The organism is Pseudomonas germanica (assembly GCF_019614655.1).
In the GTDB taxonomy this organism is placed as follows: domain Bacteria; phylum Pseudomonadota; class Gammaproteobacteria; order Pseudomonadales; family Pseudomonadaceae; genus Aquipseudomonas; species Aquipseudomonas neuropathica.
In genome coordinates this window covers 6,375,179-6,490,521 of record NZ_CP071586.1, presented here as the reverse complement: position 1 = coordinate 6,490,521, position 115,343 = coordinate 6,375,179, and the positions used below count along the sequence as shown (strand labels likewise).

Here is a 115,343-nt window from a genome sequence, read left to right as displayed (position 1 = left end):
TGTCCGGGGCGTTTCTGGCGCATGGTTATCAGGCCAACCGTTTGATTGCGTTGCGCGATCCCGGCGTGATGGTGCATGCGATGGGCAAGGCGTCGGCGGCGCGAGTGACGTTGCGCAGTGTTGAAGAGCTGGAAGCGCTGGCCGCCAGTGTGCCGCCGATGGCTTATGACATCGACAGCTACGCGAGCCTCGGATTGCTCTGGGAAACCCTGTCGGTGCAACAGATTGAGCAGCCGACGGCGGAGGATCTTTCGAGAGTTAACGAATGCCTGAAGCAAGCCATCAGCGATATCTCCAGCACTGACTTGAGCAATCGTCTCGGCGCGAAGAATCGTGCTGCTTCCAGCAAAGTCCGCGAACTGCTGAGGGCGCAGTGGTGAGCACGCCTCTGGCCCACGATCTGCTCTGGGGCATGACCCCGGCGCAGTTGCTGGCGGATGCGCCGTCGTGGGCGGTCGAGTCGCTGGCCGCCGGGCAACCGGTGGTGGTGCGGCGGGCGTTGAGCGAGGAAGGTTTCGTCGCGGTGGGTGTGCGCGGTGTGTTGCGCGAGCAGCGGCTGGCGGCGTTTATGGCGGTCGATTCGATTGCCTGTCGCGTCAGTCCCGAAGCGCTTTGTCTTGTCGACAGCGAGCGCGATCTGCCGGTCATGCACGCGCTCAAACAACTGCGGCCGATGCTCGATGACTGCGGTTGGGTCTGGGGTGTCAGCGGCAGTGTCGGGTTTGAATTGGCCAGTGGTTTTACCGCGATGCACACGGCCAGTGACCTCGATTTGATTCTGCGTACACCGCAACTGATCACGCGTAATCAGGCACGCAAACTGGTCGCGGTTTTTGATCAGGCTGTGTGCCGGGTCGATATGCAGTTGCAGACGCCGTTCGGTGCTGTGGCACTGCGCGAGTGGGCCAGCGGATCGGCACGCGTGCTGCTGAAAAACGAGTATCAGGCCTGTTTGGTGACTGACCCGTGGAACCCGCAGGAGCGGCAGCGTGAGTAGCTTGCTGGTATTCCCCGGCCAGGGCGCGCAGCAAGCGGGCATGCTGCAGCGATTGCCCCGCGAGACTTTGGTCGAGGCCAGTGATGTGCTCGGTGAGGATGTTTTGCTGCTCGATTCCAGCGCAGCATTGCGCACGACAAGGGCGGTTCAGCTGTGCCTGCTGATCGCCGGCGTCGCTGCTTCACGGCAGTTGTTCCAGGACGGACTGACGGCGGACTACGTCGCCGGTCTGTCCATCGGTGCTTATCCGGCAGCGGTGGTTGCGGGGGCGTTGAGCTTCAGCGATGCGTTGCATCTGGTCAGCCTGCGCGGTGAGTTGATGCAACAGGCTTATCCACAGGGCTACGGCATGACCGCGATCATCGGCCTGCAATTATCCACAGTCGAAACGCTGCTGGCGCAGGTGCATAGCGAAGATTCGCCGGTGTATCTGGCCAACATCAACGCCGATAACCAAGTGGTGATTGCCGGCAGCGACAAGGCCATGCAAACCGTGGCCGAACTGGCGCGCAGTCGCGGCGCCGGTCTGGCAAAACGTCTGGCGGTGAGTGTGCCGTCGCACTGCCCGCTGCTGGAAAAACCGGCGCAAACCCTCGCCGAAGCCTTCGCCAAGGTCGAACTGAAAACCGCGAAAATCGCCTATCTGAGCGGCAGCCGCGCACGCCCTGTGGGCAAAGTAGAAGCCCTGCGCGACGACCTCGCCTTCAACATGTGCCGCGTGGTGGACTGGCGCGGCACCGTGCAAAGCGCCTACGAACGCGGTGTACGTTTACAGATCGAACTGCCGCCCGGTGCGGTGCTGACCGGGCTGGCGCGCCGGGTGTTCGAGCAAGGCACGGTCACTGCTTTCGACAGTGCGCGTCTCGACACCCTGCAAGCGCTGTTGCGTGAGGAGGGTAGCCGCCAACTCTAAAACCGCCGACTCAAGCTTCGAACAACAAAAACAACATTCGACGATGCACTTTGAGGACTACAACAATGATTATTTACGGTGTGGCGCTGCTCGCGATCTGTACGCTGGCAGGGGTGATCATGGGTGACATGCTCGGCGTGTTGTTGGGCGTCAAATCCAATGTTGGCGGGGTCGGCATTGCCATGATCCTGCTGATCTGCGCGCGGTTGTGGATGCAGAAGCGCGGCGGCATGACCAAGGAATGCGAGATGGGCGTCGGCTTCTGGGGTGCGATGTACATTCCGGTGGTGGTCGCGATGGCGGCGCAACAGAACGTCGTCACCGCGCTGCACGGTGGCCCGGTGGCGGTTCTGGCGGCGATCGGTTCGGTGGTGGTTTGTGGCTGCACGATTGCCTTGATCAGCCGCACGCATAAAGGCGAGCCATTGCCTGATGAGCCGGCGGAAATATCCCCGGTCGGCACGCCAGTAGGAGGTCGCTGATATGTGGGATCTCATCGAGAAAGGTCTGGAACACAACGGGCTGGTCACTGCATTCGCTTTTGTCGGCGTGATCATGTGGGTGTCGGTGGTTCTGTCCAAACGCCTGACGTTCGGACGCATTCACGGCTCGGCGATTGCCATCGTTATAGGTCTGGTTTTGGCGTGGGTCGGCGGCACCATGACCGGTGGCCAGAAAGGTCTGGCGGATCTGACGTTGTTCTCGGGTATCGGCCTGATGGGCGGGGCGATGCTGCGTGACTTTGCGATTGTGGCCACGGCGTTTGAAGTGCAGGCGACCGAGGCGAAGAAGGCCGGGTTGATTGGTGTGATTGCGCTGCTGTTGGGCACGATCCTGCCGTTTATTGTTGGCGCGTGCATGGCCTGGGCGTTTGGTTATCGCGATGCGGTGAGCATGACCACTATTGGCGCGGGCGCGGTGACTTACATTGTCGGGCCAGTGACGGGCGCGGCGATTGGCGCGACGTCGGATGTGATGGCCTTGTCGATTGCCACCGGGTTGATCAAGGCGATTCTGGTGATGGTCGGCACGCCGGTCGCGGCGCGCTGGATGGGCTTGGATAACCCGCGTTCGGCGATGGTGTTTGGTGGTTTGGCCGGGACTGTCAGCGGCGTTACAGCTGGGTTGGCGGCGACGGATCGGCGGTTGGTGCCTTATGGGGCGTTGACGGCTACGTTCCACACCGGGCTTGGTTGCTTGCTGGGGCCATCGCTGTTGTTCTTCATTGTTCGCGGGATTGTGGGTTGAAGATCAAAAGCCCCTCACCCTAGCCCTCTCCCGGGGGGAGAGGGGACTGACCGAGGTGTTTTGGCGTTATACATCGACCTGAAAGTCCTGAGTCGAACTCAGGCTTTGAGACCCATGGAGATCTGCTCCCTTTCCCCTCTACCCCTTGGGGGAGAGGGCTGGGGTGAGGGGGTAGCTCTTGATCTTGATTTTGCTCTAAATCCCAGCCTGCCGATTGGCATACATCCGACACTCCGCCAGCAACGCCAGCAAATTCGGATCCCTCTCCTTAGCCTTCAAGAACACCACGCCAATGTGCTGCTGCAACCGGTACTTCTCCTGCAGCGGAATCAGCTTCACCCGGTTCTCATACACCGCCGCAATCCTTCCCGGCAGCAACGCATAACCCACCCCGGAACTGACCATGCTCAGCAGGGTGAAGATGTCATTCACCTGCATCGCCACCTTCGGTTCAAACCCCGCCTGCCTGAATACCCGGTTACCGTCCTGATGCGTGGCAAAGCCCTGAGTCAGGGTGATGAAAGTCTCATCGCGCACTTCAGCCAGATCCACTTCACTGCGTTGCGCGAACTTTGAATCCGCCGGTGTGGCGAGGAAGATGTCGTCGGAAAACAGCGCAATCTGCTCGCAATCCGGGTCGTTGATGCTGTCGTCCAGCGATACCAGAATCGCGTCGACTTCCATGTTTTTCAGCTTGTAGAGCAGGTCGATGTTCGAGCCGAGGATCAGGTCGATGTTGAGTTCGCTGCGGCGGATCTTCAGGCCCATGATCAGTTGCGGTACGGTTTTCACTGTCAGTGAATACAGCGAACCGAGTTTGAAGCGTTCGGCGGAGAACCCGGCGGCTTCGCGGGTCAGGCGTACGCTTTCGACGACGTCATTGATCAGCTTCTGCGCCCGTTCTTCGAGTACATAAGCGCTTTCCAGCGGCGTCAGGTTGCGCCCTTCGTGTTTGAACAGCGGGCAGCGCAGGGCGCTTTCCAGCGAGTGGATTGCGCGGTGCACGCTGACGTTGCTGGTCTGCAACTCGGCAGCGGCGCGGGCGAGGTTGCCGGTACGCATGAAGGCGAGGAACACCTCGAGTTTTTTCAGGGTCAATTCTTCGTCGATCAGCATGGCGCGGACTCTTTTTGGAATGCGTCGATTGTGCCTTGAACATCAAAAGATCGCAGCCTTCGGCAGCTCCTGCATTGGAATGCGATCACCTGTAGTAGCTGCCGAAGGCTGCGATCTTTTGATCTTGGCGTTGAACAGAAACATTGCGCTTTTACGCTCAAGGCCCGAGCCTTGCGCGCTGCGGTAACGAATATTGAGGTGAGCGATACATGTATCACGGAGAAAAACTCAACGCCTGGACGCATTTGGTCGGGGCAGTGGCAGCGTTTATCGGCGGCGTCTGGATGCTGGTGATCGCCAGCCTCGACGGCAGCCCGTGGAAGATTGTCAGTGTGGCGATCTACGCCTTTACCTTACTGGTGCTCTACAGCGCCTCGACCGTGTACCACAGCGTGCGCGGGCGCAAGAAAGCGATCATGAAGAAGGTTGATCACTTTTCGATCTACCTGTTGATCGCCGGCAGTTACACGCCGTTCTGCCTGGTGACCCTGCGCGGACCGTGGGGCTGGACGTTGTTCGGGATTGTCTGGGGGTTAGCGCTGATTGGCATCCTGCAGGAGATCAAACCGCGTTCGGAAGCGCGGATTCTGTCGATCGTGATTTATGCGGTGATGGGCTGGATTGTGTTGGTGGCGGTCAAACCGCTGATTGCGGCGCTGGGTACGACAGGTTTTGCCTGGCTGGCGTCGGGCGGGGTTTTGTACACGGTGGGGATTATCTTTTTTGCCCTGGATCACCGGCTGCGGCATGCGCATGGGATCTGGCATTTGTTTGTGATTGCGGGGAGCTTGCTGCACTTTGTCGCGATCTTGTTTTACGTCCTATAGACCGAGGCGCGGCTAATCGCTGGCAAGCCAGCTCCCACAGGGTTTAGCGTTGTTCACGGATGTTGTGGCCAACAAAGATCCTGTGGGAGCTGGCTTGCCAGCGATGGGGCCTTAGAAGTCACCCCAAAGCTGTTGGGCCACCGCCAGTGCAACCACCGGCGCAGTTTCAGTGCGCAGCACGCGCGGGCCGAGGCGGGCGGCGTGGAAACCGTTGCCTTTGGCTTGCTCGACTTCGGCATCCGTCAAACCGCCCTCAGGCCCGATCAAGAACGCCAGCGTCGCCGGTTTGGCATGACTCACCAACGGCTCTGCCACCGGATGCAGCACCAGTTTCAACTCGGCTTCGGTCTGCTTGATCCAGTCTGCCAACAACACCGGCGGATGAATCACCGGCACCCGCGAGCGCCCACATTGTTCACAGGCGCTGATCGCCACCTGACGCCAGTGCAGCAGGCGTTTGTCGGCGCGTTCGTCCTTGAGGCGGACTTCGCAGCGGTCACTGAAGATTGGGGTGATTTCATTCACGCCCAGTTCGGTGGCTTTCTGAATCGCCCAGTCCATTCGCTCGCCACGGGACAGGCCCTGACCGAGGTGGATGTGCAGCGGCGATTCGACCTGACCGGCGAATTGCTCGTCGATCTGCACGGTCACGCGTTTCTTGCCGACTTCCAGCAGGGCGCCGCGAAACTCATGGCCGGAACCGTCGAACAGCTGCACCGCATCGCCCTCGGCCATGCGCAGTACGCGGCTGATGTAATGCGCCTGGGCCTCCGGCAATTCGTGTTCGCCAGTGCTCAGGGGGGCGTCGATAAAGAAGCGGGACAGTCTCATTTCGGGTCTCTCAGATTAGATCGTTCCCACACTCTGCGTGGGAATGCCTCAATGGACGCTCTGCGTCCGCTTTGGGACGCGGAGCGTCCCGGGCTGCATGCCCACGCGGAGCGTGGGAACGAGCGGTCACGGTTAGCCTGGGTCACGGAAGCCGGGATGGAAGTCTTTCGGCACGGCGACGCTGACGCTGTCACGCGTAGCGATGTCGATGCCTTCGCTAGCCACTTCGGCGAGGAAGTCGATCTGCTCCGGGGTGATCACGTACGGCGGCAGGAAATACACCACGCTACCGAGCGGGCGCAGCAACGCGCCACGTTCCAGCGCATGCTGGAACACTTTCAAACCGCGACGTTCCTGCCAAGGGTAGGCCTCTTTCGTGGCTTTATCCTTGACCATCTCGATGGCCAGGACCATGCCGGTCTGACGCACTTCGGAGACGTTCGGGTGATCGACCAGATGCGCCGTCGCCGAGGCCATGTGCTGGGCCAGGGCCTTGTTGTTCTCGATGACGTTGTCCTGCTCGAAGATATCCAGCGTCGCCAGTGCCGCCGCGCACGCCAGCGGGTTGCCGGTGTAGCTGTGCGAATGGAGGAAGGCGCGCAGGGTTGGATAGTCGTCGTAGAACGCGCTGTAGACCTCATCGGTGGTCAGGCACGCCGCCAACGGCAGATAGCCGCCGGTCAGCGCCTTCGACAAGCAGAGGAAGTCCGGACGAATACCGGCCTGCTCGCAGGCAAACATCGTCCCGGTGCGACCGAAGCCGACGGCGATTTCATCGAGGATCAGGTGCACGCCATAACGGTCGCAGGCCTCGCGCAGCAACGTCAGATACACCGGGTGATACATGCGCATGCCGCCGGCACCCTGAATCAACGGCTCGACGATCACTGCCGCGACGCTGTCATGGTTCTCGGCCAAGGTCTGTTCCATGGCCGCGAACATGTTGCGCGAATGTTCCTCCCAACTCATGCCTTCGGGGCGCCCGTAGCAATCCGGGCTCGGCACCTTGATGGTGTCCATCAACAGCGCTTTGTAGGTTTCGGTGAACAGCGGCACGTCACCGACCGCCATCGCTGCCATGGTTTCACCGTGGTAGCTGTTGGTCAGGGTGACGAAGCGCTTCTTGTTTGGTTGGCCGCGATTGAGCCAGTAGTGAAAGCTCATTTTCAGCGCGACTTCGATGCAGGACGAACCGTTATCGGCGTAGAACACCCGGTTCAAGCCTTCCGGGGTCATCTTCACCAGACGCTCGGACAGTTCGATCACCGGTTGATGGCTGAAGCCAGCCAGAATCACGTGCTCCAGCTGATCGACCTGATCCTTGATGCGCTGATTGATGCGCGGGTTGGCGTGGCCAAACACGTTGACCCACCACGAGCTGACGGCGTCGAGGTAGCGCTTGCCTTCGAAGTCTTCGAGCCAGACGCCTTCGCCGCGCTTGATCGGGATCAGCGGCAGCTGTTCGTGGTCTTTCATCTGGGTGCAGGGATGCCACAACACCGCGAGGTCGCGTTGCATCCACTGGTTATTCAGGCCCATTTACAGTCTCCTCGAGGCGGCTCGCGTCAGGCGCGGGCAAACAATCGCGCAAGCCTATGCAATGCGTCGCGCGGGGACAACCCATTGTGTCGATTGAGCTACTTTGTATGAGCCGATAGACGTCGCTGGCGGCGTTTTGATGGCTAACGTATTCTTCGCGGTTCTTTGGGTCGTCTGACCCGCAAAACTGCTTTTTCCTACGTGTATTTCCGGAGTTCGCTGAATGTCTGTCGGTTGGCTGCGCGCCTGTGCGCTGGTGATGTTGGGGCTGTTCAGCGTTACAGCGCTGGCCAAGGATAAAACTGCAATCGTGATCGGCGGCGGCCTGTCGGGCCTGACCGCCGCTTATGAGCTGCAAAACAAAGGCTGGCAGGTCACCCTGCTGGAAGCCAAACCGAGCCTGGGGGGGCGCTCGGGCATGGCCACCAGCGAGTGGATCGGCAACGACAAGACCCAGCCAGTGCTGAACAAGTACGTCTCGACGTTCAAGCTGGGCACCACGCCGGCGCCGGAATTCGTGCGTACCCCGGGCTACCTGATCGACGGCGAGTATTTCTCTGCCGCCGATCTGGCGACCAAGCAGCCGGCCACCGCCGATGCCTTGAAGCGCTACCAGAAAACCCTCGATGATCTGGCGCGTTCGATTGACGACCCGCAAAACCCGGCGGCAACCAGCACCCTGCACGCGCTGGACCAGATCACCGTATCGAGCTGGCTCGACAAGCAGAACCTGCCAGCCACTGCGCGCCAGTTGATCAACCAGGACATCCGCACTCACTACGACGAGCCTTCGCGTCTGTCGCTGCTGTACTTCGCGCAGCAGAACCGCGTGTATCGCGGCATCTCCGACCGTGACCTGCGCGCTTCGCGTCTGGTCGGCGGCAGCCAAGTGCTGGCGCAGGCGTTCGTCAAACAGATCAAAACCATCAAGACCAACTCGCCGGTGTCGGCGATCACTCAGGACAAGGACGGCGTGACCGTCAAGGTCGGCAGTGTTGGCTATCAGGCCGACTACGTTGTGCTGGCTGTGCCGCTGCGTGCACTGAACAAGATTGCCCTGACCCCGGCGCTGGACGCTCAGCATCTGGCGGCGATCAAGGGCACCAACTACGGCTGGCGTGACCAGATCATGCTGAAGTTCAAGACGCCGGTGTGGGAAAGCAAGGCGCGCATGTCCGGCGAGATCTACAGCAACACCGGTCTCGGCATGTTGTGGATCGAGCCAGCCCTGAAGGGCGGCGCCAACGTGGTGATCAACCTGTCCGGCGACAACGCTCGTGTGATGCAGGCGTTTGGCGACAAGCAAATGGTCGATCAGGTGCTGATTCGTCTGCACGCGTTTTATCCACAGGCTCGTGGTTCGTTCACCGGTTATGAAATCCGCCGCTACAGCACCGACCCGTCGATGGGCGGCGCGTACCTGGCTTACGGCCCGGGCCAGATCAGCAAGTTCTGGCGTCTGTGGGAGCGTCCGCTGCAACGCGTGACGTTCGCCGGCGAACACACCGACACCTTATACCCGGGCACCCTGGAAGGCGCGCTGCGCACCGGTCAGCGGGCGGCGAGTCAGGTTGAAGATCTGGCGGCAGGCAAATCGTTTGAGCCAGCCAAAGTAGTGCCGGCTGCAGCAGCGGCGGGCGCGGCGGGTGCCGTGGCGGCGAAGAAGGGCAACTTCTTCAGCAACCTGTTCGGTGGTTCGGATGACGAGAAGAAGCCTGAGCCAGTGAAGGCGCCAGAGCCGGCTCCTGCTCCGGTCGCACCAGCGCCGACTCCGGCACCTGCGCCAGCTCCGGTGGAACCGCCGAAGCCTGCGGCACCAGTGAAAGCTGAACCGGCGAAGAAAGCAGCGGCCAAGCCAGCGGTGAAGAAACCAGCGGCTAAAACCGAGGCGAAAAAGCCTGCGGCGAAACCGGCAGCGAAGAAGGCTGAGCCGGCGAAGAAGCCAGCGGCCAAGCCGGCAGCCACCACTGAGACCAAGGCGCAGTAGGCCTTTGCTTCAATAAAAAAAACGCGGCCACACGGGCCGCGTTTTTTTTTGCCAGAAGCGCGCACTTCGATCCTTCCCGGTGCAGTCTCAAGGCTTACCTTTGCGCAGGACACTTCCCACAAAACAATCGGAACGAAATGATAGCGGGTGCCTGAGCTCCAACTTTATGCTTGAAGAAATTGGAGTCGCTCGATGAAAAGACTTACGGTAATACTTCTGTTGATGACACTTTCCGGTTGTGCCAATGGGCGTTTCTTTCCAGGTGGATATAACGCAGAACTTGCGCATCAATGCAAGATTGATCCCTACAGTGCCGATTGCTTGCAGCCGCCGCCAGTTTTCACCAACTAATCAATCAAAAGAGCGGTGGCTTGTTAAAAGTCCCATTTATAGAACTCGGTGCCGTTCGGTAACTTTCTGAGCCAGCGCTGCTTGGGTTTTCGAATCCGCCCGGGGATAAAACCGAAGCGAGCCCAACGCAGGTTGCCGTTGCGCTGATCGTAAATGACCAGATTGCCATCGTCCTGCATCGTCAGGTAAGTGTTGTACCACAGCGACTTTTCGAGGGTGTGGGTACTTTCGGCAATCCATAGTCGCCGTCTGGAAGGGTCGAAGAGAAATCCGTTATTACTTACGACAAATTGTAGTGGTTCACGCATCTTCTTTGGATGCAGAGTTGCACTGTAAGGTTGATTGTTGTCGGCAATCCAGACTAATGCTTCACCTTCTTTTATCACCAGATTGCCATCGCTCTGCAATAACAACCGATATCGACCGTTCTCGGATTGCAGGTATTGGCCCGGAGACATTGTCTGGTTTGGTGGTAACTCGGAAGTGCCACTTGCTTGAAAGGGGCTATAACGAAGCGCCATGTTTTTCACCTTTTCAATGAATGATTGAGTCATCATTTGATCAGGGGCAAGCGGCCAACTAGCGATACATAGTTATTAAATGAATTTTCTTTTTCTGCGAATTTTTTGTGATCACTGCCTGCTCCGCGGCGCGCCGGAGCAGAAGGAGAATCGCGCCCCGTGGTCCGAGCGCTGCGCGGTAGAATCGCCTTTAATCTTTCCTTAACACGCCACTTCCAGACTCTTGATCGTATTTCTCGATATTTCAAAGCAAAATTTTCCGCTTTAATTCGATAGATAACTCGCTAGTCTTGGTTCGCAGTTCTCACAGGATTTGGGCAATGCAGCTACGTAACTCTTCTTCGCGCTATGGTTGGGTCAGCATCTTCATGCACTGGGGTGTGGCGCTGGTGGTCTTCGGGCTGTTCGCGTTGGGCCTGTGGATGGTCGGGCTGGATTACTACAGCAGCTGGCGCAAAGAGGCGCCGGATCTGCACAAGAGTATCGGTCTGGTGCTGTTGGGTGTGATGGTGTTGCGGGTGCTGTGGCGCTTTATCAGCCCACCGCCGCCGACGCTGCAAAGCTACAGCCGCATGACCCGCATCGGCGCCAAGTTCGGCCATGGGTTTCTGTATCTGGGGCTGTTCGCTGTGATGCTTGCCGGTTACCTGATTTCCACCGCAGACGGTGTCGGGATCCCGGTGTTTGGCCTGTTTGAAGTTCCTGCACTGGTTTCCGGGCTACCGGATCAGGCAGATACCGCTGGGGTGATTCATCTCTGGCTCGCGTGGGCACTGGTAATTTTTTCCGGCCTCCATGCGTTGGCAGCATTGAAGCACCACTTTATCGATCGTGATGCGACCCTGACGCGAATGCTCGGTCGCAAAGCCTGAAATTCAACCTCGACTCAAAGGAAAAGAAAGCATGTTGAAAAAGACTCTGGCCGCTCTGGCAATCGGTTCTGCACTGCTCTCGGCTGGTCAGGCCATGGCTGCGGACTACAAAATCGACAAGGAAGGTCAGCACGCCTTCGTTGACTGGAAAATCAGCCATCTGGGCTACAGCTTCATTCACGGTACTTTCAAAGATTTCGACGGTACGTTCTCGTGGGATTCGGCCAAGCCTGAAGCCAGCAAGATCTCGGTTGATGTGAAAACCGCCAGCCTGTGGTCGAACCACGCTGAACGTGACAAGCACATCGCCAGCAAAGACTTCCTCGACGTTGGCAAATTTGCTGATGCCAAGTTCGTCTCCACCGCCGTTAAATCGACCGGTGAAAAGACTGCTGACGTGACTGGCGACCTGACCCTGCACGGTGTGACCAAGCCTGTGACCTTCAAGGCTACGTTCAACGGCGAAGGCAAGGATCCATGGGGCGGCGAACGCGCTGGCTTCAACGCCAAGACCACCCTCAACCTGAACGATTTCGGGATCAAGGGCCCAGGTCCTACCTCGCAAACCGCAGATCTGGACATCTCGCTGGAAGGCGTGAAAGTTAAATAACTTTTGCTCTGCCACACAAAAACGCCCCCGGTCGAAAGATCGGGGGCGTTTTTTATTGCCTACGACACACACGCATCCCCTGTGGGAGCGAGCCTGCTCGCGAAGGCGGCGGGTCAGTCAGCAATGATGTTGGCGAATGACCGCTTTCGCGAGCAGGCTCGCTCCCACAGGGGATATGCGGTGATTCAGGGGTATTTGTGGCGGCATAAAAAAATGCCCCGGCTCTTTCGAGACGGGGCATTTTTATGGCGGCGTTAACTCAGCGATTGCGGGTCAGCAATGCTGGTTTTTCGCCACGCGGGCGGCTTGGCAGTTGATCGAGCTGCTCAGGCGTCGGGAAGCGGTCGGCTTTCGATTCCTTGTGCATGATCTTCGGGCCGTTGCTGCGCGGGTTCTGCACGGCTGGTTCGCTACGTGGCTGATCGTCACGGGCCGGACGGCGGTTGCGCGACGACGAGGCGGAATCGTCACGACGACCCGACTGCCCATCACGCGGTGCACCGTTACGCGGGCCGCTGCGCTTGGCTGGCGGGGTGCCGGTGCTCGAACCGTTGCTGTTGCGCGGACCGTTCTGACGACCCTGCGACTGACCGCCACGTGGTGCGCCCGAACCTGCGCCTGCACCTTGAGCCGGTGCGCCTGGACGACGGCCACGGCCGCCGGCAGGGGCTGGTTTTGGTACGTAATCAACGCGGTTACCGAAGTTATCGATATCGTCGTCGAGGAACTCGTCCGGTGCACGATCAGCCGCCGCACGTGGCGGTTGGCTCGGACGCTGTTCGCGGCTCGGAGTGCCTTCGCGCGGTTTCTGCTGACGGGCAGGGCGCTCGCCACGTTCACCGGCCGGTTTTTCCTTGCCCTTGTCTTTGCCTTTGTCTTTACGACCGCCGCCACCGCCGCCGCCATTCGGCCCGTCGCCGCGTGGGCCACGTGGATTGCGCGGGTTACGCACGTCCGGACGCTCACGCACTTCCGGCTTCTCGGCTTCAATGGTGCTCGAATCGAAGCCCATCAGGTCGCCGTCGGCGATTTTCTGCTTGGTCATGCGTTCGATGCTTTTCAGCAGTTTCTCTTCGTCCGGGGCAACCAGCGAGATCGCCTCGCCCGAACGACCGGCACGGCCGGTACGGCCGATACGGTGCACGTAGTCTTCATCGACGTTCGGCAGTTCGAAGTTGACCACGTGTGGCAACTGATCGATGTCCAGACCGCGTGCGGCGATGTCGGTCGCAACCAGAATGCGTACCTGGTTGGCCTTGAAGTCGGCCAGCGCTTTGGTGCGCGCGTTCTGGCTCTTGTTACCGTGGATCGCTACAGCCGGCAGGCCGTGCTTGTCCAGGTACTCGGCCAGACGGTTGGCGCCGTGCTTGGTGCGGGTGAAGACCAGCACCTGTTCCCACGCGCCGGCGGTGATCAGGTGTGCCAGCAGCGCACGCTTGTGGCTGGCCGGCAGACGGAATACGCGTTGTTCGATGCGCTCGACCGTGGTGTTCGGCGGCGTCACTTCGATGCGTTCCGGGTTGTGCAGCAGCTTGCCGGCGAGGTCGGTGATGTCTTTGGAGAAGGTTGCCGAGAACAGCAGGTTCTGACGCTTGGACGGCAGGCGCGCGAGGACTTTCTTCACGTCGTGCACGAAACCCATGTCGAGCATGCGGTCGGCTTCGTCGAGGACGAGGATTTCCACGTGGGACAGGTCAACGCTGCCCTGGCCGCAGAGGTCGAGCAAGCGACCCGGGCAGGCAACGAGTACGTCGACGCCGCGGGACATGGCCTGAACCTGTGGGTTCATGCCGACGCCGCCGAAGATGCAGGCGCTGACGAATTTCAGGTCACGGGCGTAGATCTTGAAGCTCTCGTGAACCTGGGCCGCGAGTTCGCGGGTCGGGGTCAGGACCAGTACGCGCGGTTGGCGCGGGCCATGACGCTGGGATTTGTCCGGGTGACCGTTGGGGAACAACCGCTCCAGGATCGGAAGGGCGAAACCGCCGGTTTTACCGGTACCTGTCTGTGCCGCAACCATCAGGTCGCGACCTTGCAACACGGCGGGAATGGCCCGCTGTTGCACCGGAGTAGGCTCGGTATAGCCCGCATCTTCGATGGCGCGGACTAAAGCCTCGGAGAGACCGAGGGAAGCAAAGGACATGAGTAATCCTGTTTTAGTTAGGGCTTGGCCCAATGGGAGTCTTGCCTGGCGCGAATGGCGTTTAAGAGGACGCAATCCCGTCCGGTCCTGCTGCGGTTCCGAAGGCACGTCTGGAGTGCTCGCGCGGGCTGCAAAGCTGCGCTGTAGCGGGTCGAGAGGCCTGTTACGGTTCCGGGCGTCCGGGCGTGAGCCTGGCGGGAACGCCGGAGTATAACAGAGCAATCACTGCGCGCTGCTTTCCTGCTGCTCAACGGTTTTACCGCTGGCCGTGGCATTGCCCAGCGGCGCAGCCATGGCGGGAGCCGCGCCGTAGCGTGCGCTCAGCTCGGCGTAAGCCGGTTCGCGCTTGAATCGCTTGAGCTCGGCGCCAAATCGCTGCACCAGCAAATCCATGCCGGCATTGCGTCTAACCGCGAGAAACTGGCTCTGGCGGCTAATGACAGTGGGGTTTTCGGTGATCTGATCGCGAATATTCAGCTCATCGAGCAAGTGCTGACCGACACGGCGATCGGTGATCAGCAAGTCGATGCGACCGCGCACCAGTTTGCCGAAGTTGGCTTCGTGGGTCGGTGCCGGTTCACGGGTAAACAGTGTTGATTCGCTGAAATCGGGGCTGTACAGATAACCCGGCGAGGTGCCTATGGTCAGGCCTTTGAGTTCCTCGAGTTTGCTGAACGGGTGTGGCCGGTCGTTGGCGTAGAACATCACGAACTCGACGTCCGACAGCGGCTCGCTTGGGTAAAGCAGGGTCGCGTCGCGTTCATCACTGTGAAAAATATCCAGTGCACCGTCGGCCTGACCGGTCTCAAGCATCGACAGGCAGCGCTTCCACGGCAAGAACTGCCATTCGACTTCGATGCCCAGACGTTTGAAGACAATGGCCGTGGTTTCGTAATCCAGCCCGAGGTTTTTACCGTTCTCTTCGTAGACATAGGGCGCCCACGGCTCGGTGACAATACGCAACTTCTCGCCTCGAGCGGCGAAGCTCAGGCAAGCAAAAACCAGCACGGCGAATAACTGCGTGATCAAAGGCATGGCTTGAGATTACGACGAGAAACGCGAAAGAGCCAGAAAGTGCCTGCACAAGCTCTGTTTCGGGCCTTTAAAAGCAAAAGATCGCAACTGCGACACCCCCTGTAGGAGCTGCCGAAGGCTGCGATCTTTTGATCTTTCTATGATGCTTAACGCGGCAATTTCAGGTTATTCCAGATCGCCAGACTAGGCTCAGCCTGGTTCATGGAATAGAAGTGCAGACCCGGCGCGCCACCTTGCAGCAGGCGTTCGCACATCTCGCTGACAACTTGCTCACCAAAGCGCTGAATGCTTTGTGTGTCATCGCCGTAGGCTTCCAGTTGCTTGCGGATCCAGCGCGGGATTTCCGCACCGCAGGCATCGGAGAAGCGCGCGAGTTTGCTGTAGTTGGTGATCGGCATGATCCCCGGAACGATTGGCAGATCGACACCCTGCGCCTGCAAACGGTCGACGAAATAGAAGTAGCTGTCGGCGTTGAAGAAGTACTGGGTGATTGCGCTGTCGGCGCCGGCACGGGCCTTGCGCACGAAGTTGGCCAGATCGTCTTCGTAGTTGCGTGCTTGTGGATGCATCTCCGGGTAAGCGGCAACTTCGATGTGGAAATGATCGCCGGTTTCTTCACGAATGAATTCAACCAGTTCATTGGCGTGACGCAGCTCGCCGCTGGTCATGCCCATGCCGGACGGCAGGTCACCACGCAGGGCGACGATGCGCTTGATGCCGGCAGCCTTGTACTCGTTCAGCAGGCCGCGCAGGTCGTCCTTGCTGTCGCCGACGCACGACAGGTGCGGTGCGGCCGGGATTTTGACTTCGCTTTCCAGTTGCAGAACGGTGTTGAGGGTGCGATCACGGGTCGAACCACCAGCGCCATAGGTGCAGGAAAAGAAGTCAGGATTGTATGTGGCCAGCTGACGGGCAGTGGCGAGCAGTTTTTCATGCCCAGCATCGGTCTTGGTCGGGAAGAACTCGAAGCTGTAGCGACGGTCTTGGGACATGGTCATACCCTTGGAAACACGTAAGCCGGACGCTGCACCCTGTAGGAGCTGCCGCAGGCTGCGATCTTTGCAGATCAAAAGATCGCAGCCTGCGGCAGCTCCTACACAGAGCGGTCAGCAGCGCCAGTCAGGCAACGCGGTGCGCCAGGCACACCGCGTCGACGCTCAGCCAATCAGTAGCGGTAAGCGTGCGGCTTGAACGGGCCTTCGACGGTCACGCCGATGTAGTCAGCCTGTTGCTTGGTCAGTTGAGTGACCACGCCACCGAAGCCGCGAACCATTTCCAGGGCCACTTCTTCGTCGAGTTTCTTCGGCAGTACTTCAACGGTCAGACGCTCGGCTTTCTGGGCTGGCGACAGGTCGGCGTACTTCTGGCCGAACAGGAAGATCTGCGCCAGAACCTGGTTGGCGAACGAACCGTCCATGATGCGGCTTGGGTGGCCAGTGGCGTTACCCAGGTTTACCAGACGGCCTTCGGCCAGCAGGATCAGGTAGTCGTCGTTCTGAGCGTCGAAAGCGCCCGGGCCGGTACGGTGGATCTTGTGTACCTGCGGCTTCACTTCTTCCCATGCCCAGTTCTTGCGCATGAAAGCGGTGTCGATTTCGTTGTCGAAGTGACCGATGTTGCAGACAACAGCGCGCTTCTTCAGCGCTTTGAGCATGTTCGCGTCGCAAACATTGACGTTACCGGTGGTGGTCACGATCAGGTCGATCTTGCCCAGCAGCGCTTTGTCGATGCTTGCTTCGGTGCCGTTGTTGATACCGTCGATGAACGGCGAAACCAGTTCGAAACCGTCCATGCACGCTTGCATGGCGCAGATCGGGTCAACTTCGGAGACTTTAACGATCATGCCTTCCTGACGCAGGGACTGAGCGGAGCCCTTGCCCACGTCACCGTAACCGATGACCAGCGCTTGCTTGCCGGACAGCAGGTGGTCGGTACCGCGCTTGATCGCGTCGTTCAGGCTGTGACGGCAGCCGTACTTGTTGTCGTTCTTGGACTTGGTCACCGAGTCGTTGACGTTGATGGCCGGGATTTTCAGCTCGCCCTTGGCCAGCATGTCCAGCAGACGGTGTACGCCGGTGGTGGTTTCTTCGGTCACGCCGTGAACGCGATCCAGTACTTGTGGGTACTTGTCGTGCAGCAGCTGAGTCAGGTCGCCGCCGTCGTCAAGGATCATGTTGGCGTCCCATGGCTGGCCATCCTTCAGGATGGTCTGCTCCAGGCACCACTCGTACTCTTCTTCAGTTTCGCCTTTCCAGGCGAAAACCGGGATGCCGGCAGCAGCGATAGCGGCAGCAGCCTGATCCTGAGTGGAGAAAATGTTGCAGGACGACCAACGTACTTCGGCACCCAGGGCAACCAGGGTTTCGATCAGCACGGCAGTCTGAATGGTCATGTGGATGCAGCCGAGGATCTTGGCGCCTTTCAACGGCTGTTCGCCGGAGTACTTGCGACGCAGACCCATCAGAGCCGGCATTTCCGATTCGGCGATGATGGTTTCGCGACGGCCCCAGGCAGCCAGGGACATGTCGGCAACTTTGTAATCGTTAAAATCTGCAGGCGTGATAACAGCGCTCATGAAGAGCCTCCATTCGTAATGTATGCGAATGGGCGCCGTTGTGCGTTTAGTGTCTGGCCTGAGCCAGTCAACGCCCCATCCGAGCCTGACAGGTTGAACCTGCTGCAGCGCCCCTCGGACAGGTGGCGGGAAAACGGTAGCAAGTGAACGTTACCGTTTTGAAACGGGGGCGATTATAGCCGTCTAGACTGATCTTCCAAAGGGTTTCTGTCGGCCAGATGAAGATCGTTAATGACGACCATAGTCGAAGCCGCATGGAGCCTGACCGCTCAGTCTGCCAAGATACCGTCCATCGTTCGGCAAGACACTCAGGAGTGAAGATGAATTTCCACACCCGCAAATGGGTAAAACCCGAAGACCTTAACCCCAACGGCACCCTGTTCGGCGGCAGCCTGCTGCGCTGGATCGACGAGGAAGCGGCAATTTACGCCATCGTGCAGTTGGGCAATCAGCGCGTGGTGACCAAGTACATTTCCGAAATCAACTTTGTCAGCGCCTCGCGCCAGGGCGACATCATCGAACTGGGCATCACCGCCACCGAGTTCGGCCGCACCTCGATCACCCTGACCTGCGAAGTGCGCAACAAGATCACTCGCAAGAGCATTCTCACCGTTGAGAAGATGGTTTTTGTGAACCTCGGTGAAGACGGCTTGCCGGCACCGCACGGGCGCACTGAAATCAAATATGTGAAAGATCAGTTCCAGGAAGATGAGTTAGTTACCAAGTGACATCGGCGGCGCTTTCTTCGCGAGCAGGCTCGCTCCCACAAGGATCACGCTGTACCTGTGGGAGCGAGCCTGCTCGCGAAAGCGGTTGTTCAGTCAGCGAAGAATCATCTGCCCACTGAACAGCCATGAACCGCCGGGGTCGTAGGTAAACACCACCCCCACGGTTCCCACGCCATGACCACTCCCACCGACGGCAAGACCCCCGACCTCTCGGCCAAAGAACAGCACGAAGTCGAGAAAAACCAGCCGCCCCGCGCGGCTGTCCTGCACGAAATCATCCGCAGCCAAGGCGATCAGGAACTGGAGCGCAGTATCGCCGCACTCTGGTGGTCGGCGCTGGCGGCCGGGTTGACCATGGGCCTGTCACTGATGGGCATGGGCCTGCTCAACTCGCGCCTGCCCGACGGTGACGAATTCAAGGTGATCGCCAGTTTCGGCTACTGCGCGGGTTTTCTCGCAGTGATTCTCGCCCGCCAGCAACTGTTCACCGAAAACACCTTGACCGCCGTATTGCCGGTCATGACCAAGCCGACCCTGCAAAATTTCGGCCGGTTGATCCGCCTGTGGACAGTGGTTTTGGTCGGTAATCTGTGCGGGACGATTCTGGTCGCGTACGTGATGCTCGAATTGCCGATCTTCGACACCAAAACCGATCAAGCTTTCCTCGAAATCGGTCGCAAGGTCATGGAAAACCACGCCAGCCAGATGTTCGCCAAGGGCATCGTTTCCGGCTGGATGATCGCCACCATGGTCTGGATGATCCCGTCCATGGAGAGCGCGAAGATGTGGATCATCATCCTTATCACCTACCTGATGGCGCTCGGCGACTTCACTCACATCGTGGTGGGTTCGGCGGAGGTCTCGTATCTGGTGTTCGCCGGCGAATTGCCGTGGAGTGATTTCTGGGCGGTATTCGCAGGCCCCACGCTGGCGGGGAATATCATTGGCGGCAGCTTTATCTTTGCGCTGATCAGCCATGCGCAGATCCGCAGCGAGAGCGGCGCGCCGAAGGAAACGGCGGATCAGGCCGGGAAACCTGATCCGCAGGAGATCAAAAAATGATCAGCGGTGAGCGGCTTCGCTGATGGTCACGGGCTCGTTGCGAGTTGCGTACTTGACCAGTTTGCCGATGGTCAGGCCCTGCAACAGGATCGACGACAGCACCACGATATAGGTGATGCTCAGCAGCAGATCGCGCTCCGGACCCAGCGGCAGGGCCAGGGCCAGTGCCACCGAAACACCGCCGCGCAAACCGCCCCAGGTCAGAATCCGGATGGTGCCGGCCGGCACTGTCCGCCAGCGGCGCAGCAGCAGAATCGCCGGGGCCACAGTGAGCAGGCGCGACAGCAGAATCGCCACCGCCAACAAACCTGCCGCGGCCATGTGCAACCAGTTGAATGGCAGCAGCAACAGCTCCATGCCGATCAGCGCGAACAGCAGCGCGTTGAGCATGTCATCGAGCAATTCCCAGAAACCGTCCAGATAACGACGGGTCATGTCATTCATCGCCAGATTGCGCCCGACATTGCCGATGATCAGACCGGCGACCACCATCGCAATCGGCGCTGAAACGTGAATCTCGGTAGACATCGCCGAACCACCAATGACCAGCGCCAGCGTCAGCATCACGGTGATTTGATGCTGCTCGACGCTTTTGATCATTCGATAAACCAGATAACCGATCAGGCCGCCAAACAGCACGCCGCCAATCGCTTCGTGAAAGAACAACATCGCGGTGGCGCTGATGGTCGGGGTTTCGCCGAGTTGGGCGATGCCCAGCAACACGGTGAACACCACCACGGCCGTGCCGTCGTTGAACAGCGACTCGCCGACGATGGTGGTTTTCAGCGGTTTCGAGGCATTGGCGGTACGCAGCACGCCGAGCACCGCGATCGGGTCGGTTGGCGAAATCAACGCGCCGAACAACAGGCAGTACAGGAAACTCACGTGCCAGCCGAACAGGGCAAAAATGTAATAGGCGAGACTGCCGATCACCGTGGTGGCAATCAACACGCCGAAGGTCGCCAGCAGGCCGATGGGCCAGCGGTAGCTGCGCAAATCATTGAGGTTGACGTGCAGGGCGCCGGCGAACAGCAGGAACGAGAGCATCCAGTTCATCAGCAGATCGCCGAAGTCGATCTGGCCAATCAGTTGCTGCACGCGTTCTTCGAGACCGGGGTAACCGAGCACGCTCAGGCCTTGCAGGATCAGCGAGAACAGTAGCGCGGTGACCATCACGCCGATGGTCGGCGGCAGGCCGATGAAGCGGAAATTGACGAAGGTGAGGAGGGTGGTGAGGCAGATGAAAGCGGCGACAAGTTCAAGCATCCGGGGTCCTTTGGATGAGGGGTGAGTGGAGCGCGCCCGATGCTTGGGCGCAGGGGTTTGATGGGCTGAGAGCGACAGAGGGCACAAGCTTCCCTCACCCCAGCCCTCTCCCGGAGGGAGAGGGAGCCGACCTTATTGTCTTGCGGCATGCATCGACCTGAATAACCGAGTCGATTATGGATTCGGCAATGCGCGTTCAGGTCGGCGTACTTCTGAAGCATCCCCCGGTCAGTCCCCTCTCCCTCTGGGAGAGGGTTAGGGTGAGGGCTAGCCGGACACATTGACCGCAGCCGCTTCGCGACGTTGCAGATAGATGAAAAACAGCGCCGTCAGCACCGTCAATACACCGACCAGCGCCCCCGTCCACGGCAAGTCCGCCAGATCCGCGCCACTGGCCACCACCAGCCCGCCGATCCACGCACCCGCTGCGTTGCCAAGGTTGAATGCACTCTGGTTCAACGTCGAGCCCAGGTTCGGTGCTTCATGGGCCTGATCGATGATCAGCAGTTGCAGAATCGGGCACAGCGCAAAAGCGAAAATCCCCCACAGCACCAGCGTGATTGCCGCTGGCACCACAGAGCGACTGGTCTGACTGAACGCCGCCAGAATCACCACCACCGCCAAGGCCACACCAACCAGCGACGGCAACAAACGGCTATCCGCCAGGCGCCCGCCGAGCATGCTGCCACCGGTCAAGCCGACGCCGAACAACAGCAACATCACCGTCACGCCATGCGGGCTGACGCCGGTGATGTCCTGCAGGATCGGCGCGATGTAAGTGAACACACTGAACAGACTGGTCGACGCGAGCACACTCATGCCTAGAGCCAGCAACACGTTGACCTTACCCAGTACCTTGAATTCGCTGGCGAGGTTGGCCTTGTCCATGGGGATGTGTTTTGGCAGCCACAACCATTGCGCGAGCGCCGCAATCACACCAATCACCGACACCGCCCAGAACGTCGAGCGCCAGCCGGCATACTGTCCGAGCGCCGTGCCCAGCGGCACGCCGAGAACGTTGGCCAAGGTCAGGCCGGTGAACATCATTGCAATCGCCTGCGCGCGTTTGTTCGGTGCGACCAGCCCGGCGGCAACCACCGAGCCAATGCCGAAGAACGCGCCGTGGCACAGCGCGGTGACCACGCGAGCGGCCATCAGCGTCGCGTAGTTCGGCGCGAGTGCGCAGAGCACGTTGCCAAGGATGAACATCAGCGTCATTCCCAACAGCGTCGCTTTGCGCGGCATGTTCGCGGTGCCGATCGCCAGGATCGGGGCGCCGAACACCACGCCCAGGGCGTAGCCGGTAATCAGCAGGCCCGCATGGGGAATGCTCACGGAGAGGTCCCGGGCGACGTCGGGCAGCAGGCCCATGATGACGAATTCGGTGGTGCCGATGCCGAACGCGGCAACAGCGAGTGCAAGCAAGGCGAGTGGCATGCGCAAGGTCTCTGTCGGTAGTCTTGACGCTTTGATCAGGCATACGCAGGCCGACGACCGCTTTCGAATGAGAGCAGGGCAGGCAGGAATTATTGGTATTTTTCTGTGCGCAACTGAGTGCGGCGTGGTCGCTTGCAGTATAAACAGCTGCTGACACATCGCGAATCAATAATCTGACTATTCGACGATTCACTGTAGGAGCTGCCGCGGCAGCTCCTACATGGGGACTCATAAAAATAAGGGGTAAGACGTGCTGGCGACGGGGTTGGTATTGATGGCGGCGCTGCTGCATGCGACGTGGAATACGTTAATCAAGTTCAGCGCCGAGCGACTGTTGGTGGTGGCGTGCATGGACACCGTGGCGCTGCTGGTCGTTGCCATCGCGTTTCCATTCGTAAGCTTGCCGCCCATGGAAATCTGGCCGTGGATTCTCGCTTCGGCAGCTTTTGAACTGCTTTATCGCTATCTTCTGATTCAAGCCTACCGGGTCGGCGATCTCGGGCTGGTGTATCCGCTGATGCGCGGATTATCGCCTTTGGTGGTGCTCGCGCTGACCCTGATCTTCGCGGGAGAGGTGCTCACCACGCAGCAAATCTTCGGCATCATGCTGATCCCGTTCGGCATGGTTTGTCTGCTATGGCAGGGTGGCGGTGGCAAGCATTTGCCATGGTCGATGTTGCCGGTGGTGGCGCTGATCGGCCTGTGTATCGGTTGCTACACCTACATCGATGGCCAGGCGTTGCGGCGCTGGTCCCATCCTTTGGATTATCTGGTCTGGGTCACGCTGCTCAGCGCCTGGCCGTTTCCGCTGTTGGCATGGGTCGCCAAGCGTCCGGCGTTCATGTTGTTCTGGCGTGAGCAATGGAAGCTGGGGTTGGCGGTGGGCTTCTGCGTATTGGCCAGCTACGCTCTGGTGCTGTGGGCGATGCAGTTGGGTTCGATTGCGGAAGCGGCGGCATTGCGCGAGATCAGCGTAATTCTGGTGGTGCTGTTCGGTATGCGCTACCTCAAAGAACCTTTTGGCCGGCCGCGGCTCTTAGCCTGTGGGCTGGTACTGATCGGCATGCTGGTAATGAAGTTCTGACTGCTCGCGAACTCTATAACTCGAAAAAGGACGGCGTTATGACGGTGGCTCTGTGGTGTGTGTTGATTGCGATTTTTCTGCCGTATATCTGCACCGGCGTGGCGAAAGCCGTGGGCGGCTACCGGCTGAGTGATAACCACGATCCGCGCGACTTTCTCGAAAGTCTCAACGGCGTGGCGAGGCGTGCGCATGCCGCGCAGATGAACAGCTTTGAAGTGACGCCGGCATTTGCGGCGGCAGTGATTGTTGCGCACCTGGTTGGGACGGCGGAGCTGGTAACGGTCAATGTGCTGGCGGTGCTGTTTATCACCAGTCGCCTGCTTTACATCATTTGCTACCTGGCGGACTGGGCGATCTTGCGCTCGCTGGTGTGGTTTGTGGGGATGGGGTTGATTGCTTCGTTCTTCTTTGTGTCTGTTTGATTATCGGTGTTGCTGATGGCCTCATCGCGAGCAGACTCACTCCTAAATTAGGAATGCGTTCCCCTGTAGGAGTGAGCCTGCTCGCGATAGCTATCTGATTACCTCAGCAGATTCCAAGGGTTACTTCTTCTCTGTATCAGCCACCTGCGGCACTTGCGGCAGCGCTGCGCCTTTGGGCCAAAGCATCCAGATCTGCCCCTGCTGTTTCATGTCCCCGGCCAGTTGTCCAGCCGCATCACCGGTGCCCCAGAACAGATCCGCCCGCACTTCGCCAGCAATCGCACCTCCGGTATCTTGTGCCGCCACCGGGCGAACCAGTGCCGTGCCATCCGGTTTTGTCGTCGACAGCCACAGCAGGCTGCCCAACGGAATCACCTTGCGATCCACTGCCGCGCTATAACCGGCAGTCAACGGCACGTTCAGCGAACCGCGCGGGCCTTCATTGCTGTCCGGGTTGCGCGTGAAGAACACGTAGCTCGGGTTGCTGCCCAGCAGTTCCGGAATGCGCGAAGGATTGGCCTTGGCCCAGTTGCTGATCGCGCTCATGGTCACGTCTTCTTTCTTCAGCTCGCCTTGCTCGACCAGCCAGCGCCCGATTGGGCGATACGGATGGCCGTTCTGATCGGCGTACGCGATGCGCAACTGTTTGCCGTCATCGGTCTGAATTCGCCCGGAACCCTGGATCTGCAGGAATTGCAGATTCATCGGGTCGGTCAGGTAGGCAACCACCGGGGCTTTTACACCTTTGGATTCAATAGTGGCGGCATCGTCGTAAGGCTTGAGCACGCGACCTTCGAGGCGGCCGCGCAAGCGTTTGCCTTTCAGCTCCGGGTAAATGCTGTCCAGCGAGACAATGATCATGTCTTCGGGCACGCCGTACACCGGTACATTGGCCGTGTCGGTGGGCGTCAGGCTGCCGGGGTAGACCGGTTCGTAGTAACCGGTGATCAAACCGTTGGGGTTGTCGTTTTCAGCGCGCAGGCCGTAAACGTCGAGGTTTTGCTTAAGGAAAGCGCGAATCTCGCCAGCACTTTGCGGTACGTTGGCCGCAGCGGCGCAGGTGGAGCCCCATACGGCATCAGCTTTGAGTCGGGTGCAGGCGCTACGCCACGAACCGAAACCGGCGACCAGATCGCTATCGGATACTGCCGGCAGTGCTTCCCAGGTGGCGCTGGAATAAGTGGCCAGTGCGTGGGTTTTTGGTTTGGCGCTATCACCGCCGGTGCAGCCAGCGAGAATCGCCATTAGAGGCAGGGATGCGATCAGCGGGTGACGCCAGGCCTTGAAAGGGCTGTTCATGGAGTAATTCCTGTGCCGGTTGACCGAGTGCTCCATGCGCTCGAACAACCCGTATTTTTAATAGGGCTATTGGTGTTTGGCGGTGACGCGAGGATACTGGCCGCCGAATTCCGTGACCTGAAGCCACCATGACTCTTAAAAGCATTTCTGTTGTATTGCTGGCCTGTCTGACCTTGTCCGCCTGTGGCGGTGTCGATCCGAATTCTCCACTGGGCCAGCGCAAGGCCATTTTCAAACAGATGCTCAAGACTGGTGAAGACCTCGGCGGTATGTTGCGTGGACGCATCCCGTTCGACGGGCCGAAGTTCGCCGAAGGCGCGGTCAAACTCAATGCGTTGTCCCATGAGCCGTGGAAGCATTTCCCGCAGGTTCGCGAAGAAGATCACACCAGCGCCAAGGACGATGTCTGGCAGAAGCAGGCGAAGTTTCAGGAAATGGCCCGCACTCTCGAAGCTGCCACCGGTGAATTGGTGATTGCCAGTCAGATTCAACCGTACAAGGCCAGCAACCTCGGGCCTGCGGTGCAGAAAGTCGAAGATGCCTGCAGCGCTTGTCATAAACAGTTTCGCGATCATTGATATTTAAAAGATCGCAGCCTGCGGCAGCTCCTACCCTGATCAATATAGGAGCTGCCGCAGGCTGCGATCTATTGATTTTTACTTATCGATTTCGTCCAGCGCGTCCTGAAGTTCTTTGCGCGATTCGGCGAGTTTGTCTTTGCGCTTGTTGATCTTCTCTGGATCGCCTTTCTTCATCGCCTTGTCGAGATCAGCCTGGCGCTTGCTCACTTCGTGCTTGGCGTCGAGCACCTTGTTTTCGCGTTCTTTCTTCAGGCCCGCGTCGGTGCAGTGTTCGGTCACCTCACGCAGGGCAGTTTCCAGGCCTGCCTGCTGATCAGCGTTGCCGCGCGACTTGGCCTGTTCGATCTGGTTCATGATGCCTTGCTTCTTGGCCGCGCAACCGGTCAGGCCCGGGGCGTCTTCGTCGGCCATGACAGGGGTGGCCATCACGCCACAAAGGGTCAGCATGGCGAGCGGTGCGAGAAATTTCATAAAAGCTCCATGTGCAAAGGCAATCGGGTCGGGGCGGCACTGCGCTGTTGGAGCGCCTCGGTGGTGGTTGGGTTCCCGGGGTACCGGGATTGCGTGCTCAGAAACCGTCGATGCCGGCGGTCCGCAAGGTATCGCTCAAGGCTAACACCTGCGGGTCGCGGAAGAAGGCGCTCAATTGCGCTGCGCGACCGGGGCCGATACCGGGTTCTGCCTGCCATTGTTCGGTGTCTCGTTGTGCCAGCGCCTGCCATGAATCAGGCAGTTGTGCCTGACCGGTTGGCGGCAAGCCCAAGGCTTTGAGCCATTGAGTGAACGGTCGCTGGCGGGCGCTGTGAAAGCTGTTCATCAGGCGTTCGCTGCTGCGCTCGCCAAAGCCGGCAATGTTAGCAAGCTCCGGTGCGTCGAGGGTCAACCAATCCAGCAGGTTGTTCACGCGGCGTGTTTCGAGAAGTTTCTCCCAAGTGCCACGACCGACATGTTGCATCGCCAGCCCTTGTTTGCCACTGAGCCAGGTCAGGCGAGCGAGAAACTGGCTTTCGCAGCCGGGCGAGGGTTGCCAGCAACTCAATGCGTGGAAGTCGTCGGCGTTGGGGATGTTGAGGTCTGGGCGTTCGGCGGCGCGCAGCACCACGCTGTCGAGCCGTGGAATGGTCAGGCCGGCGAGGCTGATTGCCACTTGGTCGCCGGGGCGGATATCCAGGTCTTGCCAGCGTTTGAAGGAACTGGCGCTGACCCGTTTGATTTCCCGGTCATCGAGCATGACGGGTTTGAGTTCGAGTACTGGCGTGATGCGCCCGGTGCGCCCGATCTTGAAGTTGACCTTGCGCACTTCGGCCAGCGCTTGAGCAAAAGGATACTTCCACGCAACTGCCCAATACGGAGCGCGAGCCTGCCAGCGTTCGGCGCGTGGTCGTTGGCTCTGGCGCAGTACCACGCCGTCAGTGGCAAAGGGCAGGGGTGAGCGATACCAGTGATCGCGCCATTTCTGTGCTGCAGCAAAGTCGGCGACAGGATGACTGTACGGTTCAATCGTGGCGAAACCCAGCGTCGCCAACGTGGCGATTCGCTCGGGCAATTGCGCTGGGCCTTGTGGCCAGTCCCAGACGAACAGTCCGATACCGGCGGCTTGCGCGGCATCCAGGGTTTTGCGTCCCATCAGTCCCGCGACGGTGGAGCGAGCGTTAACGCTGCCGGATCGAGCTTGCACGTGCTCGTTCAAGCGCCAATAGAGTTCGCCCTGCACCAGCATATCCAGCGGTTGTGTCAGGTGTTGAGGAATGGCGCCGATCTTCTGTGCTGATGGCGTCCAGTCTTGCCCGCGAACCCCGTCACCGCGACTGATGACCTGTTGCAAAACGCCCGCGCGATAAATCAGCGTTACTGCGACGCCGTCGATCTTGGGTTGTATCCAGACATCCTTGCGATCATGTAGCCAGGCCTCCACGGCCTCATCTTTGTGGATTTTATCCAGGCCGGTATGGGCGATGGGGTGCGCGTTTGAGCCTGAAACTGTGTGCAAAGGATCGGGTGGCGAGGGCACTTTGAAACACGCTCGCCAATCGTTCAGTTGCGCAAGGGATTGGTCGTAGAGTTCGTCGGCAATCAGTGAGCGGCCTTCGCGGTGGTAGGCGTCGTCCCATTGATTGATCTGGTTTTGCAGGGCGGTGATTTCGCGTTGGGCGTGTGCAGCGGGCCAGTTTGGGCAGGTGGCTTGCGCGCTGAATGTTGCGGGCATCAGCAGGAAAATAAATAACAGGCGCAGCGTGGCAAGCATCGTGAGCGTCCTTGCTCAAGGGGAATGCTTGAAGGTTAGGCGAAGATATTTACTCCGCCGGAAGGGTGTTTTACGGCTTGTTTCTGGGCCGTGAAAACAGCCCCTCACCCTAACCCTCTCTCTGTATGTACCGGAGACATGGTGGACAGGTGTTCGGAGACATGGTGGACACATTTTAATAGACACATTGCTCATCGCGAAGGAGATGGCCTGTGTCTTGGGAAGAGGTGTCCACCGTGCAGCTTCGTTCAGAATTCGTGCTGTTGGCTCGGCAAGAAGGGGCCAATGTTCGGCAGCTTTGCCGTCGATTCAATATCAGCCCAAGCACTGCCTACAAATGGCTCAACAGGTTTGAGACCTCAGGTGCAGAGGGATTGATCGATCAGTCTCGACAACCAAAGACATCACCCAAACGTTGCGCTGACGATGTTGAGCAGCAGATTCTGACCGTGAGTCAGGAGTACGCCGCTTGGGGCGCTCGCAAGCTCAAGCGTGTGCTGGAAGACGACGGCAAAGTGATGCCTTCGGTCAGTACCGTGCATGCGGTTTTACAGCGTCATTCGCGCGTTGATCCAAAGGCCGCTGAGATCAAACCGTTTATCCGGTTCGAGCATGAAGCGCCCAACGATCTTTGGCAGATGGACTTCAAGGGACATATCAGCCTGGCTCAGGGGCGTTGCCATCCGTTGACGATATTGGACGATCATTCACGGTTTTCGCTGTGCATCGCGGCATGCATTAATGAGCAGCGCCAAACCGTTCAGGAGCATCTAATCAGGACCTTTCGGCGTTTCGGCCTGCCTTTACGCATGACGATGGACAACGGTTCGCCATGGGGTGATCAGACAGGTGTTTATACCGCACTGGAGGTCTGGCTGATGAGCCAGGGCATCAAGGTCGGCCACTCCCGACCTTATCACCCGCAAACCCAGGGAAAGCTGGAGCGCTTCCACCGCAGCCTGAAAAGGGAAGTCCTGCAAGGCCAGCTCTTCATCGATCTGGACGATGCGCAACGGGCGTTTGATATCTGGCGTGAGATTTACAACCAGAAGCGCCCGCATCAAGCACTGGGCATGCAGGTTCCTGCTACTCGCTACAGCAGTAGCCCGCGGGAATATCAGGAGCAACCGGCGGCGCCTGAGTACGATGATGGGGATGTGGTCAGGAAGGTTCAGGTGAAGGGCGAGATCTACTGGGGCAATCGTGAATACACAGTTGGAAAGGCATTTTACGGGAGGTCAGTGGCTATCAGGGAAACGACGGAGGACGGCATCCACGATGTCTACTGGAGTAGACATCGTATCGCCCGAATCGACTTGAACTTGCAGATCGTGACGGCAGGTAAGAAGATCTAAAACCGTCCACCATGTCTCCGAACATGTGTCCACCATGTCTCCGGTACATACACTCCCGGGGGGAGAGGGGACTGACCGAGTGATTTGTTGGATATGCATCGACCTGAGCGTTCTGAGTTGAACTCCCGGTTTCAGGCATGAAAAAGCCCCGCACGGCGCGAACCGTGCGGGGCTTTTTGTACCGCCAGGGAGTCTTACAGACCAGCAGCAGAACGCAGGGCGTCGGCGCGGTCGGTTTTTTCCCAGGTGAACGTGGTGAAGGTGTCTTCGCCAACGGTCTTGGTTTCTGGCGCGCGACCGAAGTGGCCGTACGCTGCAGTTTCCTGGTACATCGGGTGCAGCAGATCGAGCATGGTGGTGATTGCGTATGGACGCAGGTCGAACACTTCACGCACCAGTTTGATGATCTTGTCATCGCTGATCTTGCCGGTGCCGAAGGTGTTCAGCGAGATCGAGGTAGGCTGAGCCACACCGATCGCGTAGGAAACCTGAATCTCGCAACGCTCGGCCAGGCCGGCCGCGACGATGTTCTTGGCAACGTAACGGCCAGCGTAGGCCGCCGAACGGTCAACCTTCGATGGATCCTTACCGGAGAATGCGCCGCCGCCGTGACGGGCCATGCCGCCGTAGCTGTCGACGATGATCTTGCGACCGGTCAGACCGCAGTCACCTACCGGGCCGCCAATGATGAACTGGCCGGTCGGGTTGATGTGGAACTGGGTGTCTTTGCTCAGCAGTTCGGCAGGCAGCACGTGCTTGACGATCAGCTCCATCACGCCTTCGCGCAGGTCTTTGTACGACACTTCAGGGTTGTGCTGGGTCGACAGAACAACGGCGTCGATGCCGACAACCTTGCCGCCTTCGTAACGGCAAGTCACTTGCGACTTGGCGTCCGGGCGCAGCCAAGGCAGCAGACCCGATTTACGGGCTTCGGCCTGGCGCTGCACCAACTGGTGCGAGAAGGTGATCGGCGCTGGCATCAGCACTTCGGTTTCGTTGCTGGCGTAGCCGAACATCAGGCCCTGGTCGCCGGCGCCCTGATCTTCAGGCTTGGCACGGTCAACACCCTGGTTGATGTCTGGGGACTGCTTGCCAATGATGTTCATCACGCCGCATGTCGCGCCGTCGAAGCCGACTTCGGAACTGGTGTAACCGATGTCGCAGATGACGTCACGGACGATCTGCTCCAGGTCGACCCAGGCGCTGGTGGTCACTTCACCGGCAACGATGGCCACGCCGGTCTTGACCAGGGTTTCCACGGCAACGCGTGCATGTTTGTCCTGGGCAATAATGGCGTCCAGCACCGCATCGGAAATCTGGTCGGCGATTTTGTCCGGATGTCCTTCGGACACGGACTCGGAGGTGAAGAGGGAGTATTCGCTCATCTCGATGTTTTCCTGAATTTACCGATGGTGAGTGTCGCCAGCCGGTCGCTGAAAATGGCGGACCTGGATCTGGAAACCATTACGTAAGCCTACATAGAGGCTTTCCCCGGGAACGAGTCCCGCAGCGGTGGCCCAACGGGCCAAATCGTCCTGTTCAAACCCCAACCACAGATCACCGCAGGCCTCCCTGGCCCAACTCTGGTTGTGGCTACATAACTCTGTCACGAGCAGGCTACCGCCCGGTTGCAGCAGGTTGGCCATATGCTTGAGTGCGTCGGCCGGCGCGGCGAAATGGTGCAACACCATGTTCAACACCACGCAATCGGCCGTAAGGCTTGTGCCATTCAATGCATCGGCCAATTGCAGGCTGACGTTAGCCAGCTGTTCACGTTCACATACCTGGCGAGCCAGTTCGAGCATCGCCGGGCTGTTGTCCAGCGCAGTTACGGTGCCGAAGCGACGCGCCAGTTCCGGCAAAAAAGCACCATCGCCGGGGCCGACTTCAATGGCCGTGGCTGCACCATCGAAGTTCAGTTTGTCGAGCAGGGCCAGCACGCTGTCACGGTACTGCGGCAGGCCTGCGATCAAGTCTTGCTGGGCACGGAATTTTTCCGCCACCCGGGTGAAAAAGTCCTGACTGGCCGCGGCACGTTGGCCGTGAACCTGCTCGATGCGCGCTTGCACGTCGTCAGGCAGATCCAGATTGTCGACTTCTTCTAACAATGCAGCGTGCAACTTACCGCCGAGCAATTCGGTGTGGGGCAGGGCGCGGCGATAAAAGATCGCGTTGCCTTCGCGGCGCGTCGCCACCAGATCAGCCTGGGCCAGTACCTTGAGGTGGTGGCTCATGCCGGACTGGCCAATGCCGAAAATCTGCGCCAGTTCCAGAACACCGAACGAATCGTTGGCCAGCGCGCGCAATACATTCAGGCGCAGCGGATCGCCGCCGGCCTTGCACAGGGCCGCCAGCTCGTCGCAATCGTCATGGCGAATGGAAGGCACGCGTAAGTTCATAGGGCTGGCAGTCTAGAGAGGGGGGCAAATCATCGCAAGGCCAATATCAAAAAGTTTTGATATTGCTCGATAAATGGCACTTCTCCCGAAACGGTTAACTCTACAAACGAACAGCGGAAAGGTTTCACCTACCGAAACCACTGCTATCCATTGGAAAAACGCCTCCGGATGACTATCTGTCATTGCCCCGAGGCGCTCCGGTGAGGGAAAATGCCCTCCTTTTTTCCGTTTCAATCTATTCACACCCAGGAGATCAGCGATGCCTAGCCGTCGTGAGCGTGCCAACGCCATTCGTGCCCTCAGCATGGATGCCGTGCAAAAAGCCAACAGCGGCCATCCCGGTGCCCCTATGGGTATGGCAGATATCGCCGAAGTGCTTTGGCGCGACTACCTCAAGCACAACCCGAGCAATCCATCGTTCGCCGACCGTGACCGCTTCGTGCTGTCCAACGGCCACGGCTCGATGTTGATCTACTCGCTGCTGCACCTGACCGGTTACGACCTGTCGATTGAAGACCTCAAACAGTTCCGTCAGCTGCACAGCCGCACCCCGGGCCACCCGGAATTCGGCTACACCCCGGGCGTTGAAACCACCACCGGCCCATTGGGTCAGGGTCTGGCCAACGCCGTCGGTTTCGCTCTGGCAGAAAAAGTCCTGGCAGCGCAGTTCAACCGTCCAAACCACAACATCGTTGACCACCACACCTACGTGTTCCTGGGTGATGGCTGCATGATGGAAGGCATTTCCCACGAAGTCGCTTCCCTGGCCGGTACGCTGGGTCTGGGCAAGCTGATCGCTTTCTACGATGACAACGGCATTTCAATCGACGGCGAAGTCGAAGGCTGGTTCACCGATGACACGCCGAAGCGTTTCGAAGCCTACAACTGGCAAGTGATCCGCAACGTTGACGGTCACGACCCGGAAGAAATCAAGACTGCCATCGAAACCGCGCGCAAGAGCCCGCTGCCGACGCTGATCTGCTGCAAGACCACCATCGGTTTCGGCTCGCCGAACAAGCAGGGCAAAGAAGACTGCCACGGCGCTCCACTGGGTGATGCGGAAATCGCCCTGACCCGTCAGGCGCTGAACTGGAACCACGGCCCGTTCGAAATCCCGGCCGACATCTATGCCGAGTGGGATGCCAAGGAAAAAGGTCGCGCGGCCGAAGCCGAGTGGGATCAGCGTTTCGCTGCCTACTCTGCAGCGTTCCCGACCGAAGCCAACGAGTTGGTACGTCGTCTGAGCGGTGAGCTGCCAGCTGACTTCTCGGAAAAAGCCTCGGCCTACATCGCTGAAGTTGCGGCCAAAGGCGAAACCATCGCCAGCCGTAAAGCCAGCCAGAACACCCTGAACGCGTTCGGCCCATTGCTGCCGGAACTGCTCGGCGGTTCGGCTGACCTGGCCGGTTCCAACCTGACCCTGTGGAAAGGTTGCAAGGGCGTCAGCGCTGAAGATGCTAGCGGCAACTACATGTACTACGGCGTGCGCGAGTTCGGCATGACCGCGATCATGAACGGCGTGACCCTGCACGGCGGCCTGGTGCCTTACGGCGCGACCTTCCTGATGTTCATGGAATACGCCCGCAACGCCGTGCGCATGTCCGCGCTGATGAAGAAGCAAGTGATCCACGTCTACACCCACGATTCCATCGGTCTGGGCGAAGACGGCCCGACGCACCAGCCGATCGAGCAATTGACCAGCCTGCGTACCACGCCGAACCTCGACACCTGGCGTCCAGCCGATGCCGTTGAATCGGCCGTGGCCTGGAAAAATGCGCTGGAGCGCAAGGACGGCCCATCGGCGCTGATCTTCTCGCGTCAGAACCTGCAACACCAGGAACGCGATGCCGGCCAGATTGCCGACATCAGCCGTGGCGGTTACGTGCTGAAGGACTGCGCAGGCGAGCCTGAGCTGATCCTGATCGCCACCGGTTCGGAAGTCGGTCTGGCGGTTCAGGCTTTCGACAAGCTGACCGAGCAGGGCCGCAAAGTGCGCGTGGTTTCGATGCCTTGCACCAGCGTGTTCGATGCTCAGGACGCGGGCTATAAGCAAGCCGTGCTGCCGTTGCAGGTGAGCGCGCGTATCGCGATCGAAGCGGCACACGCCGACTTCTGGTTCAAGTACGTGGGTCTGGAAGGTCGCGTGATTGGCATGACCACTTACGGCGAATCGGCTCCAGCTTCGGCCCTGTTCGAAGAGTTCGGTTTTACCCTGGAAAACATCCTCGGTCAGGCTGAAGAGCTGCTGGAAGACTAAGGCACAGCGCGGTGGCCTCAGGGTCACCGCAATCCCTGTGGGAGCTGGCTTGCCAGCGATAGCGTCCGTTCAGTCAGCATATATGTTGAAGCGAATGGCCCTATCGCTGGCAAGCCAGCTCCCACAGGGGTTGTGTTGCAACAAACATTACGTCTGCCTGCGTACTATCGAGAACCCCATGCCTCAACCGCGTCCCTTCAAAGTTGCACTCAACGGCTACGGCCGCATTGGTCGTTGCGTCTTGCGTGCGTTGTTTGAGCGAGGCGAGAAAGCCGGGTTTGAAATTGTCGCGATCAACGATCTGGCGGACATGGCCAGCATCGAATACCTGACACGCTTCGACTCCACTCACGGCCGTTTTCCGGGCGAGGTGCGAGTAGAAGGCGATTGTCTGCATATTAATGGCGACTGCGTGAAGGTCCTGCGCAGTGCCACCCCCGAAGGCATCGATTGGGCGTCACTGGGCGTCGATCTGGTGCTTGAGTGTTCCGGTGCCTATAACACCCGTGAAGACGGCCAGCGTTTTCTCGACGCTGGCGCGCCACGTGTGTTGTTCTCGCAGCCAATGGCCAGCGAGGCGGATGTCGACGCCACCATCGTTTACGGCGTCAATCAGGATTGCCTGACCGGCGACGAACTGCTGGTGTCCAACGCCTCCTGTACGACCAATTGCGGCGTGCCGCTGTTGCGCTTGCTCGACAAGGCCATTGGCCTCGATTACGTGTCGATCACCACGATTCACTCGGCAATGAACGACCAGCCGGTGATCGACGCCTATCACCACGAAGACCTGCGCCGCACCCGTTCGGCATTCCAGTCAGTGATCCCGGTGTCCACCGGTCTGGCGCGTGGTATCGAGCGCCTGCTGCCGGAACTTGCCGGGCGAATTCAGGCCAAAGCCGTACGCGTGCCGACGGTCAACGTGTCCTGCCTCGACATCACGATGCAGACCGCCACCGCGACCGATGCCAATGAGGTCAACCGGATCCTGCGCGAAGCCGCCACCAGCGGCCCGCTCAAAGGTCTGCTCGCCTATACCGAGTTGCCGCACGCTAGCTGTGATTTCAACCATGACCCACATTCGGCCATCGTCGATGCCAGTCAGACCCGTGTTTCCGGCCCTAAGCTGGTGAACATCCTGGCCTGGTTCGACAACGAATGGGGTTTTGCCAACCGAATGCTGGACGTTGCAGAACACTATCTGCAAACAGCAACTTCAAAAAAACCGTAGGAAGTGCGACCCATGACCGTGTTGAAGATGTCCGACCTCGATCTGCAAGGTAAGCGCGTATTGATCCGCGAAGACCTCAACGTCCCAGTCAAGGACGGTGTTGTCACCAGCGATGCGCGAATCCTGGCTTCGCTGCCGACCATCAAGCTGGCCCTGGAAAAAGGCGCGGCCGTGATGGTCTGCTCGCACCTTGGCCGTCCGACCGAAGGCGAGTTCTCCGCCGAGAACAGCCTCAAGCCTGTCGCTGACTACCTGAGCAAGGCCCTGGGCCGTGAAGTGCCGCTGGTGGCTGATTACCTGGGCGGCGTTGACGTCAAGGCCGGCGACATCGTGCTGTTCGAAAACGTGCGCTTCAACAAAGGCGAGAAAAAGAACGCTGACGAACTGGCCCAGCAATACGCTGCTCTGTGCGACGTGTTCGTGATGGACGCTTTCGGCACCGCTCACCGCGCCGAAGGTTCGACCCACGGCGTGGCCAAGTTCGCCAAGGTTGCGGCTGCTGGTCCACTGCTGGCCGCTGAACTGGACGCACTGGGCAAAGCCCTCGGCGCGCCGGCTCAGCCAATGGCGGCCATCGTTGCCGGCTCCAAGGTCTCGACCAAACTCGACGTGCTGAACAGCCTGAGCCAGATCTGCGATCAACTGATCGTCGGCGGCGGCATCGCCAACACCTTCCTCGCGGCGGCCGGTCACCCGGTCGGCAAGTCGCTGTACGAACCGGATCTGCTCGACACCGCACGCGCTATCGCTGCCAAAGTCAGCGTGCCACTGCCGGTTGACGTAGTGGTTGCCAAAGAATTCGCTGAAACCGCAGAAGCCACCGTCAAGCTGATCGCTGACGTCGCGGCTGACGACATGATTCTGGACATCGGCCCGCAAACCGCAGCCAACTTCGCCGAACTGCTGAAATCTTCGAAAACCATTCTGTGGAACGGCCCGGTCGGCGTGTTTGAATTCGACCAGTTCGGCAACGGCACCAAAGTGCTGGCGCAGGCCATCGCTGAAAGCTCGGCGTTCTCCATCGCCGGCGGCGGCGACACCCTGGCCGCGATCGATAAATATGGCGTGGCTGAGCAAATCTCCTACATTTCCACCGGTGGTGGCGCGTTCCTCGAATTCGTCGAGGGCAAAGTGCTGCCAGCCGTAGAAGTCCTGGAAAGCCGGGCCAAGGCCTAAGGCCGCCCGTTTGGCCAGGCAAAGGAGTGTTTACATGGTCAAGTCGTTAGCACTGTTGTTGCTGACCGGTACGCTGGCGGCCTGCGGGAGTAACCCGAAGGCCGAAGCCACGCCGGCGCCGAGCGAGTCGCAGAAGGGCTGTTATCAGGCCGACTGGCAGGCCGAAACCAACCCGGTGCTGAATAAGCGCTCGGGGCCGGATGGCCTGGACAAATACGAGACGCAAACCCCGGCCAAGGAACATGGTTGTCCTTGACGGGTCTGACTCTTTAACTCAGGGCTGGCGGCGTGTGCTGTCAGTCGAGGAACACGGATGAAAGGCTTGATCGCCATTGCGGCGTTGGCATTGTTGGGCGGTTGCGCGCAGTTGAACCTGTTTCAGTCTTCTGCCCCGGCGGACAACTGGACCACCTGGACCTGCGACAGCCAGGCCAAAGTGCTGTGGCGCTACGCCGATGCCGGCCAGAAGGAAGTCGATGTTCGACTGGGTGGCGGTGATCAGGTCTATCGCCTGAAAGAAGAACCGGGCGCCTCGGGCACGCTGTACAGCGACGGCATGCTGGCGTTTCACGTCAAGGGAGAGGAAGGCCTGGTGTACTGGGTCGCCACCAATGACCTGATCGGCCGCGGCTGCAAAGCCGAGTAATTGCAACACCGCAGGCCCATTGTAGGAGTGAGACTGCTCGCGATAGCGGCCTGACAGTCGCTGCAATATTGACTGAAAGATTGCTATCGCGAGCAGGCTCACTCCTACAGGGGTTCTGCGCAGTTCTGAAGAATTGGCTTTATCGAATCACCAGACCGGGCCTCAACCCCCGATCTGCAATCACTTGAATAGCCGCCGCCGCTCCGGCAGGCTGGCACGATTAACGACCCTCAACCGGGAGAGACACACACAATGGCACTTATCAGCATGCGCCAGATGTTGGACCACGCAGCCGAATTCGGCTACGGCGTTCCAGCCTTCAACGTCAACAACCTTGAGCAGATGCGCGCCATCATGGAAGCCGCTGACAAGACTGACTCCCCGGTGATCGTTCAGGCTTCGGCCGGCGCCCGTAAATACGCCGGCGCGCCTTTTCTGCGTCACCTGATCCTCGCCGCGATCGAGGAATTCCCGCACATCCCGGTGTGCATGCACCAGGACCACGGCACCAGCCCTGACGTCTGCCAGCGTTCGATTCAACTGGGCTTCAGCTCGGTGATGATGGACGGCTCGCTGGGCGAAGACGGCAAGACCCCGACCGACTACGACTACAACGTCCGCGTTACCCAACAAACCGTAGCCATGGCTCACGCCTGCGGCGTCTCGGTAGAAGGCGAGCTGGGCTGCCTGGGTTCGCTGGAAACCGGCATGGCCGGTGAAGAAGACGGCATCGGCGCCGAAGGCGTTCTGGATCACAGCCAAATGCTGACCGACCCGGAAGAAGCCGCTGACTTCGTCAAGCGCACCCAAGTCGATGCCCTCGCCATCGCCATCGGCACCAGCCACGGCGCCTACAAGTTCACCAAGCCACCTACCGGTGACGTGCTGGCGATCGACCGCATCAAGGAAATCCACAAACGCATCCCGAACACCCACCTGGTGATGCACGGTTCCTCGTCGGTTCCACAAGAGTGGCTGGCGATCATCAACCAGTACGGGGGCGACATCAAAGAAACCTACGGCGTACCGGTTGAAGAAATCGTCGAAGGCATCAAGTACGGCGTGCGCAAGGTCAACATCGACACCGACCTGCGCCTGGCATCCACCGGCGCGATGCGTCGCCTGATGGCCACCAACCCGAGCGAATTCGACCCGCGTAAATTCTTCGGCGCGACTGTGACGGCGATGCGTGATGTGTGTATCGCTCGTTATGAGGCGTTCGGTACTGCCGGTAATGCTTCGAAGATCAAACCGATCTCGTTGGAAGCGATGTACCAGCGTTATCTGAAGGGTGAGTTGAACGCCAAGGTTAATTAAGCCTGAGCGTTGAACTGCTTTAAAAGAAACCCGCCGTGAGGCGGGTTTTTTGTGGGTGACTATTTCGCCTGACGAAGTTATCTAAAAGTAAGAGCAATGCATATTGCTTCAGAGATTAAGCCGATCTCGCTGTAGGTGAAATATCAGCGTTATATGAAGGGGGAGCTGAATGTAAGGTTAACTGATTCACCCTGTTTCATAGGTAATAAAGGATGTCAGCCTTTTGTGAATCTGATTCCAAAGGATTGGCCTACATACGGCCCGCCTGCTTTAACGGTAACCGTACCTTCCAAGTTCCTGTCGGTTCCATCAGTTGATTTCATATCAATATTGAGAGTGCTTGGGCCATGGTTTAGCTCATCTCTATTTTTGGCATCTGATTTCGCTTGAAGCTTAAAAGCCCAAGTGGATTTCGTGCAGGTGCCAGTGACGACGAAGTCAAGTCCGCAATAGTCCATGTAGCCGTTACTTATGTTGCCAGTTTGCTGGGCTGGATCGTCAAATCTGAGTGTGGCGGCATGTTCCTCGCCGGCGGCGTTAAATACGAAGCCATTGTAATTTTTCATGATATTTACCTTCCGTGTATTCAGTATTAAAGTCAAATAGGTTGTCTCGTATTACGTCGATGAGACTAGGCGAGAAGTTGTTGCAGGTAACCTGTAATAAATGACAGGTTTTAATATTTTTTCGCTATAAGGGTTCTGGTTTTTAATAAAACAAGGAAGTGGCAAAAAGAGACAATGTCAAAGTTTGACTGATTTGTTTGATTAAGATCTCGCTGAAAGTGCAAAAAAGGGGCAGATTTATTTATCAAGATTCCGTCCCCTTTTTGTGTCTTTGTCCCCTTTATTTGCTTGTATCGTGTCCGTCCCGCTAGATCGGTAAGCTGCGCCTGCGTCAGGCCACGATTTATACGTTTTTCGCGTAGTTGAATACCGAGACGGGTGATTAAAGGAGAGTCATTCCATGTTGCGCTACCGTCACATTTTGATGTCGATGTTGCGTATGCGGAACATTTAATCCATTTGGCTTAAGAAACCCGCCATGAAGCGGGTTTTTTTATGGGCGGTTATTCCTTCAGTTCAACGTGATCCAGCGCCTGATTCACCGCCAGTTCTCCAAGCATGACCACTTGCGCGATGCCTAGCGCGGTCTTGCGGTGTGAGGTGTCGAGCATGGCGGCGAAGTTGTTGAGCATTTCGCTGGCTGAACCCAGGGTCTCGCTGGCGTTGGCCAGCAGGGATTCGGTGTTGTACTTCGGGTTGGCGAGGTACATGGGCTCGGGTTTATGCGTGCTGGCCATGATGAAGGCGGACGGTTTGAGGTAATGGTCAAGGGCGCGTTCGGCGGCGTCGTTGAGTTTTTTTGAATCGAGGGATTCGTAGGGGGATGCGAGATCTGTTTCTGGCGGGTGTGGCGTTGATTTGATCATTAGCTGAAAACTCCTGATGGAGCCGCTTCGTCTTCTCTACTAAAAGAAGGGTGGCAGCTGTGCGCAGGTTAGTAGACCGGGGAGTATTCAGCATTGACCGGCGCGCCGAAGCGCCCTGCACACAGCCACCATCAAGTCGGACAGCAATCACCGACGGATGCGCTTTGCACAAAACTGAAAAACACCACGGGCTACTAAACCCGATCACTGGAAATCAGTGACGCGAATCAAGTTACCGATGGCCCGCCAGGCGCACAAGCCGGCGGATTCTGGCGTAGTGGTAGGCAACGGCGCAAGCTGTTGTAGGCATCCGGAAGTAACCGCCGACAGATCTAAACAGCACTGTTTAAAGGTAGGAGCTGCCGAGGGCTGCGATCTTTTGATTTTGTCTTTTTAGAATCAAAAACAAGATCAAAAGATCGCAGCCTTTGGCAGGTCCTGCAGTGCGGATTGGGTTATTTGTCGTGATCGATGTCGAGTTTGGAGAAGGTCACTTGGCCACCTTCGCTGGTGTACCCGGTGTTGTCCTGCACATAAACCCCAGCCTTGAAGTACAACGGTTTGTTGCGCCACGTCGCGCTGATCTGTGAGTCCCACTGATACCCCGCCGCACTTACACCCAGCGCACCGCCGGGGCTAAGGTGGATGAGGTAATTGAATTCGCGATCCAGTTTGACCCCGGTGGCGAGGGTGATGACACGGCTTTCGTCATCATCGGGGTGCATGCGCACCTTGATTACCAGGTTGCCGGTTTCAGTTTTTGTCTTGTACTGATACTCAAGTTTGACCATCGGCTTCTGGCTTTCATAAGCATGAATCTGGCCGATGACGATCTTGCCCGAGCTCGGTACTTTGTTCACCGTGACGGTCGCGCGCAATGAATTGTCGGCATCCGGGTAATACCAGTTGCGCAGGGTGCCGTTGCTGTAGGTTTCGCGCAGTTCGGTGCGCGGGTAGATGGCGTTTTCGGTTTTTGACCCGGTAACCGGTGACCAGAAGAACAAGGTGCCGGTATCGGAATGGAAGTACTGATCTTTGAAGCCGTTCACCAGTTTGGAGGTTTCGACGGTGTATGGCGGGCTGCCAACGGGAACGCTGAGGTTCCAGGTTGCGAGATCGATCATGTCGGTTCTTCCACTCAAGTTTCACTGCACGTACGTGCCAGAAGCTCTAGCCCGCACGTTTTGGGGCGGACTTTATAAGCGTAGAGGGATTTTTTGTTAATGCCCGTTTGGCAGATGATTGACGTCAACATCCTGTCGAAATGCCATCTCTGCCGGTTTCCGGGGGCTTCAGCGGTGACCGTTAGTCGGCAAACTCACGCTTTGGTTAAATGATGGCCTGATGACAGCTTCTGCTTTCTTGGATCCAGTACTAGAGTGAAGGCTCAGTATGTGTGCGGTTTTTACCGGAAACCGACCGAAAGTCCCGACAAGAGAAGCAGCATGGAATGCGCGCAACCCCCGCCAGGTGAAGGCAGCTCTGTCCTTTTGATCGTTGATGATTACCCTGAAAATCTGATCAGCATGCGCGCGTTGCTGCAGCGTCAGGATTGGCACGTCCTCACGGCAGCCTCCGGTTTCGAAGCGCTCAATATTCTGCTCTCCCACGACGTCGATCTGGTGCTGCTGGACGTGCAGATGCCGGGCATGGACGGCTTTGAAGTCGCGCGCCTGATGCGTGGCAGCCAGCGCACGCGCCTGACGCCGATCATCTTTCTGACCGCCAACGAGCAATCCCAGGACGCCGTGATCAAGGGCTATGCCAGTGGTGCGGTGGATTACCTGTTCAAACCGTTCGACCCGCAGATCCTCAAGCCCAAGGTGCAGGCGTTGCTGGAACACCAGCGCAATCGTCGCGCCTTGCAGCGCCTGAGTCATGACCTGGAAGTGGCGCGCGCCTTCAATGCCTCGGTGTTGGATAACGCCGCCGAGGGCATTCTGGTGGTGGGCGAAGACGGTTTGATCCGTTTTGCCAATCCGGCGATTTCGCGGTTATTGAATGCGCCGGTGAAGGAGCTGGAAGGTAAAGAGTTTCTCGATTTTCTTCAGAAGCCGCACATTCCGCTGTGGGCCGATTCCGAGTTTTATGCCAGCTACAAGCGTGGCGAGACGTTAAGGCTGCACGACGCCTTGCTGCGCACCGCGCCCGGCCAGCAAGTGCCGGTGGCGCTGTCCTGTGCGGCGTTGCCCGCCGAACAGCATGCGATGGTGGTGACCGTGCTCGATATGTCGGTGGTGCGTCACTTGCACCAACAACTGGAATTCCAGGCGGTGACCGATCCACTGACCGGGTTGCTCAACCGGCGCGGGTTTTACCAGACTGTTGAAAATCTGCTGTTGCGTGGTGAGCGCAGTGATAGCAGTTGGGTCTTGCTGTATCTGGATCTTGATGGCTTCAAACGGGTCAACGATTCACTCGGTCACGATGCCGGCGATCGGGTGTTGCGCTGGGTTTCCGAGCAATTGAAGGCATGTCTGCGGCCGTTCGACATTCTTGCGCGCATGGGCGGCGATGAATTTACCGCGCTGCTGGATCTGGAGTTTCCCGAGCAAGCGGCGAAGATTGCGGAAAAACTCATCGAACGGGTGTCGATCTGTCAGCAGATTGAAGGGTTGGACATCGCTCTCGGTGCCAGCATCGGCATCGCCACTTACCCGGACTGCGGCTCCAACCTTGACGGATTGCTGCGTGCCTCCGACATCGCCATGTACGAGGCCAAACGCGCCGGACGTCAGCAATATCGCTTTTATGATCATGAAATGAACGGCCGGGCGCGCTCGCGACTGATGCTTGAAGAAAGTGTGCGTGCGGCCATCGAGAACCGCGATTTCAACTTGGTGTATCAGCCGCAAGTGGCCATCGACACGGGCCAGATTCGTGGCTTCGAAGCCTTGTTGCGTTGGCAGCATCCGAGCGTTGGCGATGTGCCGCCGGGGTTGTTCTTGCCATTGCTGGAAGAGGCGCGGCTGATCAGCCGCCTCGGCAGCTGGATTTATCATCGTGGTGCCGGTCAGCGCAAAGCCTGGGAAACCCTGTTTGCCGAGGATCTGGTGCTCGGTGTGAGTTTGAGCAACACCCAGTTCAGCCTGCCGAATCTGGTCACCGAGTTGCGTCAGGTGATGGAACGACATGCCTTGCAGCCTCGGCAACTGGAGGTCGAGGTCACCGAAGAAGCGCTGATGCAGAATCCCGACGAAACCCGCAAACAACTGCGGTTGCTGCGCAATCTGGGCGTGCGGGTGGCGCTGGATGACTTCGGTTCCGGGCCGTGTTCGCTGGCGCATCTGCGTGATCTGGAGCTGGATACCCTCAAGCTTGATCGCCATCTTATTGCGCGGTTGCCGGACTCCAAACGCGACGCCTCGCTGGTCAGTACGGTGATCAGTCTGTGCAAACAATACGGTTTGCTGGTGATTGCCGAGGGGGTGGAAACCATCGAGCAATACCAATGGCTGCAAGCCCATGGCTGCGAATACGTGCAGGGTTTCCTCGTCGCGCGGCCGCTGATGGCCGAGGACGCGGTCAGCTTCGCCGAGCCGTTTGACTGGAGCGCACTGCCCGGTTGAATTCGCTACACTGGCGCACCTTTTCGAACCGTGTCGCTCGTCCATGACTGTGTTGAAGTACCTCCAGGCCTATCCCGCGCAATTACAGGATCAGGTGCGTCAACTGATTGCCGAAGGGCGTCTGGGTGATTACCTGAATCAACGCTATTCGGGGCGCCACGACGTGCAGAGCGACAAGGCTTTGTACAGCTACGCGCTGGACCTGAAGCAGGAATACCTGCGCAACGCCCCGGCCATCGACAAGGTGCTGTTCGACAACCGCCTCGACCTGACCCACCGCGCACTGGGTCTGCATACCACGGTTTCACGGGTGCAGGGCGGCAAGCTCAAGGCCAAGAAAGAGATTCGTATCGCCTCGTTGTTCAAAGACGCCGCGCCGGACTTTCTGAAAATGATCGTGGTGCATGAACTGGCGCACTTCAAAGAGTCGGATCACAACAAGGCGTTCTATAAATTGTGCGAGCACATGCTGCCGGGGTATCACCAGGTCGAGTTTGATCTGCGTGTGTACCTGACGTGGCGCGATATGCAGGCTTAACAGTACGCAACCAGGAAGGTGTGGATGGACGTCAGCAAGACCAAAAGCAGTTTCTACCGTCGCTTATATGTGGCGTACCTGATCGACAGCGGTCTGGCGCCGAGTGTGCCGACGCTGACCGACGTGACCGGCATGCCCCGGCGCACGGCGCAGGACACGATTGCCGCGTTGGCCGATCTGGATATCGTTTGTGAGTTCGAGCAGGAAGAGGGCGCGCGCAATCACGCCGGGCGCTATCGGATTCGCGAGTGGGGAGCGATTGATCGTGGGTGGATCGAGCGTAATTTGCGGCAGATCAAGGCAGTTCTGGAGTATCCCTGAAAAAGAGCCCCTCACCCAGCCCTCTCCCGAAGGGAGAGGGCGCCGATTGGGGGATATTGGAGAGATAAGCCGACCTGAACGAATTGCTGTGAATCCATAATCGACGCGGTTTTTCAGGTCGATGTCTGACGCAAGACAACTCGGTCAGTCCCCTCTCCCACTGGGAGAGGGCTAGGGTGAGGGCTGTTCAGGCCCGACGCATCCCAATGTGTGGAATGTCATCCTCCAGATACTCTTCACCCGCCACAACAAACCCGTACCGACCGTAATACCCCTGCAAATGCGCCTGCGCTGACAGATAGATCGGCACCTGCGGCCAATGCTTCTCCGCCTGTTTCAACGCCTGCTCCATCATTTCGTGCCCCAGCCCTTTGCCGCGCCCTTGCGGTGCGGTAATCACGCGGCCGATCACCACGTCACCCCCCTGGGATTCCGGATCCAGCAGGCGCAGGTACGCCATCAACTGGTCATCCTCCCACCCCATCAGATGGTAGGTGTCGCCTTCCAGATCCTGGCCATCGAGGTCCGGATAGGCGCATTTCTGCTCGACGACGAACACGTCCGAGCGCAGCTTCAACAGCGCGTATAGCTGTTCCTTGCCCAGATCACTGTGATGTTTGCAGACCCATTCGATTGTCATTTGCCGATTCCTTGAACGTGTCGCCCGATACTAAGCGCCCACGGCAAAGATGTCTGTATGGCGTAAGAGTCTGTGACAAAGGTCAAAATGCCATCATTCCTTTCTCGCAGCCTCGGTGACTTTGTGTAATCTGCTGGAGAGCCCTGTGCACTGGCTGCAATGAGCTAATGTTAGGGCCTGGGTTTTGCCGGTAAGGGGCCTTGGGGTTTTGGCTGAAAACATGCTGGGCAACTCGCCCGCTAAGGATTTTCAAGCATGCCGCGTTTGCATCGAGCCGTTGCTTTGACCGGATTGCTCTTGCTGGCTCAGACCGCTGCAGCGGAGAAGCTGCGGCTGGTGTTTGATATCTGGCCACCCTTTACCGACGACACGCTAGTCAACGGCGGTCTGGCTACCGACATTGTCACCACCGCACTCGCCCGGGCCGGCTATGCCAGCGGTTATGAGCAGGTGCCGTGGGCGCGGGCGCTGCTTGGCGTCGGCGAGGGCCGCTACGATGTGTTGGTCAACGCCTGGTACAACGACGAACGCACCAGGTTCGGCCAGTTCTCCGGGGAATACCTGCTCAACCGCATTCGCTTTCTCAAGCGCAAAGACACGCCACTCGACTATTCCAATCTGCAGCAACTGCACACCTATCCGATTGCGGTGGTGCGCGGCTACGCCTATTCGGCGCCGTTCGATGCCGACACGGCGTTGCAGAAAGTCCCTGTGCATAACTTCGCCATGGCCGTGCGCATGCTCGCGGCAGATCGGGTCAAGTTGACGCTGGAGGATGAATATGTGGCGAAGTATTACCTGGCGCGGGAATCCGCCAAGGTGCGCGATTCGGTGGAGTTTTTACCCAAGCCGTTGAGTGAGAACAGCCTGCATATATTGGTGAGCCTGAAGAATCCGCAGCATGAGCAGATTGTCGCGGGGTTTGATAAGGCGATTGCGGCGATGAAGGCGGATGGGAGTTATGACAAGTTGTTGAGGCAGCATGGGATGTGAGTTTCTGATTTCAGAGTTGCGTTGTTGCTGATGGCCTCATCGCTGGCAAGTCGAATCGTCGCACCGCAGCTCCCACAGGTTTTGCGGTGTACACAAATCCTGTGGGAGCTGGCTTGCCAGCGATGAGGCCCGCCAAGGCAACTCAAACTTCGGCGGTGTCCTTGATCAGATGCGCCGCCAACGTCCGCAACGGCCCCAACTGCCTGCAAATCAACGCCAGTTGCGTCTGCACCAACCGCTGCCCCTCATCGATCTCATCGGCCATCTGCTCCAGCTCATTGGCCAGCGCTTCTTCTTCATCACTCTGAATCGCCACCGGCTGCTTGTTGGCCAGCCCTTGGGCGATTTCATCAATACTCGTCGCCAGTTTCACCCCGGCGCCTTCGATCAAATGCTCGCGCACATCCGCCGGCAACTGCGTCTCGCGATGCGCGCCCAGCCCTGACAGATAACTCAGCAAGGTGTGCGACAGCACCAGAAAGCGGAAGCCGACATCGGCTTCCTTACGGAAATGCCCCGGCTCCATGAGCATGTTCGCCAGCGTTGTCGACAGCGCCGCATCGGCGTTGTGCGCGTTGCGGCGGGCCAGCCGATAGGCGAGGTCATCACTCTTGCCGGCGGCGTATTGCTGCATGATCTGGCGCAGGTAGATGCTGTTGCAGGTCAGGGTGTTGGCCAGCACTTTGTTAAGGCGTCGGCCCTGCCAGTCCGGTAGGAACAGGAACACCGTCAGACCGGCAATCAGGCTGCCAAGCAAGGTATCGAACAACCGTGGCAGGAACAGTCCGTAACCGTCACCGACCTGATTGAAGCAGAACAGCACCATGATGGTGATCGCCGCTGTCGCCAGGGTGTAGCGGGTGGTGCGGTTGGTAAAGAACACCACGCCGGCAGCGATGGCGAAACACGACTGCACCAACGGGCTCGGGAACAGATCGAACAGCGCCCACGCCACGGTCAGGCCGATGGCGGTACCGAAAATCCGCTGACCGAGTTTGCGCCGCGTCGCGCCGTAGTTCGGCTGGCAGACGAACAGCGTGGTGAGGATGATCCAGTAACCCTGCGACGGGTGAATCAAATGCACCATGCCGTAACCGATACTCAGCGCCAATGGCAGGCGCAGGGCATGCCGGAACAGCAGAGACGTCGGCGTCAGTTGCGTGCGCAGGCGCACCCAGACGTCTTTGAGGTTGCGCGGCGAACGGTCGAGCAGGCTGCTGTCGGTCGCATCGGCCAAGGCATCCGGGTTGCTCGCGTCGCTGAGCAAACGATCGAGGGTGCCGAGGTTGGCCGCCAGTGCGCGCAGCGAACGCAGCAATCCGCGCCAGGCCGGATTGCTCTGGATGCGCAGGTGTTCGAGGGAGGCGTCGAGGTCGCTGAGGGCTTCGGCGAAACTCGCGTCATAAATAAATGGCTGGCGCATCTGGATCGATTCGGCCAGAGCGCGGCAGGCCTTGCCTTGCTGGCGCAACAGGCGTTGGCAGCGGAACAGCACGTCGCTGTGGAAAAACGCTTCGGCCAGCGCGTTGTACGGGTAGTGCGAGGAGCTGGCGCGTTCGTGGATGTCCTGAGCGAGGAAGTACAGCTTCAGATAACGGCTGACTTTCGAGCCGGGGCGGCCATTGCCGACGCGGTGCAGAATGATTTCCTTGGCACTGTTCAGCGCCGCCACCACGCGACCGTTTTGCTGGGCCAGTTCCAGCCGCCGGGCTTCGACGTCCATCTGCCGGATCGGCTCGAACAGCGAAGATTTCAGCTTCAGGTAAAAGCCCAGTTCGCGGAACAGTCGCGCCAGACTCTGCTGCACCGGCTGGTTGGAAAACATTGCCTGCCACAACACCGAGAGCAAGCCGTACCACGCCGCACCGGCGACCAGCAGCATCGGCTCGTGCCAGAAGTCGGTGACCGCGCCACCGCGCTGGTCAACACCGATCATCGTGTACACCGACAGAATCAGCGTCGCCGAGGCAATCGCACCATAACGCTCGCCGAGCGCACCGAGCATGGTCAGGCCGAAACTGGCCAGCGCCAATGCAATGGCAAACACGATGGGGTAGGGGAAGAGCAATTCCACCGACAGCGCGGCGATGCTGAAACACACCAGTGTCACGGCGAGGGCGTTGAGGCGGCCCTGCCAACTGTCGTCGGTTTCGGCCAGGGCGCTGGCGATAATCCCCAGGAACAACGGGATCAGCAGGCCCATTTCATCCTGATACCAACACAGCGCCATGCTGCCGGTCAGGGCGATGAACACCCGCACGCTGTAGCTGAATTTATCCAGCGCCCACAGGCGCCGCAAAGACTGACGAAACGAGGTCGAGGACATGAAGTGCGAAGGCCTTCCGAGGCGATGCCGCTAAATTGAGCCAGTAATGACGCCGACGCAATGGCGCCGATCACATCTGACAGCAAAAAGTGTTCCTTTGAGATCTTGTGTAGAACTAAATCTTGAATTGGGCACGGAACCCTGTGGGAGCTGGCTTGCCAGCGATGGCTGCATGACAGTCAACAATGATGTTGGATCTGCCGGCCTCATCGCTGGCAAGCCAGCTCCCACAGGTTTTTGTATTTAGCTTTGAATTAAGCGTACTGCGCGGCAGCGTAGCCGGAGGCCCAGGCCCACTGAAAGTTGAAACCGCCCAGATGCCCGGTCACGTCGAGCACTTCGCCGATGAAATACAGGCCAGGGCTTTTCAGTGATTCCATGGTCTTGGACGACACCTCGCGGGTATCGACGCCACCGAGCGTTACCTCGGCCGTGCGATAACCTTCGGTCCCCGCCGGCACCACTTTCCAGCTGCCCAGCTTGTCGGCGATTTCCGCCAGTTCCGCGTGGGTGTACTGCTTCATCGGCTTGGACACGAACCAGTTGTCCGCCAGTAGATTGGCCATCTTCTTGGTGAAAATCTCACCGAGCAGGGTTTTCAATTCACTGTTCGGACGCTCGGCCACTTGCTGCTGCAGCCAGCTCGCCGCGTCGTGATCCGGCAGCAGGTTGATCTCAACCGTGTCGCCGGATTCCCAGAACGATGAAATCTGCAAAATCGCCGGGCCACTGAGGCCACGGTGAGTGAACAGAATATTCTCGCGAAAGCTCTGATCGTTGCAGCTCACCAGACAATCCACCGAAGTGCCGGACAGCTCGGTGCACAGTTCCTTGAGCTGATCGGTGATGGTGAACGGCACCAGCCCGGCGCGGGTCGGCAGCAGTTCATGGCCGAACTGTTTGGCCACTTGATAACCGAAACCGGTGGCGCCCAGCGTCGGGATCGACAGACCGCCGGTGGCGATCACCAGCGACTGGCACTGGATCTGGCCCAGTGTGGTGTCGAGCAGGTAACCGCTTTCGATCTTCTCGATGGTCTGGATTGAGGTGTCCAGATGCAGCTCCACACCGACCTGATCGCACTCGGTCAGGAGCATTTCGAGGATGTCGCTGGATTTGTTATCGCAGAACAACTGGCCGAGTTTCTTCTCGTGGTACGGCACGGCGTGTTTGCCGACCATGCCGATGAAATCCCACTGGGTGTAGCGCGCCAGTGCGGATTTGCAGAAGTGCGGGTTCTGCGAGAGGAAATTGCTCGGCTCGGTGTACATGTTGGTGAAATTGCAGCGGCCACCGCCCGACATCAGGATTTTCTTGCCGGCCTTGTTCGCGTGGTCGAGCAGCAACACCTGACGCCCGCGTCCGGCAGCGGTCAGTGCACACATCAACCCAGCGGCGCCAGCGCCAATGATCACGACTTCGGTAGAGCGCAAAACGGTGTCCTCACACAATGATCGTTCCCACGCTCTGCGTGGGAATGCCGCCATGGACGCTCTGCGTCCGTTGTTATGTGACGCGGAGCGTCACGGGATGCATTCCCACGCAGAGCGTGGGAACGATCAGGTCAGAGGATGCGGACGCGCAGCGAACGGCCCTTGATCTTGCCGTCGTTCAAACGCTGCAAGGCTTGCATGGCCACGGTGCGGTCCACGGCTACATAAGCCTGGAAGTCGAAAATCGCGATCTTGCCAACCTGCGCACCCGGAATGCCGGCATCGCCAGTCAGTGCGCCCAGAATGTCGCCCGGGCGAACCTTGTCTTTACGGCCCGCGCCGATGCACAGCGTGGTCATCGGCGGTTGCAGCGGGGCGAGGCCCTGGGACTTGAGGTTATCGACCTGATCCCAGTTCAGCGGCGACTTCTGCAGTTGTTCGATGGCTTGCGCGCGGTGCGCTTCGCCCGGTGCAACCAGACTGATCGCGATGCCTTTCTCGCCAGCACGACCGGTACGGCCAACGCGGTGAATGTGGATTTCCGAATCGCGCGCCAGTTCGACGTTGATCACCATGTCCAGCGCATCGATGTCCAGACCACGGGCGGCGACGTCGGTGGCAACCAGTACCGAGGTACTGCGGTTGGCGAACATCGCCAGCACCTGATCGCGGTCACGCTGTTCCAGATCGCCATGCAGGCCGACGGCGGAAATGCCTTTGGCGGTCAGGTGATCGACGGTTTCCTGCACTTGCTGCTTGGTGAAGCAGAACGCCACGCAGGACGCCGGACGGAAGTGGTGCAGGACTTTGGTCACCACGCTCATACGATCTTCCGGGGAAATCTCGTAGAAACGCTGCTCGATCTGCGTGTCATCGTGGAACGCTTCGGCTTTCACCGTTTGCGGATCACGCATGAACTTCGACGCCAGTTGCTTGATGCCCACCGGGTAAGTCGCAGAGAACAGCAGGGTCTGACGGCGCTCCGGGGTTTTGACGATGATGTCTTCGATGGCGTCGTAGAAGCCCATGTCGAGCATGCGGTCGGCTTCGTCGAGAATCAGCGTATTCAGGCCATCGAGCACCAGCGAACCTTTGCGCAAGTGCTGCTGGATACGCCCCGGGGTGCCGACGATGATGTGCGCGCCGTGTTCCAGCGAAGCGATCTGCGGGCCGAAGGACACGCCGCCGCACAGGGTCAGGACTTTGATGTTGTCTTCGGCACGGGCCAGACGACGGATTTCCTTGGCGACCTGGTCGGCCAGCTCACGCGTCGGGCAGATCACCAGCGCTTGGCAACCGAAATAGCGCGGGTTGATCGGGTTGAGCAGGCCGATGCCGAACGCGGCGGTCTTGCCGCTGCCGGTCTTGGCCTGGGCGATCAGGTCCATCCCCTTGAGGATCACCGGCAAGCTCTGCGCCTGGATCGGCGTCATCTGGGCATAACCGAGGGATTCGAGGTTAGCCAGCATGGCGGCGGACAGCGGCAGAGTATTAAAAGCGGTGGCGATGGTGGTCACGGGACTGGCCTGCAAAACAAAATGTCGCGCAGTGTAGCAGCCCCGTGCCACTTTCTTCGAAAGTTCTGGACGAACAGTGGTTAATGTTCGATGTGTTCTTCCGGACGTTTGGCGCGGCGCCCGTCTTCTTGCGACAGTTGCGAGAAGATCGTCGCGGCCAGCATCGCCATGATGCCGACGGTGACGAAGGTCAGCTGGAACGCACCCAGCACGGTTTCCACGCCATCGTTACCGATCTCTGCGGTAAACCCACCGAGCAAAGCACCGGCGCACGCCACCCCCAGGCTCAACGATAATTGCGCCACCACCGACAGCAAGCTGTTGCCGCTACTGGCGCTCGCATCGTCGAGATCGATCAGCGTCACCGTGTTCATCGCGGTGAATTGCAGCGAGTTGATCGCGCCGAGAATCGCCAGCAGACACAGTAGCAACCAGTACGGCGTCTGCTCGCTGACCAGGCCCATGCTCGCCAGCATGATCCCCAGTGCCAGGGTGTTGCCGGTGAGCACGATGCGATAACCAAGCCGCTCAATCAGCGGCCGTGCCATCCACTTGGCAAACATTGCCGCCGCCGCCAGTGGCAGCATGCTCATCCCCGCTTGCGACGGTGAATAGCCCAGCGCCACTTGCAGCAGCAACGGCACCAGAAATGGCAATGCGCCGCTGCCCAGGCGGGCAAAGAGGTTGCCGAGAATGCCGACGGCAAACGTGCGGGTCTTGAACAGCGATGGCGCGAACAGCGGGTTTTCGATGTGCCCGGCGCGCAACCAGTACGCCGCCAGACTCGCCAGACCGGCGAACAGCAGTAACATCACCCGCAGATGCGGCAAGTGCAGTTCGCCAAGGCCTTCCATGGCGATGGTGATCAGGATCATCGCCGCGCCGAACAGCAGGAAACCCAGGCTATCGAAACGCGTGCGCTCGGTGCCGCGCAGGTCGGGAATGAATTTCCACACCGCGTAGCAACCAATCACGCCGACCGGCAGGTTGATCAGGAAAATCCAGTGCCACGTCAGGTACTCGACCATCCAGCCGCCCATGGTCGGGCCGATCAGCGGACCGAGCAGGCCGGGGATGGTGATGAAGCCCATGATCCGCACCAGTTCGGATCGCGGATAGGCGCGCAGTACGACGAGTCGCCCGACCGGTAGCATCAGCGCACCGCCCAGGCCCTGAATCACTCGGGCGCCGACCAGCATGCTCAGACTGCTCGACAAGGCGCAGAGCAGCGAGCCGAAGCTGAACAACAAGATCGCGCCGAAGAAGATTTTCTTGGTGCCGAAACGGTCGGCGATCCAGCCCGAAGCCGGAATCAGCAAGGCCACGGTGAGCATGTAGGCGATGATCACGCCCTGCATACGCAAGGGATCTTCGGCCAGATCGCGAGCCATGGCGGGCAGGGCGGTATTGAGAATGGTCCCGTCGAGGGACTGCATGAAGAACGCAATGGCGACGACCCACGGCAACCAGCGGGCGGTGATGGCGTCGAGAGGCGGGCGGTTGGGCATGGAACCTCTTGTCGTTGGAGTTAATGCATATCCATGATCGTTCCCACGCTCTGCGTGGGAATGCCTCCACGGACGCTCCGCGTCCGCTTTTGGCTGGGACGCAGAGCGTCCCCTGCTGCATTCCCACGCAGAGCGTGGGAACGATCGCCGTCAGAGGGTCAGAGTCAAACGGCTGACCAGCGCCCCCGGCAGCAACGCCGACGAAGTATTGCGCTGGCTGTACGTACTCGCCGACAGCAGCAACTCGCGCTCGGCGGTCAACGCTTCCAGCTGCGAACCGAGCAGGCTGTAAGCGCTATCGTCGAAGCGCATGGTGCTGACCGGCGCCTGGATCTCGCCGTTCTCGACCCAGAAGGTCGCGAAACGGGTCATGCCGGTCATGCGCGCCGCCGGTTGATCCGAGAAGTTCAGGTACCACAGGTTGCTGATGTACAGCCCGGTACCCAATTGCTTGAGGATCTCTGCTTGCGCCAGATCACCCGCCGCCATGTTCAACGCGCTTGGCATTTCACCGCCACCGGCGCCGTTGGCGGTCAGGCCATATTCCGCTGCACTGCGCGAGCCGACAAGTTGATCGCCAGCCTTGCCTTCGACGATCAGGCGCAAATCACTGCGCGGATACCCCTCGCCGGAAAACGCCGGGCTCAGCGATTCGCTGACTTTCTCATCCAGCGACAGCAGTGGACTGAACGCCTGATCGCCGACATACAGCTTCTGCAACGGGCTGCTCTTACTGGCGATCGACTGCGCCGAGAAACCGCCCCAGCTCAGCATGCCCATGATTTCTTCCAGCGCCGCCGGTGCCAGATACGCGCGGTACTGCCCCGGCGCCAAGGTGCGCAGTGGGCGGCCGAGAAACTCCAGTTGCTCGCGAGCCTGGCCGAAGCGCTTGGCGAAACCTTCGCTGCTCCAGTCATGCCCGGCGTAGCTGGCTTTCACCGCTTCACCGTTCTCGTGGAACAGGCTGAAATCGAAGTTGAAGCTGTTCGCCTGATGCCAGCCGAACGCGCCTGAAGAACTGGCGAAACCACGGCTGATCGGGCCGGCCGCATAAAAGCCCACCAGATCCAGACCTTCAGCGGCAGCGCAGATTTCATCGACAACCTGCTCGGTGTCCGGCAGCGGATGTTCCTGCACGTTCTGACTCTGCCAGCCGTTGTGATTGAGCAGCAGGTACGGATCCTGCGGCAGCAACGGCAGGGTTTCGCGCAGTTGTTGCAGGCCTTCGGCGAGGCGTCGCAGATCGCCTTCCTGATCACCGGACAGGGTGACTTGCAGGTCGGCGTGGCGACCGTCGTTGATCAGTTTCAGAACGATATTGGCCTGCTGCACTTGCCCGGCCTGACGCACCTTGGCGTGATTGAAACGCACGAACGCCGAGGATTCGGCGGCAAAGCTGAGGGTGAACTGTTCCGGCTCGCGCACGCTGTCGCGCAGCCACTCGACCATGACCTTGAAGGCGTCGGACTGACTCTTCGAAATGCTCATCAGGCGTCTCCCCCAAACACATCAACGTTGCTGAATACGCAGGCCGGCGAAGCGTGGCCGACGCGGATCACCTGGTTCGGTTCGCCCTTGCCGCAGTTCGGCGTGCCCAGCACCTTGACGGTGTTGGCGTCGCCGACGGCGCGCAGGCTTTTCCAGAAGTGCGCGGAAATCGCCCGATAGTTCGGGTTTTTCACCACACCTTTGAGTTCACCGTTTTCGATCAACTGGCCCCATTCGCAGCCGAACTGGAATTTGTTGCGCGCATCGTCGATCGACCATGAGCGGTTGGTGCTCATCAGGATGCCGTTCTCGATGCCTTCGATCAGTTTGTTCAGAGGCTGATCGCCCGGTTCGATATTGAGGTTGGCCATGCGGTCGATCGGCGGCCGGTTCCAGCCGCAGGCGCGGCTGTTGGCAACGCCATCGAGACCGGCGCGGAACTGCGACAGCGCACCGCCCAGCGGGCGCAACAACAGGCCATCGCGGATCAGGAATTGTTTGCTGGCCTTGCTGCCGTCGTCGTCATGACCGTAGCTGGCGAGTTCTTCGGGAATGCCCGGATCGAACGTCACATTGAGCAGTTTCGAGCCGTATTGCAGGCTGCCGAAGTCGCTGGCTTTGACGAAACTGGTGCCGGCGTAATTGCGCTCGTCGCCGAGGATGCGGTCGAGTTCCAGAGGATGGCCGATGGATTCGTGGATTTGCAGCATCATCTGATCGGGCATCAACAGCAGGTCGCGCGGGCCTTGCGGGGTGTTCGGCGCGAGCAGCAGTTGCAAGGCCTGATCGGCGACTTGCGGGCCGGCGCCGATCAGGCCGCAGCGGCTGATCACGTCAGCGCCGCCCTGTTGGCCGAAGTTCTCGCGGCCGAGGCTACGGGTCTGGCTGTCGTTGCCATCGTAAGCGGTGACGTCGAGGCCCGGGTAGACGAAGCGCTGCGCCTGGCGCAATTCAGCCCCGGCGCTGCTCAGGTAGATCTGTTCGACGTGGGTAATGCCAATGCTCACTTCCCAGTTCACCAGGCGCTCATCCTTTGGCACCGAGGCGGATTCCGCACCGAGCAGCTCGAAGCATTCGCTCAGGGACGGAAAGGCTTGTTCGAGATTGGGCGAAAAGTAATCAGCGCGATCGCTGGACACCGGCTGATCGCGCAGGTCGAGCAAGGCGTGCGGCTTGAGGCGACGGGCTTGCTGCTCGGCGCGTTCGAGGGCGGCTTGCAGACCTTGTTGCGACAGGTCGTTGGTCGCCGCGTAGGCCTCAACGCCATTGACGCGCACGGTGAGCATCGCGCCTTCGTCGCGTCTCAGGCTCGGCGGCTCGGCGACATTCTTGCGCACCGACAGATATTGCCCGGACTCGCGTACATACCGCAGGGAAAAAAACTCAGCGCCCGTGCGCAAGGCAGCAAAGCGCTGCTTGAGCTGGGGGTGGAAATCGAACATTCGGGAACCTCCTTGTCAGGGGGAAGCGGTAGAGCAGCGGCGGGGAGGGGGTGAAACGGTTGCGCGAGGTCTAGAGTAGGCCTGCGTGGGGGTAGGATCAAGTGAAGAGGGGGTGTAGGGGGATTTACTGTGCGAGGCAGGAGATCGTTCCCACGCTCTGCGTGGGAACGCCGCCATGGACGCTCTGCGTCCGCTGTGTGACGCAGAGCGTCACGGGATGCATTCCCACGCAGAGCGTGGGAACGATCACTTCAGGCTACTGCGCAACCGGGGTGATATCACGCATCGGTTTGCCCTTCACCGGCGCATCACCCGCGACGTAGTACGGCGCGGTGCTGCGCGGCAGCGGCTGGCGGCCACGAATCTTGTCGGCGATTTTCTCGGCGATCATGATCGTCGGCGCGTTGAGGTTGCCGGTGGTGATGATCGGCATGATCGAGGCATCGACCACACGCAGGCTCTGCATGCCGTGCACGCGACCTTCGCCATCTACTACAGCCATCTCGTCGGTGCCCATCTTGCACGAGCAGGATGGGTGGAACGCGGTTTCGGCGTGCTCGCGGATGAACTTGTCCAGCTGCTCATCGGTTTGCACTTCAATGCCCGGGCTGATTTCACGGCCACGGAAAGCGTCGAGTGCCGGCTGCTGCATGATTTCGCGGGTCAGGCGGATGCCGTCACGGAATTCCTGCCAGTCCTGTTCGGTAGCCATGTAGTTGAACAGGATGCTCGGGTGCTGGCGCGGGTCTTTCGACTTGGCCTGGATGCGACCACGGCTTGGCGAGCGCATGGAACCCATGTGCGCCTGGAAACCGTGCTCTTTCACACCGTTGCTGCCGTTGTAGTTAATCGCGACTGGCAGGAAGTGGTACTGGATGTTCGGCCATTCGAATTCCGGACGCGAACGGATGAAACCGCCGGCTTCGAACTGGTTGCTGGCGCCGATGCCGGTGCCGTTGAACAACCACTCGGCACCGATGGCTGGCTGGTTGTACCAGAGCAGCGACGGGTACAGCGAAACCGGCTGAGTGCACGCGTATTGCAGGTACAGCTCAAGGTGATCCTGCAGGTTTTCACCGACGCCCGGCAGGTCGTGAACGACCGGGATGTCGAGGGATTTCAGCAGTTCGGCAGGGCCGACACCGGAGCGCTGCAGAATCTGCGGCGAAGCGATGGCGCCGGAGCACAGCAGCACTTCTTTGCGCGCTTTGACTTCAACGCGCTCTTCGGCGTCGCCGACCAGGTAACGCACGCCGACCGCACGCTTGCCTTCAAACAGAATCTTGTCGGTCAGGGCGTGAGTGACGATGGTCAGGGTCGAGCGCTTTTTAGCGGTGTCGAGGTAGCCACGGGCGGTAGATGCACGACGGCCGTTCGGCGTCACGGTGCGATCCATCGGGCCGAAGCCTTCCTGCTGGTAACCGTTGAGGTCTTCGGTGCGCGGGTAACCGGCCTGCACGCCTGCTTCAACCATGGCGTGGAACAGCGGGTTATTGCCCGCCTTCGGCGTGGTCACGCTGACCGGACCTTCGCCACCGTGGTAGTCGTTCGGGCCGATGTCGCGGGTTTCCGCTTTGCGGAAGTACGGCAGGCAGTCGAGGTACGACCAGTTTTCCAGGCCTGGCAGTTTCGCCCAGCCGTCGTAGTCCATAGCGTTACCACGGATGTAGCACATGCCGTTGATCAGCGAGGAACCGCCGAGGCCTTTGCCGCGACCGCATTCCATGCGGCGACCGTCCATGTGTGGCTCTGGATCGGTTTCGTAGGCCCAGTTGTAGCGACGACCTTGCAGCGGGAATGCCAGGGCAGCGGGCATTTGCGTGCGGAAGTCGAGACGGTAGTCAGGGCCGCCGGCTTCGAGCAGCAGAACGGTGACGCCTTCGTCTTCAGTCAGACGGGTCGCCAGGGTGTTACCGGCCGAGCCGGCACCGATGATGATGTAATCGAATTCTTGGGACATTGAATGCACCCTCTTTAGATGTGGTCAGGTCTGACCTCGGCGAGTGCTGCGCACTCGAATCGCTGGCAAGTCAGCTCCCACAAAGATTGGGGGCTGCCACAGATTTGATGGACGACCCCAAAACTGTGGGAGCTGGCTTGCCAGCGAAGAGGCCTTCGCGGGCAATGCAAATCTCGGGTTAGAACACCGAAACGTAATCGCCCAGCTCGACCTGTACCGATTTGATGCGGGTGAAGTTGTTCAGCGAGCTGATGCCGTTTTCACGACCAACACCCGACTGCTTGTAACCGCCGACCGGCATTTTTGCGTCGGACTCGCCCCAGGCGTTGATCCAGCAGATACCGGCTTCCAGTTGATGAATCACGCGGTGTGCGCGGTTCAGGTCTTTGGTGACGATACCGGCGGCCAAACCGAAGTCGGTGTCGTTGGCGCGGCGGATCACTTCTTCTTCGGTCTCGTAGGAGAGGATCGCCATCACTGGGCCAAAGATTTCTTCACGAACGATGGTCATGTCGTCGGTGCAATCGGTGAACACGGTAGGTGCCACGAACGCGCCTTTGGCGAATTCGCCGTCGGTCAGACGGTCGCCGCCGCACAGCACGCGGGCGCCTTGTTCTTTACCTTTGGCGATGTAGCCCAGCACGCTTTCCATGTGCGCGAAGCTGACCAGTGGGCCGAAGTTGGTGTTTTCGTCTTCCGGGTTGCCGACGCGGATGCGTGCAACGCGCTCAACGATCTTGGCTTCGAAAGCGGCTTTCAGGTGCGCCGGAACGAACACGCGAGTGCCGTTGGTGCAGACCTGACCGGAGCTGTAGAAGTTGGCCATCATCGCGGTGTCGGCAGCGCGATCGAGATCGGCGTCGTCGCAGATGATCAGCGGGGATTTGCCGCCCAGTTCCATGGTTACGTCTTTCAGCGACGAAGCCGAAGCGCTGGCCATAACCTTCTTGCCGGTGTCGGTGCCGCCGGTGAAGGAGATTTTTTCGATGCGCGGGTGCTCGGTCAGCCAGGTGCCGACTTCACGGCCGCTGCCGGTCAGGACGTTGAACACACCGTTTGGAACGCCGGCTTCGGTGTAGATCTCGGCCAGTTTCAGGGTGGTCAGCGAGGTCACTTCGCTTGGCTTGAAGATCATCGCGTTACCAGCGGCCAGCGCTGGAGCGGATTTCCACAGGGCGATCTGGATCGGGTAGTTCCACGCGCCGATACCGGCGACAACGCCCAGCGGCTCGCGACGGGTGTAGACGAAAGAAGTGTCGCGCAGCGGGATCTGCTCGCCTTCGATCGCTGGCACCAGGCCTGCATAGTATTCCAGCACATCAGCGCCGGTAACGATGTCGACGTACTTGGTTTCGGAGAAGGATTTGCCGGTGTCCAGGGTTTCCAGCGCGGCCAGTTCATCGTTGCGCTCGCGCAGGATGTCGACGGCACGACGCAGAATGCGCGAACGCTCCATGGCGGTCATCGCAGCCCAGATTTTCTGGCCCTTTTCAGCGCTGACCACGGCGCGCTCGACGTCTTCCTTGGTCGCACGTTGCACCAGTGCGAGGACTTCACCGTTAGCCGGGTTGATGGCTTCGAAGGTGGCATCGCTGCCGGCGTCGGAGTACGCGCCATCGATGTAGAGTTTTTGCAGTTCGAAACGGGCCATAGTGTCCTCGCAAGTGCATTGGTGGTTGGCGTTGACCACCGCGGTGAGGCTGCGGTGGCGTTCAGGGGCCGAGCGTTTTCTGTGTGCTCTAGCTCACCTTCTTGGCCAATTGGAAATCCATGTATTCGTAAGCGATCTGTTGCGCCTGCGCGGTATCGAAAGCGTCTCCCGACAGCGCGCCGCGCAACCACAAGCCGTCAATCAACGCTGCCAGCCCCCGCGCTGCGCTGCGCGCATCTTCGAGCGGCAGCACACGGCGGAACTGGCAGCACAGGTTGGAATACAGACGGTGATCGTTGATCCGCTGCAACCTGTGCAAAGACGGCTGGTGCATGCTGGTGGCCCAAAAGGCCAGCCAGGTTTTCATTGCCGGGCCATTGACCTGGCTGGCGTCGAAGTTGCCTTCGATGATCACCTGCAGATGCGCCCGTGGGCTGTCATCTGCCAGCGCCTGCCGGCGCGCGGTGACGCTCTCGCTGAGGGCGGTCATCAGATACCGCATCGTGGCGGCAATCAGGCCGTTCTTGTCCTGAAAGTAATGACTGATGATGCCATTCGAGACACCGGCCAAACGGGCGATCAGCGCAATGCTGGCGTCCCCCATTCCGACCTGATCGACCGCCTGCAAAGTGGCTTCGATCAGTTGTTGGCGGCGGATGGGTTGCATACCGACCTTGGGCATCTTGCACATCTCCTTAGGCCTTCCGAGCGGCGAATCACGCCTATCGGATTAGCGGCCAGTCTATTTTGTTTTGATTGAACGTTCAATCAACAAAGAATAAGATCTGCGACAAATCGTCGCTGCCTACAGATTTTTCCTACGTGTAAGTGGCGATAAAACCGACATCCGAAAAAGCTCGAAACCTGCGTGGGGCATGGCGCGGTTCGCGATTCGATGGACGTGTTGAAAGGGCAAGACGCTCACGGCCAGGTTTCGGATGAACGTCCGTCCACCTTCGGCCACGAAAGCGATTCGCAGCGCCATTTCGGCAGGTTCGGGCATTTTTCGGGGTGTCTTTATATCACCCGCCGGTCGGCTGCCAACTAACCGATTGGTCGGGTTCCGTGTTGCCTTGTGTTCTTCTCTCGCACTGCCTGGAGCATTTGTGCCATGAGTTCTGCCTCGCTTATAAAGACCCCGCCCGAGAAGGTGACGGTCAACGGTTGGGTGTTCTACACCTCTACCGCGCTGATTCTGTTGTTGACCGCCATTCTGATTATCGCCCCGCAAGAGGCCGGCAGACTGTTGGGTATCGCTCAGGCCTGGTTGTCGCGCAGCTTCGGCTGGTACTACATGGTGGTCATCGCCGCCTACCTGGTGTTTGTGGTGGGCCTGGCATTTTCCTCGTACGGCAAACTCAAACTGGGCAGCAAGGACGACACCCCGGATTTCAGTTACGGAGCCTGGGCGGGGATGCTGTTCTCGTCGGGTATCGGTATTTCGCTGCTGTACTTCGGCGCATCCGAGCCATTGGATCACTACTTCAATCCGCCGGAAGGCGCAGCGGCTACCAACATGGCCGCGCGTCAGGCGGTGCAACTGACCTTCCTGCACTGGGGCCTGCACGGCTGGGCGATCTACGCACTGGTCGGTCTGGCCGTGGCGTACTTTGCTTACCGGCATAACCAGCCGCTGGCCCTGCGTTCGGCGCTGTATCCGCTGGTCGGCGAGCGTTGGGTCAAGGGCGCGGCCGGTCACGCGGTGGACGGCTTCGGCATGTTCGTGACCCTGCTGGGTCTGGTGACCAACCTGGGGATTGGTTCGCTGCAAGTGTCCTCGGGCCTGGAAAACCTGTTCGGCATGGAACACAGCAACACTAACCTGTTGATCGTGATCATCGTGATGAGCACCGTGGCGACCATCGCTGCCGTGTCCGGCGTGGAAAACGGCATCCGTCGTCTGTCCAACCTGAACATCGTGCTGTTCAGCGGACTGCTGATTTTCGTGCTGTTGTTTGGCCCGACTTTGCACCTGCTCAACGGCTTCGTGCAGAACATCGGCGACTACCTCAATGGCATCGTGCTGAAAACCTTCGACCTTTATGTGTACGAAGGCGACAACGCCAAGTCCGAGCGCTGGATGGGCCTGTGGACCCTGTTCTACTGGGCGTGGTGGATTTCCTGGGCGCCATTCGTAGGCATGTTCATCGCGCGTATTTCCCGTGGTCGTACCGTGCGTGAACTGGTCGCCGGCGTGCTGCTGATTCCGCTGGGCTTCACCTTGGCCTGGCTGTCGATCTTCGGTAACTCGGCGCTGGATCTGGTGATGAACCAGGGGGCTGTGGAGCTTGGCAAGACGGCACTGGAACAGCCGTCGATGGCGATTTATCAGTTGCTTGAACACTACCCGGCGTCGAAAGTCGTTATCGGTGTGTCGATTTTTGTTGGCTTCGTACTGTTCCTGACCCCAGCTGACTCCGGCGCGGTGATGATGGCGAATCTGTCCTGCAAGGGCGGCAACGTCGATGAAGATGCGCCGCACTGGCTGCGGATCTTCTGGTCGGTGGTGATCACCCTGGTGACCATTGGTCTGCTGTTTGCCGGTAACTTCGAAGCCATGCAAACCATGGTGGTGCTGGCGGGTCTGCCGTTCTCGGTGGTGCTGGTGTTCTTCATGTTCGGCCTGCACAAGGCCATGCGTCAGGACGTGCAGATCGAACAGGAGCAGGCGCAGCTGGCGGAGCGCGGTCGTCGTGGTTTCAGCGAGCGTCTGACGCAACTGGACCTGCAACCGAGCCAATCGGTGGTGCAGCGTTTCATGGATAAGCAGGTCAGCCCGGCGCTGGAAGATGCCACCGCGCAGATGCGTGCGCAGGGTCTGGAAGTGCAGACGCTGCTGGGTAAATCCAAGCGCTGCATGGGCGTGCGCGTCGAGATGGAAGAGGGCAACCCTTTCGTTTACGAAGTGAGCCTGGATGGCTATCTGGCGACCCCGACCGAATCGGCGCAGTCCGATGAAGCGCGTCAGCGTTACTACCGCGCTGAAGTGTATCTGCACAACGGCAGCCAGGATTACGACCTGATGGGCTTCACGCAGGATCAGATCACACGCGATGTGCTCGATCAGTTTGAAAGCCATCGGCAGCTCCTTGGCCGGGTGTACAGCTAAACCGCTAAAACAAAAGGGGCTCGATTGAGCCCCTTTTGCATGATCGTTCCCCCGCTCAGCAAAGGAATGTCTCAATGGACGCTCCGCGTCCGCTGTTGTGGGACGCGGAGCGTCCCGGGCTGCATTACCACGCGGAGCGTGGGAACGATCAGGGATCGCTCACCGCGATCCCTTTTTTTATCCCCCTTAACCGAGGTTCTTGCCCAGCAACGCGTGATACAACTCGCTGTCGCCCAGGATCCCCACCACATGATTGTTATCGTGCAACACCAGCTTGTTGCCGGTCTGATAACGAATCTGCAACGCATCGCGCATGCCGATGTTCGAATCCACCAGCGTCGGCTTGCGCTCCAGTCCTTCCACCGCTTGCCCCGGTGCCCAGTTCTGCAGGTTCAGCACCGAACCATTCTGCCGCGCACCTTTGATGGTGTTGCCTTCGGCCAGGTCCAGCCACGAATCGCCGCCCGGATCGAGACACACCGAACCGTTGATGCGTTTGCACTTGTCCAGCGTGCGCATCAGGCTGCGGCCGCAGAGCACGTTGAGCGGATTGGTGTGTGCGACGAAGGTGCGCACATAGTCGTCCGCCGGGTTCAGCACGATCTCTTCCGGCACGCTGTACTGGATGATCCGGCCGTCTTTCATGATCGCGATGCGGCTACCCAATTTGAGCGCCTCGTCGAGGTCGTGGCTCACGAACACGATGGTCTTGCTCAGCTTGCGTTGCAGTTCCAGCAGTTCATCCTGCAGACCCTGACGGATCAGCGGGTCGAGGGCCGAGAACGGTTCGTCCATCAATAGAATGTCGGCGTCCATCGCCAGCGCTCGTGCCAGACCGACACGCTGCTGCATGCCGCCGGAGAGTTCATCAGGCTTCTTGTTGCGCCATTGGGTCAGGCCGACCAGTTCGAGTTTTTCATCGACGAGTTTCTTGCGTTCCTTCTCCGGTCGACCCTGCATTTCCAGACCGAAACTGATGTTCTCGCGCACCGTCAGCCACGGCATCAGGGCGAACTTCTGGAACACCATGGCGATGCGTTTGGTGCGCATCATTTTCAGCTCGGCGGGGGTGCAGGAGGCGATGTCGATCTGACGGTTTTCATGCTCGACGAACAGCTTGCCGCGGCTCACGGTGTTGAGGCCGTTGATGCAGCGCAGTAGGCTCGACTTGCCCGAGCCGGACAAGCCCATCAGCACGCAGATCTCGCCTTTGTTGATGTCCAGCGTGGCTTTTTCCACGCCGACAATCTGTCCGGTCTTTTTCAGGATTTCGTTGCGGGTCATGCCCTGATCCAGCAGCTTGAGTGCCTCGCGTGGATCTTTGGAAAAGATTACGTCGACGTCTTCGAAGCGAATTATGCTCATGCGTCACCCCCTACTTTGGCGTCGGGTTGTTTGCAGATACGGTCGAGCATGATCGCCAGCAGTACGATCGCCAGGCCCGCTTCGAAGCCCAGGGCGATATCAGCAGTGTTCAGTGCGTTGACCACCGGTTTGCCGAGTCCGTCGGCGCCTACCAGTGCCGCGATCACCACCATCGACAACGACAGCATGATGCACTGGGTGATGCCGGCCGCGATGCTCGGCATGGCGTGAGGCAGTTCAATCCGTGAGAGCAGTTGGCGACGCGAGCAGCCGAAGGCCTTGCCGGCGTCCATCAGTTCTTGCGGGACATCGCGGATGCCCAGATAGGTCAGGCGGATCGGCGCAGCGATGGCGAACACCACCGTGGAGATCAGGCCCGGGACCACACCCAGCCCGAAGAGGGTCAGGGTAGGAATGAGGTAAACGAAGGTCGGTACGGTCTGCATCAGATCGAGTACCGGACGCATGACAGTGTAGAACATCGGTTTGTGTGCGGCGACGATGCCCAGCGGCACGCCGATGACCACGCAGACCAGGGTCGCGAACATGACCTGGGCGAGGGTTTCCATGGTTTCCTGCCAGTACCCCAGATTGAGGATCAGCAGGAAGGAGGCGATCACGAAAGCGGTCAATCCCCATTTGCGCTGGATCAGGTGCGCGAGCAGGGCGATCAGGCCAATCAAGACCAGTGGGTTGAACCAGGTCAGCGCGAACGTCACGCCGTGGATCATCGTTTCCAGTGTCACGGCGATTGCGTCGAAGGTGTTGGCGCCGTGTTGCGTCAACCATTCAACGAAGCCCGCGATGTACTGGCCTAAAGGTATTTTCTGATCAATCAGCATGGTAGTGAACGTCCGCATGCAAGGAAATAAACAGCCCGGGTGGGCGAGCCCACCCGGCATAAGCGATTACTGAAGCTTGGCTTTAACGGCCTCCAGGCCAGGTTTACCGTCAATGGTGGTTACGCCAGCGAGCCAGGTATCGAGCACTTGTGGATTCTTTTTCAGCCAGGCCTTGGCGGCCGCGTCAGGCTTCATCTTGTCGTCGAGGATGTTGCCCATCAGTTCGCTTTCCATGTCGACGGTGAACTCCAGGTTCTTCAGCAACTGACCGACGTTGCTGCATTCCTCGGCATAACCCTTGCGGGTATTGGTCGCCACGGTCGCAGCACCGAAATCGGGGCCGAAGAAATCATCGCCACCGGTCAGGTATTGAATCTTGAAGCGCTTGTTCATCGGGTGCGGCGCCCAGCCGAGGAATACCACGGCGGTGTCGCGTTTTTGCGCGCGATCCACCTGCGAGAGCATGCCCGCTTCCGACGATTCGACGACTTTGAAACCGGCGGTTTTCAGGCCGAAGGCGTCCTTGTCGATCATGCTCTGGATCAGACGGTTGCCGTCGTTGCCAGGCTCGATGCCGTAGATCTTGCCGTCGAGTTCTTTCTTGAATTTGGCGATGTCGGCGAAGTCATGCAGACCTTTGTCATACAGGGCTTGCGGCACGGCGAGGGTGTACTTGGCGCCCTTGAGGTTGGTGCGCACGGTTTCCACGGTGCCGGCGTCGCGGTAAGCCTTGATGTCGTTTTCCATGGTCGGCATCCAGTTGCCGAGGAACACGTCCATGTTCTTGCCGTCGGCCAGCGACTTGTAGGTCACGGGCACGGAGATCATGGTGGTCTTGGTCTTGTAGCCGAGGGCGTTGAGCACAACAGAGGTGGTAGCGGTGGTAGCGGTGATGTCGGTCCAGCCGACATCGGAGAAGTTAACGGTACTGCACTGTGCCGGTTCTGCAGCTTGCGCCAGTAACGGCAGACTCAGCATGGCGGCCAACAACAACGACGGGGAACCTTTCATGGATGGACTCCTTGGTGTTTTTTTTGGCAGTGTTCCGACTGTGGACCACCGCACTTATAGGTTGCGGTTGGATGGCGTTCTGGAGACAGCTCTACCACGGCGCCTTGCAATCGAGTCATAACGATCATGTACCAGTGAAAATCTGACGCCTACAGGGGGGGTCGTATCCAGTACAGGGATGGTCGCATCCAGTGTCAGTGACGTCGTTTACAGCTTTTTTCAGCCCCGAATGGCCATCTGAACCGCACAAAAACGGCGAAAAACCGGGGCGAAAACGGCGCGGCGCTGGTGGACATGAGTGCGTCGGTGTCAGACGCCGTGCGCTCCGACAAAAGCCTGATGATGCGGGCATTCCGGCGGATCGCAGCTTGAGCGTAGCAGCTCCGCCAGCGGGCGCTTCACGCCCCGGACCGGCATCCTCAGGAGCTCTGCAGCAATGGCTATCAGCGTTTTCGACCTGTTCAAAATCGGCATCGGCCCTTCCAGTTCCCACACCGTCGGGCCCATGCGCGCCGCGGCGTTGTTCGTCGAGTCGCTACGGGACAAGCACCAGTTGGAACAGGTGCGCCGTATAGAAGTGCAATTGTTCGGATCGCTGTCGGCCACGGGCATTGGTCACGGCAGCGACAACGCGGTGATCATGGGTTTGATGGGCGAGTGGCCGGACGCAATCGACCCGTCGCAGATCGGCCCGCGCATACAGGCCCTGCGTGAAACTCACACACTGTTATTGGATGGTCGTTTGTCGGTGCCGTTTGTCTGGGCACGGGACATGCGCCTGATCGACGAGAACCTGCCATTCCACCCCAATGCCATGACTATCGTTGCCGAGGGTGATCACGGCGAACTGCATCGCGACACCTACTATTCGGTGGGCGGCGGTTTTGTCGTGGATCAAGCGCAGGCGTCCAGCGGCGTGGTCGATCTGGATCGCACTGAGTTGCCCTACGACTTTTCCAGTGCGGTTGAACTGTTGGAGTTGTGCAAGAAAAACAACCTGCGCGTCGCCGAATTGATGATGGCCAACGAAAAGGTCTGGCGCAGTGAAGAAGAGATCCGCGCCGGGCTGATGAAGTTGTGGCGGGCGATGCAGGATTGCGTCGAGCAGGGCCTGAAACACGAAGGCATCTTGCCCGGCGGACTGAATGTGCGTCGGCGCGCGGCAAAGCTGCATCGCAGCCTGCAGGAACTGGGCAAGCCCAATGTGATCGGTTCAACGTTGAGCGCGATGGAGTGGGTCAACCTGTTCGCTCTGGCGGTTAATGAAGAAAACGCGGCGGGCGGGCGCATGGTCACGGCGCCGACCAATGGCGCCGCAGGGATCATTCCGGCGGTATTGCACTACTTTATGAAGTTCAGTGAAGCGGTGACTGACGCCAACGTGGTCGATTACTTCCTCGGTGCAGCGGCGGTGGGGATTCTGTGCAAAAAGAATGCTTCGATCTCGGGCGCCGAAGTGGGTTGCCAGGGCGAAGTCGGTTCGGCGTGTGCGATGGCGGCGGCGGGGCTGGCGGAGATTCTTGGTGCCACGCCGGAGCAGTTGTGCAACGCGGCCGAAATTGGCCTGGAACATAACCTCGGGTTGACCTGCGATCCGGTCGGTGGCCTGGTGCAAGTGCCGTGCATCGAGCGCAATGCGATTGCGGCGGTTAAAGCAATCAATGCGGCGCAGATGGCGTTGCGTGGCGATGGTCAGCACTTTATCTCGCTGGACCGGGTGATCCGCACCATGCGTGATACCGGCGCTGATATGCATGACAAATATAAAGAGACATCGCGTGGTGGGTTGGCGGTCAGCGCTGTGGAGTGCTGAGACCGAGTCGCCTCAATCGCGAGCAGGCTCACTCCTACATTTGGAACGCGTTCCCCTGTAGGAGTGAGCCTGCTCGCGATAGCGCCAGACCAGTCAAAACTGCTCACCAAGTGAACACAGACAATAAATCACGCCACCTTTTAGCGCGTCGCAATCAGATAAGAGTCTTTCCCACCTGTTACACGCGCTCAGCTCTCCTACCGTCCGTCACCCGTGCTTGCGGTGACACTGTCCGACAATCGCGCGCAGGCCAGTTCCCACAAGTGCTACCGATTTGCTCACACCCCTGGGGGCAGGGCGTTCAGCAACGCTGATGGCACTTCGAAACACCTTTCGTCGGACGGCTCGTATAGACACGTCGCGACGTCGTTTTCAGGAGTTATTGAACAGCCATTCAATTTTAGGCATGGCATTTGCTCTGTCATAACAAAGCCCGTCTCCCACGCGAGAACGCTGGCAATAACAAGAGCCTCCGCCTGAGGCCATCACCCGCTTTGTGTGAGGAGATACCGCGATGACGTCGTTCAACTCCGGGGCCCAACCCCAGAACCGTGCGCCTCAATCCATCGGCTTTCTGCTGCTGGACAATTTCACGCTGATTTCTCTGGCGTCCGCAGTAGAACCCCTGCGCATGGCCAACCAATTGTCCGGTCGCGAGCTGTATCGCTGGAGTACCCTCACCGTCGATGGCGGCCAGGTGTGGGCCAGTGACGGTCTGCAAATCACTCCCGACGCTTCCATGCACAAAGCCCCGCCACTGGACACTGTGATTGTCTGCGGCGGCATCGGCATTCAACGCACCGTTACCCGTGAACACGTTTCCTGGCTGCAAAGCCAGGCGCGTCAGTCCAAGCGCCTCGGCGCCGTGTGCACCGGCAGTTGGGCTTTGGCCTGCGCCGGGTTGCTCGATGGTTTCGATTGCAGCGTGCACTGGGAATGTCTGGCGGCGATGCAGGAAGCCTTCCCGCGCGTGGCCATGAGCACCCGTTTGTTCACCCTCGACCGTAACCGTTTCACCAGCTCCGGCGGTACCGCGCCGCTGGACATGATGCTGCACCTGATCAGCCGCGATCACGGCCGTGAACTGTCCGCCGCGATCTCGGAGATGTTCGTCTACGAACGAATCCGCAACGAACAGGATCACCAGCGTGTGCCGCTCAAGCACATGCTCGGCACCAACCAGCCGAAGCTGCAGGAAATCGTGGCGCTGATGGAAGCCAACCTCGAAGAGCCGATCGACCTCGATGAACTGGCGGTGTACGTCGCCGTGTCGCGTCGACAGTTGGAGCGCCTGTTCCAGAAATACCTGCACTGCTCGCCGTCGCGTTACTACTTGAAGCTGCGCCTGATCCGCGCCCGGCAGTTGCTCAAGCAAACGCCGATGTCGATCATCGAAGTGGCGTCCGTGTGTGGTTTCGTCTCGACGCCGCACTTCTCCAAGTGCTATCGCGAATACTTCGGCATTCCGCCGCGTGACGAGCGTGTGGGTTCCAACACCACTCAACAAGTGGCGATGTTGCCACTGCCGCAGGCCATCGTGATGTCGCCGCTGTCGGGGCCGATGTCGGCGTTGAGTCAGGCTCGGAATGAGTCGACGTTTGCCAGCGTAAGGCTCTGATGAGGGTCGTTCCCACGCTCTGCGTGGGAACGCAGCCCGGGACGCTCTGCGTCCCAAAAGGCCGAACGCGGAGCGTCCGTTGAGGCATTCCCACGCAGAGCGTGGGAACGATCAGGTGAGCAACGTCAGGCGCTATGGCTTTGCTGATAGTCCGCCAATGCCGGCAGTAATTGTTTGTCGATCGCCTGGCGCACCGCCGGCTGGATACTGGCGCCGCTGGTGTACATGTCCTTGACCATTTTGCGCAGTTCAAACGCGCGAACATTATCCAGACCGCGCACCGCGCACTCGCAAGCCTTATCGGCAGTAGTGCCACTGGGCACTTGAATACCCAACGCCTTGAGCTGGCCCAACAAATCTTCCTGATCGATCAAATCGGCATACATCATGACGCGCATCCTTCTTCGGTAACGGAGGTCGTGGCTCGATTCTGGTAGCCACGTCGGGGCACGGCAAGGGCGTTTTGTCGCAGTGGCTGCGACGGCTATGAACAGGTCGTTTTCGGCTAACTCGCCGCTCAAGGGAGTGGGCACACTGAACTCAGCTTGCAACACGAAGGTTTGGTCACCCTCGCTTGGCAGCTCCTCAACAGTAGCTTGAGCCCCGATCCAGTCACGGCTGGTATCGGGGCTTTTTTTGTCTGTGAATCAGTTAGAAATTTGTTGTTCCTGCCGACGTCATTGCTGGCAAGCCAGCTCCCACAAGTTTTGAGTCTGGTCGCATATTTGTGAAACGCCGCCGAACCCTGTGGGAGCGGGCTTGCCCGCGATGAACGATGACGCGGTCTATCTTTGCAACACGAGGATCCGCGACAACAACTCATCCCGGTCGATATAGCAGCCCTGAAAATGCCGCGCCCCGGTGGTTGGGTCGAAGGCATTGCGCGCATGTAACGTACGCCGGTTATCAAAGCACCACAGTTCCCCCGGATTGAGCCGTTGCATCAGCCGAAACCGTGGCTCGCGTGTCATCGCGATAAAGCGTCGATAAGCCCGATACAACCGTGGCATCTGCTCTACCGACGTATCGAACGCTCCGCGCAAAAAGTTCGCCATGCGAATTTCCGCCACACGTCCCAAGGCGTCCAAAGCAATGATCGGCGCCAGGCAGCGATAGTCGCTATGGCGATCCTTGTTGCGAAACTCCACGGGGATTTCACACAGCGCCTGAAACGCCTCCGGGTCTTCACTGCGCAACGCATCGGCAATCGCAAAACCATCGACAAAAATGCTCTCGCCACCCTCGGCGTCATTCACCAGACAATGCAGAAATTGCAGCCCCGGTTGCAGCTCGCGGGTCGGTAGATCGGTGTGCAACGGCAGGTTGAAAGCGGTGTAGGCATTGCTGTCGGCATCGGCTTTGGATTGCACGTTGAACAGCACACCGAAGTTGCTCTCGCGAATGAAGGAAATGCGTTGCGCGATGAGCTTCAGTGAACCGGGCTCGGTAGGCACGCCGCGCACTTGCGTCAGGCCGATGTCGCGTACGGCAAGCAGCCATTGCAGCAGGGCGGCGTTGTCGTTCATCAGTGCCGCGTATTCGAACACCGGCAGCTGCGAGTCGCTGCGCCACAGATAAGGCTTGGGTTTGCCAGCCAGACGTTCGGCGCGGGAATCATCGTCGTAGGCATGAGCGCGCAGCCAGCCGGGATCGAAACGGCTGAGGTGACCGTCCTGCCAGTCGATGCGCAGGCAGCCGTCGGTATCGATATGGGCGGCGGCAGGCTTGAGGTCTTCAGCGGCATCGACAATCTCGAACACCTGCTCGCGGGTAACGTTGTAGACGCACTGCGGGCACGGGCAGTTATCCCGCAACCAGACGTGGTGAAACGGGCTGATGCGACCGTCAGCCCATGCGATGGCAACGCGATCCGCCAGGGTCTGCACGCCACCGAGCGCGCTGATCAACGGATAAGTACGGAAATCGGCAACAGCGGCAGCGGTGTTCATGGCGGCTCCTTGTGATCGATGGATTACCTGGCGGGTGGCAGTGCGATAACGCGGCCGATGTAAGCGGGAGCGGGCAAGTCTTTCTGCTCGGCGACGATGCTTTGCAGGCGGCTCAGGGTGTCCGCGCTGAACGTTGCCGAACGCGGGCCGGCGAGGTCGACGTGCAAGAGCATTTGTTCGTTGCCGGCCAGTTCCTGCTCGTCACCGACCTTGTGCAGGCTGTGATAGAGGTGCAGGCGTTTGCTGTCGTGGGCGATGATTTGCGTGCGTACTTCCACCTCGGTATCGAGTTTCACTTCGTGCAGATAATTGAGGTGCAGTTCGAGGGTGAACAGCGAGTTGCCACTGGCTTCGCGGTTGTTGCTGTCCATGCCGAGGCGGTCCATCAGGGCGTCGGTGGCGTAGCTGAAAATCAGCAGGTAGAAGGCGTCGCGCAGGTGGCCGTTGTAGTCGACCCAGTCGGGGATGATTGTGGTTTGGTAGGTGGTGAGAGTGGGCATGATTGGGTTCCGGCAGTGGGCGGGTCGTTAGGATCAAGAGCTACCCCCTCACCCCAGCCCTCTCCCCCAAGGGGGCGAGGGGGAAAGGGAGCCGATCTTTATGCTATTCAAAACTTGAGTTCGGCTCGGTGGTGCAAGTCGGCGTAACTCGAACAATCAACACGGTCAGTCCCCTCTACCTCCGGGAGAGGGCTAGGGTGAGGGACTGCAATGTCACGGCAGACATATCACTCGCTGAACGCCATCCCATGCTTCTCCTTGGAGGTCTTCACCGCCTCCAGCACCGCCAGCAAGCAATCATCACGATAGCGCTCCAGCGCCGAAATGCTGTGACGACCAAGCTGATCACTGGTGCCATCAACCACATCATCAATCAACTTGTCAGTCAGTTCCGGCGCTGGCAGATACGTCCACGGCAACTGCAACGCCGGGCCGAATTGCGACATGAAGTGGCGCATGCCGGCATCACCCCCGGCCAAGGTATAAGTCAGGAACGTACCCATGAACGACCAGCGCAGGCCGGCGCCAAAGCGAATCGCATCATCGATCTCGCCAGTGGTCGCGACACCATCGTTGACCAGGTGCAGCGCCTCACGCCACAGCGCTTCAAGCAAGCGGTCGGCGATGAAACCGGGCACTTCTTTGCGCACGTGCAGCGGACGCATGCCGAGGGATTCGTAGACTTTCATCGCTGCCTGAACGGCCTCGGGCGCGGTGTTCTTGCCGCCCACGACTTCGACCAGCGGCAGCAGATAAACCGGGTTGAACGGGTGGCCGACCACGCAGCGTTCGGGGTGCGTTGAGCTCTCGTAGAACTCACTTGGCAGCAGGCCCGAGGTACTCGAACCGATCAACGCATTAGGCTTGGCCGCGGCGCTGATTTTGCTGTGCAGCTCGAGTTTCAGTTCCAGGCGTTCCGGGGCGCTTTCCTGAATGAAGTCGGCATCGCGTACGCACTCCTCGATGGTCGCGACAAAGCGCAGACGATCCTGCGAAGCACCCGGTGCCAGACCGTTTTTCTCCAGTGCGCCCCAGGCATTGGCTACGCGTTTGCGCAGTGCCGCTTCGGCGCCCGGTGCCGGGTCCCAGGCCACCACGTCGAGGCCATGGGCGAGGGCGCGCGCGACCCAGCCACTGCCGATGACACCGCTGCCCAGCGCGGCGAAGGTTTTGATTTCGGTGATAAAGCTCATAGGAATTTTCCCGTGGAAGGTAATCCCTGTAGGAGCTGCCGAAGGCTGCGATCTTTTGATCTTGATCTTGAGAAACAAAATCAAAAGATCGCAGCCTTCGGCAGCTCCTACAGGTGAAATTTGGGGGGCAGTTAGAGCCCCATTTTTTGAGCTGAGGGTTAACCGCGCTGGGTCAGGCCCATTTTCTTGCGGCCCTCGGCCGGGGTCAGCACCCGGGCGCCGAGGCGGCTGAGGATTTCGGTGGCGCGTTCGACCAGTTGGCCGTTGGTCGCCAGCACGCCCTTGTCCAGCCACAGGTTGTCTTCCAGCCCGACCCGCACGTTGCCGCCCAACAGCACCGCTTGCGCTGCCATTGGCATCTGCATACGGCCAATGCCAAACCCGGCCCACACCGCATCGGCGGGCAGGTTGTCGACCATGGCTTTCATCGTGGTGGTATCCGCCGGCGCGCCCCACGGGATGCCCAGGCACAGCTGGAACAACGGGTTATCGAGCAGACCTTCCTTGATCATCTGCTTGGCGAACCACAGGTGACCGGTGTCGAAAATCTCCAGCTCGGCCTTCACGCCCAGCTCGGTAATACGCTTGGCGCCGGCACGCAGTTGCGCCGGAGTGGAGACATAAATGGTGTCGCCATCGCCGAAGTTCAGCGTGCCGCAATCGAGGGTGCAGATTTCCGGCAGCAACTCTTCAACGTGTGCGAGACGGGTCAGCGGGCCGACCAGATCGGTGTTCGGGCCGAACTCCATCGGGTTCTCGCCCGCGCCGATCTCCAGGTCGCCGCCCATACCGGCGGTGAGGTTGACGATGATGTCGACGTCGGCCTCGCGGATGCGCTCCATCACTTCGCGGTACAGCGCCACGTCACGGCTGAACTTGCCGGTCTGCGGATCGCGCACATGGCAGTGCACGACGGTGGCGCCAGCCTTGGCCGCTTCCACCGCAGCAGCAGCAATTTGTTTCGGGGTGACCGGCACGTGCGGGCTCTTGGCGGTCGTGTCGCCAGCACCGGTGAGTGCGCAGGTGATGATGACGTCGTGGTTCATGGTGCGGTTTCCTTCAGGCGTGATGGGTCTGTCCGCAGCCCTTTTCCGGGCTGCGAAGCGTCGTTCAGTTCCCTCTCCCAACGGGAGAGGGCTAGGGTGAGGGTCGCGGTTATTTGCTGGTCAGCTGCAGGTTTTCAGCCGCCGGTTTGCCATCGAACGTGGTCACACCTTCAAGCCAGCGCTGCTTGTCTTCCGGGTGATCCTTGAGCCATTGCTTGGCCGATTCGAAGGCGTCCTTGTGATCGAGCAGCGGTTGCATCATCCGGCTCTCGTCTTCGGCGGTGAACGTCAGGTTGGTCAGCAGACGGCCAACGTTCGGGCACTGCTCGGCGTATTTCGGCGCTGTGACCGTCCACACGGTGGCCATGCCTTCGTTCGGGCCGAGGGCGTCGTCGCTGCCGGTCAGATAAGTCATCTTGACGTTGACGTTCATCGGGTGCGGCGCCCAGCCGAAGAACACCACGGCCTCTTTGCGGCGCACGGCGCGGTCGACGGCGGCGAGCATGCCGGCCTCGCTCGACTCGACCAACTGGAACTTGCCGAGGCCGAACTGGTTCTTGGCGATCATCGCCTTGATCTGCGTGTTGGCGCCCGAGCCTGGCTCGATGCCGTAGATCTTGCCGCCCAGTTCTTTTTCGAACTTGGCAATGTCGGCGAAGGTTTTCAGGCCCTTGTCGGCCAGATAAGTCGGCACGGCGAGGGTCGCACGGGCATCTTTCAGGCTTGGCGCTTCGAGGACTTTGACCTGATTGGCGTCGACAAACGGCGTGATGGTCTGAGTCATCAGCGGGTTCCAGTAACCGAGGAACAGGTCCAGGCGCTGATCGCGGATCCCGGCGAAGATGATTTGCTGGGACGCACTGGTTTGTTTGGTGTTGTAGCCGAGGCCGTCGAGCAGGACCTGGGTCATGGCACTGGTGGCGATCACGTCGGTCCAGTTGACCACGCCCATGCGCACGTTCTGGCACGAGGCGGGTTCGGCCGCCATGACGCTGGCGCTCAAGAAAGCGGTACCGCTGAGTGCAAGAACACAGCTGCTGATCAGTCGTTTCATGTCGGGTTCCTCGGCAGGTGGTTTATTGTGGTTCCCGGCGTCTGATGCGCCGGTGATGCCAAGTTACGCAGCTATGCCCCCGTAAAAGCGCACTGCGGCGACTGGCATTTGCACTGTAGCGACCTGTGCGCTTGAACGCTGACGACAATCGGCGTATCAACGAGCCACGCTCCCCTCCCTCTCGTTACCCGCGAATCGAGTGCGCCCATGTCCCAGGACTTCTACTTTTTGCTGATGCCGGGGTTCTCCGCCATTGGCTTTATTTCCGCAATCGAACCGCTACGCGTGGCCAACCGCTTTCGTGGCGAGCTGTATCGTTGGCATGTGCTCAGCGCCGACGGCGGGGCGGTGCTGGCGAGCAACGGCATGTCGGTCAACGCCGACGCGGCACTGGAGCCGCTGAAGAAAGGCGCGACGTTGTTGGTGGTGGCCGGGTTTGAACCGCTGAAGTTCGCCACGCCAACCCTTGAACACTGGTTGCGGCGGCTGGATAACGAAGGCGTCACACTTGGTGCCATCGACACTGGCAGTTTTGTCCTCGCTGAAGCCGGTTTGCTCGACGGCCATCGCTTGACGCTGCACTGGGAAGCGATCGATGCGTTCAAGGAATCTTATCCACAGCTCAGCGTCACTCAGGAGCTGTTCGAGATCGACCGTCGGCGCATCACCTCAGCGGGCGGCACCGCCTCCATCGATTTAATGCTCGATCTGATCGCCCAGGCCCATGGGGCGCAACTGGCGATTCAGGTCAGCGAGCAATTTGTGCTGGGGCGAATTCGACCGCGAAAAGATCACCAGCGCATGGAAGTGGCCACGCGTTACGGGATCAGCAACAAGAAACTGGTGCAGGTGATTGGCGAGATGGAGCAGCACAGCGAACCGCCGCTGACTACGCTGCAATTGGCGGAATCGATCAAGGTCACGCGGCGGCAACTGGAGCGCTTGTTCCGGCTGCACCTGAACGACACGCCGAGCAATTTCTACCTGCGTCTGCGCTTGGAAAAGGCCCGGCAACTGCTGCGCCAGACTGACATGAGCGTGCTCGAAGTCAGCATCGCCTGCGGCTTCGAATCGCCGTCGTACTTCACCCGCAGTTACCGCGCAAAATTCGCCCGCTGTCCCCGCGAAGACCGCCGTACCGCCCAGGCCTGAATGGATGTACCCAAAACCCCTGTAGGAGTGAGCCTGCTCGCGATAGCGGTAAGTCAGACAACACTGATGTCGACTGACACTTCGTCATCGCGAGCAGGCTCACTCCTACAGTTTGATCGCGTTACTTCTTCACCAACGCCGAACACGCAGCCTTATAAGCCTCATGCTGATACTTGTTCAGCGTCCCCGGCAGTTCGAAATTATGCTTCTTCGCCTGCGCATTGATCGTCTGCGGCGACAACAACGTCACTTCACAGCCATCCAGCAGCTGCAAAATCCCCTCAATCTTGAAAGTGGTCGGCCCGCCGGCAAACTCACCCTTCTTGCTGCGCTTCTTGATCGCAATCCGGTCAACCGAATTCTCCCGCACAAACGACGCCACCTGCGCCGCGAACAACTTCACGTTGGCCGCTTCGTCATCGTCTTCGAGGGCGATTTTCTTGGTGGCAAGGGGAATGTGGCTCAAGGTCGAACCGTCGAGAGCGGCCACGGCGATGATCGCTTCGCTGCCTTTGATTTCGATGCCGCAGATGTTCATGGGCGAGTGACCTTATGAGCGAATTGGATGGCAGTCATGTTGACGCAGTCGGGCGGTCAAGTCACTCGCGTCGGTGCCCCAGCGGTGCAATACCGCTGGTCGGAATTCGTTACTGACCTGTAATTTCTGACAGTAGACGGCCTTCCGGCAGGCGCCTAGCTTGGTTGCCGGGGGATTGGGACGATTATCGTCCTTTCCCATTTGTGACCTCGCTCAAGGGACTGAAGACATGAAACTACGCAAGAACATTCGCTCATTGACCCAAAACGAAAAAACCAACTTCGTCGCCGCCTGCCTCCAGCTCAAACAGTCAGGTCAATATGACGAGTATGTACACCTGCATCACCAAGTCATGAAGCCTACAGTTCTGCCACATGAACCAAACGATCCAAACTACCGCAATGGCGCCCATCGGGGGCCTTCATTCCTGCCATGGCACCGCGCGTTTTTGCTGAAGTTCGAAAATGACCTTCAGGCGATTGACCCCTCCATCACGATTCCGTACTGGAACTGGACCGAAGATGCTGCCGACCCGCTCAACTCTCCGGTATGGGCTGAGGATTTCATGGGCGGTAATGGTGTTGAAGGCGATGACTGGCGTGTCGCAACCGGTCGGTTTGCCTTTAAGCATGGACAATGGCCGGTTCCCTCCTATCCGGATGACGATTTGCCAGGTCCTGGTTTGAAGCGCCAGTTCGGGCTGGTCGTGAACTCATTGCCGACCCCGGAAGATCTGCAAATGGCCTTGCGTGAAAGTCTTTACGACACCCCGCCTTATGATTCAGGCCCGACTGTGCGCGGCTTCCGAAATCGTCTGGAAGGCTGGATCACCCAGCGCGGTGATCCGCAGGTAACCACTGCGGGTTCACAACTGCATAATCGCGTCCACCTCTGGGTGGGCGGCAATATGTTGCCGATGACCTCTCCAGATGATCCGGTGTTCTTCCTTCATCACTGCTTTGTCGACAAAGTGTGGGCAGACTGGCAGTCGCTGATGCTCCAGAGCAACGAACGTTGGGCGCCGCATTACGCGCCGCTGATCAATGGTCCGAAGGGACATAACTACGATGATGTGCTCGAGCCGTTTGCGCAGTCTGCTCGGAATGTGAGCGACATTACTGACTTGGGGTATGAGTATGAGGCGCCACGTCTGATCCTCGATCATGTGAAACCTCGTTCTCCATTTCACGACTGATGCTGGCATCGGGTGGCGGTGTGAATGCCTGGCTTTTGCAGCAGGCAAACACGCCGTTACCGGCTAGAGCTCAAGCTGCTCAGAGGTGATTCCAAAGGCCGCCGCAATCTTTTCGCGAGTTGCTTTTCGTGGCTTGGACACCGTTTCCTGTTGAGCAAACGCCGGTTGCGAAATGCCCATGCGTTTGGCGACTTCTTCCTGAGTCAGGTTTAGGTATTCGCGCCAGGCACGGATCGGTGTCGCTCCGTCGACCATCCGACTGACCACTTCATGGGGAATCAGATCGGGCTGCATTTTCTGCGCGACATATTGCGCATAGGGAATGACCACGAAGGCCGGTTTGCCCTCGGCGTCGTTGATGATTTGGATGTCAGTAGGTGCGTTCATCGCGTTTTTTGACCTCTTGAATACTGACCACTTTGATTGCGCCGTCCCAGTCGAACATGACCCGATAGTTGCCGACTCGCAATCGGTAAGCATATTCATGTCCAACCAATGATTTGACGTTGCCGACATTAGGCATGTTAGCGAGCGCCGTGATGGCATCACGAACCTGTCCTTGATGAGCGCAGTGCAATTTCAGGAGTTGCTTAACGGCCTTTCGTGTCCAGTGGATGCTGTTCATGGAAGAATATAAGTCTTTTATAAGATTCGCGAATCTTTGCTTATATTTTCAAGGCGGCCAATCAAGAACAGTTGTCAGGATATTGCGTGAAGCGCCCGTAGATCGGGGCTTTCACGCAATAGGTGTAGGCGAAGTCGGCATGTGCCGTAAGAAGAAGAGATTCACGAGGCAATTGCAGAAAGCAGTGCCAATTTTCCTTCAAATTTTGAGGACTATTCCTGCCCAATCGACTCCAAAAACTCCGACCGTTCATCACTCATCCGCGCCACGCAGTCATTCTGCGCAATCGTAAACGCCTTGCTCCCCGCCGTCGCCGGGAACGCTTCCACCGCGCAATCGGCATCCCGCGTCTTCAGCCACTGCTGCTGCGCCGTCTTCAGCTTGGCGGTGATGTCCGCCAGTTGCGTCGGGTTCTTGCCGTACGCGGTCTGCATGCGTTCGGTCAGGCTGGCGTAGTTGTCCTTGAGCAGGTCTTCTGCAGTAGTGCGGCTGTAGGTCGAGCATTCCAGGGTCTGGACGTCGTTTTCGACGGCGTCGCACGGGTTGTTGTCGGACTCTTCAGCGGCGTGTACGCCGGTCGCAAGCAAAGCCAAAGCCAGGAAGATCGATTTCATTGTTGTCGCCGCTCTAATCCAGTGGTGTTTCCAAGATGGGCCAGATTCTGGCTCAAGCTGGCGGGCTTGAACAGGTAGCTGATCGGGGCGCCTGGCGACCCTTTGTCGCGGATTGACGCTTTCGGCAATTCCCCTGTCGTTTTTGCACCCGGTCGCCCCGGCACCGAGGCATATGCTGGCCCCAAAGCGCCGGCAGACGATTCGGCGCATGAATCGCCAATAAGGGGACGCCTGATGAGCCCAGCCGAATTACACGCCGACAGCATCGTTATCGACGGTCTGATCATTGCCAAATGGAACCGCGAGCTGTTCGAAGACATGCGCAAGGGCGGTCTGACGGCGGCCAACTGCACTGTGTCGGTGTGGGAAGGCTTTCAGGCGACCGTGAACAACATCGCTGCCAGCCAGAAGCTGATCCGCGAAAACAGCGACCTGGTGATGCCAGTGCGCACCACTGCCGACATCCGTCGCGCCAAGGAACAAGGCAAGACCGGCATCCTCTTCGGCTTCCAGAATGCTCACGCGTTTGAAGACCAGATCGGCTATGTCGAGGTGTTCAAACAGCTCGGCGTCGGCATCGTGCAGATGTGCTACAACACCCAGAATCTGGTCGGCACCGGTTGCTACGAGCGTGACGGCGGCCTGTCGGGTTTCGGTCGCGAAATCGTCGCCGAGATGAACCGCGTTGGCGTCATGTGCGACTTGTCCCACGTCGGTTCCAAGACTTCCGAAGAAGTCATCCTCGAATCGAAAAAACCGGTCTGCTATTCCCACTGCCTGCCGTCGGGTCTCAAAGAGCACCCGCGCAACAAGTCCGATGCAGAACTGAAGTTCATTGCCGATCACGGCGGTTTTGTCGGCGTGACCATGTTCGCGCCGTTCCTCGCCAAAGGCATCGATTCGACCATTGACGATTACGCCGAAGCGATCGAATACACCATGAACATCGTCGGCGAAGACGCCATCGGCATCGGCACCGACTTCACCCAAGGCCATGGTCAGGACTTCTTCGAATACCTGACCCACGACAAGGGCTACGCCCGCCGTCTGACCAGCTTCGGCAAGATCATCAACCCGCTGGGCATCCGCACCGTCGGCGAGTTCCCGAACCTGACCGAAACCCTGCTCAAGCGCGGCCACTCCGAGCGCGTCGTGCGCAAGATCATGGGCGAAAACTGGGTGAACGTCCTCAAAGACGTCTGGGGCGAATGAATAACTCTGGAGCCTACTCCGCTCGCCGATAGCTGCGTCAGGTCCTCGCGCCAAACTCGCCGTACGTCCCGTACTGTCTCGCTTGTCGCTCCGGTCCTTCCTTGCTCTCGACGTGCTCGCTACGGCTCCAAAGTCATTCATACGGCTTGTTTATAAGAGCAGAGCAAAAGCTTTGCTCGGCACCAACCACGAATTTTTCTGGAGTTAAGTTTCCATGGCCAAGATCGCCCCGCAATTGCCAATCGAAGTCGACAGCGAAACCGGTGTCTGGACCTCCGACGCCCTGCCAATGCTGTACGTACCGCGTCACTTCTTCGTCAACAACCACATGGGCATCGAAGAGGTTTTGGGCGCTGAAGCTTATGCCGAGATCCTCTACAAGGCCGGCTACAAGTCCGCCTGGCACTGGTGCGAGAAAGAAGCTGAATGCCACGGCCTGGAAGGCGTCGCGGTATTCGAGCATTACATGAAGCGCCTGTCGCAGCGCGGCTGGGGCCTGTTCAAGATTCAGGACATCGACCTCGACAAAGGCACTGCCAGCGTCAAGCTCGAACACTCGGCATTCGTCTACGTCTACGGCAAGGTCGGGCGCAAAGTCGATTACATGTTTACCGGTTGGTTTGCCGGGGCCATGGATCAGATTCTTGAGGCTCGCGGCAGCAAGATTCGCACCGTCGCCGAGCAAGTCTACGGTGGCTCCGAAGAAGGCCACGACGACGGCCTGTTCACCGTCAAGCCGTTGTAAGTCGAGGAACCCGCCATGGCTTTCGAAGCAATGTTCCAGCCGATCCAGATCGGCAAACTGACCATCCGCAACCGCGTGCTCAGCACCGCGCACGCTGAGGTCTACGCAACGGACGGCGGCATGACCACCGACCGCTACGTCAAATACTACGAAGAGAAAGCCAAGGGCGGCATCGGCCTGGCGATTTGCGGCGGCTCCTCTGTGGTCGCCATCGACAGCCCGCAGGAATGGTGGAGCTCGGTGAATTTGTCCACCGACCGCATCATTCCGCATTTCCAGAATCTGGCCGACGCCATGCACAAGCATGGCGCCAAGATCATGATTCAGATTACCCACATGGGCCGGCGCTCGCGCTGGGACGGCTTCAACTGGCCGACGCTGATGTCGCCCTCGGGCATCCGTGAACCGGTACACCGCGCCACCTGCAAAACCATCGAGCCGGAAGAAATCTGGCGGGTGATTGGCAACTATGCCCAGGCGGCGCGCCGGGCCAAGGCCGGTGGTCTCGACGGCGTTGAGCTGTCAGCGGTGCACCAGCACATGATCGACCAGTTCTGGAGCCCGCGCGTCAACAAGCGTACCGACGAATGGGGCGGCACCTTCGAAGGCCGGATGAAGTTCGGTCTGGAAGTGCTGAAAGCCGTGCGCGCCGAGGTCGGTGACGACTTCTGCGTGGGCATGCGTATCTGCGGTGACGAGTTCCACCCGGACGGCTTGTCCCACGAGGACATGAAGCAGATCGCTAAGTACTACGACGACACCGGCATGCTCGACTTCCTCGGTGTTGTCGGCTCGGGTTGTGACACTCACAACACCCTGGCCAACGTGATTCCGAACATGAGTTATCCACCGGAGCCGTTCCTGCATCTGGCCGCCGGGATCAAGGAAGTGGTCAAGGTGCCGGTGCTGCACGCACAGAACATCAAGGATCCGAACCAGGCCACGCGCATCCTTGAAGGCGGTTACGTCGACATGGTCGGCATGACCCGCGCGCACATTGCTGACCCGCACCTGATCGCCAAGATCAAGATGGGCCAGATCGACCAGATCAAACAGTGCGTCGGCGCCAACTATTGCATCGACCGCCAGTATCAAGGCCTCGACGTGCTGTGCATCCAGAATGCTGCAACGTCCCGTGAATACATGGGCGTGCCGCACATCATCGAGAAATCCACCGGGCCGAAGCGCAAAGTGGTGATCGTCGGTGCCGGCCCTGCCGGGATGGAAGCGGCACGGGTTGCTGCCGAGCGTGGCCACGACGTGACCCTGTTCGAGAAGAAGGAATTCATCGGCGGACAGATCACCACCGCATCGAAAGCGCCGCAGCGTGACCAGATCGCCGGTATTACCCGTTGGTTCCAACTGGAACTGGCGCGGCTGAAAGTCGATTTGCGCCTGGGCACGGCAGCTGATGCCGAGACCATCATGGACTTGCGTCCGGACGTGGTGGTGCTGGCGGTCGGCGGGCATCCGTACCTGGAACAGAACGAACACTGGGGCGCCGCCGAAGGGCTGGTGGTCAGCAGCTGGGACGTGCTCGACGGCAAGGTCGCGCCGGGCAAGAACGTGCTGGTCTACGACACCATTTGCGAGTTCACCGGGATGTCGGTTGCTGACTTCCTCGCCGACAAAGGCAGCCAGGTCGAGATTGTCACCGACGACATCAAACCGGGCGTGGCCATCGGCGGTACGTCGTTCCCGACCTACTACCGCAGCATGTACCCGAAAGAAGTGATCATGACCGGCGACATGATGCTGGAAAAGGTCTACCGCGAAGGCGACAAACTGGTCGCGGTGCTGGAGAACGAATACACCGGCGCGAAAGAGGAGCGGGTGGTCGATCAGGTGGTGGTGGAAAACGGTGTGCGTCCGGATGAGGAAATCTACTACGCGCTCAAAGAGGGTTCGCGCAACAAGGGCCAGATCGACGTCGAAGCGTTGTTCGCGATCCAGCCGCAACCTTCGCTGAGCACCACCGGCGACGGCTACTTGCTGTTCCGCATCGGCGACTGCGTGGCGCAGCGCAACACGCACGCCGCGATCTATGACGCCCTGCGGCTCTGCAAGGATTTCTAAGGGCTAGTGAACCGATCGTTCCCGCGCTCTGCGTGGGAATGCCGCAATGGACGCTCTGCGTCCGCTTGGGACGCGAAGCGTCCCGGGATGCATTCCCACGCAGAGCGTGGGAACGATCATTGAACGCCGTGTTTCTCCAGGTTGTACTGGTGGGAGCTTCACCATGTTGAACACCCTTCTTCCAATCCTGTTGTTCGCAGCTATCGGGCTTGGTGTCCTCGGCGCGTTGCGGCGGGTAGCGATGTGGCGCCGGGGCCGGGCCTCGAAGGTCGATCTGATCGGCGGCCTGTTCGCCATGCCCAAGCGCTACATGGTCGATTTGCACCATGTCGTGGCGCGGGACAAATACATCGCCAACACCCACGTGGCCACGGCCGGCGGTGCGGTGGCGTCGATTGTGCTGGCGCTGCTGGTGCACGGTTTCGGCCTGCATAACCGCATACTCGGTTACGCCTTGCTGCTGATGACGGCGGTGATGTTCGTCGGTGCGATCTTCGTTTATCTGCGTCGGCGCAACCCGCCGGCGCGGCTGTCGAAAGGCCCGTGGATGCGCCTGCCGAAAAGCCTGCTGGCGTTCTCGGCGTCGTTCTTTCTGCTGACCTTGCCGGTGGCCGGGATTCTTCCGGAAAACTTTGGCGGCTGGATTCTCGCGGTCATCCTCGGGATCGGCGTGTTGTGGGGCGTGTCGGAACTGTTCTTCGGCATGACCTGGGGCGGGCCGATGAAACACGCCTTTGCCGGTGCCTTGCACTTGGCGTGGCACCGTCGCGCTGAACGTTTTGGTGGTGGTCGTTCCACCGGCCTCAAACCGCTGGATCTCAATGATCCTTCAGCACCATTAGGGGTAGAGAAACCCAAGGATTTCACCTGGAACCAGTTGCTCGGTTTCGACGCCTGCGTGCAGTGCGGCAAGTGCGAAGCGGCGTGCCCGGCGTTCGCTGCCGGTCAGCCGCTGAACCCGAAGAAACTGATTCAGGACATGGTCGTCGGTCTCGCCGGTGGCACCGATGCGAAGTTCGCCGGCAGCCCGTATCCCGGCAAACCAGTGGGCGAACACAGCGGTAATCCACATCAACCGATCGTTAACGGTCTGGTCGACGCTGAAACCCTGTGGTCGTGCACCACCTGCCGTGCCTGCGTCGAGGAGTGCCCGATGATGATCGAGCACGTCGACGCCATCGTCGACATGCGCCGGCACCTGACCCTGGAAAAAGGCGCGACCCCGAATAAGGGCGCCGAGGTCCTCGAAAACCTGATCGCCACCGACAACCCAGGCGGTTTCGCCCCGGGCGGGCGGATGAACTGGGCGGCGGATCTGAACCTCAATCTGCTTAGCGAGAAGAAATCCACCGACGTACTGTTCTGGGTCGGCGACGGAGCCTTCGACATGCGCAACCAGCGCACTTTGCGCGCGTTCGTCAAAGTGCTGAAAGCGGCGAAAATCGACTTCGCCGTGTTGGGGCTGGAAGAACGTGACAGTGGCGACGTGGCTCGCCGTCTTGGCGATGAAGCAACCTTCCAGTTGCTCGCCAAGCGCAACATCCAGACCCTGGCCAAATACAGCTTCAACCGCATCGTTACCTGCGATCCGCATAGCTTCCATGTGTTGAAAAACGAGTACGGCGCGTTCGACGGCAACTATCTGGTGCAACACCACAGCACCTACATGGCGGAAATTATTCAGGCCGGTGCGTTGAACCTCGGTCAGCACAAAGGCAACAGCGTGACCTATCACGACCCGTGCTACCTCGGTCGTTACAACGGCGAGTACGAAGCGCCGCGTGAAGTGCTGCGTGCGCTCGGTATTGAAGTCAAAGAGATGCAACGTTCCGGCTTCCGTTCGCGCTGCTGCGGCGGTGGCGGCGGGGCGCCGATCACCGACATTCCGGGTAAGCAACGGATTCCTGATATGCGCATGGAAGACATCCGCGAGACCGGCGCCGAACTGGTGGCCGTGGGTTGTCCACAGTGCACGGCGATGCTCGAAGGCGTGGTCGAACCGCGTCCGCTGATCAAGGACATCGCCGAACTGGTCGCCGACGCGCTGCTCGAAGACGCCGCGCCGAACAAGCCTGCCACCCCGGCCAAACGTGAACCTGCGGAGGCCCACTGATGAGCGACATTATCCGCCGCGACCCGCGCGCCGAATGGATTGCGCGTAACCGACTGCACCCGCTGCACGCGGCCATGCAACCGGCGCAACACAGCTGGATGGGGCCCAACGGCGTCATTCGCAAGAATCTGCATGGCATCGGTTTTATCGGCCCCAACGGCATCAAGCGTATCGACCGCAGCGGCGCGCAACAGGGCGGGGCGGTCAAACGCTCGGCGGCTGTGGAAGTGCAATTGCCGCTGCATCAGGTGCCCGCGCCGGCGTTCTACATCAGCGTGGTACCGGACATGGTCGGTGGCCGCTTGAGCATTCACGACCGTGATTTGTTTGGCCTCGCCCATCAGCTCGCCGGTAATGACGGCGCAGTGTTGGCGGTGGTCTTTGGCGAGCATAAGGAAAACGCTTTCGCGACCGCTGGCGTCGATCGCTTGCTGGTACTCGAAGGCGAGGAATTCAGCGGTTATGCACCGGAGCAACGGGTGCAAGGTTTGCGCGCTGTGGATAACCAGTTCAACCCGCGTCATTGGTTGCTGCCGGACAGCCGCAGCGGTGGCGGTGAACTCGGTCGACGCTTTGCGGCGGCATTGGGCGAGCGCCCGGCGACACGGGTCTGGCAGGTCAAGGATCAGGAATGCATCGGCCGCGCTGGCGCGGGGCTGCAAGACCTTGCCCGTCCCGTCGCACGGTTGATTCTGGCGGCGGCCGAATGCGCTGAACCGGTCAGTGAAACCCGTCACGAAGCGTTGCCGGTGGAGTTATCCACAAGTGTCGCTCGTAGCCTGTCGCGGATTGAAGATCTCGGCGCCGTTGCGGTCGACCCGGCAGCGATTCCGATGGCCGAAGCGGAGTTCATTTTCTCCGGCGGCAACGGCGTCAAGGACTGGGCACTGTTCCACGAAACGGCGGCGGCACTCGGCGCTACCGAAGGTGCGTCGCGGGTGGCGGTGGACGATGGCTTCATGGCCCGTGATCGCCAGGTCGGCGCGTCCGGCACCTGGGTTACCGCGCGGGTGTATGTTGCGGTGGGGATTTCCGGGGCGATCCAGCACCTGCAAGGCATTGGTGCCTGTGACAAGGTGGTGGCGATCAACCTCGATCCGGGTTGCGACATGATCAAGCGTGCAGACCTCTCTGTGATCGGCGAGAGCGCAGAGATTCTTCAGGCGTTGATCGAGGCGGTGGCGGCTTACCGCAACGAAGCCAAGCGCGATGCGGCTTAAGGAAACGCTATGAACACGAAAGTAATCAGTCTGGTTTCAATCGGCGCTCACCCTACTTCCGGGCGGCCACGCCGCGCTGATCAGGACGCGCGCGCCGTGGAACTGGGTTTGCAACTGGCTGGGGATAACTTGCAAGTGCTGCATGCCGGCGACGTTGCGGAGCCGGCGTTGCGCGCCTATCTGGGCATGGGTCTTGAGCAGATGCATGTGCTGGAGCAACCGGCTGGTGCCGATGCGCTGCCGGCGCTGACCGCGTATCTGCGTGATGCCGGTGCGCAGGTGGTGCTGACCGGCAGCCAGGCGGAAACCGGCGAAGGTTCGGGGATGTTGCCGTTCTTGCTGGCGGAAGGTCTGGGCTGGCCGCTGGTGGTGGGACTGGCGCAGGTCGAGTCGATCAACGACGGTTCGGCGCTGGTGCTGCAAGCGTTGCCGCGCGGGCAACGGCGCCGGTTGAAAGTGAAGCTGCCGTTTCTGGCGACTGTGGATAACGCCGCGCCGAAACCTCGGCAGAGTGCCTACGGGCCGGCGCGACGCGGGGTCTTGCAGGCTGACGACGTCGAAGTGGTGGACGATGAGTTGCTCGCGGTTGCTACTTTGCAACCGGCCAAGCCACGGCCGAAACGCTTGAAGGTGATCAAGGCCAAGAGTGGGGCGGACCGGATGAAGGCCGCGACGGCCAAGGCCAGTGGGGGCGGGGGGCAAGTGCTCAAAGGTGTTACTGCACAGGCCGGGGCTGAAGCGATCCTCAAGTTGCTGATTGAAGAAGGTGTGGTTCGCTGAAAAGCCCCTCACCCTAGCCCTCTCCCAGAGGGAGAGGGGATCTACGGTGGCGTACTCAAGCGTTACATCGACCTGAGAGATCGGCGTGAACTCAGGTCTGGCCAAGCTAAGGACACCGCATAAGTCGCAAGTCGCTGCATATTTCCAATACACCTGGGTCGGCTCCCTCTCCCGGAGGGAGAGGGCTGGGGTGAGGGGGGCTGTTTACCCACAATCCCTGTTGGCGGATCTGTGGATAACGTGTTCGCCCATCCCTGCACCCCGCGCCAATCAAGCCCTACAGCCCTTCGATCAAAAAACAACCAGCCTAAGTCACGGATTTTCAGGGCTTTTTCGGCAGGATAACTCAGCAAGTTGCCCCCAATCTCTGTTGGCGTTTCTGTGGATAAGATGTTCGCTATCCGATGAGACCCTTACTAAACGTGGCCTGCGAAGGATCGATCAAAAAACAATCAAATCATCTGTTTCAACGAAAAACTCCCGCACAAACCTCGATTTCACACAGCCTCCAACGCTTTTCCACAGCAAGGCCAAAGTTACCCCCGATCTCTGTTGGCGCTTCTGTGGATAACGTGTTTGCCATCCCCTACAGGCCTTACAGAACGTGGCTTGCAAGAATGTGATCAAAAAACAACCAATACGTCTGGCAAACCGTCATTCTGGATAAGTCACGATTTTTCTCTACAAATCAGCAAGTTATTTTTTTAATCATCCACAGTTACCCCCATTTGCTGTGGGTGGCTATGTGGATAACTTGTTCGTCAAACCCCGCAAGCCCCGTCCGGCATAGTCCAAATGGCAATTGATCACATTTCATACAGTTCTAAGACGTTGCCTTGACTTCGATTCCTGCGCTGTCTTCACTGCAATGGCACAAGGACAGCCGTCACTTATCCACATCAGGTTCTGGGAGAACGCATGATGGATAGTCAGCCGCACCGCCCCCCGCCCTCGCCACGCAAGCGCACGCTACGGCGCGCCGCCAATCAGCACGCTCGCCTGTAGCGCGCCCCACCCGCCAGACCGCTGTGCTGTCGCCGGACTTGATCCGGTGGCCAGGTGCCCGTCCGCCCATTGATTGCAGGCAACCGCAGAGTTGCCCCATCTGCCTGATTAGAGGAACCACCTCATGACACGGATCGCAACGCCCATCAGCGAGATCAAGGAACACTACGATGTGATTGTCATTGGTTCAGGCTACGGCGGCGGCATTGCTGCCTCGCGCCTGTCCCGTGCCGGCAAACGTGTGTGCCTGCTCGAACGCGGTCGGGAAATCCAGCCCGGCGAATACCCCAACACCATGATCGCCGCCACCGAGGAACTGCAGGTGCATGACCCGGACGGCCATATCGGCTCGCGCACCGGGCTGTTCGACTTGCATGTGAATGCCCAGCAGAACGTCGTGGTCGGTTGCGGCCTCGGCGGCACGTCGCTGATCAATGCCAACGTGGCCCTCGAACCGGAGCCGGGCGTATTCGACGATCCGCGCTGGCCGCAAGCGGTGCGTGAGCACCGCGATACGTTGCTCAAGGACGGTTATGCCCGCGCCCGGGAAATGCTCAAACCCAATCCCTACCCGAGCACTGCACCCAACCTGCCCAAACTCGACGCCAACAAGAAATCCGCGGAATACCTCAAGCAGGGCGCGCATTTCTACAAGCCGCCGATCAACGTGACCTTCGACAAGCTGCCAAACAACCTCAACCATGTCGGCGTCGAGCAACTGCCGTGCAACCAGTGCGGCGACTGCGTGTCGGGCTGTAACAACAAGGCCAAGAACACCACGCTGATGAACTATCTGCCGGACGCCTGGAACTACGGCGCGGAGATTTTCTGCCAGGCCGAAGTGCGGCACCTGGAGCGTGATGGTGAAGGCTGGATCGTGCACTTCCAGTACCTCGACAGCGGGCGGGAGACGTTCAACGCGCCGACGCTGTTCGTGAAGGCCGACATCGTCGTGGTCTCCGCCGGCACCCTCGGCTCCACGGAAATTCTTCTGCGCACGCGCGACAAAGGCGTGGTGATGTCCGCCCAGCTCGGCGAGAACATGAGCGGCAACGGCGACATCCTCGGCTTCGGCCACAACTGCGAGCAGACCATCAACGGCATCGGTTTTGGTGCGCACCCGGCTAAGGAACTGCACCCGGTCGGCCCGTGCATCACCTCGGTGATCGACATGCGCACGGAAGGCGACTGGCGCAGCCGCATGGTCATCGAGGAGGGCTCGATCCCCGGCGCGCTCGGCCGGCCGATGGTGCCGGCCATGGCCGGGTTTGCCGAGATGATCGGCGTCGCCACGGATGACAGCTTCAGCGGCAAGGTCAAATACAAGGCGCGTGAAGCGGAAAGCTTTCTGCGCGGCCCGTATTACGGCGCACTGCACAACATGCAGACTTACCTGATCATGAGCCACGACAGCGGCCAGGGACGGATGGTCCTCGACAACAAGGATCAACTGCGTATCGACTGGCCGGGCGTTGGCGAGCAGGAGAACTTCAAGCTCGGCAACGAGCGTTTGCACCAGAGCACCAAGGCGCTCGGCGGCGTGTGGGTGGAGAACCCGATCTGGACCAAATTGCTCAAGCACAGCATCGTTTCAGTCCACCCGTTGGGCGGTTGCGTGATGGGTGAAGACGCGGCGCAAGGCGTGGTCAATCACAAGGGGCAGGTGTTCAGCGGTGCCAGTGGCAGCGATGTTTACGCCAACCTGTACGTGACGGACGGTGCGGTGATTCCGACCTCGCTGGCGGTCAATCCGCTGCTGACCATCTCTGCTGTGAGTGAGCGCAACATGGGCCTGCTTGCCGCCGACCGTGGCTGGCAGATCGACTACACGCTGCCATCCGCACCGCGTAAACCAGTGGCACCGCCAACCCTCGGCGTGCAGTTCACCGAAACCATGAAGGGCTATTTCTCCCGGGCTTTCACTGCGGCGCAAAGCACCGACCTGAAAGTCTACGAAGCAGCGGCCAAACGCGGCGAGGCGGACAATTCGCCGATCGACTTCACCCTGACCATCACCGCCAACGACCTCAACCGCATGATCAAGGAACCCGAGCACGCGGCGACCATCGTTGGCACTGTCATCGCCCCAGCGCTGTCACCGCAGCCGCTGACCGCGAGCAACGGCGTGTTCAACCTGTTCGAACAATTCGAGCAACAGGTCGATACGCGCCACATGAAGTACGACATGAAACTGACCGCCGAGGACGGTAACGACTATTTCTTCAGCGCCTTCAAAACCGTGCCGGAAGACAACGGCGTGCTGAATATCTGGCATGACACCAGCACGCTGTACGTGACGCTGTATCGCGGGCCGGACAAGACCGGTGAGGTGATCGGTTCCGGGGTGATGCATATTCATCCGACCGATTTCGCCAAACAGATGACCACCATGAAAGTCCTCAATGCGCGCAACGAGCGCGAGCGCATTGAAGGCCTGGCGCGGTTCGGCAAGTTCTTCGCCGGGATCCTCTGGGAAAGTTACGGCGGGGTGTTTGCCGGCGATATCTACTTCAATCCCGACGCGCCGCCACGGTTGAAACGGCCCTTGGATGCGCCGACGCCGGCGGTGCATTTCTTCCCCACCGAAGACGGCGTTGAATTGCGCCTGACCCGGTATCAGGCCGGGAGCAAAGGCCCGGTGATGCTGGTGCATGGCTTGGGCGTGGGTTCGAATATCTTTTCCACCGACACCATCCAGACCAATCTGCTGGAATATCTGTGCAAGCACGACTACGACGTGTGGTTGCTGGATTTTCGCGTGAGTATCCTGTTGCCGGCGAGCAAGAAAGAGTGGAACGGCGACCAGATCGCCCAATACGATTTCAAGGCTGCCATCGCGCAGATTCAGCAGCAGACCCAGGCCAAGGACGTGCAGTGCGTGGTGCATTGCTACGGCGCAACGACCTTCTTCATGTCGTTGCTCGCCGGTTTGCAGGGTGTGCGTTCGGTGGTCTGCTCGCAGATTGCCGCTGACACCGTAGTTGCCACTGCCACAGGGCTGAAGGCCGGATTGCACCTGCCGGGGATGCTCGATGCGATCGGCATCAAGTCGATGACCGCTTACGCCGACAGCAAGGAAAACTGGTTCAACAGACTCTACGACAAGGCCCTCAACGGCTACGCGCGGATCGAGGCGCAGGGCTATTGCACCAATCCGGTGTGCCACCGGATCACCTTCATGTACGCGTCGCTGTATCGCCACGACACCCTCAACGAAACCCTGCACGACAACCTGCACGAGTTGTTCGGTGAGTCGAACATCGAAACCTTCGAGCACCTGGCGCTGATCGTGCGCAAAGGGCACCTGGTGGATTTCAAAGGCAACGATGTGTACATGCCGCACTTTGATCGACTGACCATGCCGATCTGTTTTATCAGCGGTGCCGACAACCAGTGCTACCTGCCGGAAAGCACCCTCAAGACCTACCAGCGCTTGTGCGAAATGCATGGGCCGGAGCGCTATAGCCGGCAAGTGGTGCCGGGCTACGGCCACATTGACTGCATGTTCGGCAAGAACGCGGTGGTCGATGTCTACCCGATCATCCTTGCACACCTGGAGAAAACCGCCCTCGGGTAGTCACTGATCGTTCCCACGTCGAGGCGTCGAACCGTCCGCGTGGGAATGCCGCCATGGACGCTCTGCGTCCGCTTGTGTGACGCAGAGCGTCACGGGATGCATTCCCACGCAGAGCGTGGGAACGATCAGGGGAACTGATATGGACAGCTACATCCGCTGGTTTCAACGCTTCATCTGGATAGGCATTGCGATGAACATGGTGTTCGCCCTCCCTGCGCTGTTCGCGCCGGGGTTGCTGACATCGGTGGTCGGGCTGCCGCCGCAACTCTCTGACCCATGGCTGGAGAACGCTGGGATGCTGCTGGTTGGCATCAGCGTGTTTTACATGCCGTCGGGTTTCAACGCGCCGCGTTACGTGGTGCATTCCTGGTTGTGTGTGCTGACGCGATTGATCGCGGTGATTTTCTGGATTTACCTGATCAACACCAGCTCTCAAGGCTCGGTATTCGTGCCGATGTTGATGGGCGATCTGAGCTTCTTTCTGATCCTCGGCATTCTGCTCTACCTCGGCACCGCGCCGGAGAACCGCCCTTGGGCATTGCTTTGCGATGGCTGGCGCGAGTGGCGCGCGGCATGGCAGCGGCAATGGCAGAGTCACGCCTTCAAGGTAGGCACGCTGATTGTCGTCGCGGTACTCGGTTTCATCGGTTACGAGACCTGGTATCAGATGCTCCGCGTCGTGCCTGAACAGCAATATGCCTCCGACGAAGACCACTACAAGTACGCTGCCATCGGCCTCGGCATCGAAGCGCGCATCCCGTATTACCTGTTCGCCGTGCTGCCGCAGATGTGCCCGGAGAAAATGCCCAAACCCGGTGGCTGGGAGGTTTTCGGTTTCCTCTTTGAAAACGGCAAGGATCTGCCGATCGGCATGGCCAAGCGGCAGATCGGCTACCCGACGGTAGAGCCGAACTGCGCGCTGTGCCATACCGGCTCCTACCGCGCCAATGCCAGCGACGTCGCCGTCAATGTGCCGAGCGCGCCGGCCAACACCCTGCAACTGCAAGCCTTCCAGTGGTTCGCTTACGATTGCGCCAGCGATCCGAAATTCACCACCGACGCGGTGATGGCGGCGATCAACAGCAAGTTTCAGTTGGGCTTCTTTGAGAAGCTCTACAACCGCTACCTGATCATGCCGATGGCCAAAAGCGCACTGCTCAAGCAGAAGCAGGCTTACGCCTGGCAAAAGCTGCGTCCGCAACAAGGCCCGGGCCGCACCGACACCTTCAATCCGACGAAAATGGTGGTGTTCGGCTTCCCGGATGACTCGACCATCGGCACCGTCGACCTGCCGCAAGTGTGGAACCAGAAACCCCGCGAATCGATGTACCTGCACTGGGACGGCAATAACAACAAGATCCACGAACGCAACTACGCCGCCGCGATGGCCGTGGGCGCAACGCCAGAATCGGTGTTGCCGCCGAGCTTCAACCGCGTGACCAACTGGCTGCTCGGGCACAAGGCGCCTGCGTGGCCGTGGGCGCTGGATCAGGCCAAGGTCGCCCAGGGCAAACCGATCTGGGAGGCCAACTGCGCGGCTTGTCATGACTTCGGGCGCGCCGATACCGGGCAGGTCACGACCAATATCGATCAGCTCGGCACTGATCCGCACCGGCTCGACTCGTTCACCACCGGTCTGGTGGCCGCGTTCCACACCTTCAAAAAACCGCCGTTCGATTTCGGCGCCTACCGCAAGACCCAGAGCTACAGCAACACGCCCACCGACGGCGTCTGGTTGCGCGCGCCGTACCTGCACAACGGCTCGGTGCCGACCCTATGGGACTTACTGCAACCGCCGGAAAAACGTCCGCAGGTGTTCATCACCGGCTCGGATATTTACGACCCGGTCAACGTCGGTTTCGTCACCAGCGGCGCCCAGGCCAAAGCCTCGGTGGACTTCAAATACGACACGCGGCTGGAGGGCAACCACAACAGCGGTCACCTGTACGGCACAACCCTGTCGGACGACGACAAGCGTGCATTGATCGAATTCATGAAAACCCTGTGAACCCTTACGGAGAGAGGATTACACCATGTCACTGGTCAGTCATTGGGAACACGAATACGACAAGGTCAAAGTGCGCATTCACGGCTTGTTCACGCGCATGGAAATGGCCTGGATGAAACTCATCAGCGAGCTCGAGCCGCAGGAGTTTCAGGCGATCATCAAGCTGCTGCAACGCGGGCATGATCAGGCACAGTACGTGCTGAAGAACGGCGAGTTGCCGGACGACGAACCGAGCGTACCCTGGGAGCTGTCCCACGGTCTGTCGATCCTGCGCATCGGCAACGCCGCACCGTTGCCGCAGTCCACCGATCAACTGGCGACCCGGGTGCTCAAGGACGGCAGCCTGCTCGGCTGTCGCAAGTGGGAACTGCTGGATCTGCTGTGGAGCGAGGCGCTGCTGAAGTGGATCGAAAACCTGCGCCATCACGCGACCTTCGGTACTGACCCGGCGGTGGTGCAAATGGATCGCGACGTGACCCTGGCGATTGCCGGCGACTGGGGCACCGGGCCGTTCGACAGTCATGCGCCGGCGGTGTCGGTGGCCAATCAGATGCAACTGGCCCAGGCCGATTTCACCATTCATTTGGGCGATGTGTATTACGCCGGCAGTCATTCCCAGGAAGACGTCGACATGGCCGGTTGGCCGATGGGTACGCATGGCTCGTTTACCCTCAATTCCAACCACGAGATGTACAGCGGCGCCCACGGCTACTTCAAGGAACTGGCCAAGCGTTTTCCGGGGCAGCAGGGCACCAGTTACTTCGCCTTGATCAACGATGACTGGCTGGTGGTAGGGCTGGATTCTGCGTACGCGTCTGATGCGATGAATTTGTACATGGACGGCACTTTGAACGAGCCGCAGATCGCGTGGATGAAAGGCCTGCCAAAACGCAAAAAGCTCATGGTGCTCAGCCATCATCAGGGCTTCGATATTTCCGGGCACAACAAGACCGCGCTGTATCAACCGGTGTGCGATGCGCTGGGGCGCGAGCCGGATTATTGGTATTGGGGGCATCTGCACAACGGCATCGTGTATGCGCAGCAGGGTGGTTTGCATGCGCGTTGTGCCGGGCACGGGGCGATTCCCTATGGCAATGCCAGCGAGCTGGACGGGCATTCGCGGGTGTTGTGGTCGGAGACGCAGGATGCCAAGGACCCGGCATATCCGCTGCGGGTGTTGAACGGGTACGCGAAAATCAGGTTGGTGGGGGAGGAGATATTTGAGGAGTTTATTGGTGAGGATGGATCGGTGAGGTGGTCATCACACTGACTGATCGTTCCCACGCTCTGCGTGGGAACGCCTCAACGGACGCTCCGCGTTCGGCCTTTTGGGACGCAGAGCGTCCCGGGCTGCACTCCCACGCAGAGCGTGGGAACGATCAAGCAGAAGACATCAGCCCTGGACCGGGACACCTTTTAGGTACGGCGCAGGCTCGGCGCCGAGGTTGCTCAACAGGCGCTCGCTGTACCAGTCGACGAAGTTAACCACGCCAAACTCATAGGTCTTGGAGTAAGGCCCGGGCTGGTAGGCGGTGGAGTTGATCCCGCGCTGGTTCTCTTCGGCCAGGCGACGATCCTGATCGTTGGTCGCGTCCCACACCTGACGCATACGCTCCACGTCGTAATCGACACCCTCAACCGCATCCTTGTGCACCAGCCATTTGGTGGTGACCATGGTTTCCTGCGCGCTGATCGGCCACACGGTGAAGACGATGATGTGGTCGCCCATGCAGTGGTTCCACGAGTGCGGCAGGTGCAGGATGCGCATCGAACCCAGATCCGGGTTCTTGATCCGGCCCATCAGTTTCGCGCAGCCCTGTTTGCCGTCGAGGGTCATCGACACGGTGCCCTTGAGCAGCGGCATGCGCACGATGCGGTTGCGCAGGCCAAAGCTGGCGTGGGCGTAAGGGATTTTCTCAGCTTCCCAGGCAGCAGCGGACGCAGCAACGTGATCCTTGAACGCTTGATCGGCGCGCGGGTCGGTGACGTCGTCCCACTCCAGCAGGGTTTTCAGCAGTTCCGGGTGAGACGCGTTGCAGTGGTAGCACTCGCGGTTGTTTTCCAGCACCAGTTTCCAGTTGGCCTTTTCCATCAAGGTGGTGGTGATCGCCACCTTGGTGTTCTCCATGTCGTACGGTTCCATGTAGTGGTTCAGCGTCGCCAGGAAGTCATCAATGGCCGGTGGATTCTCCGCTAGGCTGATGAAGATATAGCCGCCAGCAGTCTTCACGTTCACCGGTTTGAGGCCATATTGCTTCATGTCGAAGTCGGCGCCCATCTCGGTGCCGGCGAACAGCAGGCGACCGTCCAGCTCGTACGTCCACTGGTGGTAGTGGCAGACCAGTTTGGCAACCTTGCCTTTTTCGCTGGTGCACAGTCGCGAACCACGGTGGCGGCAGACGTTATGGAACGCGTGCACCACGCCTTCGGCGCCACGGATAACGATGATCGGGTTTTTGCCGATCTGCAGGGTCAGGTAGTTGCCCTTGGCCGGGATCTCGCAGGTCATGCCGGCGATCAACCACTCTTTCTGGAAGATCTCCTGCATGTCGATATCGAACAGCCGCTCGTCGCTATAGAACGGTTGCGGCAGCGAAAACGTGCGCTCGCGCTCCTGGAGCATTTGTGCGGTGGCCTTGCGTGCGGGTTCCAGCGGATCGCCCAGGCTGATTTTTGCGGTGACGTCCATCGATGTGATCCTCATGGCCATCTGCGTGGCCGGCGAAAAGTGGCTGATCAGGTGTGCTGCTAACGGTTGCTACGCAAGGTGTAAAGAATCTGTATTGGTGTTGGGGCGAGTGTGGGGCCGGCGCTGCCGCGAACCTTATCCATGGGCGACATGGTGCAATCTGTTCCCGACGCGCAACCCCCGGTGGTTGGGGGCTGGTCGCGATAAGTATGCCGATGTCGCGGATAGGTAAACGGGCGGTTCGCGCTATACGCAGAATCGCCGACATGAGGCCGACAGTCGGCCGTGGAGAACAGCATGTCCAACAGCTTCCTGAATCCGGTCACCACCCAGACCTGGGCCAATGGCCGACACATCGTCCGTTGCGTCAAAGTCATCCAGGAAACCTGGGACGTGCGCACCTTCTGCTTTATGGCCGATCAGCCGATCCTGTTCTTCTTCAAGCCCGGGCAGTTCGTGACCCTGGAGCTGGAAATCGAAGGCCAGCCGATCATGCGCTCGTACACGATCTCCAGTTCGCCGTCGGTGCCGTACAGCTTTTCGGTGACGATCAAACGGGTGCCGGGCGGTAAGGTTTCCAACTGGCTGCACGATACGCTGCATGAAGGCCAGGAGCTGGCGGTGCACGGGCCGGTCGGGCTGTTCAATGCCATCGACTTTCCGAGCCCGAAAGTGCTGTACCTCAGCGGCGGCGTCGGGATCACGCCGTGCATGTCGATGGCGCGTTGGTTCTACGACACTAACGCCAACGTCGACATGACCTTTATCCACAGCGCGCGCTCGCCGAAAGACATCATTTACCACCGCGAGCTGGAACACATGGCGTCGCGGATTGACAACTTCAGCCTGCACCTGATTTGCGAGAAGCACGGCTTGGGCGAGCCGTGGGCCGGGTATCGCGGCTACCTCAATCACAAGATGCTTGAGTTGATGGTGCCGGACTTCCTTGAGCGCGAAGTGTTCTGCTGCGGCCCGACGCCGTACATGAACGCGGTCAAGCGCCTGCTGGAAGTGGCCGGTTACGACATGTCGCGTTATCACGAGGAATCCTTCGGTGCTACGCCACCGGAAGCTCGTGCCGATGCGGTCGAGCAAGCCGAACAGGCAGCCGATGCGCCAGAAATCGATGCAGCGGATCTGCATCAGGTCGAATTCACTTCGTCGGGCAAGAGCATTCGTGTTGCACCGGGCGAGACGGTGCATGCGGCGGCGGCCAAGCTGGGGTTGATGATTCCGAAGGCGTGCGGGATGGGCATTTGCGGGACGTGCAAGGTGCTCAAGCTGGGCGGCGAGGTGGAGATGGAGCACAACGGCGGGATTACCGAGGACGATGAGGCGGAAGGTTTTATCTTGTCTTGCTGCAGTGTGCCTAAAGGGGATGTGCGAATCGATTTTTGAGTGGGGCGAATTTTTGCGTACGGCATGCCCCTCACCCCAGCCCTCTCCCAGTGTATGTACCGGAGACATGGTGGACAGGTGTTCGGAGACATGGTGGACACATTTTAATAGACACATTGCTCATCGCGAAGGAGATGGCCTGTGTCTTGGGAAGAGGTGTCCACCGTGCAGCTTCGTTCAGAATTCGTGCTGTTGGCTCGGCAAGAAGGGGCCAATGTTCGGCAGCTTTGCCGTCGATTCAATATCAGCCCAAGCACTGCCTACAAATGGCTCAACAGGTTTGAGACCTCAGGTGCAGAGGGATTGATCGATCAGTCTCGACAACCAAAGACATCACCCAAACGTTGCGCTGACGATGTTGAGCAGCAGATTCTGACCGTGAGTCAGGAGTACGCCGCTTGGGGCGCTCGCAAGCTCAAGCGTGTGCTGGAAGACGACGGCAAAGTGATGCCTTCGGTCAGTACCGTGCATGCGGTTTTACAGCGTCATTCGCGCGTTGATCCAAAGGCCGCTGAGATCAAACCGTTTATCCGGTTCGAGCATGAAGCGCCCAACGATCTTTGGCAGATGGACTTCAAGGGACATATCAGCCTGGCTCAGGGGCGTTGCCATCCGTTGACGATATTGGACGATCATTCACGGTTTTCGCTGTGCATCGCGGCATGCATTAATGAGCAGCGCCAAACCGTTCAGGAGCATCTAATCAGGACCTTTCGGCGTTTCGGCCTGCCTTTACGCATGACGATGGACAACGGTTCGCCATGGGGTGATCAGACAGGTGTTTATACCGCACTGGAGGTCTGGCTGATGAGCCAGGGCATCAAGGTCGGCCACTCCCGACCTTATCACCCGCAAACCCAGGGAAAGCTGGAGCGCTTCCACCGCAGCCTGAAAAGGGAAGTCCTGCAAGGCCAGCTCTTCATCGATCTGGACGATGCGCAACGGGCGTTTGATATCTGGCGTGAGATTTACAACCAGAAGCGCCCGCATCAAGCACTGGGCATGCAGGTTCCTGCTACTCGCTACAGTAGTAGCCCGCGGGAATATCAGGAGCAACCGGCGGCGCCTGAGTACGATGATGGGGATGTGGTCAGGAAGGTTCAGGTGAAGGGCGAGATCTACTGGGGCAATCGTGAATACACAGTTGGAAAGGCATTTTACGGGAGGTCAGTGGCTATCAGGGAAACGACGGAGGACGGCATCCACGATGTCTACTGGAGTAGACATCGTATCGCCCGAATCGACTTGAACTTGCAGATCGTGACGGCAGGTAAGAAGATCTAAAACCGTCCACCATGTCTCCGAACATGTGTCCACCATGTCTCCGGTACATACACCCAGAGGGAGAGGGGGCCGACGGAGGTGTCTTGAGGGATCCATCGACCTGAAAGATCGAGTCGACTATGGATTCAGTAAAGCAGTTTCACGTCGGCGTAATTCTCAAATATCTCCCAATCAGTCCCCTCTCCCTCCGGGAGAGGGCTAGGGTGAGGGGCTTTTCAGTCGATAAACAAATCCGGCATGAGTGCCGCGTCGCTTTCTCGATCAAAGCGATATTGACCGAACTCCGTCACACCGCTCTCCCGCAAAATCTCCTCATCAATCAACAACCGCCCGGTAATCTGCCGCCCGCTGCTATCCAGAATCACATGCGCCGCATCCGCCATGATCGCTGGCGTTCGCGCCTGCTTGAACGACTCCCGATTACCCAACTGAAATTCAATCGCCGCCGTCGCAATCATCGTCTGCGGCCACAACGAATTGACACTGATCCCGTAACTGGCAAATTCCTCGCTCATCCCGATCGTCAGCATGCTCATGCCGTATTTGGTCACGGTGTAAGGGCTGAACTGTGCAAACCATTTGCTCGCCAGATTTAGCGGCGGCGACAGGTTGAGAATGTGCCCGGCGGACTTTTTCAGATAAGGCAGGGCGGCCTGGCTGCACAGCAACACCGCGCGGGTGTTGATCTGGTGCATCAGGTCGAAGCGTTTGAGCTCGATGTGTTGCACACCGGTGAGTTTGATCGCCCCGGCGTTGTTCACCAATGCATCGATGCCGCCGAAATGTTCGTTGGCCTGAGCCAGTGCCTGGCGTACGGCGTCTTCATCACGCACATCGACTTGCAGGGCCAAAGCCTTGCCGCCCGCTGCTTCGACTTCCGCTGCGACGCTGTGAATGGTCCCGGGTAACTTTGCGTGGGGTTCGACGCTCTTCGCCGCAATCACGATATTGGCCCCGTCCCTCGCGGCCCGCAGCGCAATCTCACGGCCAATGCCACGGCTGGCGCCGGTGATGAACAGGGTTTTGCCTTGTAACGACATGCCGATGCTCCTGCTTATTGTTATGTGAGCGGAGGGCTCGACAGACAATGTAGACCAAGTCTTTCAGGGCAGAAGGAAGGCGTTTGATCGTTCCCACGCTCCGCGTAGGAATGCAGCCGTCGACGCTCCGGGTCATAGCGGTGTTAAGCATGTCGACAGTGGTGAGGCTGGAACGCGGAGCGTTCGGAGAGGCATTCCCACGCGGAGCGTGGGAACGATCAGTGGGGTGGAGTCGGATCTGATCGTTCCTACGCTCTGCGTGGGAATGCAGCCCGGGACGCTCCGCGTCCCATTTCAATACCAGCACTGAACCTCAGTCAGCCCCGGCATTCCCGTGTAGTTTCTGGCACTCGAATAACGCCAATGCTCTGGCAAATCCACATACCCGCGTTTCACCGGGTTGTTGTGGATGTATTCAAGCTTCTGGCGCATGACCGATTCGCTATAAACCATCTCTGCGTGGGAGCCTTCCTGCCACAACTGGTAAACCCGGTCTTGCTTGTGCGCACGTTTGCTAAAGCGCAGACGTTGCAGGGCTTTGTCTGCACCTTTGCTTTGCAGATCATCGATGATTTGTCGCGCGGTGAAAGATTTGAACTGGCTGAGGCATTTACTCAGGTCGGGCGCCTGAGCGACGAAGTGAAGATGGTTTTCCAGAATCACGTAGCCGTACAGCTTCAAGTCATGGTGGGTCTGTTGATAACGCCAGCAGTTGAGCAGGTGGTCGACGATGTAGGGACGGATGAACAGCGGCAACCACTCCATGACCGTGCAGGTCAGAAAATGTGGCTTGTCGGTTTCGGTAAGGGTGTAGCGGCTGCGGCCCATGGGATTCTTCCTTGAATCTTGCGGTGCATTGGAGATGGAACGCGGAGCGTCCCGGGATGCGTTACCACGCGGAGCGTGGGAACGATCAGGATGAGGCGGGTGGCATGTTCTCGCTAGAAGAGAAGTCTGGTGTTGCGGTGGGAAAAATCATTCCCGATCGAAGATCGTTCCCACGCTCTGCGTGGGAGTGCAGCCGTCGACGCTCTGCGTCATAGCGGTGTTAAGCATGTCGACAGTGGTGAGGCGGGAACGCGGAGCGTCCCGGGAGGCATTCCCACGCGGAGCGTGGGAACGATCAGTGCAGGGGGATCAGGCGGACATGACTTCGCGGATGTCGCGGGCCAGTTCGCGGACGCGTTCTTCTTCGGTGTCCCAGGAGCACATGAAGCGCGCGCCGCCCTTGCCGATGAAGGTGTAGAAGCGCCAGTTCTTCGCGGTCAGCGCGGCGATGGCCGGTTCCGACAGTTGCAGGAACACGCCGTTGGCCTGGACCGGGAACATCAGTTCGACGCCTGGAATGTCGCTGACCAGCTCGGCCAGCAGTTGCGCGCAGTGGTTGGCGTGGCGGGCGTATTTCAGCCAGGCGCCGTTTTCGAGAATGCCGACCCAGGGTGCCGAGAGGAAACGCATTTTCGACGCCAGTTGTCCGGCCTGTTTGCAGCGGTAATCGAAATCTTCGGCCAGTTTGTGGTTGAAGAACAGGATCGCTTCACCCACGGCCATGCCGTTCTTGGTGCCGCCGAAGCACAGCACATCGACACCGGCCTTCCAGGTCAGATCCGCCGGCGAGCAGCCGAGGAAGGCGCAGGCGTTGGAGAAACGCGCGCCGTCCATGTGCAGGTGCAGACCCAGTTCTTTGCAAGTGGCGCTGATGGCGCGGACTTCTTCCGGGGTGTAGACACTACCGACTTCAGTGGCTTGGGTCAGGGTCACCACACGCGGTTTCGGGTAGTGAATGTCCTGGCGCTTGAGCGCGACTTCGCGGATCGATTGCGGGGTGATCTTGCCGTTTTCGGTGCCGGCGATCAGCAGTTTCGAGCCGTTGGAGAAAAATTCCGGGGCGCCGCATTCGTCAGTTTCGACGTGGGCGGTTTCCGAGCAGATCACGCTGTGGTAACTCTGGCACAGCGACGACAGGGCCAGCGAGTTGGCGGCGGTGCCGTTGAAGGCGAAGAACACTTCGCAGTCGGTTTCAAACAATTGGCGGAAATGGTCGGCCGCGCGTGCGGTCCATTCATCGTCGCCATACGCGCGCTGGTGGCCGTGGTTGGCCTGTTCCATTGCAGCCCAGGCTTCAGGGCAGATACCGGAGTAGTTGTCGCTGGCGAATTGTTGGCTCTTGTCGGTCATGGCCGGCTTCCGTGGTCGAGACTCTTGTGAAGGCTCGTGGTCAATGAGGGTGCGCACTTTACCGAAGATCTTCCGGGGAGCACACGGGATGTCACGTTCAGGAAATTACCAGTTTGTAGGACGATTATGCACTTGAGCAAACGCGACGGCGCACTGGATCTGCTCAAGTGGCTGGCGCTGCTGTGCATGTTGCTCGATCACCTGCGATATGCCGGGTTCTCCGCCGATTGGCTGTATGTGCCTGGGCGGCTGGCGTTTCCGTGGTTTTGCCTGGCGATGGCGGCGAATCTGGCGCGCGCCGGGTCGCGGAGGATGGAATGGCGCTATCTGGGCTGGTTGATGCTGTTCAGTGCAGTCAGTGAGATTCCCTATCGGCTGTACATTCCTGAGCCCGATACGTTGAACGTGATGCCGACGCTGGCGTTGGGCTTGCTGGTGGCGCGGGGGTGGCAGGATCCCTCGATCATGTCGCGATTGCTCGGTGTTGCTGTGCTGGTGCTGGCCGCCATGTTTCCGGAACGGCTGATGTTCGGTTTCTTCGGGATTCTGCTACCGCTGGCAATGCTGTTGGTGTTTCGCCGTCCGTGGTACTTCAGCTTGCTGCCGGGTTTGATATGCCTCGCAGCGAATCAATGGCAAGTGCTGTACGACTCGGCGAGGTTCGGCAGTAGCGTCGCCATTCTCGGTATTGCGACATGCCTGTTTGCGCCAATGCTAGGAATGTTCCTGTTGCGACATGGGCGACATCTCCAGCCGACACCGATGCGGCGCTGGGCCTATACCCTTTATCCCGCGCATTTTCTCCTCTTGCTACTTATCCGCCAGGTCGCCGCATAACCCTGTGGGAGCTGGCTTGCCAGCGATAGCGGTGGGTCAGCCACCATCAATGCCGGATGTGCCGCCGCCATCGCTGGCAAGCCAGCTCCCACAAGGTTCTCCAGTGTTTTCGAGATCGAGTCTGGCAATGGCATTTCAGGCCATGTCGTAAACGCACCTTTGCGTGGCGCGCGCAGGCATTTGAGCTGTCTGCGCCGGTCATACCATCGGCATCAAAGGGCACTGCCTTCATTGCCAGTGCCTTACCGAGACGAATGGCGCACAGATGCCGCTGGGAGAGACGCGATGTTCAGCAAGCAAGACCAGATCCAGGGTTACGACGATGCACTGCTGGCGGCGATGAATGCCGAGGAGCAACGTCAGGAAGATCACATCGAGCTGATCGCGTCGGAGAACTACACCAGCAAACGCGTGATGCAAGCGCAAGGCAGCGGCCTGACCAACAAATACGCCGAAGGCTATCCGGGCAAGCGCTACTACGGTGGCTGCGAGCACGTCGATAAAGTTGAAGCACTGGCCATCGAACGCGCCAAGCAACTGTTCGGCGCCGATTACGCCAACGTCCAGCCACACTCCGGTTCATCGGCCAACAGTGCCGTGTACCTGGCGCTGATCCAGCCGGGCGACACCATCCTCGGCATGAGCCTGGCCCACGGCGGTCACCTGACCCACGGAGCCAAGGTGTCGTCCTCGGGCAAGCTCTACAACGCCGTGCAGTACGGCATCAACACCGACACCGGGCTGATCGATTACGACGAAGTCGAGCGTCTCGCCGTCGAATCCAAGCCGAAAATGATTGTTGCCGGTTTCTCCGCTTACTCGAAGACCCTGGACTTCCCGCGCTTCCGTCAAATCGCTGACAAGGTCGGCGCGCTGCTGTTCGTCGACATGGCCCACGTCGCCGGTCTGGTCGCTGCTGGCCTGTACCCGAACCCGCTGCCGTACGCCGACGTGGTCACCACCACCACGCACAAAACTTTGCGCGGTCCACGTGGCGGGCTGATCCTGGCCAAGTCCAACGAAGAAATCGAGAAGAAGCTCAACGCCGCCGTGTTCCCCGGCGCCCAGGGCGGCCCGCTGATGCACGTCATCGCCGGTAAAGCCGTGTGCTTCAAGGAAGCGCTGGAGCCCGGCTTCAAGGCGTATCAGCAACAAGTGATCGACAACGCTCAGGCGATGGCCAGCGTGTTTATCAAACGTGGCTACGATGTAGTGTCCGGCGGTACCGACAACCATCTGTTCCTGGTCAGCCTGATCCGTCAGGGCCTGACCGGCAAAGATGCCGACGCCGCCCTTGGCCGTGCACACATCACCGTCAACAAGAACGCCGTGCCGAACGATCCGCAGTCGCCATTCGTGACCTCGGGCCTGCGCATCGGCACCCCGGCCGTCACAACTCGCGGCTTCAAGGTGACCCAGTGCGAAGTGTTGGCCGGCTGGATCTGCGACATCCTCGACAACCTCGGCGATGCCGATGTTGAGGCCAATGTTGCCCAGCAAGTGTCGGCCCTGTGCGCAGACTTCCCGGTTTATCGCTGAGTGTTCTGGAGTAACTGACTATGCAACGCTATTCGGGCTTCGGCCTCTTCAAACACTCCCTCAGCCACCACGAAAACTGGCAGCGCATGTGGCGCACGCCGACGCCGAAGAAGGTCTACGACGTGGTCATCGTCGGCGGCGGCGGGCACGGTCTGGCGACGGCTTACTACTTGGCCAAAGAACACGGCATCACCAACGTCGCCGTGGTCGAGAAGGGCTGGCTGGGCGGCGGTAACACCGCGCGCAACACCACCATCGTGCGCTCCAACTACCTGTGGGACGAGTCGGCGCACCTGTACGAACACGCGATGAAATTGTGGGAAGGCCTGTCGCAGGATCTCAACTACAACGTGATGTTCTCCCAGCGTGGCGTCTACAACCTGTGCCACACCCTGCAGGACATCCGTGATTCCGAGCGTCGGGTCAGCGCCAACCGCCTCAATGGCGTCGATGGCGAACTGCTCAACGCCAAGCAAGTCGCTGACGAGATTCCGTACCTCGACTGCTCGAAAAATACTCGCTACCCAGTGTTGGGCGCGACTGTTCAGCGTCGCGGCGGCGTTGCCCGTCACGATGCCGTGGCCTGGGGCTTTGCCCGTGCCGCTGACGCCCTCGGTGTCGACTTGATCCAGCAGACCGAAGTGATCGGCTTCCGCAAGGAAAACGGCGTGTGCATCGGTGTCGAAACCAACAAGGGCTTCATCGGCGCCAAGCGCGTCGGCGTGGTCACGGCCGGTAACTCCGGGCACATGGCCAAACTCGCCGGTTTCCGCCTGCCGATCGAATCCCACCCGCTGCAAGCGCTAGTGTCCGAGCCGATCAAACCGATTATCGACAGCGTGATCATGTCCAACGCCGTGCACGGTTACATCAGCCAGTCCGACAAGGGCGACCTGGTGATCGGCGCCGGTATCGACGGCTACAACGGCTACGGCCAGCGTGGTTCGTACCCGGTGATCGAACACACCATTCAGGCCATCGTCGAGATGTTCCCGGTGTTGTCCCGCGTACGCATGAACCGCCAGTGGGGCGGCATCGTCGACACCACCCCGGACGCTTGCCCGATCATTTCGAAAACCCCGGTACCGAACATGTTCTTCAACTGCGGTTGGGGCACCGGTGGCTTCAAGGCCACACCTGGCTCGGGCAACGTGTTTGCCGCGAGTCTGGCCAAGGGTGAAATGCACCCGTTGGCCGCACCGTTTTCCATCGACCGTTTCCACAACGGCGCACTCATCGACGAACACGGCGCTGCTGCCGTCGCCCACTAACAGGAGAAATCCCCATGTTGCATATCTTCTGTCCTCACTGCGGCGAGTTGCGCTCCGAAGAGGAATTCCACGCATCCGGCCAGGCGCACATTCCGCGCCCGCTCGATCCAGGCGCCTGCACCGACGAGGAGTGGGGCGACTACATGTTCTTCCGCGATAACCCGCGCGGACTGCACCACGAACTGTGGGATCACGTCGCCGGTTGCCGCCAGTACTTCAACGTCACCCGCGACACCGTGACTTACGAGATTCTCGAAACCTACAAGATCGGCACCAAGCCGCAATTCACCGACAAGGCTGATTCGGCGAAAACAGCCACGACGGCGCTGGGAGAGAAGGTATGAGCCAGACCAATCGCCTGTCCAACGGTGGACGGATCGACCGCAACAAAGTGCTGAGCTTCACCTTCAACGGTCAGAGCTACAAAGGCTTCGAGGGTGACTCGCTGGCCGCCGCACTGATCGCCAACGGCGTCGATATCATCGGCCGCAGCTTCAAGTATTCGCGTCCGCGCGGGATTTTCGCTGCTGGTGCCGAAGAGCCGAACGCGGTGCTGCAGATCGGTGCTACCGAAGCCACGCAGATTCCCAACGTGCGCGCCACGCAACAGGCGTTGTATCAAGGCCTGGTTGCGACCAGCACCAACGGCTGGCCGAGCGTCAACAACGACATGATGGGTATTCTCGGCAAGGTCGGCGGCAAGCTGATGCCGCCGGGTTTCTACTACAAAACCTTCATGTACCCGCAGTCGTTCTGGATGACCTACGAGAAGTACATTCGCAAGGCTGCCGGTCTGGGCCGTTCGCCGACCGAGAATGATCCGGACACCTACGACTACATGAACCAGCACTGCGACGTGCTGATCGTCGGCGCTGGCCCGGCCGGTCTGGCCGCTGCCCTGGCCGCTGCGCGCAGCGGTGCCCGAGTGATTCTGGCCGATGAGCAGGAAGAGTTCGGTGGCAGCCTGCTCGATTCCCGCGAAAGCCTCGACGGCAAACCGGCGATGGACTGGGTCGCCAGCGTCATCACGGAACTGAAGAACACCCCGGACGTGCTGCTGTTGCCGCGCGCCACGGTCAACGGTTACCACGACCACAACTTCCTGACCATTCACGAACGCCTTACCGATCACCTCGGCGACCGTGCGCCCATCGGTCAGGTGCGTCAGCGTATTCACCGTGTTCGCGCCAAGCGTGTCGTGCTGGCGACCGGTGCTTGCGAGCGTCCGCTGGTTTACGGCAACAACGATGTGCCGGGCAACATGCTTGCCGGTGCGGTGTCGACTTACGTGCGTCGTTACGGCGTAGCACCGGGCAAGAAGCTTGTCCTCAGCACCAACAACGATCACGCCTACCGCGTGGCACTGGATTGGCTCGACGCCAGTCTGCAAGTGGTGGCCATCGCCGATGCGCGCAGCAATCCGCGTGGTGCGCTGGTGGAAGAAGCCCGCGCCAAAGGCATCCGCATTCTCACCGGCAGCGCCGTGATCGAAGCCCGTGGCAGCAAGCGTGTTACCGCTGCTCGCGTTGCCGCGATCGATGTCAAAGCGCACGCCGTGACCAGCCCGGGCGAATGGCTCGACTGCGATGTGATCGCCAGTTCCGGCGGTTACAGCCCGGTCGTTCACTTGGCCTCGCACCTCGGTGGCAAGCCGACCTGGCGTGAAGACATCCTCGGTTTCGTTCCGGGCGAAGCACCGCAGAAGCGCGTGTGCGTTGGTGGCATCAACGGCGTGTACGGTCTCGGCGATTCGCTCGCTGACGGTTTTGATGGTGGCGTGCGCGCTGCCGCTGAAGCCGGTTTCCAGACTGTCGAAGGCGTGCTGCCAAAAGCCCTGAGCCGTCACGAAGAACCGACGCTGGCGCTGTTCCAGGTGCCGCATGAAAAGAACACCGCACGGGCGCCGAAGCAATTCGTCGACCTGCAAAACGACGTGACCGCCGCCGCCATCGAACTGGCAACCCGCGAAGGTTTCGAATCGGTCGAACACGTCAAACGCTACACCGCGCTGGGTTTCGGCACCGATCAGGGCAAGCTCGGCAACGTCAACGGTCTGGCCATCGCGGCCCGCTCGCTGAACGTGACCATCCCGCAGATGGGCACCACCATGTTCCGTCCGAACTACACGCCGGTGACTTTCGGCGCCGTGGCCGGTCGTCACTGTGGGCACATCTTCGAGCCGGTGCGCTACACCGCGCTGCATGCCTGGCATGTGAAGAACGGTGCCGAGTTTGAAGACGTCGGTCAGTGGAAGCGTCCATGGTACTTCCCGAAAAACGGTGAAGACCTGCATGCCGCCGTGAAGCGTGAATGCAAAGCTGTGCGCGACAGCGTCGGCCTGCTCGACGCCTCGACCCTCGGCAAGATCGACATTCAAGGCCCGGATGCCCGCGAGTTCCTCAACCGCGTGTACACCAACGCCTGGACCAAACTTGACGTGGGCAAGGCTCGCTACGGTTTGATGTGCAAAGAAGACGGCATGGTCTTCGACGACGGTGTGACGGCGTGCCTGGCCGACAACCATTTCGTCATGACCACCACCACCGGCGGCGCGGCGCGCGTGCTGCAGTGGCTGGAGCTGTACCACCAGACTGAATGGCCGGACATGAAGGTTTACTTCACCTCCGTGACTGACCACTGGGCGACCATGACCCTGTCCGGACCGAACAGCCGCAAGCTGCTCAGCGCCGTGACCGACATTGATCTGAGCAACGAAGCGTTCCCGTTCATGACCTGGAAAGAAGGTCTGGTCGGCGGCGTGCCGGCGCGGGTGTTCCGCATCTCGTTCACCGGTGAGCTGTCGTACGAAGTCAACGTGCAGGCCGACTATGCGATGGGCGTGCTGGAGAAAATCGTCGAGGCCGGCAAGCAGTACAACCTGACCCCGTACGGCACTGAAACCATGCACGTCCTGCGTGCCGAGAAGGGCTTCATCATTGTCGGTCAGGACACGGACGGCTCGATGACCCCGGATGACTTGAACATGGGCTGGTGCGTCGGTCGCACCAAACCGTTCTCGTGGATCGGCCAGCGTGGGATGAACCGTGAAGACTGCGTGAAGGATCAGCGTAAACAGTTGGTCGGCCTGAAGCCGATTGATCCGAATGTCTGGCTGCCGGAAGGCGCGCAATTGGTGTTCAACACCAAGCAGGCGATCCCGATGACCATGGTCGGCCACGTGACGTCCAGCTACGCGCACAACTCCCTCGGTTATTCGTTTGCCATGGGTGTGGTCAAGGGCGGTCTGAAGCGCATGGGTGAGCGGGTGTTTGCACCGCTGGCAGATGGCAGCGTGATCGAGGCGGAGATTGTTTCTTCGGTGTTCTTTGATCCGAAGGGTGATCGCCAGAACATCTGACACTGATCGTTCCCACGCTCTGCGTGGGAATGCATCCCGGGACGCTCCGCGTCCCAAGAGCGGACGCAGAGCGTCCATGGCGGCATTCCCACGCAGAGCGTGGGAACGATCAAGAATTCAGGAAGGTGCTTTATGACCACAGCCAATGTTTACCAACAACGCCCGACCACCGGCGCCAAGGCCGAGTCGTCGCTGCACCATGCCGACCTCGCCAGCCTGGTCGGCAAGGGCCGCAAGAACGCCGGCGTGATCGTGCGGGAAAAGAAACTCCTCGGCCACCTGACCATTCGTGGCGATGGCCACGATGCCGCGTTCGCCGCCGGTGTGCACAAGGCCCTGGGTATCGAACTGCCCGGCGCTCTGAGCGTGATCGTCAAAGGCGAAACCAGCCTGCAATGGATGGGCCCGGATGAGTGGCTACTGATCGTGCCGAGCGGTGAAGAATTCGCCGCCGAACAGAAACTGCGTGAAGCCCTGGGCGATCTGCACATCGCGATCGTCAACGTCAGCGGTGGCCAGCAGGTGCTCGAACTGAGCGGCCCGAACGTGCGTCAGGTGCTGATGAAATCGACCAGCTATGACGTGCATCCGAATAACTTCCCGGTCGGTAAAGCGGTGGGCACGGTGTTCGCCAAGTCGCAGCTGATGATTCGCCACACCGCTGAAGACACTTGGGAACTGCTGATTCGTCGCAGCTTTTCGGATTACTGGTGGTTGTGGTTGCAGGATGCTTCGGCTGAGTACGGGTTGAGCGTTCAGGCCTGAAAGATCAAAAGCCACCCCCTCACCCCAGCCCTCTCCCCCAGGGGGGAGAGGGGGAAGGGAGCAGATTTGTGTGTTTTTCGAGCCTGAGTTCGACGCGATATTTCAGGTCGGCGTAGCTCGAACGAACACCTCGGTCAGTCCCCTCTCCCTCTGGGAGAGGGCTAGGGTGAGGGAAAAACCTGACACCCCGCACAAAGAACAGGAGTCACCGCACCATGAGCCGCGCCCCAGACACATGGATTCTGACCGCCGACTGCCCCAGCGTCCTCGGCACCGTGGACGCGGTGACGCGTTTTCTGTTCGAGCAGGGTTGCTACGTCACCGAGCACCATTCGTTTGATGACCGCCTCTCCGGGCGTTTCTTCATTCGCGTGGAATTCCGTCAGCCCGACGGCTTCGACGAACAATCCTTCCGCGCCGGTTTAGCCGAACGTGGTCAGGCCTTTGGCATGGTCTTCGAACTGACCGCGCCGAACTACCGGCCGAAAGTGGTGATCATGGTCTCCAAGGCCGATCACTGCCTCAACGACTTGCTCTACCGCCAGCGCATCGGCCAGTTGTCGATGGACGTCGCGGCGGTGGTCTCCAATCACCCGGACCTCAAACCGCTGGCCGACTGGCACCAGATTCCCTACTACCATTTCCCCCTCGACCCCAACGACAAACCGTCGCAGGAGCGTCAGGTGTGGCAGGTGATCGAAGAGTCCGGCGCCGAACTGGTGATCCTCGCCCGCTATATGCAGGTGCTGTCGCCGGAGCTGTGCCGCAAGCTCGATGGCAAGGCGATCAACATTCACCACTCGCTGCTGCCGGGCTTCAAGGGCGCCAAGCCGTATCACCAGGCCTACAACAAGGGCGTGAAACTGGTTGGCGCGACGGCGCATTACATCAATAACGACCTCGATGAAGGGCCGATCATTGCCCAGGGTGTCGAGGCGGTGGATCACAGTCATTACCCTGAGGATCTGATTGCCAAGGGGCGCGATATTGAAGGCCTGACGCTGGCGCGGGCGGTTGGGTATCACATTGAGCGGAGGGTGTTTCTCAACGCCAATCGTACGGTCGTTCTTTAGGCCGCCATCGCTGGCAAGCCAGCTCCCACAGGGATTTGTGTCGTACACAGGATTTGAATCCAATCCGAACCTTGTGGGAGCTGGCTTGCCAGCGATGAGGCCCTGACAGGCAACACATAAACAGCATCTGTACCCGAGCACTCAACGCGCTGCCTGCCTGGGCAACGCGGTTCCATAAAAACAACAGCGAGGTGAAAGCATGTCTGGCAATCGTGGTGTGGTGTATCTCGGCGCTGGCAAGGTCGAAGTACAGAAAATCGACTATCCGAAAATGCAGGACCCGCGCGGTCGCAAGATCGAGCACGGGGTCATTCTCAAAGTGGTTTCCACCAACATCTGCGGCTCCGACCAGCACATGGTGCGCGGCCGTACCACGGCGCAAACCGGTCTGGTGCTGGGGCACGAGATCACCGGCGAGGTGATCGAAAAAGGCTCCGACGTCGAAAACCTGAAAATCGGTGACTTGGTCTCCGTACCGTTCAACGTGGCTTGCGGGCGCTGCCGTTCCTGCAAAGAGCAACACACCGGCGTGTGCCTGACCGTCAACCCGGCCCGTGCCGGCGGTGCTTACGGTTACGTCGACATGGGCGACTGGACCGGTGGCCAAGCCGAGTACGTGCTGGTGCCATACGCCGACTTCAACCTGTTGAAACTGCCGGACCGCGACAAGGCCATGGAGAAAATCCGCGACCTGACCTGCCTCTCCGACATCCTCCCTACCGGTTACCACGGCGCCGTCACTGCCGGCGTTGGCCCGGGCAGCACCGTTTACATTGCCGGCGCCGGCCCGGTCGGTCTGGCCGCAGCCGCTTCCGCGCGTCTGCTCGGTGCGGCGGTGGTGATCGTCGGCGACGTCAACACCATCCGCCTGGCCCACGCCAAGGCGCAGGGTTTTGAAATCGTCGACCTGTCCAAGGACACGCCGCTGCACGAACAGATCGCCGCACTGCTGGGCGAGCCGGAAGTGGATTGCGCAGTGGACTGCGTCGGCTTCGAAGCACGCGGCCACGGCCACGACGGCGTGAAAGCCGAGGCTCCGGCCACCGTACTCAACTCACTGATGGGTGTGGTGCGCGTGGCCGGCAAGATCGGTATTCCCGGCCTGTACGTCACCGAAGATCCGGGCGCTGTCGATGCCGCCGCGAAAATGGGCAGCCTGAGCATTCGCTTCGGTCTGGGCTGGGCCAAGTCGCACAGCTTCCACACCGGCCAGACGCCGGTGATGAAATACAACCGTCAGCTAATGCAGGCGATCATGTGGGATCGCATCAACATCGCCGAAGTGGTGGGCGTGCAGGTGATCAGCCTCGATCAGGCGCCGGAAGGGTATGGCGAGTTCGATGCAGGCGTGCCGAAGAAGTTTGTGATTGATCCGCATAAGTTGTTTAGTGCGGCGTAAGGCTTAAGTTCGATACAAAACGGCGACTTCAGGGGCGCCGTTTTTTTGTTTAGAGCCAAGGTCAAAAGCTACCCCTCACCCCAGCCCTCTCCCGGAGGGAGAGGGGGCCGACCGAGGGATGCTCACAATTTACGCCGACCTGAAAATACCGCTGTGAATCCATAATCGGCTCGGTAATTCAGGTCGATGAAACTCGAGAGAACACCACGGTCAGTCCCCTCTCCCTCTGGGAGAGGGCTAGGGTGAGGGGCTTTACAAGGCCGCCAACGTCCCTTGATACAGCACCGGCCCCGTCGGCTGCCCGGTCGGCGAACCACCTTTCGGTTCCAGGCTCACTGCCAGCGCAATCGGTTTGCCGATCAACACCTTCTGCGCCTCGTTCAACTCAACCTTGGCTTTGCCGCCCGCCGGAATAACGCCGAGGGAAATCGGTTTGCCATCCGCCGGAATCGCCCACAGCTCCAGGCTACGATCCGAATCAACCGCCGCCAGCGTCAGCGGCTCAACTTGCAGATAATCCGCATGCGCTTCGACCTTCAGCGCCGGTTGCGCATCGGCGGTCAGCAGCGTGGCGCGGTAGCGGGCGTCGTCGCGGTTGTACAGCGAGCCGAGGAACACCAGCACCACGAGCGAACACAGCGCAGCGGTAACCCGTAGCCAGTTCCAGAACGGCCGCTTCTCGGGCACATGCAGCACTTGCGGTTCGATCCGCGCGGTAATGCCGTGCCACACGCGGTCGGGCACCGGATGTTCCGGCAGCGCTTCGGTGAGAGAGACGAGGCTTTCCTGCCATTGCGCCAGTTCAGCCCTTAATGCCGCGTCATCCAGCAGCAACTGTTCAAAGCGCCGCCGCGCAGGTGCAGACATCAGGCCAATCGCGTAATCGGCGGCGAGGGCGCGGCGCAGGGCAGGGGTCTGGTAGTTCATGATTCAAGGCACCGGCGCAGACGTTCGAGGCCACGGCGAATCCAAGATTTGACTGTCCCCAGTGGCGTGGCGAGATGTTCGGCGAGTTCCGTGCACGACAATCCTTGAAAGTAGGCCACGGTGATTGACTGGCGCTGCATGCTTTCGAGGGTTTCGAGGCATCTGTTCAGCGCGTTGGCCTCACGGGCGCTGTTCAGTTGCTCGTGAACCGAGGGGCTTTCGTCCGGCAGTGTGTCCTGTTCCAGATCGGTCAGTGGCCTTTCGCGATGTTTACGCAACTGATCGATGGCCTGATTACGGGTGATGTTGATCATCCAAGTCAGCGGCGCCGACAGGTGCGCTTCGTAGCGCGAGGCGTTGTTCCAGATGCGCACGAAGCTTTCCTGCAGCACTTCCTCCGCCAGATCGGTGCGGCCCATAAACCGCAGGGCGACGCCATGCAGACGCGGGCCGACGCTGCGGTACAGCGTTTCGAAGGCGCGACGATCGCCCAGTGCACACTGGGCCAACAGCTGGCGCAACTGATCGGTGTCGGCGATGGAAATGACCACTCTCCAGGCAAAGGTCGAGCGACGAGGGCTGGGCTCGGACTGTTCACAGGCTAGTTCAGCGACAGCGGTTGTGCCATTCATCGCGAAGGTGTCCGGGATTTCACGTTTTATATACGCAGGCCGGACGAAAATGGATGCGCCGCGCCGGAACATGCCGGCGGATACCCGGTCAAACCGGCAGTTTCACTGCTCGTGCAACGGGTGGTTTTCACAGCGCAAGAGGATGTCTGAATGAAGATTTCACGCGGTATTGCCTTGGCATCGCTCCTGACCCTGGCCGCCGGGCCGGTGTTTGCCGGTTTCAGTCTGAACGACGTCGCTGGTGCGGTTTCGGGGATGCAGGGCGGTGACAAGGCGGCCGCTGCGGCGCCGACCTCGGAAACCGCCGGTTTGCTCAGTGCTCTCAGTGCGCTGGATGTCACGCCGGAGCAAGCCGTTGGCGGCACCAGTGCGATGCTCGGTCTGGCCAAGAATCAATTGAGCAGTACCGATTATTCGCAGTTGGCCAAAGAAGTGCCAGGCATCGACAAACTGTCGGGTGGCAGCGGCAATCTGGCGGCGTTGGGCGCTTTGCTCGGCTCGTCCGGCAAGTCCGCCGGGCTGGAGAATGCGCTGGGCAACGTCAAGGACACCAATGACCTGAACAATGCCTTCAGCGCATTGGGCATGGACAGCGGCATGATCGGCCAGTTTGCCCCTGTGCTGTTGCAATACCTCGGTCAGCAGGGCGTCGGCGGTTCGCTGCTGAGCAGCCTGGGCAGCATCTGGGGTGCCGGCACCGGTAGCTGATTCAGCCGCGTTCGCGGCGCAGTTCGGCGATGCGCTGATCCTTCTCGTTCCAGAGCTGGTTGACCCAGTTCTGGACCGTCTGGCGGAACGCCGGATCATTCTCGTAATCGCCCTGCCACAGTGCCGGGTCGAGTTCGCGGGTCTTGATGTCGATGATCACGCGCGGCACTTTGCCGCTGATCAAATCCCAGAAACCCGGGATGTTCGCCTGTGGATAAACCACCGTGACATCGAGAATCGCATCCAGCTGTTCACCCATCGCCGCCAGCACAAACGCTACGCCACCGGCCTTGGGCTTGAGCAAATACTTGAACGGTGATTGCTGCTGCGCGCTTTTCGCGGCGGTGTAGCGCGTGCCTTCCAGGTAATTCACCACGGTCACTGGCTGACGCTTGAACAGCTCGCAGGCCTGTTTGGTGATTTCCAGATCCTTGCCGGCCAGCTCCGGATGCTTCGCCAGAAACGCCTTGGTGTAGCGTTTCATGAACGGGTAATCCAGAGCCCACCATGCCAGTCCGAGAAACGGCACCCAGATCAGTTCTTTCTTGAGGAAGAATTTGAAGAACGGCGTGCGGCGGTTGAGGGTCTGGATCAGCGCCGGAATGTCGACCCACGACTGGTGGTTACTGACCACCAGATACGAAGTGTCACTGCGCAAGTCTTCGCCACCGCGAATGTCCCATTGGGTGGGGATGCACAGGCGGAAAATCAGCTTGTCGATCTCGGCCCAGGTCTCGGCGATCCACATCACCGCCCCCGACGCGTAATCGCGCCAGCGGCCTGGTGCGATCAGTTTGAGCAGAGCAAATACCAGCAACGGCCCGATCAGGATCAGGGTGTTGAGCAACAGCAGCAGGGTGACGAAACAGCCGGTGAGCAGGCGGCGCATAAGCAACTCTTTGCAAACGGATGGGCACGCCATGATAAGCAGCTTCGCGCGACAGGCCAAATCGGCGGTGACGAATGTTTCACTTTAGTCGCGTTAACCTGATCGTTC

The 115,343-nt window shown here is 59.6% G+C and carries 98 protein-coding genes, 1 pseudogene and 1 riboswitch (1 of these 100 cut by a window edge); of the genes and pseudogenes, 50 read left to right on the top strand and 49 right to left on the bottom strand.

The window, feature by feature from the left end:
- The 5 genes from mdcE to madM all read left to right on the top strand — a co-directional run.
- On the top strand, positions 1–380 hold the end of the coding sequence (mdcE, locus tag J0G10_RS28835; protein WP_220557115.1) for a biotin-independent malonate decarboxylase subunit gamma. 406 nt of this gene lie to the left of the window's left edge; only the last 380 of its 786 coding nucleotides appear in the window; the start codon falls outside the window, past its left edge; the stop codon is at positions 378–380.
- On the top strand, positions 374–997 hold the full coding sequence (locus tag J0G10_RS28830; protein ID WP_220557114.1) for a malonate decarboxylase holo-ACP synthase: 624 nt from the start codon (positions 374–376) through the stop codon (positions 995–997). The genes mdcE and J0G10_RS28830 overlap by 7 nt, the downstream gene beginning before the upstream one ends.
- On the top strand, positions 990–1,910 hold the full coding sequence (gene mdcH / locus J0G10_RS28825) for a malonate decarboxylase subunit epsilon (RefSeq protein WP_220557113.1): 921 nt from the start codon (positions 990–992) through the stop codon (positions 1,908–1,910). The genes J0G10_RS28830 and mdcH overlap by 8 nt, the downstream gene beginning before the upstream one ends.
- A 65-nt stretch (positions 1,911–1,975) precedes the next feature.
- A complete protein-coding gene (gene madL / locus J0G10_RS28820; RefSeq protein WP_038358777.1) occupies positions 1,976–2,392 on the top strand; it encodes a malonate transporter subunit MadL in 417 nt (138 codons plus the stop codon).
- A gap of 1 nt (position 2,393) precedes the next feature.
- Positions 2,394–3,158, top strand: a complete 765-nt coding sequence (gene madM, locus J0G10_RS28815; protein ID WP_007913704.1) for a malonate transporter subunit MadM — start codon at positions 2,394–2,396, stop codon at positions 3,156–3,158.
- Positions 3,159–3,353: 195 nt separating this feature from the next.
- Here the strand turns inward: madM and J0G10_RS28810 are convergent, their stop codons facing one another.
- On the bottom strand, positions 3,354–4,274 hold the full coding sequence (locus J0G10_RS28810; RefSeq protein WP_220557112.1) for a LysR family transcriptional regulator: 921 nt from the start codon (positions 4,272–4,274) through the stop codon (positions 3,354–3,356).
- 209 nt (positions 4,275–4,483) lie between these two features.
- Between J0G10_RS28810 and trhA the strand changes: the two genes are divergently transcribed.
- Positions 4,484–5,101 carry a PAQR family membrane homeostasis protein TrhA gene (gene trhA / locus J0G10_RS28805; protein WP_047596560.1) on the top strand — a complete coding sequence of 206 codons (618 nt, stop codon included), beginning with the start codon at positions 4,484–4,486 and terminating at the stop codon, positions 5,099–5,101.
- Positions 5,102–5,212: 111 nt separating this feature from the next.
- Here the strand turns inward: trhA and J0G10_RS28800 are convergent, their stop codons facing one another.
- Positions 5,213–5,932, bottom strand: coding sequence for a 16S rRNA (uracil(1498)-N(3))-methyltransferase (locus tag J0G10_RS28800; protein ID WP_007913710.1), 720 nt, complete (start codon positions 5,930–5,932; stop codon positions 5,213–5,215).
- Between the two features lie 132 nt (positions 5,933–6,064).
- Positions 6,065–7,471: an adenosylmethionine--8-amino-7-oxononanoate transaminase gene (locus J0G10_RS28795; protein ID WP_095049484.1), complete on the bottom strand. Its 1,407-nt coding sequence runs from the start codon at positions 7,469–7,471 to the stop codon at positions 6,065–6,067.
- A gap of 223 nt (positions 7,472–7,694) precedes the next feature.
- Between J0G10_RS28795 and J0G10_RS28790 the strand changes: the two genes are divergently transcribed.
- Positions 7,695–9,458: a flavin monoamine oxidase family protein gene (locus J0G10_RS28790; protein WP_095049485.1), complete on the top strand. Its 1,764-nt coding sequence runs from the start codon at positions 7,695–7,697 to the stop codon at positions 9,456–9,458.
- A 374-nt stretch (positions 9,459–9,832) separates the two neighbouring features.
- On the opposite strand, the gene J0G10_RS28785 is transcribed toward J0G10_RS28790, so the two are convergent.
- Positions 9,833–10,330 (bottom strand): hypothetical protein, encoded by a 498-nt coding sequence (locus tag J0G10_RS28785; protein ID WP_220557111.1) that lies wholly within the window; start codon positions 10,328–10,330, stop codon positions 9,833–9,835.
- Positions 10,331–10,650: 320 nt separating this feature from the next.
- Between J0G10_RS28785 and J0G10_RS28780 the strand changes: the two genes are divergently transcribed.
- Positions 10,651–11,202: a cytochrome b gene (locus J0G10_RS28780; protein WP_095049486.1), complete on the top strand. Its 552-nt coding sequence runs from the start codon at positions 10,651–10,653 to the stop codon at positions 11,200–11,202.
- A 31-nt stretch (positions 11,203–11,233) separates the two neighbouring features.
- Positions 11,234–11,812, top strand: a complete 579-nt coding sequence (locus tag J0G10_RS28775; RefSeq protein ID WP_038358767.1) for a YceI family protein — start codon at positions 11,234–11,236, stop codon at positions 11,810–11,812.
- 259 nt (positions 11,813–12,071) lie between these two features.
- On the opposite strand, the gene J0G10_RS28770 is transcribed toward J0G10_RS28775, so the two are convergent.
- From J0G10_RS28770 to ahcY, 4 genes are all read right to left on the bottom strand, one after another.
- The gene (locus J0G10_RS28770; protein WP_220557110.1) at positions 12,072–13,955 is read right to left on the bottom strand and encodes a DEAD/DEAH box helicase; all 1,884 of its coding nucleotides are present in this window, start codon (positions 13,953–13,955) and stop codon (positions 12,072–12,074) included.
- Positions 13,956–14,177: 222 nt separating this feature from the next.
- Positions 14,178–14,990, bottom strand: a complete 813-nt coding sequence (locus tag J0G10_RS28765) for a substrate-binding periplasmic protein (protein WP_095049488.1) — start codon at positions 14,988–14,990, stop codon at positions 14,178–14,180.
- Positions 14,991–15,136: 146 nt separating this feature from the next.
- Positions 15,137–15,982 (bottom strand): methylenetetrahydrofolate reductase [NAD(P)H], encoded by an 846-nt coding sequence (gene metF / locus J0G10_RS28760; protein WP_007913720.1) that lies wholly within the window; start codon positions 15,980–15,982, stop codon positions 15,137–15,139.
- Positions 15,983–16,155: 173 nt separating this feature from the next.
- Positions 16,156–17,565 (bottom strand): adenosylhomocysteinase, encoded by a 1,410-nt coding sequence (ahcY, locus tag J0G10_RS28755; RefSeq protein WP_007913721.1) that lies wholly within the window; start codon positions 17,563–17,565, stop codon positions 16,156–16,158.
- Positions 17,566–17,588: 23 nt separating this feature from the next.
- Positions 17,589–17,687: riboswitch (S-adenosyl-L-homocysteine riboswitch) on the bottom strand.
- Positions 17,688–17,885: 198 nt separating this feature from the next.
- Between ahcY and J0G10_RS28750 the strand changes: the two genes are divergently transcribed.
- Together J0G10_RS28750 and J0G10_RS28745 are read left to right on the top strand one after the other, a co-directional pair.
- Positions 17,886–18,293, top strand: coding sequence for an acyl-CoA thioesterase (locus J0G10_RS28750; RefSeq protein ID WP_016984776.1), 408 nt, complete (start codon positions 17,886–17,888; stop codon positions 18,291–18,293).
- Positions 18,294–18,467: 174 nt separating this feature from the next.
- Positions 18,468–19,355, top strand: a complete 888-nt coding sequence (locus J0G10_RS28745) for a formate/nitrite transporter family protein (protein ID WP_095049489.1) — start codon at positions 18,468–18,470, stop codon at positions 19,353–19,355.
- Here the strand turns inward: J0G10_RS28745 and J0G10_RS28740 are convergent, their stop codons facing one another.
- Both J0G10_RS28740 and J0G10_RS28735 read right to left on the bottom strand, forming a co-directional pair.
- Positions 19,356–20,621 carry a cation:proton antiporter gene (locus J0G10_RS28740; RefSeq protein WP_220557109.1) on the bottom strand — a complete coding sequence of 422 codons (1,266 nt, stop codon included), beginning with the start codon at positions 20,619–20,621 and terminating at the stop codon, positions 19,356–19,358.
- Between the two features lie 267 nt (positions 20,622–20,888).
- Positions 20,889–22,058 carry an MFS transporter gene (locus J0G10_RS28735; RefSeq protein ID WP_095049491.1) on the bottom strand — a complete coding sequence of 390 codons (1,170 nt, stop codon included), beginning with the start codon at positions 22,056–22,058 and terminating at the stop codon, positions 20,889–20,891.
- Positions 22,059–22,308: 250 nt separating this feature from the next.
- On the opposite strand from J0G10_RS28735, the gene J0G10_RS28730 reads away from it, so the two are divergent.
- Both J0G10_RS28730 and J0G10_RS28725 read left to right on the top strand, forming a co-directional pair.
- Entirely contained in the window at positions 22,309–23,142 is an 834-nt protein-coding gene (locus J0G10_RS28730) for an EamA family transporter (protein ID WP_095049492.1), read from the top strand.
- 38 nt (positions 23,143–23,180) lie between these two features.
- Positions 23,181–23,564, top strand: coding sequence for an MAPEG family protein (locus J0G10_RS28725; protein WP_008081053.1), 384 nt, complete (start codon positions 23,181–23,183; stop codon positions 23,562–23,564).
- A gap of 120 nt (positions 23,565–23,684) precedes the next feature.
- Here J0G10_RS28725 and mltA read toward each other — a convergent pair whose 3' ends face one another.
- Entirely contained in the window at positions 23,685–24,863 is a 1,179-nt protein-coding gene (gene mltA / locus J0G10_RS28720; protein WP_095049493.1) for a murein transglycosylase A, read from the bottom strand.
- Between the two features lie 128 nt (positions 24,864–24,991).
- Here mltA and J0G10_RS28715 point away from each other — a divergent pair, with 128 nt between their 5' ends.
- Positions 24,992–25,441, top strand: coding sequence for a c-type cytochrome (locus J0G10_RS28715; protein WP_095049494.1), 450 nt, complete (start codon positions 24,992–24,994; stop codon positions 25,439–25,441).
- A 78-nt stretch (positions 25,442–25,519) separates the two neighbouring features.
- Here the strand turns inward: J0G10_RS28715 and J0G10_RS28710 are convergent, their stop codons facing one another.
- Together J0G10_RS28710 and ligB are read right to left on the bottom strand one after the other, a co-directional pair.
- Positions 25,520–25,915 carry a DUF1090 domain-containing protein gene (locus tag J0G10_RS28710; RefSeq protein ID WP_095049495.1) on the bottom strand — a complete coding sequence of 132 codons (396 nt, stop codon included), beginning with the start codon at positions 25,913–25,915 and terminating at the stop codon, positions 25,520–25,522.
- Positions 25,916–26,012: 97 nt separating this feature from the next.
- Positions 26,013–27,689 carry an NAD-dependent DNA ligase LigB gene (ligB, locus tag J0G10_RS28705; protein WP_220557108.1) on the bottom strand — a complete coding sequence of 559 codons (1,677 nt, stop codon included), beginning with the start codon at positions 27,687–27,689 and terminating at the stop codon, positions 26,013–26,015.
- A gap of 212 nt (positions 27,690–27,901) precedes the next feature.
- Here ligB and J0G10_RS28700 point away from each other — a divergent pair, with 212 nt between their 5' ends.
- Positions 27,902–29,044 (top strand): IS481 family transposase, encoded by a 1,143-nt coding sequence (locus tag J0G10_RS28700; protein WP_220556126.1) that lies wholly within the window; start codon positions 27,902–27,904, stop codon positions 29,042–29,044.
- A gap of 194 nt (positions 29,045–29,238) precedes the next feature.
- On the opposite strand, the gene metK is transcribed toward J0G10_RS28700, so the two are convergent.
- Positions 29,239–30,429, bottom strand: a complete 1,191-nt coding sequence (gene metK / locus J0G10_RS28695; RefSeq protein ID WP_095049497.1) for a methionine adenosyltransferase — start codon at positions 30,427–30,429, stop codon at positions 29,239–29,241.
- An 18-nt stretch (positions 30,430–30,447) separates the two neighbouring features.
- On the bottom strand, positions 30,448–31,443 hold the full coding sequence (locus J0G10_RS28690) for an ArsR/SmtB family transcription factor (RefSeq protein ID WP_095049498.1): 996 nt from the start codon (positions 31,441–31,443) through the stop codon (positions 30,448–30,450).
- Positions 31,444–31,702: 259 nt separating this feature from the next.
- On the opposite strand from J0G10_RS28690, the gene tkt reads away from it, so the two are divergent.
- From tkt to fba, 6 genes are all read left to right on the top strand, one after another.
- On the top strand, positions 31,703–33,700 hold the full coding sequence (gene tkt, locus J0G10_RS28685) for a transketolase (protein ID WP_093429867.1): 1,998 nt from the start codon (positions 31,703–31,705) through the stop codon (positions 33,698–33,700).
- 178 nt (positions 33,701–33,878) lie between these two features.
- Positions 33,879–34,931, top strand: a complete 1,053-nt coding sequence (gene epd / locus J0G10_RS28680) for an erythrose-4-phosphate dehydrogenase (RefSeq protein WP_064388120.1) — start codon at positions 33,879–33,881, stop codon at positions 34,929–34,931.
- A 12-nt stretch (positions 34,932–34,943) separates the two neighbouring features.
- A complete protein-coding gene (locus J0G10_RS28675; protein WP_007913753.1) occupies positions 34,944–36,107 on the top strand; it encodes a phosphoglycerate kinase in 1,164 nt (387 codons plus the stop codon).
- Between the two features lie 34 nt (positions 36,108–36,141).
- The gene (locus tag J0G10_RS28670; RefSeq protein WP_007913756.1) at positions 36,142–36,363 is read left to right on the top strand and encodes a hypothetical protein; all 222 of its coding nucleotides are present in this window, start codon (positions 36,142–36,144) and stop codon (positions 36,361–36,363) included.
- Positions 36,364–36,420: 57 nt separating this feature from the next.
- A complete protein-coding gene (locus tag J0G10_RS28665) occupies positions 36,421–36,753 on the top strand; it encodes an MliC family protein (RefSeq protein ID WP_008081029.1) in 333 nt (110 codons plus the stop codon).
- A gap of 252 nt (positions 36,754–37,005) precedes the next feature.
- Positions 37,006–38,070 (top strand): class II fructose-bisphosphate aldolase, encoded by a 1,065-nt coding sequence (gene fba / locus J0G10_RS28660; RefSeq protein WP_007913760.1) that lies wholly within the window; start codon positions 37,006–37,008, stop codon positions 38,068–38,070.
- Positions 38,071–38,285: 215 nt separating this feature from the next.
- Here fba and J0G10_RS28655 read toward each other — a convergent pair whose 3' ends face one another.
- From J0G10_RS28655 to J0G10_RS28645, 4 genes and pseudogenes are all read right to left on the bottom strand, one after another.
- The gene (locus J0G10_RS28655; RefSeq protein WP_220557107.1) at positions 38,286–38,636 is read right to left on the bottom strand and encodes a hypothetical protein; all 351 of its coding nucleotides are present in this window, start codon (positions 38,634–38,636) and stop codon (positions 38,286–38,288) included.
- Between the two features lie 272 nt (positions 38,637–38,908).
- Positions 38,909–39,019: pseudogene (locus tag J0G10_RS30100) on the bottom strand (helix-turn-helix domain-containing protein); the annotation flags it as partial.
- Positions 39,020–39,139: 120 nt separating this feature from the next.
- A complete protein-coding gene (locus tag J0G10_RS28650; protein ID WP_116254339.1) occupies positions 39,140–39,502 on the bottom strand; it encodes a DUF6124 family protein in 363 nt (120 codons plus the stop codon).
- A 455-nt stretch (positions 39,503–39,957) separates the two neighbouring features.
- The gene (locus J0G10_RS28645) at positions 39,958–40,626 is read right to left on the bottom strand and encodes a polysaccharide lyase family 7 protein (protein WP_095050240.1); all 669 of its coding nucleotides are present in this window, start codon (positions 40,624–40,626) and stop codon (positions 39,958–39,960) included.
- A gap of 321 nt (positions 40,627–40,947) precedes the next feature.
- Between J0G10_RS28645 and J0G10_RS28640 the strand changes: the two genes are divergently transcribed.
- From J0G10_RS28640 to J0G10_RS28630, 3 genes are read left to right on the top strand one after another with little or no spacing between them, the layout of a single operon-like run.
- Positions 40,948–43,071 carry a putative bifunctional diguanylate cyclase/phosphodiesterase gene (locus J0G10_RS28640; protein WP_095050241.1) on the top strand — a complete coding sequence of 708 codons (2,124 nt, stop codon included), beginning with the start codon at positions 40,948–40,950 and terminating at the stop codon, positions 43,069–43,071.
- Positions 43,072–43,114: 43 nt separating this feature from the next.
- On the top strand, positions 43,115–43,609 hold the full coding sequence (locus J0G10_RS28635) for a M48 metallopeptidase family protein (RefSeq protein WP_099757394.1): 495 nt from the start codon (positions 43,115–43,117) through the stop codon (positions 43,607–43,609).
- A 24-nt stretch (positions 43,610–43,633) separates the two neighbouring features.
- Positions 43,634–43,930, top strand: a complete 297-nt coding sequence (locus tag J0G10_RS28630; RefSeq protein ID WP_008081019.1) for a winged helix-turn-helix domain-containing protein — start codon at positions 43,634–43,636, stop codon at positions 43,928–43,930.
- Between the two features lie 187 nt (positions 43,931–44,117).
- Here J0G10_RS28630 and J0G10_RS28625 read toward each other — a convergent pair whose 3' ends face one another.
- A complete protein-coding gene (locus J0G10_RS28625; RefSeq protein WP_034153611.1) occupies positions 44,118–44,570 on the bottom strand; it encodes a GNAT family N-acetyltransferase in 453 nt (150 codons plus the stop codon).
- A gap of 255 nt (positions 44,571–44,825) precedes the next feature.
- Here J0G10_RS28625 and J0G10_RS28620 point away from each other — a divergent pair, with 255 nt between their 5' ends.
- Complete coding sequence (locus J0G10_RS28620) at positions 44,826–45,563, top strand: substrate-binding periplasmic protein (RefSeq protein ID WP_095050243.1); 738 nt, start codon at positions 44,826–44,828, stop codon at positions 45,561–45,563.
- A gap of 142 nt (positions 45,564–45,705) precedes the next feature.
- Here the strand turns inward: J0G10_RS28620 and yccS are convergent, their stop codons facing one another.
- The 9 genes from yccS to betI form a co-directional block, all read right to left on the bottom strand.
- Complete coding sequence (gene yccS, locus J0G10_RS28615) at positions 45,706–47,889, bottom strand: YccS family putative transporter (RefSeq protein WP_095050244.1); 2,184 nt, start codon at positions 47,887–47,889, stop codon at positions 45,706–45,708.
- Positions 47,890–48,143: 254 nt separating this feature from the next.
- Entirely contained in the window at positions 48,144–49,322 is a 1,179-nt protein-coding gene (locus tag J0G10_RS28610) for a BaiN/RdsA family NAD(P)/FAD-dependent oxidoreductase (protein WP_095050245.1), read from the bottom strand.
- A gap of 131 nt (positions 49,323–49,453) precedes the next feature.
- Positions 49,454–50,839: an ATP-dependent RNA helicase DbpA gene (gene dbpA, locus J0G10_RS28605; RefSeq protein WP_008085781.1), complete on the bottom strand. Its 1,386-nt coding sequence runs from the start codon at positions 50,837–50,839 to the stop codon at positions 49,454–49,456.
- Positions 50,840–50,919: 80 nt separating this feature from the next.
- Positions 50,920–52,347 carry a multidrug transporter subunit MdtD gene (gene mdtD / locus J0G10_RS28600; protein ID WP_220557106.1) on the bottom strand — a complete coding sequence of 476 codons (1,428 nt, stop codon included), beginning with the start codon at positions 52,345–52,347 and terminating at the stop codon, positions 50,920–50,922.
- 150 nt (positions 52,348–52,497) lie between these two features.
- On the bottom strand, positions 52,498–53,835 hold the full coding sequence (locus J0G10_RS28595) for a TldD/PmbA family protein (RefSeq protein WP_095050246.1): 1,338 nt from the start codon (positions 53,833–53,835) through the stop codon (positions 52,498–52,500).
- Complete coding sequence (locus J0G10_RS28590; protein ID WP_220557105.1) at positions 53,835–55,277, bottom strand: TldD/PmbA family protein; 1,443 nt, start codon at positions 55,275–55,277, stop codon at positions 53,835–53,837. Before J0G10_RS28590 ends, J0G10_RS28595 begins: the two co-directional genes overlap by 1 nt.
- A gap of 256 nt (positions 55,278–55,533) precedes the next feature.
- The gene (gene betA / locus J0G10_RS28585) at positions 55,534–57,237 is read right to left on the bottom strand and encodes a choline dehydrogenase (RefSeq protein WP_220557104.1); all 1,704 of its coding nucleotides are present in this window, start codon (positions 57,235–57,237) and stop codon (positions 55,534–55,536) included.
- Between the two features lie 178 nt (positions 57,238–57,415).
- Positions 57,416–58,888, bottom strand: a complete 1,473-nt coding sequence (gene betB, locus J0G10_RS28580; RefSeq protein WP_077574839.1) for a betaine-aldehyde dehydrogenase — start codon at positions 58,886–58,888, stop codon at positions 57,416–57,418.
- A gap of 88 nt (positions 58,889–58,976) precedes the next feature.
- Positions 58,977–59,570: a transcriptional regulator BetI gene (gene betI, locus J0G10_RS28575; RefSeq protein WP_008085771.1), complete on the bottom strand. Its 594-nt coding sequence runs from the start codon at positions 59,568–59,570 to the stop codon at positions 58,977–58,979.
- A gap of 429 nt (positions 59,571–59,999) precedes the next feature.
- On the opposite strand from betI, the gene betT reads away from it, so the two are divergent.
- Complete coding sequence (gene betT, locus J0G10_RS28570; RefSeq protein WP_095126237.1) at positions 60,000–61,997, top strand: choline BCCT transporter BetT; 1,998 nt, start codon at positions 60,000–60,002, stop codon at positions 61,995–61,997.
- 186 nt (positions 61,998–62,183) lie between these two features.
- Here the strand turns inward: betT and choV are convergent, their stop codons facing one another.
- The 3 genes from choV to J0G10_RS28555 all read right to left on the bottom strand — a co-directional run bounded on the left by choV (position 62,184) and on the right by J0G10_RS28555 (position 65,215).
- On the bottom strand, positions 62,184–63,362 hold the full coding sequence (gene choV, locus J0G10_RS28565) for a choline ABC transporter ATP-binding protein (protein ID WP_016772804.1): 1,179 nt from the start codon (positions 63,360–63,362) through the stop codon (positions 62,184–62,186).
- Complete coding sequence (gene choW / locus J0G10_RS28560) at positions 63,359–64,204, bottom strand: choline ABC transporter permease subunit (protein ID WP_016983941.1); 846 nt, start codon at positions 64,202–64,204, stop codon at positions 63,359–63,361. The genes choV and choW overlap by 4 nt, the downstream gene beginning before the upstream one ends.
- Before the next feature lie 66 nt (positions 64,205–64,270).
- The gene (locus J0G10_RS28555; protein ID WP_007918300.1) at positions 64,271–65,215 is read right to left on the bottom strand and encodes a choline ABC transporter substrate-binding protein; all 945 of its coding nucleotides are present in this window, start codon (positions 65,213–65,215) and stop codon (positions 64,271–64,273) included.
- Positions 65,216–65,651: 436 nt separating this feature from the next.
- On the opposite strand from J0G10_RS28555, the gene J0G10_RS28550 reads away from it, so the two are divergent.
- Both J0G10_RS28550 and gbdR read left to right on the top strand, forming a co-directional pair.
- Positions 65,652–67,028: an L-serine ammonia-lyase gene (locus J0G10_RS28550; protein WP_034153599.1), complete on the top strand. Its 1,377-nt coding sequence runs from the start codon at positions 65,652–65,654 to the stop codon at positions 67,026–67,028.
- A 514-nt stretch (positions 67,029–67,542) separates the two neighbouring features.
- Positions 67,543–68,646, top strand: a complete 1,104-nt coding sequence (gbdR, locus tag J0G10_RS28545) for a choline metabolism transcriptional regulator GbdR (RefSeq protein WP_007949927.1) — start codon at positions 67,543–67,545, stop codon at positions 68,644–68,646.
- 125 nt (positions 68,647–68,771) lie between these two features.
- Here gbdR and J0G10_RS28540 read toward each other — a convergent pair whose 3' ends face one another.
- From J0G10_RS28540 to J0G10_RS28515, 6 genes are all read right to left on the bottom strand, one after another.
- Positions 68,772–69,035 carry a hypothetical protein gene (locus tag J0G10_RS28540; RefSeq protein ID WP_095050250.1) on the bottom strand — a complete coding sequence of 88 codons (264 nt, stop codon included), beginning with the start codon at positions 69,033–69,035 and terminating at the stop codon, positions 68,772–68,774.
- A 396-nt stretch (positions 69,036–69,431) separates the two neighbouring features.
- The gene (locus J0G10_RS28535; RefSeq protein WP_220557103.1) at positions 69,432–70,595 is read right to left on the bottom strand and encodes a gamma-butyrobetaine dioxygenase; all 1,164 of its coding nucleotides are present in this window, start codon (positions 70,593–70,595) and stop codon (positions 69,432–69,434) included.
- A gap of 23 nt (positions 70,596–70,618) precedes the next feature.
- Positions 70,619–71,095 (bottom strand): thioesterase family protein, encoded by a 477-nt coding sequence (locus J0G10_RS28530; RefSeq protein ID WP_220557102.1) that lies wholly within the window; start codon positions 71,093–71,095, stop codon positions 70,619–70,621.
- Positions 71,096–71,322: 227 nt separating this feature from the next.
- Entirely contained in the window at positions 71,323–72,288 is a 966-nt protein-coding gene (locus tag J0G10_RS28525; RefSeq protein WP_220557101.1) for an L-carnitine dehydrogenase, read from the bottom strand.
- A gap of 158 nt (positions 72,289–72,446) precedes the next feature.
- On the bottom strand, positions 72,447–73,334 hold the full coding sequence (locus J0G10_RS28520) for a beta-keto acid cleavage family enzyme (protein ID WP_016983621.1): 888 nt from the start codon (positions 73,332–73,334) through the stop codon (positions 72,447–72,449).
- A gap of 109 nt (positions 73,335–73,443) precedes the next feature.
- Positions 73,444–74,388, bottom strand: coding sequence for a choline ABC transporter substrate-binding protein (locus J0G10_RS28515; protein ID WP_093429894.1), 945 nt, complete (start codon positions 74,386–74,388; stop codon positions 73,444–73,446).
- 207 nt (positions 74,389–74,595) lie between these two features.
- Here J0G10_RS28515 and J0G10_RS28510 point away from each other — a divergent pair, with 207 nt between their 5' ends.
- A complete protein-coding gene (locus J0G10_RS28510) occupies positions 74,596–75,540 on the top strand; it encodes a GlxA family transcriptional regulator (protein WP_095050255.1) in 945 nt (314 codons plus the stop codon).
- A gap of 121 nt (positions 75,541–75,661) precedes the next feature.
- Here the strand turns inward: J0G10_RS28510 and J0G10_RS28505 are convergent, their stop codons facing one another.
- On the bottom strand, positions 75,662–76,078 hold the full coding sequence (locus J0G10_RS28505; RefSeq protein WP_095050256.1) for a DUF3010 family protein: 417 nt from the start codon (positions 76,076–76,078) through the stop codon (positions 75,662–75,664).
- Positions 76,079–76,307: 229 nt separating this feature from the next.
- Between J0G10_RS28505 and J0G10_RS28500 the strand changes: the two genes are divergently transcribed.
- A complete protein-coding gene (locus J0G10_RS28500) occupies positions 76,308–77,273 on the top strand; it encodes a tyrosinase family protein (protein WP_095050257.1) in 966 nt (321 codons plus the stop codon).
- A gap of 63 nt (positions 77,274–77,336) precedes the next feature.
- Here J0G10_RS28500 and J0G10_RS28495 read toward each other — a convergent pair whose 3' ends face one another.
- The 3 genes from J0G10_RS28495 to J0G10_RS28485 form a co-directional block, all read right to left on the bottom strand.
- Entirely contained in the window at positions 77,337–77,660 is a 324-nt protein-coding gene (locus J0G10_RS28495; protein WP_095050258.1) for a helix-turn-helix domain-containing protein, read from the bottom strand.
- Positions 77,644–77,898: a type II toxin-antitoxin system RelE family toxin gene (locus tag J0G10_RS28490; RefSeq protein ID WP_095050259.1), complete on the bottom strand. Its 255-nt coding sequence runs from the start codon at positions 77,896–77,898 to the stop codon at positions 77,644–77,646. The genes J0G10_RS28495 and J0G10_RS28490 overlap by 17 nt, the downstream gene beginning before the upstream one ends.
- A 212-nt stretch (positions 77,899–78,110) precedes the next feature.
- Entirely contained in the window at positions 78,111–78,512 is a 402-nt protein-coding gene (locus J0G10_RS28485; protein ID WP_150776405.1) for a lysozyme inhibitor LprI family protein, read from the bottom strand.
- A 234-nt stretch (positions 78,513–78,746) separates the two neighbouring features.
- Here J0G10_RS28485 and J0G10_RS28480 point away from each other — a divergent pair, with 234 nt between their 5' ends.
- The 9 genes from J0G10_RS28480 to J0G10_RS28440 all read left to right on the top strand — a co-directional run bounded on the left by J0G10_RS28480 (position 78,747) and on the right by J0G10_RS28440 (position 94,518).
- Complete coding sequence (locus tag J0G10_RS28480) at positions 78,747–79,724, top strand: dipeptidase (protein ID WP_007962626.1); 978 nt, start codon at positions 78,747–78,749, stop codon at positions 79,722–79,724.
- A 214-nt stretch (positions 79,725–79,938) separates the two neighbouring features.
- The gene (locus J0G10_RS28475; RefSeq protein ID WP_008083165.1) at positions 79,939–80,469 is read left to right on the top strand and encodes a DUF5943 domain-containing protein; all 531 of its coding nucleotides are present in this window, start codon (positions 79,939–79,941) and stop codon (positions 80,467–80,469) included.
- Between the two features lie 15 nt (positions 80,470–80,484).
- Entirely contained in the window at positions 80,485–82,545 is a 2,061-nt protein-coding gene (gene dgcA / locus J0G10_RS28470) for a dimethylglycine demethylation protein DgcA (protein WP_220557100.1), read from the top strand.
- A 163-nt stretch (positions 82,546–82,708) separates the two neighbouring features.
- Positions 82,709–84,658, top strand: coding sequence for a dimethylglycine demethylation protein DgcB (dgcB, locus tag J0G10_RS28465; protein WP_220557099.1), 1,950 nt, complete (start codon positions 82,709–82,711; stop codon positions 84,656–84,658).
- A complete protein-coding gene (etfA, locus tag J0G10_RS28460) occupies positions 84,658–85,878 on the top strand; it encodes an electron transfer flavoprotein subunit alpha (protein WP_099757375.1) in 1,221 nt (406 codons plus the stop codon). Before dgcB ends, etfA begins: the two co-directional genes overlap by 1 nt.
- A gap of 9 nt (positions 85,879–85,887) precedes the next feature.
- A complete protein-coding gene (gene etfB, locus J0G10_RS28455) occupies positions 85,888–86,658 on the top strand; it encodes an electron transfer flavoprotein subunit beta (RefSeq protein ID WP_064119206.1) in 771 nt (256 codons plus the stop codon).
- Positions 86,659–87,787: 1,129 nt separating this feature from the next.
- Positions 87,788–91,240 carry an alpha/beta fold hydrolase gene (locus J0G10_RS28450; protein ID WP_220557098.1) on the top strand — a complete coding sequence of 1,151 codons (3,453 nt, stop codon included), beginning with the start codon at positions 87,788–87,790 and terminating at the stop codon, positions 91,238–91,240.
- 139 nt (positions 91,241–91,379) lie between these two features.
- The gene (locus J0G10_RS28445; RefSeq protein ID WP_220557097.1) at positions 91,380–93,248 is read left to right on the top strand and encodes a c-type cytochrome; all 1,869 of its coding nucleotides are present in this window, start codon (positions 91,380–91,382) and stop codon (positions 93,246–93,248) included.
- Between the two features lie 25 nt (positions 93,249–93,273).
- Positions 93,274–94,518 (top strand): metallophosphoesterase family protein, encoded by a 1,245-nt coding sequence (locus J0G10_RS28440; RefSeq protein ID WP_095050267.1) that lies wholly within the window; start codon positions 93,274–93,276, stop codon positions 94,516–94,518.
- A gap of 123 nt (positions 94,519–94,641) precedes the next feature.
- On the opposite strand, the gene gbcA is transcribed toward J0G10_RS28440, so the two are convergent.
- Positions 94,642–95,937 carry a glycine-betaine demethylase subunit GbcA gene (gene gbcA, locus J0G10_RS28435; protein ID WP_095050268.1) on the bottom strand — a complete coding sequence of 432 codons (1,296 nt, stop codon included), beginning with the start codon at positions 95,935–95,937 and terminating at the stop codon, positions 94,642–94,644.
- Positions 95,938–96,234: 297 nt separating this feature from the next.
- On the opposite strand from gbcA, the gene gbcB reads away from it, so the two are divergent.
- A complete protein-coding gene (gene gbcB / locus J0G10_RS28430) occupies positions 96,235–97,335 on the top strand; it encodes a glycine-betaine demethylase subunit GbcB (protein ID WP_007911227.1) in 1,101 nt (366 codons plus the stop codon).
- Between the two features lie 141 nt (positions 97,336–97,476).
- The gene (locus J0G10_RS28425) at positions 97,477–98,619 is read left to right on the top strand and encodes an IS481 family transposase (protein WP_220556126.1); all 1,143 of its coding nucleotides are present in this window, start codon (positions 97,477–97,479) and stop codon (positions 98,617–98,619) included.
- Positions 98,620–98,834: 215 nt separating this feature from the next.
- Here J0G10_RS28425 and J0G10_RS28420 read toward each other — a convergent pair whose 3' ends face one another.
- The 3 genes from J0G10_RS28420 to J0G10_RS28410 all read right to left on the bottom strand — a co-directional run bounded on the left by J0G10_RS28420 (position 98,835) and on the right by J0G10_RS28410 (position 101,837).
- Entirely contained in the window at positions 98,835–99,659 is an 825-nt protein-coding gene (locus J0G10_RS28420; protein WP_220557096.1) for an SDR family oxidoreductase, read from the bottom strand.
- Between the two features lie 294 nt (positions 99,660–99,953).
- A complete protein-coding gene (locus tag J0G10_RS28415; protein ID WP_220557095.1) occupies positions 99,954–100,487 on the bottom strand; it encodes an REP-associated tyrosine transposase in 534 nt (177 codons plus the stop codon).
- Positions 100,488–100,796: 309 nt separating this feature from the next.
- Positions 100,797–101,837, bottom strand: coding sequence for a threonine aldolase family protein (locus J0G10_RS28410; RefSeq protein ID WP_093429910.1), 1,041 nt, complete (start codon positions 101,835–101,837; stop codon positions 100,797–100,799).
- Positions 101,838–101,963: 126 nt separating this feature from the next.
- On the opposite strand from J0G10_RS28410, the gene J0G10_RS28405 reads away from it, so the two are divergent.
- The 8 genes from J0G10_RS28405 to fdhA all read left to right on the top strand — a co-directional run bounded on the left by J0G10_RS28405 (position 101,964) and on the right by fdhA (position 112,079).
- Positions 101,964–102,674 carry a TraX family protein gene (locus tag J0G10_RS28405; protein WP_220557094.1) on the top strand — a complete coding sequence of 237 codons (711 nt, stop codon included), beginning with the start codon at positions 101,964–101,966 and terminating at the stop codon, positions 102,672–102,674.
- 285 nt (positions 102,675–102,959) lie between these two features.
- Positions 102,960–104,213, top strand: a complete 1,254-nt coding sequence (locus J0G10_RS28400; RefSeq protein ID WP_007913117.1) for a serine hydroxymethyltransferase — start codon at positions 102,960–102,962, stop codon at positions 104,211–104,213.
- A gap of 20 nt (positions 104,214–104,233) precedes the next feature.
- Positions 104,234–105,484 carry a sarcosine oxidase subunit beta gene (locus J0G10_RS28395; protein ID WP_034155011.1) on the top strand — a complete coding sequence of 417 codons (1,251 nt, stop codon included), beginning with the start codon at positions 104,234–104,236 and terminating at the stop codon, positions 105,482–105,484.
- A 14-nt stretch (positions 105,485–105,498) separates the two neighbouring features.
- Entirely contained in the window at positions 105,499–105,828 is a 330-nt protein-coding gene (locus tag J0G10_RS28390) for a sarcosine oxidase subunit delta (RefSeq protein ID WP_007913119.1), read from the top strand.
- Positions 105,825–108,842, top strand: a complete 3,018-nt coding sequence (locus tag J0G10_RS28385; protein ID WP_220557093.1) for a sarcosine oxidase subunit alpha — start codon at positions 105,825–105,827, stop codon at positions 108,840–108,842. The genes J0G10_RS28390 and J0G10_RS28385 overlap by 4 nt, the downstream gene beginning before the upstream one ends.
- Positions 108,843–108,974: 132 nt before the next feature.
- Entirely contained in the window at positions 108,975–109,607 is a 633-nt protein-coding gene (locus J0G10_RS28380; RefSeq protein ID WP_008086919.1) for a sarcosine oxidase subunit gamma, read from the top strand.
- A gap of 215 nt (positions 109,608–109,822) precedes the next feature.
- The gene (gene purU, locus J0G10_RS28375) at positions 109,823–110,680 is read left to right on the top strand and encodes a formyltetrahydrofolate deformylase (protein ID WP_064589552.1); all 858 of its coding nucleotides are present in this window, start codon (positions 109,823–109,825) and stop codon (positions 110,678–110,680) included.
- Positions 110,681–110,879: 199 nt separating this feature from the next.
- The gene (fdhA, locus tag J0G10_RS28370; protein ID WP_093429915.1) at positions 110,880–112,079 is read left to right on the top strand and encodes a formaldehyde dehydrogenase, glutathione-independent; all 1,200 of its coding nucleotides are present in this window, start codon (positions 110,880–110,882) and stop codon (positions 112,077–112,079) included.
- A gap of 252 nt (positions 112,080–112,331) precedes the next feature.
- Here the strand turns inward: fdhA and J0G10_RS28365 are convergent, their stop codons facing one another.
- The gene (locus J0G10_RS28365; RefSeq protein WP_220557092.1) at positions 112,332–113,006 is read right to left on the bottom strand and encodes an anti-sigma factor; all 675 of its coding nucleotides are present in this window, start codon (positions 113,004–113,006) and stop codon (positions 112,332–112,334) included.
- On the bottom strand, positions 113,003–113,638 hold the full coding sequence (locus J0G10_RS28360) for an RNA polymerase sigma factor (protein WP_095050274.1): 636 nt from the start codon (positions 113,636–113,638) through the stop codon (positions 113,003–113,005). Before J0G10_RS28360 ends, J0G10_RS28365 begins: the two co-directional genes overlap by 4 nt.
- A gap of 150 nt (positions 113,639–113,788) precedes the next feature.
- On the opposite strand from J0G10_RS28360, the gene J0G10_RS28355 reads away from it, so the two are divergent.
- Positions 113,789–114,346, top strand: coding sequence for a DUF2780 domain-containing protein (locus J0G10_RS28355; RefSeq protein ID WP_095050275.1), 558 nt, complete (start codon positions 113,789–113,791; stop codon positions 114,344–114,346).
- Between the two features lies 1 nt (position 114,347).
- Here J0G10_RS28355 and J0G10_RS28350 read toward each other — a convergent pair whose 3' ends face one another.
- On the bottom strand, positions 114,348–115,235 hold the full coding sequence (locus tag J0G10_RS28350; RefSeq protein ID WP_220557091.1) for an acyltransferase: 888 nt from the start codon (positions 115,233–115,235) through the stop codon (positions 114,348–114,350).
- Positions 115,236–115,343 lie beyond the last annotated feature (108 nt).

Excerpts from the sequence above, each read along its gene's own strand:
- betB (WP_077574839.1), bottom strand. The coding sequence starts at position 58,888 with ATGGCCCGTTTCGAACTGCAAAAACTCTACATCGATGGCGCGTACTCC.
- J0G10_RS28810 (WP_220557112.1), bottom strand. The coding sequence starts at position 4,274 with ATGCTGATCGACGAAGAATTGACCCTGAAAAAACTCGAGGTGTTCCTC.
- J0G10_RS28380 (WP_008086919.1), top strand. The coding sequence starts at position 108,975 with ATGACCACAGCCAATGTTTACCAACAACGCCCGACCACCGGCGCCAAG.
- J0G10_RS28795 (WP_095049484.1), bottom strand. The coding sequence starts at position 7,471 with ATGGGCCTGAATAACCAGTGGATGCAACGCGACCTCGCGGTGTTGTGG.
- J0G10_RS28510 (WP_095050255.1), top strand. The coding sequence starts at position 74,596 with ATGTCCCAGGACTTCTACTTTTTGCTGATGCCGGGGTTCTCCGCCATT.
- J0G10_RS28480 (WP_007962626.1), top strand. The coding sequence starts at position 78,747 with ATGAGCCCAGCCGAATTACACGCCGACAGCATCGTTATCGACGGTCTG.
- J0G10_RS28350 (WP_220557091.1), bottom strand. The coding sequence starts at position 115,235 with ATGCGCCGCCTGCTCACCGGCTGTTTCGTCACCCTGCTGCTGTTGCTC.
- ligB (WP_220557108.1), bottom strand. The coding sequence starts at position 27,689 with ATGCTTGCCACGCTGCGCCTGTTATTTATTTTCCTGCTGATGCCCGCA.
- purU (WP_064589552.1), top strand. The coding sequence starts at position 109,823 with ATGAGCCGCGCCCCAGACACATGGATTCTGACCGCCGACTGCCCCAGC.
- J0G10_RS28765 (WP_095049488.1), bottom strand. The coding sequence starts at position 14,990 with ATGCCTTTGATCACGCAGTTATTCGCCGTGCTGGTTTTTGCTTGCCTG.
- J0G10_RS28735 (WP_095049491.1), bottom strand. The coding sequence starts at position 22,058 with ATGCCACTCGCCTTGCTTGCACTCGCTGTTGCCGCGTTCGGCATCGGC.
- J0G10_RS28440 (WP_095050267.1), top strand. The coding sequence starts at position 93,274 with ATGTCACTGGTCAGTCATTGGGAACACGAATACGACAAGGTCAAAGTG.
- gbdR (WP_007949927.1), top strand. The coding sequence starts at position 67,543 with ATGACGTCGTTCAACTCCGGGGCCCAACCCCAGAACCGTGCGCCTCAA.
- etfA (WP_099757375.1), top strand. The coding sequence starts at position 84,658 with ATGAGCGACATTATCCGCCGCGACCCGCGCGCCGAATGGATTGCGCGT.
- metF (WP_007913720.1), bottom strand. The coding sequence starts at position 15,982 with ATGTCCCAAGACCGTCGCTACAGCTTCGAGTTCTTCCCGACCAAGACC.
- mltA (WP_095049493.1), bottom strand. The coding sequence starts at position 24,863 with ATGAACAGCCCTTTCAAGGCCTGGCGTCACCCGCTGATCGCATCCCTG.
- J0G10_RS28630 (WP_008081019.1), top strand. The coding sequence starts at position 43,634 with ATGGACGTCAGCAAGACCAAAAGCAGTTTCTACCGTCGCTTATATGTG.
- J0G10_RS28445 (WP_220557097.1), top strand. The coding sequence starts at position 91,380 with ATGGACAGCTACATCCGCTGGTTTCAACGCTTCATCTGGATAGGCATT.
- J0G10_RS28390 (WP_007913119.1), top strand. The coding sequence starts at position 105,499 with ATGTTGCATATCTTCTGTCCTCACTGCGGCGAGTTGCGCTCCGAAGAG.
- J0G10_RS28515 (WP_093429894.1), bottom strand. The coding sequence starts at position 74,388 with ATGAAACGACTGATCAGCAGCTGTGTTCTTGCACTCAGCGGTACCGCT.
- fba (WP_007913760.1), top strand. The coding sequence starts at position 37,006 with ATGGCACTTATCAGCATGCGCCAGATGTTGGACCACGCAGCCGAATTC.
- J0G10_RS28780 (WP_095049486.1), top strand. The coding sequence starts at position 10,651 with ATGCAGCTACGTAACTCTTCTTCGCGCTATGGTTGGGTCAGCATCTTC.
- J0G10_RS28535 (WP_220557103.1), bottom strand. The coding sequence starts at position 70,595 with ATGAACACCGCTGCCGCTGTTGCCGATTTCCGTACTTATCCGTTGATC.
- J0G10_RS28555 (WP_007918300.1), bottom strand. The coding sequence starts at position 65,215 with ATGAAAGGTTCCCCGTCGTTGTTGTTGGCCGCCATGCTGAGTCTGCCG.
- J0G10_RS28740 (WP_220557109.1), bottom strand. The coding sequence starts at position 20,621 with ATGCTTGAACTTGTCGCCGCTTTCATCTGCCTCACCACCCTCCTCACC.
- betA (WP_220557104.1), bottom strand. The coding sequence starts at position 57,237 with ATGTCCCAAGAATTCGATTACATCATCATCGGTGCCGGCTCGGCCGGT.
- J0G10_RS28710 (WP_095049495.1), bottom strand. The coding sequence starts at position 25,915 with ATGAAATTTCTCGCACCGCTCGCCATGCTGACCCTTTGTGGCGTGATG.
- J0G10_RS28385 (WP_220557093.1), top strand. The coding sequence starts at position 105,825 with ATGAGCCAGACCAATCGCCTGTCCAACGGTGGACGGATCGACCGCAAC.
- J0G10_RS28745 (WP_095049489.1), top strand. The coding sequence starts at position 18,468 with ATGACCACTCCCACCGACGGCAAGACCCCCGACCTCTCGGCCAAAGAA.
- J0G10_RS28690 (WP_095049498.1), bottom strand. The coding sequence starts at position 31,443 with ATGAACTTACGCGTGCCTTCCATTCGCCATGACGATTGCGACGAGCTG.
- gbcB (WP_007911227.1), top strand. The coding sequence starts at position 96,235 with ATGTCCAACAGCTTCCTGAATCCGGTCACCACCCAGACCTGGGCCAAT.
- J0G10_RS28550 (WP_034153599.1), top strand. The coding sequence starts at position 65,652 with ATGGCTATCAGCGTTTTCGACCTGTTCAAAATCGGCATCGGCCCTTCC.
- ahcY (WP_007913721.1), bottom strand. The coding sequence starts at position 17,565 with ATGAGCGCTGTTATCACGCCTGCAGATTTTAACGATTACAAAGTTGCC.
- madL (WP_038358777.1), top strand. The coding sequence starts at position 1,976 with ATGATTATTTACGGTGTGGCGCTGCTCGCGATCTGTACGCTGGCAGGG.
- fdhA (WP_093429915.1), top strand. The coding sequence starts at position 110,880 with ATGTCTGGCAATCGTGGTGTGGTGTATCTCGGCGCTGGCAAGGTCGAA.
- J0G10_RS28750 (WP_016984776.1), top strand. The coding sequence starts at position 17,886 with ATGAATTTCCACACCCGCAAATGGGTAAAACCCGAAGACCTTAACCCC.
- J0G10_RS28365 (WP_220557092.1), bottom strand. The coding sequence starts at position 113,006 with ATGAACTACCAGACCCCTGCCCTGCGCCGCGCCCTCGCCGCCGATTAC.
- J0G10_RS28485 (WP_150776405.1), bottom strand. The coding sequence starts at position 78,512 with ATGAAATCGATCTTCCTGGCTTTGGCTTTGCTTGCGACCGGCGTACAC.
- J0G10_RS28645 (WP_095050240.1), bottom strand. The coding sequence starts at position 40,626 with ATGATCGATCTCGCAACCTGGAACCTCAGCGTTCCCGTTGGCAGCCCG.
- J0G10_RS28625 (WP_034153611.1), bottom strand. The coding sequence starts at position 44,570 with ATGACAATCGAATGGGTCTGCAAACATCACAGTGATCTGGGCAAGGAA.
- J0G10_RS28525 (WP_220557101.1), bottom strand. The coding sequence starts at position 72,288 with ATGAGCTTTATCACCGAAATCAAAACCTTCGCCGCGCTGGGCAGCGGT.
- J0G10_RS28450 (WP_220557098.1), top strand. The coding sequence starts at position 87,788 with ATGACACGGATCGCAACGCCCATCAGCGAGATCAAGGAACACTACGAT.
- J0G10_RS28490 (WP_095050259.1), bottom strand. The coding sequence starts at position 77,898 with ATGAACAGCATCCACTGGACACGAAAGGCCGTTAAGCAACTCCTGAAA.
- choV (WP_016772804.1), bottom strand. The coding sequence starts at position 63,362 with ATGAGCATAATTCGCTTCGAAGACGTCGACGTAATCTTTTCCAAAGAT.
- J0G10_RS28595 (WP_095050246.1), bottom strand. The coding sequence starts at position 53,835 with ATGAGCATTTCGAAGAGTCAGTCCGACGCCTTCAAGGTCATGGTCGAG.
- choW (WP_016983941.1), bottom strand. The coding sequence starts at position 64,204 with ATGCTGATTGATCAGAAAATACCTTTAGGCCAGTACATCGCGGGCTTC.
- mdtD (WP_220557106.1), bottom strand. The coding sequence starts at position 52,347 with ATGCCCAACCGCCCGCCTCTCGACGCCATCACCGCCCGCTGGTTGCCG.
- J0G10_RS28395 (WP_034155011.1), top strand. The coding sequence starts at position 104,234 with ATGCAACGCTATTCGGGCTTCGGCCTCTTCAAACACTCCCTCAGCCAC.
- J0G10_RS28655 (WP_220557107.1), bottom strand. The coding sequence starts at position 38,636 with ATGAAAAATTACAATGGCTTCGTATTTAACGCCGCCGGCGAGGAACAT.
- J0G10_RS28640 (WP_095050241.1), top strand. The coding sequence starts at position 40,948 with ATGGAATGCGCGCAACCCCCGCCAGGTGAAGGCAGCTCTGTCCTTTTG.
- gbcA (WP_095050268.1), bottom strand. The coding sequence starts at position 95,937 with ATGGACGTCACCGCAAAAATCAGCCTGGGCGATCCGCTGGAACCCGCA.
- J0G10_RS28785 (WP_220557111.1), bottom strand. The coding sequence starts at position 10,330 with ATGGCGCTTCGTTATAGCCCCTTTCAAGCAAGTGGCACTTCCGAGTTA.
- J0G10_RS28520 (WP_016983621.1), bottom strand. The coding sequence starts at position 73,334 with ATGAACCACGACGTCATCATCACCTGCGCACTCACCGGTGCTGGCGAC.
- J0G10_RS28675 (WP_007913753.1), top strand. The coding sequence starts at position 34,944 with ATGACCGTGTTGAAGATGTCCGACCTCGATCTGCAAGGTAAGCGCGTA.
- J0G10_RS28475 (WP_008083165.1), top strand. The coding sequence starts at position 79,939 with ATGGCCAAGATCGCCCCGCAATTGCCAATCGAAGTCGACAGCGAAACC.
- J0G10_RS28405 (WP_220557094.1), top strand. The coding sequence starts at position 101,964 with ATGCACTTGAGCAAACGCGACGGCGCACTGGATCTGCTCAAGTGGCTG.
- madM (WP_007913704.1), top strand. The coding sequence starts at position 2,394 with ATGTGGGATCTCATCGAGAAAGGTCTGGAACACAACGGGCTGGTCACT.
- J0G10_RS28725 (WP_008081053.1), top strand. The coding sequence starts at position 23,181 with ATGACGGTGGCTCTGTGGTGTGTGTTGATTGCGATTTTTCTGCCGTAT.
- J0G10_RS28650 (WP_116254339.1), bottom strand. The coding sequence starts at position 39,502 with ATGATCAAATCAACGCCACACCCGCCAGAAACAGATCTCGCATCCCCC.
- dgcB (WP_220557099.1), top strand. The coding sequence starts at position 82,709 with ATGTTGAACACCCTTCTTCCAATCCTGTTGTTCGCAGCTATCGGGCTT.
- J0G10_RS28775 (WP_038358767.1), top strand. The coding sequence starts at position 11,234 with ATGTTGAAAAAGACTCTGGCCGCTCTGGCAATCGGTTCTGCACTGCTC.
- J0G10_RS28790 (WP_095049485.1), top strand. The coding sequence starts at position 7,695 with ATGTCTGTCGGTTGGCTGCGCGCCTGTGCGCTGGTGATGTTGGGGCTG.
- betT (WP_095126237.1), top strand. The coding sequence starts at position 60,000 with ATGAGTTCTGCCTCGCTTATAAAGACCCCGCCCGAGAAGGTGACGGTC.
- metK (WP_095049497.1), bottom strand. The coding sequence starts at position 30,429 with ATGAGCGAATACTCCCTCTTCACCTCCGAGTCCGTGTCCGAAGGACAT.
- J0G10_RS28495 (WP_095050258.1), bottom strand. The coding sequence starts at position 77,660 with ATGAACGCACCTACTGACATCCAAATCATCAACGACGCCGAGGGCAAA.
- J0G10_RS28400 (WP_007913117.1), top strand. The coding sequence starts at position 102,960 with ATGTTCAGCAAGCAAGACCAGATCCAGGGTTACGACGATGCACTGCTG.
- betI (WP_008085771.1), bottom strand. The coding sequence starts at position 59,570 with ATGCCCAAGGTCGGTATGCAACCCATCCGCCGCCAACAACTGATCGAA.
- J0G10_RS28420 (WP_220557096.1), bottom strand. The coding sequence starts at position 99,659 with ATGTCGTTACAAGGCAAAACCCTGTTCATCACCGGCGCCAGCCGTGGC.
- yccS (WP_095050244.1), bottom strand. The coding sequence starts at position 47,889 with ATGTCCTCGACCTCGTTTCGTCAGTCTTTGCGGCGCCTGTGGGCGCTG.
- J0G10_RS28530 (WP_220557102.1), bottom strand. The coding sequence starts at position 71,095 with ATGCCCACTCTCACCACCTACCAAACCACAATCATCCCCGACTGGGTC.
- J0G10_RS28635 (WP_099757394.1), top strand. The coding sequence starts at position 43,115 with ATGACTGTGTTGAAGTACCTCCAGGCCTATCCCGCGCAATTACAGGAT.
- J0G10_RS28355 (WP_095050275.1), top strand. The coding sequence starts at position 113,789 with ATGAAGATTTCACGCGGTATTGCCTTGGCATCGCTCCTGACCCTGGCC.
- J0G10_RS28620 (WP_095050243.1), top strand. The coding sequence starts at position 44,826 with ATGCCGCGTTTGCATCGAGCCGTTGCTTTGACCGGATTGCTCTTGCTG.
- J0G10_RS28410 (WP_093429910.1), bottom strand. The coding sequence starts at position 101,837 with ATGACCGACAAGAGCCAACAATTCGCCAGCGACAACTACTCCGGTATC.
- J0G10_RS28540 (WP_095050250.1), bottom strand. The coding sequence starts at position 69,035 with ATGATGTATGCCGATTTGATCGATCAGGAAGATTTGTTGGGCCAGCTC.
- trhA (WP_047596560.1), top strand. The coding sequence starts at position 4,484 with ATGTATCACGGAGAAAAACTCAACGCCTGGACGCATTTGGTCGGGGCA.
- J0G10_RS28590 (WP_220557105.1), bottom strand. The coding sequence starts at position 55,277 with ATGTTCGATTTCCACCCCCAGCTCAAGCAGCGCTTTGCTGCCTTGCGC.
- J0G10_RS28415 (WP_220557095.1), bottom strand. The coding sequence starts at position 100,487 with ATGGGCCGCAGCCGCTACACCCTTACCGAAACCGACAAGCCACATTTT.
- dgcA (WP_220557100.1), top strand. The coding sequence starts at position 80,485 with ATGGCTTTCGAAGCAATGTTCCAGCCGATCCAGATCGGCAAACTGACC.
- tkt (WP_093429867.1), top strand. The coding sequence starts at position 31,703 with ATGCCTAGCCGTCGTGAGCGTGCCAACGCCATTCGTGCCCTCAGCATG.
- J0G10_RS28670 (WP_007913756.1), top strand. The coding sequence starts at position 36,142 with ATGGTCAAGTCGTTAGCACTGTTGTTGCTGACCGGTACGCTGGCGGCC.
- J0G10_RS28505 (WP_095050256.1), bottom strand. The coding sequence starts at position 76,078 with ATGAACATCTGCGGCATCGAAATCAAAGGCAGCGAAGCGATCATCGCC.
- J0G10_RS28360 (WP_095050274.1), bottom strand. The coding sequence starts at position 113,638 with ATGAATGGCACAACCGCTGTCGCTGAACTAGCCTGTGAACAGTCCGAG.
- etfB (WP_064119206.1), top strand. The coding sequence starts at position 85,888 with ATGAACACGAAAGTAATCAGTCTGGTTTCAATCGGCGCTCACCCTACT.
- epd (WP_064388120.1), top strand. The coding sequence starts at position 33,879 with ATGCCTCAACCGCGTCCCTTCAAAGTTGCACTCAACGGCTACGGCCGC.
- J0G10_RS28665 (WP_008081029.1), top strand. The coding sequence starts at position 36,421 with ATGAAAGGCTTGATCGCCATTGCGGCGTTGGCATTGTTGGGCGGTTGC.
- J0G10_RS28770 (WP_220557110.1), bottom strand. The coding sequence starts at position 13,955 with ATGTCCTTTGCTTCCCTCGGTCTCTCCGAGGCTTTAGTCCGCGCCATC.
- J0G10_RS28500 (WP_095050257.1), top strand. The coding sequence starts at position 76,308 with ATGAAACTACGCAAGAACATTCGCTCATTGACCCAAAACGAAAAAACC.
- J0G10_RS28800 (WP_007913710.1), bottom strand. The coding sequence starts at position 5,932 with ATGAGACTGTCCCGCTTCTTTATCGACGCCCCCCTGAGCACTGGCGAA.
- J0G10_RS28715 (WP_095049494.1), top strand. The coding sequence starts at position 24,992 with ATGACTCTTAAAAGCATTTCTGTTGTATTGCTGGCCTGTCTGACCTTG.